95 protein-coding genes and 5 tRNA genes (1 of these 100 running past the window's edge) are annotated in these 115343 nt (G+C 42.2%); 50 read left to right on the top strand and 50 right to left on the bottom strand.

Going from position 1 to position 115343, the window contains the following annotated elements:
- The 6 genes from FC093_RS10565 to FC093_RS10540 all read left to right on the top strand — a co-directional run.
- Positions 1–476, top strand: partial view of a putative sugar nucleotidyl transferase gene (locus FC093_RS10565; protein ID WP_137261743.1) — the 3' end only. The gene continues 676 nt to the left of window position 1, outside the view; the window shows 476 of its 1152 coding nt (coding positions 677–1152); its start codon lies off the left edge, out of view; its stop codon occupies positions 474–476.
- Between the two features lie 12 nt (positions 477–488).
- Positions 489–1253, top strand: coding sequence for a triose-phosphate isomerase (tpiA, locus tag FC093_RS10560; RefSeq protein WP_137261742.1), 765 nt, complete (start codon positions 489–491; stop codon positions 1251–1253).
- A gap of 289 nt (positions 1254–1542) precedes the next feature.
- Entirely contained in the window at positions 1543–2190 is a 648-nt protein-coding gene (locus FC093_RS10555; RefSeq protein WP_137261741.1) for an ABC transporter ATP-binding protein, read from the top strand.
- A gap of 6 nt (positions 2191–2196) precedes the next feature.
- The gene (locus tag FC093_RS10550; RefSeq protein ID WP_137261740.1) at positions 2197–3378 is read left to right on the top strand and encodes an ABC transporter permease family protein; all 1182 of its coding nucleotides are present in this window, start codon (positions 2197–2199) and stop codon (positions 3376–3378) included.
- A gap of 174 nt (positions 3379–3552) precedes the next feature.
- Positions 3553–4920 (top strand): ATP-binding protein, encoded by a 1368-nt coding sequence (locus FC093_RS10545; protein WP_137261739.1) that lies wholly within the window; start codon positions 3553–3555, stop codon positions 4918–4920.
- Positions 4921–5013: 93 nt separating this feature from the next.
- The gene (locus FC093_RS10540) at positions 5014–6264 is read left to right on the top strand and encodes a tetratricopeptide repeat protein (protein ID WP_137261738.1); all 1251 of its coding nucleotides are present in this window, start codon (positions 5014–5016) and stop codon (positions 6262–6264) included.
- Here the strand turns inward: FC093_RS10540 and FC093_RS10535 are convergent.
- Both FC093_RS10535 and FC093_RS23755 read right to left on the bottom strand, forming a co-directional pair.
- Positions 6235–6558, bottom strand: a complete 324-nt coding sequence (locus FC093_RS10535; protein ID WP_137261737.1) for a hypothetical protein — start codon at positions 6556–6558, stop codon at positions 6235–6237. The two genes, FC093_RS10540 and FC093_RS10535, sit on opposite strands and share 30 nt — an antisense overlap.
- A gap of 60 nt (positions 6559–6618) precedes the next feature.
- Positions 6619–6795 carry a hypothetical protein gene (locus tag FC093_RS23755; protein WP_170971053.1) on the bottom strand — a complete coding sequence of 59 codons (177 nt, stop codon included), beginning with the start codon at positions 6793–6795 and terminating at the stop codon, positions 6619–6621.
- Between the two features lie 245 nt (positions 6796–7040).
- Here FC093_RS23755 and FC093_RS10530 point away from each other — a divergent pair, with 245 nt between their 5' ends.
- Positions 7041–8075 (top strand): T9SS type A sorting domain-containing protein, encoded by a 1035-nt coding sequence (locus FC093_RS10530; RefSeq protein WP_137261736.1) that lies wholly within the window; start codon positions 7041–7043, stop codon positions 8073–8075.
- Between the two features lie 55 nt (positions 8076–8130).
- Here FC093_RS10530 and FC093_RS10525 read toward each other — a convergent pair whose 3' ends face one another.
- Positions 8131–8913: a copper homeostasis protein CutC gene (locus FC093_RS10525; RefSeq protein WP_137261735.1), complete on the bottom strand. Its 783-nt coding sequence runs from the start codon at positions 8911–8913 to the stop codon at positions 8131–8133.
- Between the two features lie 65 nt (positions 8914–8978).
- On the bottom strand, positions 8979–9989 hold the full coding sequence (locus tag FC093_RS10520; RefSeq protein ID WP_137261734.1) for an isoaspartyl peptidase/L-asparaginase family protein: 1011 nt from the start codon (positions 9987–9989) through the stop codon (positions 8979–8981).
- A 50-nt stretch (positions 9990–10039) separates the two neighbouring features.
- Here FC093_RS10520 and FC093_RS10515 point away from each other — a divergent pair, with 50 nt between their 5' ends.
- Positions 10040–11188: an aminotransferase class I/II-fold pyridoxal phosphate-dependent enzyme gene (locus FC093_RS10515; protein ID WP_137261733.1), complete on the top strand. Its 1149-nt coding sequence runs from the start codon at positions 10040–10042 to the stop codon at positions 11186–11188.
- A gap of 187 nt (positions 11189–11375) precedes the next feature.
- Here the strand turns inward: FC093_RS10515 and FC093_RS10510 are convergent, their stop codons facing one another.
- Positions 11376–13925, bottom strand: coding sequence for a helix-turn-helix domain-containing protein (locus FC093_RS10510; RefSeq protein ID WP_137261732.1), 2550 nt, complete (start codon positions 13923–13925; stop codon positions 11376–11378).
- 187 nt (positions 13926–14112) lie between these two features.
- Complete coding sequence (locus FC093_RS10505; RefSeq protein ID WP_137261731.1) at positions 14113–15585, bottom strand: hypothetical protein; 1473 nt, start codon at positions 15583–15585, stop codon at positions 14113–14115.
- 350 nt (positions 15586–15935) lie between these two features.
- Here FC093_RS10505 and FC093_RS10500 point away from each other — a divergent pair, with 350 nt between their 5' ends.
- From FC093_RS10500 to yidD, 6 genes are all read left to right on the top strand, one after another.
- On the top strand, positions 15936–16397 hold the full coding sequence (locus FC093_RS10500) for a DUF4268 domain-containing protein (protein ID WP_137261730.1): 462 nt from the start codon (positions 15936–15938) through the stop codon (positions 16395–16397).
- A 117-nt stretch (positions 16398–16514) separates the two neighbouring features.
- A complete protein-coding gene (locus FC093_RS10495; protein WP_137261729.1) occupies positions 16515–16907 on the top strand; it encodes a DUF6799 domain-containing protein in 393 nt (130 codons plus the stop codon).
- An 88-nt stretch (positions 16908–16995) separates the two neighbouring features.
- A complete protein-coding gene (gene murI, locus FC093_RS10490) occupies positions 16996–17844 on the top strand; it encodes a glutamate racemase (protein ID WP_137261728.1) in 849 nt (282 codons plus the stop codon).
- A gap of 226 nt (positions 17845–18070) precedes the next feature.
- Complete coding sequence (rpmH, locus tag FC093_RS10485) at positions 18071–18226, top strand: 50S ribosomal protein L34 (protein ID WP_137261727.1); 156 nt, start codon at positions 18071–18073, stop codon at positions 18224–18226.
- Between the two features lie 195 nt (positions 18227–18421).
- Positions 18422–18847, top strand: coding sequence for a ribonuclease P protein component (locus tag FC093_RS10480; protein WP_137261726.1), 426 nt, complete (start codon positions 18422–18424; stop codon positions 18845–18847).
- 126 nt (positions 18848–18973) lie between these two features.
- Entirely contained in the window at positions 18974–19204 is a 231-nt protein-coding gene (gene yidD / locus FC093_RS10475; protein ID WP_170971052.1) for a membrane protein insertion efficiency factor YidD, read from the top strand.
- Positions 19205–19262: 58 nt separating this feature from the next.
- Here yidD and FC093_RS10470 read toward each other — a convergent pair whose 3' ends face one another.
- The 3 genes from FC093_RS10470 to FC093_RS10460 all read right to left on the bottom strand — a co-directional run bounded on the left by FC093_RS10470 (position 19263) and on the right by FC093_RS10460 (position 21485).
- Complete coding sequence (locus FC093_RS10470; protein ID WP_137261725.1) at positions 19263–19874, bottom strand: hypothetical protein; 612 nt, start codon at positions 19872–19874, stop codon at positions 19263–19265.
- A 62-nt stretch (positions 19875–19936) separates the two neighbouring features.
- Positions 19937–20542, bottom strand: a complete 606-nt coding sequence (locus tag FC093_RS10465) for a superoxide dismutase (protein ID WP_137261724.1) — start codon at positions 20540–20542, stop codon at positions 19937–19939.
- Positions 20543–20744: 202 nt separating this feature from the next.
- Positions 20745–21485 carry an EcsC family protein gene (locus tag FC093_RS10460; RefSeq protein ID WP_137261723.1) on the bottom strand — a complete coding sequence of 247 codons (741 nt, stop codon included), beginning with the start codon at positions 21483–21485 and terminating at the stop codon, positions 20745–20747.
- Positions 21486–21784: 299 nt separating this feature from the next.
- Between FC093_RS10460 and FC093_RS10455 the strand changes: the two genes are divergently transcribed.
- From FC093_RS10455 to FC093_RS10445, 3 genes are all read left to right on the top strand, one after another.
- Positions 21785–22294 carry a hypothetical protein gene (locus FC093_RS10455; protein WP_137261722.1) on the top strand — a complete coding sequence of 170 codons (510 nt, stop codon included), beginning with the start codon at positions 21785–21787 and terminating at the stop codon, positions 22292–22294.
- 178 nt (positions 22295–22472) lie between these two features.
- Positions 22473–25112 carry a DNA mismatch repair protein MutS gene (gene mutS, locus FC093_RS10450; RefSeq protein ID WP_137261721.1) on the top strand — a complete coding sequence of 880 codons (2640 nt, stop codon included), beginning with the start codon at positions 22473–22475 and terminating at the stop codon, positions 25110–25112.
- A gap of 85 nt (positions 25113–25197) precedes the next feature.
- Positions 25198–26250, top strand: coding sequence for a glycoside hydrolase family 43 protein (locus FC093_RS10445; RefSeq protein ID WP_137261720.1), 1053 nt, complete (start codon positions 25198–25200; stop codon positions 26248–26250).
- A 6-nt stretch (positions 26251–26256) separates the two neighbouring features.
- Here the strand turns inward: FC093_RS10445 and FC093_RS10440 are convergent, their stop codons facing one another.
- Positions 26257–27429: an acyltransferase family protein gene (locus FC093_RS10440; protein ID WP_137261719.1), complete on the bottom strand. Its 1173-nt coding sequence runs from the start codon at positions 27427–27429 to the stop codon at positions 26257–26259.
- 213 nt (positions 27430–27642) lie between these two features.
- On the opposite strand from FC093_RS10440, the gene FC093_RS10435 reads away from it, so the two are divergent.
- The 3 genes from FC093_RS10435 (at position 27643) to FC093_RS10425 (ending at position 30934) form a co-directional block, all read left to right on the top strand.
- Positions 27643–28554, top strand: a complete 912-nt coding sequence (locus FC093_RS10435) for a sulfotransferase (RefSeq protein ID WP_137261718.1) — start codon at positions 27643–27645, stop codon at positions 28552–28554.
- Between the two features lie 7 nt (positions 28555–28561).
- Positions 28562–29500: a sulfotransferase gene (locus tag FC093_RS10430; RefSeq protein ID WP_137261717.1), complete on the top strand. Its 939-nt coding sequence runs from the start codon at positions 28562–28564 to the stop codon at positions 29498–29500.
- A 321-nt stretch (positions 29501–29821) separates the two neighbouring features.
- Positions 29822–30934: a glycosyltransferase gene (locus FC093_RS10425; protein ID WP_170971051.1), complete on the top strand. Its 1113-nt coding sequence runs from the start codon at positions 29822–29824 to the stop codon at positions 30932–30934.
- Between the two features lie 35 nt (positions 30935–30969).
- Here FC093_RS10425 and nfi read toward each other — a convergent pair whose 3' ends face one another.
- The 3 genes from nfi to rbfA form a co-directional block, all read right to left on the bottom strand.
- On the bottom strand, positions 30970–31653 hold the full coding sequence (gene nfi, locus FC093_RS10420; RefSeq protein ID WP_137261715.1) for a deoxyribonuclease V: 684 nt from the start codon (positions 31651–31653) through the stop codon (positions 30970–30972).
- A gap of 199 nt (positions 31654–31852) precedes the next feature.
- Positions 31853–33166: an FtsX-like permease family protein gene (locus tag FC093_RS10415; protein WP_137261714.1), complete on the bottom strand. Its 1314-nt coding sequence runs from the start codon at positions 33164–33166 to the stop codon at positions 31853–31855.
- A gap of 130 nt (positions 33167–33296) precedes the next feature.
- Positions 33297–33671, bottom strand: coding sequence for a 30S ribosome-binding factor RbfA (rbfA, locus tag FC093_RS10410; RefSeq protein ID WP_137261713.1), 375 nt, complete (start codon positions 33669–33671; stop codon positions 33297–33299).
- A gap of 87 nt (positions 33672–33758) precedes the next feature.
- Here rbfA and FC093_RS10405 point away from each other — a divergent pair, with 87 nt between their 5' ends.
- The 7 genes from FC093_RS10405 to FC093_RS10375 all read left to right on the top strand — a co-directional run bounded on the left by FC093_RS10405 (position 33759) and on the right by FC093_RS10375 (position 43051).
- Positions 33759–35585, top strand: a complete 1827-nt coding sequence (locus FC093_RS10405; protein ID WP_137261867.1) for an ABC transporter ATP-binding protein — start codon at positions 33759–33761, stop codon at positions 35583–35585.
- A gap of 76 nt (positions 35586–35661) precedes the next feature.
- The gene (locus tag FC093_RS10400; RefSeq protein WP_137261712.1) at positions 35662–36624 is read left to right on the top strand and encodes an SGNH/GDSL hydrolase family protein; all 963 of its coding nucleotides are present in this window, start codon (positions 35662–35664) and stop codon (positions 36622–36624) included.
- Positions 36625–36920: 296 nt separating this feature from the next.
- Entirely contained in the window at positions 36921–37487 is a 567-nt protein-coding gene (locus FC093_RS10395) for a hypothetical protein (protein WP_137261711.1), read from the top strand.
- 520 nt (positions 37488–38007) lie between these two features.
- On the top strand, positions 38008–38955 hold the full coding sequence (locus tag FC093_RS10390) for a sugar phosphate isomerase/epimerase family protein (protein WP_137261710.1): 948 nt from the start codon (positions 38008–38010) through the stop codon (positions 38953–38955).
- Positions 38956–39146: 191 nt separating this feature from the next.
- The gene (locus FC093_RS10385) at positions 39147–40514 is read left to right on the top strand and encodes a Gfo/Idh/MocA family protein (RefSeq protein ID WP_137261709.1); all 1368 of its coding nucleotides are present in this window, start codon (positions 39147–39149) and stop codon (positions 40512–40514) included.
- Between the two features lie 101 nt (positions 40515–40615).
- Complete coding sequence (locus tag FC093_RS10380) at positions 40616–41377, top strand: hypothetical protein (protein ID WP_170971050.1); 762 nt, start codon at positions 40616–40618, stop codon at positions 41375–41377.
- A 153-nt stretch (positions 41378–41530) separates the two neighbouring features.
- A complete protein-coding gene (locus FC093_RS10375) occupies positions 41531–43051 on the top strand; it encodes a GH3 family domain-containing protein (RefSeq protein ID WP_137261707.1) in 1521 nt (506 codons plus the stop codon).
- A 76-nt stretch (positions 43052–43127) separates the two neighbouring features.
- On the opposite strand, the gene FC093_RS10370 is transcribed toward FC093_RS10375, so the two are convergent.
- Positions 43128–43745 carry a hypothetical protein gene (locus FC093_RS10370; protein WP_137261706.1) on the bottom strand — a complete coding sequence of 206 codons (618 nt, stop codon included), beginning with the start codon at positions 43743–43745 and terminating at the stop codon, positions 43128–43130.
- Between the two features lie 340 nt (positions 43746–44085).
- Here FC093_RS10370 and FC093_RS10365 point away from each other — a divergent pair, with 340 nt between their 5' ends.
- The 3 genes from FC093_RS10365 (at position 44086) to FC093_RS10355 (ending at position 45517) form a co-directional block, all read left to right on the top strand.
- Positions 44086–44493 (top strand): hypothetical protein, encoded by a 408-nt coding sequence (locus FC093_RS10365; protein ID WP_137261705.1) that lies wholly within the window; start codon positions 44086–44088, stop codon positions 44491–44493.
- Positions 44494–44679: 186 nt separating this feature from the next.
- Positions 44680–45078, top strand: a complete 399-nt coding sequence (locus FC093_RS10360; RefSeq protein WP_137261704.1) for a hypothetical protein — start codon at positions 44680–44682, stop codon at positions 45076–45078.
- 37 nt (positions 45079–45115) lie between these two features.
- Positions 45116–45517 carry a hypothetical protein gene (locus FC093_RS10355; protein ID WP_137261703.1) on the top strand — a complete coding sequence of 134 codons (402 nt, stop codon included), beginning with the start codon at positions 45116–45118 and terminating at the stop codon, positions 45515–45517.
- Positions 45518–45573: 56 nt separating this feature from the next.
- Here the strand turns inward: FC093_RS10355 and FC093_RS10350 are convergent, their stop codons facing one another.
- The 5 genes from FC093_RS10350 to FC093_RS10330 all read right to left on the bottom strand — a co-directional run bounded on the left by FC093_RS10350 (position 45574) and on the right by FC093_RS10330 (position 51985).
- Positions 45574–46656 (bottom strand): mechanosensitive ion channel family protein, encoded by a 1083-nt coding sequence (locus FC093_RS10350; RefSeq protein ID WP_137261702.1) that lies wholly within the window; start codon positions 46654–46656, stop codon positions 45574–45576.
- Positions 46657–46696: 40 nt separating this feature from the next.
- Positions 46697–47707 (bottom strand): NAD(P)H-dependent glycerol-3-phosphate dehydrogenase, encoded by a 1011-nt coding sequence (locus tag FC093_RS10345; protein WP_137261701.1) that lies wholly within the window; start codon positions 47705–47707, stop codon positions 46697–46699.
- Positions 47708–48122: 415 nt separating this feature from the next.
- Entirely contained in the window at positions 48123–49772 is a 1650-nt protein-coding gene (locus FC093_RS10340; protein ID WP_170971049.1) for an OstA-like protein, read from the bottom strand.
- Entirely contained in the window at positions 49750–50766 is a 1017-nt protein-coding gene (locus FC093_RS10335; protein WP_137261699.1) for an MlaD family protein, read from the bottom strand. The genes FC093_RS10340 and FC093_RS10335 overlap by 23 nt, the downstream gene beginning before the upstream one ends.
- Positions 50767–50977: 211 nt before the next feature.
- Positions 50978–51985: an N-acetylmuramoyl-L-alanine amidase family protein gene (locus FC093_RS10330; protein ID WP_137261698.1), complete on the bottom strand. Its 1008-nt coding sequence runs from the start codon at positions 51983–51985 to the stop codon at positions 50978–50980.
- Between the two features lie 67 nt (positions 51986–52052).
- Here FC093_RS10330 and FC093_RS10325 point away from each other — a divergent pair, with 67 nt between their 5' ends.
- Positions 52053–54845: a putative LPS assembly protein LptD gene (locus tag FC093_RS10325; RefSeq protein ID WP_137261697.1), complete on the top strand. Its 2793-nt coding sequence runs from the start codon at positions 52053–52055 to the stop codon at positions 54843–54845.
- Positions 54846–55222: 377 nt separating this feature from the next.
- On the opposite strand, the gene FC093_RS10320 is transcribed toward FC093_RS10325, so the two are convergent.
- A complete protein-coding gene (locus FC093_RS10320) occupies positions 55223–57616 on the bottom strand; it encodes a thiamine pyrophosphate-dependent enzyme (protein WP_137261696.1) in 2394 nt (797 codons plus the stop codon).
- 132 nt (positions 57617–57748) lie between these two features.
- Between FC093_RS10320 and FC093_RS10315 the strand changes: the two genes are divergently transcribed.
- Entirely contained in the window at positions 57749–58498 is a 750-nt protein-coding gene (locus FC093_RS10315; RefSeq protein WP_137261695.1) for a lysophospholipid acyltransferase family protein, read from the top strand.
- A gap of 236 nt (positions 58499–58734) precedes the next feature.
- On the opposite strand, the gene FC093_RS10310 is transcribed toward FC093_RS10315, so the two are convergent.
- The 9 genes from FC093_RS10310 to FC093_RS10270 all read right to left on the bottom strand — a co-directional run bounded on the left by FC093_RS10310 (position 58735) and on the right by FC093_RS10270 (position 64851).
- Positions 58735–59391 carry a CoA transferase subunit B gene (locus FC093_RS10310; RefSeq protein ID WP_137261694.1) on the bottom strand — a complete coding sequence of 219 codons (657 nt, stop codon included), beginning with the start codon at positions 59389–59391 and terminating at the stop codon, positions 58735–58737.
- Positions 59392–59469: 78 nt separating this feature from the next.
- Positions 59470–60162 (bottom strand): CoA transferase subunit A, encoded by a 693-nt coding sequence (locus tag FC093_RS10305; protein WP_206106548.1) that lies wholly within the window; start codon positions 60160–60162, stop codon positions 59470–59472.
- Positions 60163–60267: 105 nt separating this feature from the next.
- Complete coding sequence (locus FC093_RS10300) at positions 60268–60558, bottom strand: YciI family protein (protein WP_137261692.1); 291 nt, start codon at positions 60556–60558, stop codon at positions 60268–60270.
- A gap of 129 nt (positions 60559–60687) precedes the next feature.
- A complete protein-coding gene (locus FC093_RS10295; RefSeq protein ID WP_137261691.1) occupies positions 60688–61623 on the bottom strand; it encodes a hypothetical protein in 936 nt (311 codons plus the stop codon).
- Positions 61623–62201, bottom strand: coding sequence for a peptide deformylase (gene def / locus FC093_RS10290; protein ID WP_137261690.1), 579 nt, complete (start codon positions 62199–62201; stop codon positions 61623–61625). Before def ends, FC093_RS10295 begins: the two co-directional genes overlap by 1 nt.
- A 68-nt stretch (positions 62202–62269) precedes the next feature.
- A complete protein-coding gene (ruvX, locus tag FC093_RS10285) occupies positions 62270–62677 on the bottom strand; it encodes a Holliday junction resolvase RuvX (protein WP_137261689.1) in 408 nt (135 codons plus the stop codon).
- A 189-nt stretch (positions 62678–62866) separates the two neighbouring features.
- Entirely contained in the window at positions 62867–63802 is a 936-nt protein-coding gene (locus tag FC093_RS10280; RefSeq protein ID WP_137261688.1) for a UbiA-like polyprenyltransferase, read from the bottom strand.
- A gap of 14 nt (positions 63803–63816) precedes the next feature.
- Complete coding sequence (locus FC093_RS10275; RefSeq protein ID WP_240743259.1) at positions 63817–64359, bottom strand: RNA methyltransferase; 543 nt, start codon at positions 64357–64359, stop codon at positions 63817–63819.
- A gap of 162 nt (positions 64360–64521) precedes the next feature.
- Complete coding sequence (locus tag FC093_RS10270; protein ID WP_137261687.1) at positions 64522–64851, bottom strand: hypothetical protein; 330 nt, start codon at positions 64849–64851, stop codon at positions 64522–64524.
- Positions 64852–65131: 280 nt separating this feature from the next.
- Here FC093_RS10270 and FC093_RS10265 point away from each other — a divergent pair, with 280 nt between their 5' ends.
- Positions 65132–68215, top strand: a complete 3084-nt coding sequence (locus tag FC093_RS10265; RefSeq protein WP_137261686.1) for a PVC-type heme-binding CxxCH protein — start codon at positions 65132–65134, stop codon at positions 68213–68215.
- A gap of 148 nt (positions 68216–68363) precedes the next feature.
- On the opposite strand, the gene FC093_RS10260 is transcribed toward FC093_RS10265, so the two are convergent.
- The 13 genes from FC093_RS10260 to rpsU form a co-directional block, all read right to left on the bottom strand.
- On the bottom strand, positions 68364–70997 hold the full coding sequence (locus FC093_RS10260) for a PKD domain-containing protein (RefSeq protein ID WP_137261685.1): 2634 nt from the start codon (positions 70995–70997) through the stop codon (positions 68364–68366).
- Between the two features lie 468 nt (positions 70998–71465).
- Positions 71466–72053: a transcription termination/antitermination protein NusG gene (nusG, locus tag FC093_RS10255; protein WP_137261684.1), complete on the bottom strand. Its 588-nt coding sequence runs from the start codon at positions 72051–72053 to the stop codon at positions 71466–71468.
- Positions 72054–72068: 15 nt separating this feature from the next.
- Positions 72069–72260, bottom strand: a complete 192-nt coding sequence (gene secE, locus FC093_RS10250; RefSeq protein ID WP_137261683.1) for a preprotein translocase subunit SecE — start codon at positions 72258–72260, stop codon at positions 72069–72071.
- A 35-nt stretch (positions 72261–72295) separates the two neighbouring features.
- Positions 72296–72366, bottom strand: a tRNA-Trp gene (locus FC093_RS10245).
- Between the two features lie 159 nt (positions 72367–72525).
- Positions 72526–73713 (bottom strand): elongation factor Tu, encoded by a 1188-nt coding sequence (gene tuf / locus FC093_RS10240; RefSeq protein ID WP_137261682.1) that lies wholly within the window; start codon positions 73711–73713, stop codon positions 72526–72528.
- A 160-nt stretch (positions 73714–73873) separates the two neighbouring features.
- Positions 73874–73945, bottom strand: a tRNA-Thr gene (locus FC093_RS10235).
- A gap of 85 nt (positions 73946–74030) precedes the next feature.
- Positions 74031–74103 (bottom strand) — tRNA-Gly (locus FC093_RS10230).
- Positions 74104–74210: 107 nt separating this feature from the next.
- Positions 74211–74293, bottom strand: a tRNA-Tyr gene (locus tag FC093_RS10225).
- Between the two features lie 98 nt (positions 74294–74391).
- Positions 74392–74464, bottom strand: a tRNA-Thr gene (locus FC093_RS10220).
- A 558-nt stretch (positions 74465–75022) separates the two neighbouring features.
- Positions 75023–75181 carry a hypothetical protein gene (locus tag FC093_RS23750; protein ID WP_170971048.1) on the bottom strand — a complete coding sequence of 53 codons (159 nt, stop codon included), beginning with the start codon at positions 75179–75181 and terminating at the stop codon, positions 75023–75025.
- Positions 75182–75563: 382 nt separating this feature from the next.
- Complete coding sequence (locus FC093_RS10215; protein ID WP_137261681.1) at positions 75564–75866, bottom strand: HPF/RaiA family ribosome-associated protein; 303 nt, start codon at positions 75864–75866, stop codon at positions 75564–75566.
- A 200-nt stretch (positions 75867–76066) separates the two neighbouring features.
- On the bottom strand, positions 76067–76969 hold the full coding sequence (locus FC093_RS10210; protein WP_137261680.1) for a tyrosine-type recombinase/integrase: 903 nt from the start codon (positions 76967–76969) through the stop codon (positions 76067–76069).
- 61 nt (positions 76970–77030) lie between these two features.
- Positions 77031–77228 (bottom strand): 30S ribosomal protein S21, encoded by a 198-nt coding sequence (gene rpsU / locus FC093_RS10205; protein WP_137261679.1) that lies wholly within the window; start codon positions 77226–77228, stop codon positions 77031–77033.
- Between the two features lie 265 nt (positions 77229–77493).
- On the opposite strand from rpsU, the gene FC093_RS10200 reads away from it, so the two are divergent.
- The gene (locus tag FC093_RS10200; RefSeq protein WP_137261678.1) at positions 77494–79059 is read left to right on the top strand and encodes a M20/M25/M40 family metallo-hydrolase; all 1566 of its coding nucleotides are present in this window, start codon (positions 77494–77496) and stop codon (positions 79057–79059) included.
- Between the two features lie 462 nt (positions 79060–79521).
- Here the strand turns inward: FC093_RS10200 and FC093_RS10195 are convergent, their stop codons facing one another.
- The gene (locus tag FC093_RS10195) at positions 79522–81093 is read right to left on the bottom strand and encodes a T9SS type A sorting domain-containing protein (protein WP_137261677.1); all 1572 of its coding nucleotides are present in this window, start codon (positions 81091–81093) and stop codon (positions 79522–79524) included.
- A gap of 546 nt (positions 81094–81639) precedes the next feature.
- On the opposite strand from FC093_RS10195, the gene FC093_RS10190 reads away from it, so the two are divergent.
- The 7 genes from FC093_RS10190 (at position 81640) to FC093_RS10160 (ending at position 90293) form a co-directional block, all read left to right on the top strand.
- The gene (locus tag FC093_RS10190; RefSeq protein ID WP_137261676.1) at positions 81640–82509 is read left to right on the top strand and encodes an EboA domain-containing protein; all 870 of its coding nucleotides are present in this window, start codon (positions 81640–81642) and stop codon (positions 82507–82509) included.
- A 55-nt stretch (positions 82510–82564) separates the two neighbouring features.
- Positions 82565–83569 (top strand): TatD family hydrolase, encoded by a 1005-nt coding sequence (locus FC093_RS10185; RefSeq protein ID WP_137261675.1) that lies wholly within the window; start codon positions 82565–82567, stop codon positions 83567–83569.
- Between the two features lie 2 nt (positions 83570–83571).
- Positions 83572–84471 (top strand): UbiA-like protein EboC, encoded by a 900-nt coding sequence (gene eboC, locus FC093_RS10180; RefSeq protein ID WP_240743258.1) that lies wholly within the window; start codon positions 83572–83574, stop codon positions 84469–84471.
- Between the two features lie 328 nt (positions 84472–84799).
- Positions 84800–85969: a 3-dehydroquinate synthase gene (locus FC093_RS10175; RefSeq protein ID WP_137261674.1), complete on the top strand. Its 1170-nt coding sequence runs from the start codon at positions 84800–84802 to the stop codon at positions 85967–85969.
- Positions 85969–87180, top strand: coding sequence for a metabolite traffic protein EboE (gene eboE, locus FC093_RS10170; RefSeq protein ID WP_137261673.1), 1212 nt, complete (start codon positions 85969–85971; stop codon positions 87178–87180). The genes FC093_RS10175 and eboE overlap by 1 nt, the downstream gene beginning before the upstream one ends.
- Before the next feature lie 484 nt (positions 87181–87664).
- A complete protein-coding gene (locus FC093_RS10165; RefSeq protein WP_137261672.1) occupies positions 87665–89017 on the top strand; it encodes an alkaline phosphatase family protein in 1353 nt (450 codons plus the stop codon).
- Positions 89018–89258: 241 nt separating this feature from the next.
- Positions 89259–90293 carry a ScyD/ScyE family protein gene (locus FC093_RS10160; RefSeq protein ID WP_137261671.1) on the top strand — a complete coding sequence of 345 codons (1035 nt, stop codon included), beginning with the start codon at positions 89259–89261 and terminating at the stop codon, positions 90291–90293.
- 246 nt (positions 90294–90539) lie between these two features.
- Here FC093_RS10160 and FC093_RS10155 read toward each other — a convergent pair whose 3' ends face one another.
- The gene (locus FC093_RS10155) at positions 90540–91976 is read right to left on the bottom strand and encodes a Gfo/Idh/MocA family protein (protein WP_137261670.1); all 1437 of its coding nucleotides are present in this window, start codon (positions 91974–91976) and stop codon (positions 90540–90542) included.
- 686 nt (positions 91977–92662) lie between these two features.
- On the opposite strand from FC093_RS10155, the gene FC093_RS10150 reads away from it, so the two are divergent.
- The 4 genes from FC093_RS10150 (at position 92663) to FC093_RS10135 (ending at position 96015) form a co-directional block, all read left to right on the top strand.
- Positions 92663–93325, top strand: coding sequence for a CPBP family intramembrane glutamic endopeptidase (locus FC093_RS10150; protein WP_137261669.1), 663 nt, complete (start codon positions 92663–92665; stop codon positions 93323–93325).
- A gap of 452 nt (positions 93326–93777) precedes the next feature.
- On the top strand, positions 93778–94020 hold the full coding sequence (locus FC093_RS10145; protein WP_137261668.1) for a hypothetical protein: 243 nt from the start codon (positions 93778–93780) through the stop codon (positions 94018–94020).
- Between the two features lie 708 nt (positions 94021–94728).
- Positions 94729–95373 carry a hypothetical protein gene (locus FC093_RS10140; RefSeq protein WP_137261667.1) on the top strand — a complete coding sequence of 215 codons (645 nt, stop codon included), beginning with the start codon at positions 94729–94731 and terminating at the stop codon, positions 95371–95373.
- 261 nt (positions 95374–95634) lie between these two features.
- Positions 95635–96015 carry a transmembrane 220 family protein gene (locus FC093_RS10135; RefSeq protein WP_137261666.1) on the top strand — a complete coding sequence of 127 codons (381 nt, stop codon included), beginning with the start codon at positions 95635–95637 and terminating at the stop codon, positions 96013–96015.
- A gap of 176 nt (positions 96016–96191) precedes the next feature.
- Here the strand turns inward: FC093_RS10135 and FC093_RS10130 are convergent, their stop codons facing one another.
- Together FC093_RS10130 and FC093_RS10125 are read right to left on the bottom strand one after the other, a co-directional pair.
- Entirely contained in the window at positions 96192–98048 is a 1857-nt protein-coding gene (locus FC093_RS10130) for a neutral/alkaline non-lysosomal ceramidase N-terminal domain-containing protein (RefSeq protein ID WP_137261665.1), read from the bottom strand.
- A 393-nt stretch (positions 98049–98441) separates the two neighbouring features.
- Complete coding sequence (locus FC093_RS10125) at positions 98442–101477, bottom strand: PVC-type heme-binding CxxCH protein (RefSeq protein ID WP_240743257.1); 3036 nt, start codon at positions 101475–101477, stop codon at positions 98442–98444.
- Between the two features lie 826 nt (positions 101478–102303).
- Here FC093_RS10125 and FC093_RS23745 point away from each other — a divergent pair.
- Positions 102304–102666 (top strand): hypothetical protein, encoded by a 363-nt coding sequence (locus FC093_RS23745; RefSeq protein ID WP_170971047.1) that lies wholly within the window; start codon positions 102304–102306, stop codon positions 102664–102666.
- A 1-nt stretch (position 102667) separates the two neighbouring features.
- Positions 102668–104275: an FAD-binding protein gene (locus FC093_RS10115; RefSeq protein ID WP_137261664.1), complete on the top strand. Its 1608-nt coding sequence runs from the start codon at positions 102668–102670 to the stop codon at positions 104273–104275.
- A 702-nt stretch (positions 104276–104977) separates the two neighbouring features.
- Here the strand turns inward: FC093_RS10115 and FC093_RS10110 are convergent.
- From FC093_RS10110 to FC093_RS10095, 4 genes are all read right to left on the bottom strand, one after another.
- Positions 104978–105823, bottom strand: coding sequence for a hypothetical protein (locus FC093_RS10110; RefSeq protein WP_137261663.1), 846 nt, complete (start codon positions 105821–105823; stop codon positions 104978–104980).
- A 526-nt stretch (positions 105824–106349) separates the two neighbouring features.
- Positions 106350–106568 carry a hypothetical protein gene (locus FC093_RS10105; protein WP_137261662.1) on the bottom strand — a complete coding sequence of 73 codons (219 nt, stop codon included), beginning with the start codon at positions 106566–106568 and terminating at the stop codon, positions 106350–106352.
- 98 nt (positions 106569–106666) lie between these two features.
- Positions 106667–107071 carry a hypothetical protein gene (locus tag FC093_RS10100; protein ID WP_137261661.1) on the bottom strand — a complete coding sequence of 135 codons (405 nt, stop codon included), beginning with the start codon at positions 107069–107071 and terminating at the stop codon, positions 106667–106669.
- Between the two features lie 98 nt (positions 107072–107169).
- A complete protein-coding gene (locus FC093_RS10095; protein ID WP_240743255.1) occupies positions 107170–109242 on the bottom strand; it encodes a beta-galactosidase in 2073 nt (690 codons plus the stop codon).
- 410 nt (positions 109243–109652) lie between these two features.
- On the opposite strand from FC093_RS10095, the gene FC093_RS10090 reads away from it, so the two are divergent.
- From FC093_RS10090 to FC093_RS10080, 3 genes are all read left to right on the top strand, one after another.
- Positions 109653–110969 (top strand): alpha/beta hydrolase family esterase, encoded by a 1317-nt coding sequence (locus tag FC093_RS10090; RefSeq protein ID WP_137261660.1) that lies wholly within the window; start codon positions 109653–109655, stop codon positions 110967–110969.
- 600 nt (positions 110970–111569) lie between these two features.
- A complete protein-coding gene (locus tag FC093_RS10085) occupies positions 111570–112817 on the top strand; it encodes an alpha/beta hydrolase family esterase (RefSeq protein WP_137261659.1) in 1248 nt (415 codons plus the stop codon).
- A gap of 980 nt (positions 112818–113797) precedes the next feature.
- Positions 113798–114964, top strand: coding sequence for an alpha/beta hydrolase family esterase (locus FC093_RS10080; protein WP_137261658.1), 1167 nt, complete (start codon positions 113798–113800; stop codon positions 114962–114964).
- The last annotated feature ends 379 nt before the right edge of the window (positions 114965–115343 follow it).

The raw sequence follows: 115343 nt of genomic DNA, 5'->3' as shown, positions 1-115343 counted from the left end.
CTATCGGCACACATTGCGTGGCAGGCGGCGAGATAAAAAACTCCATTGTGCAATCTTTTAGCAATAAGGGTCACGATGGTTATCTGGGCGACTCTGTAGTAGGGCAGTGGTGCAATTTAGGCGCGGGCAGCAGCAACAGCAATGTGAAAAATACCGCCGGTGATATTTTGTTGTGGAATGACTACGCACAGACATACGTGAATGCCGGTAATAAATGCGGTGTAATTATGGGCGATTACAGCCGCGTTGCCATTAATACAGCTATCAATACAGGCAGTGTATATGGTGTGTGTTGCAATGTGCTTGGTGAAGGCTTGTTACCTAAAACTTTGTCCAATTTTAGCTGGGGTACAACCGGCGGAAAATATGATTTGCAAAAAGCTTATACACACATTAACCAATGGAAAAAAATGAAAGGTCAAATAGCAACGGATGTAGAAAAAGCCGTGCTGCAACATATCTTTGAAGCCTTTTAATACATATCAACTATGAGAAAACAAATAGCTGCCGCTAACTGGAAAATGAATTTAAGCTGGCAAAAAGGGGAAGCCCTGTTAGATGCTATTCTTGCTAAAGAGTATCAGCTTACAGCCAATCGTACCGCTGTATTTGCCGTGCCTTTTCCGTATCTACACCTCGCACAGCAAAAGCTGCAGGGTAAGCAAAATGTGTTTGTAGCTGCGCAAAATTGCAGCAACAAAAAGAGTGGTGCCTACACCGGTGAAGTATCGGCAGAAATGCTGCAAAGTCTGAGCATCCCTTATTGCATTATCGGGCACTCGGAGCGGCGTGAATATTTTAATGAAACTAACCAGCAGTTAGCCGAAAAAACAGACTTATTGCTGGAGTATAATATCATTCCCATTTTTTGTTGCGGCGAACCGTTGCAGATACGCGAAGCCAATACACAAAATGCGTATGTTGCCAAGCAACTGGAAGAATCGCTGTATCATTTAACGACCGAACAAGTGCAAAAAGTAGTTATTGCTTACGAACCCATCTGGGCTATTGGTACCGGCAAAACTGCCAGTAAGGAGCAGGCAGAAGAAATGCATGCTTTCATTCGCAGACAACTGGCGCAAAAATATGGACAAGAAGTAGCGGATTCCATTTCTATCTTATATGGCGGCAGCGTAAAAGCAAACAATGCCAAAGAGATTTTTGCTGAGCCTGATGTAGATGGCGGTTTAGTAGGTGGCGCATCCCTGATAGCCGATGAGTTTAGTGTAGTCATTGATAGTTTGAAACAATAGTTTTGAATCAAAAAATATGGAAAGCTGTTGAAGTATCAACAGCTTTTGTATTTGAGAACAAGCCACAGTACTACTATGAAGCTTTCGATGCGTTACTCACTGCAACACCTGTGTATGTTTGAGCAAGGGGCACAACCACATCATTGCTTCGCTACCCCTCGCAATAACAACAAACGCTGACAGGGTTTAAAACCTTGTCAGCATTTAAGCCTACTTTATCCAGCCCCGTCTCCTTTTAACAAATCTTCCCGCTCCCTCATTTATCCTAAACCACTACTTTAGCAACTTTATGCACATACAGTTACAGCAGGTAGTACCCATTCCACTAAGAGATAGGTTTGCGCAACGGCAATCCGATATCTGGAATGCCCATGTAACATTTGCCGAAGGCGAATGGATAAAAATAAAAGCGCCAAGCGGTACGGGCAAAACTACTCTGATACATATTCTTTACAAACTACGCAGTGATTATGAAGGCGCTGTGCTTTGGGGTAATGAAAACCTGAAGGGAATTCAACCTGCATCGCTTGCGCAGTTGCGGCAACAATCAGTAAGTATTATCTTTCAGGATTTGCGCTTGTTTGACCATCTCACTGCACGCGAAAACATAGAGTTGAACCGCGTGCTGCAACAGCCTTTTTATGAAAGCAACAAGATAGATGAAATGGCAGAGTTACTGAATGTACAATACATTCTTGACCAGCGCGCGGGCTTGTGCAGCTATGGCGAGCAGCAGCGCATTGCCATTATTCGCGCATTAGTACAGCCATTTACCTGGCTCCTGATGGATGAGCCTTTCAGCCATTTGGATAAAGCGAATACCGCAAGAGCAACTTCGTTGATTGCAGCAGAATGCGCCACAAGAAAAGCAGGGTTTATTTTGACTGATTTAGATGAAGACGACCATTTTAATTATTCCAAACATTTACAGTTATAATGTTGTATGCTGAATAATTTACTTAAAAAATTAATTAAGTCAGGCTCGGGCAGAATACGCTTTGTAATGGCGATTGCCGGCTTATCTATTGCATTGGCTTTGATACTTTCTGCCGTGCAGTTGCAGGCAAATTACGATGAACTGTTGCACAGCAAAACCAACCAGGATAGTATTGCCAATTTTCTCGTTATTAATAAACAAGTAACAGCTGCTAATACAGGCAGCACCACACTAAGCAATAAAGAAATTGATGACCTAAAACAACAACCTTTTGTAGAAGCGGTTGGCGTGCTTACACCCAGCCGTTTTAAAGTATCGGCGAGTGGCGGCCAACATATCCCTTTTTATACAGAATTGTTTTTTGAAAGTGTGCCAAACGACTTTTTGGATGTGCAAAGTAAAGACTGGAAATGGGACGATAACTCTCAGTTTATACCGATGATTGTGCCCAATACTTTTTTGGATATGTACAACTTTGGCTTTGCAACCTCGCAAGATTTACCACAGCTATCACAGCAGTTGGTAATGAGCCTGCCGATACAGGTAAACATTACCGGTCCGCAAGGCGTAGTGCAGTATTATGCAAGAGTGGTGGGCTTTAGCGACCGCATTACATCGGTATTGGTGCCGCAGCAGTTTATGGATTGGGCAAATGCTAAATTTGGTACTACACAACAGGCGCAACCTTCGCGCGTAGTTATCAGAACAAACGATCCTGGCAATCCGAGACTGGTCAGTTATTTAAAAGAGCATAGTTTAAGTACCGATGCGGATAAGACGCGGTTTAGCAAGTACCGGCAAGTGGTGAATATGGTGGTGAATGTTTCGGGTGTAATTGGCGCTGTAATGTTCTTGTTTGCACTGCTCATTTTTACTTTATTTATTCAGCTTACCATTGCTTCGAGCAAAGAGGACATTGCCTTATTAGTTACGTTAGGTGCAGCGCCAAAACAGTTGTATCAATTCTTAATGAAACAATTTTTCCCTGTCAATATATTGATTGTTGTAATCGTTTTACTCATTATTGCGGTACTGCAGTTTTTTGCAAAGCAATATTTATCAGGTCAGCATATTTTTATATCCGCTTATCCTTCGCTGTTTACTTTCATTGCAGCGTTTATAATATTGATTGTTTTATGGTTAGTGAACAGGATAACGATTAAAAAATACATTAGTGCAAATGCGTAAACTAATAGATGTAATGCCGGATGTACGCTTAAAATTAAAGGTGCGGCACCCAACATTAAAAATAATGCTTCTTCTAAAATATTGCTAAAGCGGCACAATTTTACAGCGTGGTACGTTTTTACATATAGTTTTACTATATAGCAAATATATTTGCTGCTTCAACAATTTTCTACCATGAGCGAAGCAATTGAGCAATTGAAAGAGGCGTTGGCTCTATCTCCCGATAATATTCCGCTGCGCCTGCACCTTGCAGAACTGATGATGAATAGCAATGATTTTGCAAATGCGGCAGAGCAATACAACGAAATATTGAAACGTAATTATGGCAATATAAAAGCCCGCAAAGGTTTAGCCAGCGTGTATTTCAGGCAAAAGAAATATTCTACGGCTATTGTAGTGTACGAGGCATTACTGAAAGAGAATGCATTGAACTGGGAAGATATGGTACAGTTTGTACGCTGCCTCATTAAAGAAGAATCGTATGGCGAAGCAGTGGACGTGTATAAAAAAGTATTACAGCAAAATCCTTCTTTTAAAGATGATGAGATAGATACGGTGCTGCGTATGCCTTCTGCCGGTGGCATGATGAATGAAGAAGAGGAGTTGAATAATTTATTCGGCAATGAAGAGGAGGATATTTTCGGAATACCACAGCAATCCAAACAGCAACAGTTCTTTATGGAAAAGCCCGACATGCGTTTTGAGAACGTGGGTGGCATGAAAGACGTAAAAAAGGAAATTGCTTTAAAAATTATTCAACCGCTGAAGAATCCCGATTTATTCAAGGCTTTTGGTAAAAAGGCAGGCGGCGGTATTTTGTTGTATGGTCCGCCAGGCTGCGGCAAAACTTATTTGGCAAGAGCCACTGCCGGCGAAATAGACGCTAAGTTTATCAACATTGGACTGCACGATATTCTGGACATGTGGATGGGCAACAGCGAAAAGAATTTACATGCCATTTTTGAACAGGCGCGCAACAATACGCCTTGTGTATTATTCTTTGATGAAGTAGATGCACTGGGTGCCAGCCGCAGCGATTTAAAGCAAAGCAGTATGCGCCATGTTATCAACCAGTTTTTGGCAGAAATGGACGGCGTGGAGCGCAAGAATGAGGGCGTACTGATATTGGCTGCCACTAATGCGCCGTGGAGTGTGGATAGCGCCTTTAGAAGACCGGGCAGATTTGACCGCGTGATATTTGTAGCGCCACCGGATGAAGAAGGCAGGGCAGAAGTTTTAAAACAACATTTATTAGGCAAGCCTGCCGATAATATAGATGTTCAGGCTATTGCCAGAGTAACACCAGCGTATTCAGGCGCCGATTTGAAAGCTATCGTTGACCTTGCAGTAGAAGATAAGCTGGAAGAAAGCTTGCTAAAAGGCAGCATTGAAAAAATAACCACCAAAGATTTGCTCAAAGCTGCCAAACAGCACAAAGCAACTACCAGCGAGTGGTTTAGTACCGCACGCAATTATGCACTGTATGCCAACGAAAGCGGCTTGTACGATGATATTTTGAAATATTTAAAGATTAAGAAATAAGTTCGCTAGTTCACAGATTTACGGGTTCACAAGTTTTTTGTCGGTGGCATTAAATTTAACTCGTGAAACCGTAAACTTGTAAACTAATAAAACATGTTTGCAGTAAACAATCATATACAACGGGCACGGCTGCTGTTGCAGCAAGGCAGACTGCGCGATGCGGAAAAAGAAATAGGTTTTGCGTTGCACGAAAACCCCGATGATGCAGAAGCCCTGTTGCTGCTGGCAGAGTGCAAGGTAGATGAAAAGCAATATGATGAAGCCATCCGTTTGCTGCACAACTGCATTGCGCTGGAGCCTGATTACCACCGCAACTATTATCTGCTGGCGTTTTGCCATTATCGCATGAATAACCGTGGCGAAGCGGTATCTTATATTCAAAAGGCCATTGCGCTATATCCTTATGCCTCGGCTTACTATGGCTTGTATGCTTATCTTATGCTGGATATGCGCTGGTATAGGGAAGCATTGGAAAAAGCGAATGAAGGCCTGGCAATTTATGCAGAAGACCTCACTTGTCTGAATGCCCGCACACAAGCTTTATTTCGCCTGAAAAATAATGAAGAAGCTTACGAAACGATCAGGGAAGCATTAGCCATTAATCCCGAAGACGATTTTACGCACACCAATGTAGGCTGGCATTATTTAGAAAAAGGCAAACATAAAACTTCGCGCCAGCATTTTCGCGAAGCGCTGCGCATCAATCCTAACAATGCACGCGCGAGACAGGGGTACAAAGAATCTTTGAAAGCAAAATTGTTGCCTTACAAATGGATGCTGATGTTTTCGCTGTGGCTGTCCTCCAAGTCGAAGCAAACACGTTGGATAACCGTCATTGCCATCTGGGCATCGGTACAGTTGCTTTCGCGCTTATCTACTGCCGGCGGAGCTGATGTGGTAGCTTATATTTTGATTGGCATATACCTGTTATTTGTTATTTTTTCGTGGGTAGGCGCTTCTATGGCAAATATGGTGTTACTCTTTAGCAGCGAAAGCAAATATGTGCTTACCAAAACAGAAAAGCAGGTTGCGGCAGTCATTGCTTCCCTCTTGTTTGTAGCTGCATTTACGGCTTTGCTGGGCGATTATATCCCAACGATTGCAGAGGATAATCAATACATGGCAGCGCTGGTGTTTCTTACACTTGTATTGCCCGTAAGCCGGTTTGAATACTTACACCTGGTGCGCCGCAAAAAGCTGGTATTAATTTATTCCATTGTGTTGATAGCTGTTGGTGTTATCAGCGCTGTTGGTTTACTGGCAGGCATCACTGGCATGATGGCGTTGATGACGGCTTACTTTATTGGACTGGCGTTATACACGTGGTGCTTTGCATTTTTGTAATTGCTGCAAAATCTTTTTGCCACGGCTTACAAAGGCAGCCGTTTCATTATCCATGCGCTCTTCAATTATCGTTTTTAGCTCCTGTTGTATATCGGGGTAATGCTTGCTGAGATTGTATAAAGTAGTCAGTGCAAAGGCTTTGATAGCTACTGGTGTTGCCGGTTTTTCAATAAAGTTGAAACAGGCATTCATTACTTCGCCATGCAATGCTTCCGGTATATTTATAAATTGTAATATGCGTACGCTGTTTCTCACAACTGCCGGATGCACATCTGTTCGTTGCAGTTGCTGCACAATATCTTTTAAATATGGCTGTATTAATGTCGGTTTTCTTTGCGCAGCATCGCTTATACTTCAGGCTGCATATTGTGCTATACGATATTCTTTATCTAAAAAGCATTGCATTAATTCTTTAAAATGTTCCGGTGATAAACAGGCATATGCGGTAAAAGCATTTGCCTGACTTTTGGTATATATTTTTTCCTGCAAAAGCGTTTCTCTGATATTCATTGGTTCTATTACGTTATACATTTAATACTGCTTTTAATACTGCTTTCAATGAGGTTGCCATGCATAAGCTGTGAGCAGAATACAATGCATGCTGCTAAAAGGAAATGGTGATAATATTAGTTTAATTAAATAGCATCCGCTGCTTTCTGCTTACGCAACTTATTTGTTTATAAAAATATAAAATTGCAGGCAGCGCGATAATACAGGCAGGTATCTATTGAAAAATAACTAACCAATTTTTTCAACGATTAAAATTAAACTTGTCTATGCAAAAAACACTACTGCTTTTTTGTTGCATGCTTGCTATGTTTATTGTTTTTAATGCCAGAGCTCAATGCAATCTCCAGCCGGTAATTGCACCGGACAATTTGATTCTTTGTCCCAATGCAACTGATTCGTTGCACACCACCGAGGAGTACGATACGTACCAGTGGTATAAGGATGGTAAAATGATTAAGGATGCCAACAGCCGCTATCTGAAGGTAAGCCAATATGAAGATGCCGGCTATTATTTTACGGTAGAAATTACTAAAAATGAATGCAAAGCTACTGCTGAAAAAGTACTGGTAGATGGCTGGGCATTTGCTTCGCCAACCATGATGTCCAATATTCCGCCAAGGTACATGGATTTTTATGGTACCAGTTATTATTGTGCAAAAGACTCGCTGACGTTCACTTTTATGCAGCCTTATACTACCAATGTGCAATGGTATAATAATTACGAGCCAATCAAAGGGGCTAATGAGCAATCGTATCATGTAACCGGCAACGGCTCTTACACCGTGTGCGGTTCACCTGAAGTTTGCCCTGATTTTACAGCCTGCCAGAATTTAGCAGTGGTGGTTGTTTTTGATTCGCTAAAGGCAACCGTTACACGCGAAGGCAATACCTTTATTGCCGGCAAGGCACAAAACTATCAATGGAGCCTCAATGGTCGTGATATTCCAGGCGCTACCGGGCAAAAATACACTGCTGAAAAGCGCGGTATTTACCGTGTGAAAGTATGGGATAAATATACTTGTTTTGATGTGTCAAGACCGGTTGTTTATTTAGGGTTAAACAAAGGAATGGTTACTGCTTCGCCCAACCCGGCAGCCAGTTTTATAAATGTGCATATAGAAGCAGAAGAGGCTGCGCAAATCATCATCAGCGATGTGTATGGAAGCCGGCGTTTGCAGGCACCTGTATCTTCGCTCAACCAGCGCATAGCTGTGGGGACATTAAATGCCGGCACTTATCTGTTGCAGGTGGTGGATAAAAACAATAACGTGGTGGCAACTACCAAATTCTTAAAACAGTAAGCAGATACAAGTACATGATGGACGTGCCCCGCTACTGATAAGCGGGGCTCTTTTATTAATTAGCAGATAAGTTCTGCAACGTCATTTTCATCTTTCTTATTTCCACTTCGTCCACACCTATCGTATCCAATGTTTCCTGCATATTTTTCTTTGTAAAAAGCATAGCAGAAGGTTGCATTTTTCTTGCGCTGGAATGTATTTCCACAGCACCTGTATCAGTAACAAGCTCCGCAATATTGTTGCTACGTACGCCACTGCCTGGCATAATGATAATGCGATTTTCAGCTTGCTCTATCAACTCCTTTATTAGTTCTTTTCCGTCATATGCATTGGGTACTTGTCCGCTGGTGAGTATTCGCTTACAACCACAATATATCGCCGACTCCAGGGCATGAAAGGGATTAACAGCCCTGTCGAAAGCACGGTGAAATGTTACCTGCATATTGCCTGCTGTTTTTACCAGTTGCTCGGTTCTTTTTATATCAACAGCGCCCATGTTGGTCAGTAAACCAAATACCACTCCTTCAAAACCCAGATCGTTGCACAGTTGCACATCATACAGCATTGTTTTATATTCTTCGTTGCTGTACAAAAAATCACCACCCCGCGGGCGGATGATAGGAAACACGGGAATATGCAGCAATTCTTTTATCCGCTTTAAAATACCATACGAGGGTGTAGTTCCGCCTTCTGCAGCATTGTCGCACAGTTCAATCCTGTCTGCACCGGCAGCGGAGGCTCTTATAGCAGAAGCAATATCAAAGCATGCAATTTCCAGGCGAAAACCGCCACCAGTGCCCCCATCCCCTAAAGGGGAGTAAATAAACTTTGATTTCATGTTATTATTCAAAATAAAAGTAATACAATAAATTTCTCAGGACTTTTCAAAGTCCCTTCAGGGATTTAGGGCATCAGATGTTTTGCATCAATTAACTCATTGTGATCATCGCCATAACACACGGCAAAGTTGAACCCGCTTTGAATGCAGTAACCACCGTATTCACCTTGTTTATTGATAGCTATAAAACCTACCTGCATATCTTTTACATTACCCTTATTGCGTTTTACAATACGCTCACAAGCTGCTTTACAGGCTGCTTCGGGTGATAATCCTTGGCGCATCAATTCCACAACCAGGTGTGTACCGCAGATCTTTATTACTTCTTCTCCAAGACCGGTGGAAGTGGCGGCACCTATTTCATTATCCACATACAAGCCGGCACCAATAATAGGCGAATCACCCACGCGGCCGTGCATTTTGAAAGCCATACCGCTGGTAGTGCAACTGCCGCTCAGATTGCCTGCCGCATCCATTGCTACCATGCCAATAGTGTCATGGTTCCAATTGCCGTTGCTTAGTTTATTGGGGGCGAATGCACCGCTGTTTTCAATGTTTACCTTTGGTTTATACTCCGATTTCTTCAGCCATTCTTCATACGCTTTTCTCGCGCTGTCCGATAATATTTGCGGTTCCATCGGAAAGCCTTGTGCTACCGCAAACTGTTGTGCGCCTTCGCCCACGAGCATTACATGGGGTGTGTTTTCCATTACTTTTCTGGCCACCGAAATAGGGTGTTTAATGCGTTCTATTGCTGCCACGCTGCCAGCATTACCTGTCTCATCCATAATGCAGGCGTCCAGCGTTACGTAGCCATCTCTGTCGGGATTGGCGCCCAGTCCTACACAACAATTAATAGAATTTTCGGTGACCATTACACCTTGTTCCACTGCATCTAAGGCACGACCGTTATTGCGAAGTACATTCCAGGCGGCTTTATTGGCATTGATGCCTTCCTTCCAGGTAGAAATCACAATTGGTTTTTTTACTGCATTGTTTTTCGCAAAAAGATTTTGTGTAAATAAAGTGCTTAAGCCCAATGAGGCAGTTTGTATAAAGCGGCGGCGTTGAAGCATGATGATAAATTTTGCCGAAAGGTAAAGAGAAACAGTAGTTTTGAGCGTTTATGAACTCACCGATTTCTTTAATAAATAAACTAGCTGAACGCAAAGCCCTGAATGCATATCGCCAGTTGCGTTTGCCACAGCCCGGAATGGTTGATTTTTGCTCTAATGATTATTTGGGAATAGTAAAAAATAACTTGTTGTCAATTGATAATAGTGAACTGTCAATAGTGAATAGTGAACATCTGAAGTCAAACGATCTGTCATCTGTCAACCATCAACGCTCATCTGGTTCCACCGGTTCGCGTTTGCTTGCCGGCAATTACGAATTGATTGAAACAACAGAACATACAATAGCCAGCTTTCACCATGCAGCAGCGGCGCTCATTTTTAATTCGGGTTATGATGCCAATATAGGTTTGTTATCATCGGTTCTGCAAAAAGGCGATACGGTTATTTACGACAGTTTATCACACGCCTCCATACGCGATGGCATCCGGCTTTCTTTTGCAAAGGCGTATGCTTTTTTGCATAATGATTTGAATGATTTGGAAAAGAAAATGCAGCATGCTACCGGAAATATTTTTGTAGTAACCGAATCGGTTTTTAGCATGGATGGTGATGTATGTCTATTGAACGAAATAGTAGTGTTATGCGAAAAATATGGGGCTTATGTAATAGTTGATGAAGCGCATGCAACTGGTGTAATTAGCAAAAGGGGCGAAGGGCTGGTGCAGCAATCAGGATTACAAAATAAAGTGTTTGCGCGGGTGCATACGTTTGGTAAAGCATGTGGTTGCCACGGGGCGGCTGTGCTGGGTTCTTTAGATTTGAAAAATTATCTTGTCAACTTTGCACGAAGCTTTATTTATTCTACCGCATTACCGGCACATACAGTGCAGTTTATCCAGAACAGTTATCATATTTTTCCTTCATTAACGAATGAAAGAAAACAATTGCAAATGCTGATAGAACAGTTTCAGCAAGCAACAATCAGTTACGAAAAATTAGTTTCTCATACACCTATACAAGTGGTGATTGTATCGGGTAACGAAGCTGTAAAAAACTTGGCTGATAAACTGCAACAATCAGGTTTGGATGTACGTCCAATTCTATATCCAACAGTGCCAAAGGGAAAAGAACGATTGCGGATAGTATTGCACGCATTTAATACGAATGAAGAAGTACAAAGATTGATAAACCTTTTATAGTAAAAAAGTTGTAAGTGAAGCCGCCATTGCGAGCGATGCGATCTGTGGATAGTAGTACAATCAAAATGCGCCTTTAAAAGGATAACGTATAGTTTAAGTGTAAAGACCAAAATAAGCCATCCATAATGATTTGCAGCTACGCACAGATCGCTTCAGTTCGCTCGCAATGAAGATATACTTCAAAACTTTACTGTTCATTATCACGCTCATCTTCGCTCTTACTCTCCTGAAACGCTTTCCAGGCAACAGCTAAACGTATATCGCCATAGCTCACGGCATTGCCTAACTGCTCTTTCAGCGGCTTTAAAGATTTACCATCATACGAACTCAATACAGGTTCTATTAATACCAATTTCTCACGCGATACCAATTCATCTACAGATATAAGCCCTTGCTGAATAAAATGGGCTAAATGTCCTTCTATTGTTTGTGTGGTCATATTGCGGAGTTTCGCAATCTCTTCTATGGTCTTATTTTGTTTGTATAAATTATAGCTTTCCTGTTTAGTGTTAATGGGGGGCGGTGTTGCTTCGATTGCAGCAGCAGTAGATGTTTCTTCTTTTACTTTTTTCTCTTTGCGTTCGCGTTTGGGCTTCTTTTCGGTAATGTTGGAAGTTAAACTATTGGCTTCGCAATAGGCATTGATGATCTCTAAAAAACGATCGCCAAACTGTTGTGTCTTTACTTTGCCAAAGCCGGTAATTTGTGTTAGCTCATGTACAGTTTGCGGCAGGTAACGCGCCATTTCATCCAACGTGGCTGAGCCGGCAATAAAGTAAATAGGTGCATCTAATTCGGAACAAATCTTATCCCGTAAACGCCTCAATTGTTTATACAATTCCGGGTGCGGACTGTCCACTCTTTTTGTTTGTGTACCGGCATACGCATTTACCGGCAAAGCTACCGGCACAAAGCTTTTTTTACCGGCATTATAGGCTTCAATGTTAAAGCCCGATTCGCAATAATTAAACAGGTGCAGCTTTAGTGATAAGTTGATGTATAACGATTTCATCTCAGTATTATAGGTAAGTGCTGTGAGTCTACTATCGGTAGTAGCAGGTGATTGACGCAACTGTTGCAGTAAAGACTGCAGCTTATCATCAAAATGCCGCATCGCTTTTACTATCCTTTGATCCAATGCTTCCTGCTGCGCATCAGTGCTTGCAGGATTATATTTTATCTGTAATAAAGTATCAAATTTTGCGGCAACTTCAGCTTGTTCTTTTATAGTAATAAGTATGTCTTCAAACCAAGGCTTTGTTTCTTCATTGAAAGAGGTTTTATGGTCATCAATCAGCTTCATTATTTTTTCTGCATGCTGCTGCAAAGCTGAAAAATTAAAGAGCTGTAATAACGCATCTTTCTGGTATGTATTTTTACTTTCTTTCAGGTCTTCAACCAAATGCTCTATAGATCTTTTTTGCTGTGCAAATTGTACAATGCGTTCGTCATTGCGTAAGCCGCTATTCGTTAGCTTACTTTTTAAAACAATACCTTGCAATGTTGTACAACGGCTCAATGCTACATACACTTGCCCGGCTGCAAAAGCAGCGCCTGCATCTATCACGGCTTTCTCAAAAGTAAGGCCCTGGCTTTTGTGTATGGTTATCGCCCAGGCCAGCCGCAAAGGCAACTGCTTAAAATAACCAATCACATCCTGGTGTACTTCTTCATTGTTAAGCGTATAACGAATATTGTCCCACCGTTCTGGTTTTACTTCTATTTCAGTTTGCTCCCCTTTGCATTGCACATACACAGCGTTATCTTCCAGCCTTGTTACAAGACCAATTTTTCCATTAAAATACCTTTTGTCCGGGTCGTTTTTAATAAACATTACCTGTGCACCTTCTTTTAATTGCAACAATGCATCGGCAGGATAACTTTTATCATTAAAATCGCCGTCAATGGTAGCCTGGTAGGTTTTGGAACCACCTTTCAGCCTGCTCATTTCTTCGGCATTGATAGCATCGGCTTTGTAGTTGTGCGTAGTGAGCACAATGTGTTTATCGTGCTGGTCTTGTTCAAACCATGGGTCAAAGCGGCTTTCCAGCAAATCGAAGCCTGCCTTATCCATAGCATTGTTGCGTACTTTGTTCAATACATCAATAAACTGCTGTTCGTTTTGGCGGTAAATTTTATCCAGTTCTATATACACCGGCGGTTGCTCACTTACCACACGGCTATCAAAAAAATAAGGGCTGCGGTAGTATGCCGATAAAATGTTCCACTCGCTATCGCCGGCTACCGGTGGCAACTGAAACATATCGCCAATATACAACATCTGCACGCCGCCAAAAGGCTCGTTGTGCCGGCTGCGGGCGCTGCGCAATACGGCATCTACCGCATCCAGCACATCGCACCGTACCATGCTTATTTCGTCTATGATTAATAACTCCAGCTTTTGCAGCATTTCGCGCCGCTCGCGGTTCATGCGGATGTGTCCCAGCAAACTGTGCCGGTCCATAACGTTGCTGTTGCGTTCAAAACCTTGAGGTGCAGGAATATATGGTGTAAATGGAATTTGAAATAAGGAGTGAATGGTAACGCCGCCGGCATTAATGGCTGCTACGCCGGTGGGCGCTACTACTGCCGTTTGCTTATTGGTGTTTTGGCGAATGTATTTTAAAAAAGTGGTTTTGCCGGTGCCCGCCTTGCCCGTTAAAAAAACGGAGCGATTGCTGTAATTGATAAAATCGGCTGCCAGCAAAAATAGGGTATTCTCTGCGTCGTGCGTCATAATGAACTCTCGTCAAAATGCGAAAGATAATTCATCTTTGCGGGATAGCCAATGGGAATGTTGTTAAGAATACAAGAGCAAAAAATAAGGTTGTAAATTAATTATTGCCGATGCAATATCTCAGGTAATGCTATCAACTGCTTATTATTTAGTATTATTAAACCGTAGGTTTTCTGTTGTTTTAAGGTTATTTACAATACTGCACATTTATTTTTTGCAATCCATAAAATCTTTTTAATACCTCAATGCTGCTGCTGTCGGCAAGATCATCGTACAGGTACAGTACAGATGGCTTTTGCTGCATAATCATTTTTACCTGCTCTTTTTGTGTACTGAACCTTGAATTAATGAGGCTGTCGGCACACATATCATAACTTAAAATTGATACTTCCTGCTGCTTATGAAGGCTTGCCTGCTGTAGTGTTTGCTCTCTGTTGGTTAGAATAATATCGTGCAATTTGCCAGAGATGCTACTTTTAATCAACTCGCCATAAAACCTGTTGCAGCAAAGGGTTACAGTAAGCAGGCACATAAAAAAGGGATAAAGATTACGTCTGGCAAAGGTGAAAGTATAATGGCTGCCAACATAAAACAAAAGACATAATAGTAATAATACAATAAATTGTACTATCACATTATCCGCCCGTTCGGGAAAAGAGCCGTTGGACACATACATAATTGGGAAAAGAACAACCCATACCATAACGGTGCAAATAAATAAAATTGTCCAGTTGTACATTGGTATCCATTTTTTAAAAGGAAAGGCTGGCCTTTCAAGCTTAATATAACTGCCTGCAAAAAAGACAGCAATTGCTGCTGCTAAAAAGAGAGGATTTTTTAAAACAATCCAAAAGGCATACACCGTTCTGCCGGCTGCCACAGCTCCTGCTTTTATAAAACCAGCCGCAGGTATGCCGGCACTTCTTACCGCATTGCCCGGCGCTGTAACTGTAAATAACAACGAGGCTCCATACAGTAATGCTGCACTGGCAATAAATAAACGATGCCTGGAATTGCCCGCAAGTAAAAAAATACCGGTGAGTATTATCCCATTTACAAGCGCTGAAGTTTCGTTGTTGCCATTAATGAGTACTATACAAAGCAGGATGGTAATGGCACAGGTGATGGTTGTTATTTTTTTGCCGGAAAAGAAAAGTAAAATAAGACAAGCTAATTGGAGATGTATGAGTATAATGCTGGGCTGGTAATTGCTGGCACTGCTAAACCAGTAGTAAGCCGATGATACTTCGGGCAGCGAAGAAATTTGTACGGCCAGATAGCACAAGGCATACAATGCCATTGATGCGTAATGCGTAGTGAAGTTGATGATGTATTTATTTATTGCAGAGAATAGAAAAAAAATGCTGATAAAATAAAGTGCCAGCAGTACATAGGTATGTACATAATAATGGGATAGCATAAAGTTTTGGTAGGCTTCTATTTTGGTGAGGTATTGCGAAAAAAATCTGCCGCCCCAGGTGAGATAAATATGCTTTTCGTAGCCCCAATAACCATAATCACGCACATCGCTCATCGCAATATAATCATCTGTGTGCGGATGATTATATAAGGCTAAAAACAACATTAGTCCAAAAAAAAGGAGCAGAAAAAAAAGTAGCGTGAAACGAATAAAAGTGGGAAACGCCTTGTGTGTGTTCATAAATTATATATTGCTGTATCAGCAAATAATTTTGCAAACAATAATACAGCCTTTAATACAATTAATTCAACTGAAAGTAAAGATATATAGCTGTGTTTTATTATTGCTTTTGTTGGCAGATGCTGAACTTGTAAATAGAGAAGCATAAATTGGAATACTTAAAACATTGTTGCTATGAGTAGCATACGCAGTATATAAAATTGTATTTACGGGATAAGAAGTGAACGGTAATGCTGTACATTGAATTAGCGATGGGAGAGACAGCATAGGAGTTAAGAGCTAATCAACCCTGCAAATTCTAAAACCTGCAACCACGTTTTCAAGCCGCTTCCCTCCCTATCTTTACCTTCATGTACTCCAAACAGGAAGCTTCACAATTACGGCAGGAATTCTGGACGGCTTTCGGACAATATATGTCGCCTGTGCTATCAGGCGAAGGCGAAAAAATTAATTGGATTAATTATAAGACCGGTGAAAAGGACATTTATTTCCGCATGAATGCTGATAACAAAAAAGCATCCATCGGGATAGAATTAACCCATAAAGACGCTGACATTCAGGCATTGTATTTTGAACAATTCAAACAGCTAAAGTCCTTACTGCAAAATGCACTTCCGGGAAAATGGACCTGGCTGCTGCATGCCAGGAACGAACAAGGAAAAACCATCAGCCGTATTTATACCGAAATAGAAAATGTAAGTATTTTTAAGAAAGACGATTGGCCACAGCTCATCTCTTTTTTCAAACCACGCATTATGGCTTTGGATGAATTTTGGAGTACTGCCAAATATGTTTTTGAAGCTATGCGATGAAGTGATTCCACATTAAAACCTGCTTTATTTTTTGCCCATCCTGTACTGCCAAAAGCAACAAAAAATAACCCTTTTCGTGGCTTGTGTTTTGATGCGTTTTACATAAATACACAATCTATGAAAAAGATATTTTGCTTTGTAGCAGTGCTGCTGATTGCCGTTACTGCTTTAGCTCAAACCGATACAACGATGCAGGATACTACAGGCTTGCGCATGATGCACGACAGCATGATGCAGCAGGGTATGAAAGGAATGCACGGTAAAATGCGCGATTGCATTATGATGATGAATGGTAAAGCGATGGTAATGAAAGGCGGACAACATACGTTGCTCAACCAGCAAATGACACTCTCCAATGGTACCGTTGTGATGCCCGATGGCACCGTAAAAACGACTGACGGTGCTACCCGGATGCTGAAAAACGGCGAGTGCGTGTACATGGATGGTACGATGGGCAAAATGCCAATGAAAGGCAAAAGGAAGATGGCAAAAGACAGTACCAATAGGTGATGTCTTTTTTTATTAACAGGCTGCCTTCGCAAGGGCAGCTTTTTTATTGTTGAACTACCGGATTCCTTAGTTTTGAGCCAAATACAAAATGTTGATTTATTCATCTGCTAATCCAATAAATACCGGCGCTATCGGCGTGTTCGATTCGGGCTATGGCGGCCTTACCGTGCTAAAGGAAATCGTGCGAAAGTTGCCGCAATACAATTACATCTATCTGGGCGATAACAGCCGTGCACCGTATGGCAACCGCTCTTTTGAAACGGTGTATCACTACACTTTGCAGTGCGTGCAATGGCTGTTTGATCAGGGATGCCCGCTGGTAATACTGGCTTGCAATACCGCTTCAGCCAAGGCATTACGCACCATTCAGCAAAACGATTTGCCCAAAATAGCTCCAAATAAAAGAGTACTGGGCGTCATTCGCCCTACTTCGGAGATTATTGGAACATATACCAAGAACAACAAGGTGGGCATCTTGGCTACCAAAGGCACGGTGCAATCGCAGTCTTATGTAATCGAAATCAATAAATTTTTTCCACACGTGCAGGTGGAGCAGGAGGCTTGCCCTATGTGGGTGCCGCTGGTAGAAAATAAAGAGCACGAAAGCCACGGCGCTGATTATTTTATAAGAAAAAATGTAAGTGAATTGCTGAAAAAAGACCGCGATATAGATACTATTTTGCTGGCTTGTACGCATTATCCGTTGCTCAAAAAAAAGATAGAAGAATATGTGCCGGTAGATGTAACTATTTTATCGCAGGGCGAAATTGTGGCCAATAGCTTAGCTGATTATTTGGAGCGCCACCCCGAAATAGAGCAACAATTAGCTCAGTTTGCGCACCGCCGCTTTTACACTACCGACGATACCGCTGATTTTGACAGCCAGGCAGAAACGTTTTTTGGCGAGCCGGTACATTCGGAACACATTGATTTATAGACGCTGTTAAGCTGCAAAAGCACGAAGTCTCTCATTTTGTTTAATAAAGTAAACTTTATACTTTACTGCCGTTATGGCTAATACAACAAAATTTTTAACCGCTTATCTTTTCCTTTTCAGAAAATTTTTCTACTTTCGCGCACCTTTCACCGGGCTGCAGTGATGGTGACTGTGCCTGAAGGCTGAAAAATTTATTTGTAAAAAGGCTAAGAAAAAATAATTCATTATGAAACGTACATTTCAACCGCATAATCGCCGCCGCAAATCGGTACATGGTTTCCGCAAGCGTATGCAAACAGCTAACGGCCGCAAAGTATTGGCGAGCCGCCGGGCGAAAGGCCGTCATAAACTCACAGTTTCTGACGAAAGAAAACTGAAATAATTACCCACATCTCTCCACCCTAAGTGGAGAAATATAGCGAATGTTGTCCATTACAGCCTCACTTTTGTGAGGCTTTTTATTTTGGAGGCGTGAAGACATATTTGAACCACAGAGCAAGGCTCAGAGAAACACCAGGCGCTCTTAGTGAAACTTCTTTACTTCGCATCTTAATGGTTAGAAATTTTATAAATACCATTGACAAAAAGATTTACATACACCAAAAAAGAAAAGCTGAAAAGTCGCAAGCAGTTGGAAGCTTTGTTCAGTAAAGGCAATACATTATTGCATTTTCCTGTAAAGGTGTTCTACATGCTGCCGGATGTGCCAATTGATAATATTGTAAAAGCAGGTGTTGGCGCCAGCAGTCGCAACTTCAAAAAAGCAGTGCAGCGTAATCGCATTAAGCGCTTACTGCGCGAAGCATACCGCCTGAACAAACAGCCGCTGCATCGGTTTTTAGAAACACACAACCGGCAATTGATTGTTTTTTTGTTGTATGTAGATAAGGGAATGCCACAAAAAAGTATAATTCAAAATAAAATGCCTGTAGTTTTGGAAAAGCTGATGAAAGAACTTGCAAGGCAAGTGGCAGATGAGGCAGCGCCAAACAAAATAATTTAACACAGGCTTCAATTGGGTTAAGTATATAAGCTGCTCAGGCATTCAACTGCCGGCTTTGAGCAGAATGCATAACCTGTTTGCTAACAGAAAATGGTATAATAATCACAAACTCCTTAAGGTCTGGGCATGAGAATGATTCTCAAAATACTAAGCTATCCATTTATCCTGCTGATAAAAATATATCAGTATGCCATCTCGCCGCTGATTGGACCTAAATGCAGGTTTACACCCACCTGTTCCAACTATGCTTTACAGGCATTTAAAAAGTATGGATTATTTAAAGGCTTTTGGCTTACGGTAAAAAGGATAAGCCGCTGCCACCCGTGGGGCGGCAGCGGCTACGATCCGGTACCTTGAAATATGGTAAGATAGTAAACTACATTTCTACTTACATCCTCCCTTTGTTCAACAACTACTACTGATTTGGTGATGGCGGCGCCGTAGTTAAACTTTTCAGGTGTTCAATCGTTTCCCTTATTTCGCTCACCATAAAAAAGCGATACACTTCCGGCTCTTTATTACCTTGCTGTTGTATAGAGGTCATTTTGTGAAATGGGCCAACTATAAATGCATCCGTATTGTCGGTAACCTTTACCGCATGGTTGGGCAAGATGAAATAGTTGCGGTTAGCAGCACTTACATTACTATCCTTTATCAGTTGCTGCAACGAATCTATCTGATGTTTTAAAAATTCCTGCGTGTACACTTTGGTTTCTGTTGGCGGCGCACCGTAACGTTGATAACTGCCCACAATCGTATCGGGCTTGGCATTCAATACATAATAACCCGGGCTATCCAAATCTACAGTTGCTTTCCCTGCCTGCGAGGTAATTTGCAGCGTTATCTTATCTTTTGTATCAAAGTCAACGGTTTGTTCTTCGCTGCTGGTGCCGCTGGTTACGGTAATAGTTTTAGCCTCTTTATCAATGGTTGCCGTCCCTTTCGAAATCACCAGTACTCTTTTCAGGTTATTGCCGCTACAGGCTGCGAACAGTATAGTTAGAATAAAAAAGCATATTTTTTTCATAAGTATAAAAAAATAAAAATAGCCATCTTAGGTGATAAGATGGCTATTACTTAATGAGATAATTATTTTGCTTCGGCATACAACTCCGATACTTTAGCCCAGTTAACAACATTCCAGAAGTTGTTGAGGTATTCAGGGCGGCGGTTTTGATATTTAAGATAATACGCATGTTCCCACACATCCACGCCCAAAATAGGAGTGCCCTTTACTTCGGCTACGTCCATCAGCGGGTTGTCCTGGTTAGGGGTAGAAGTTACTTCCAGCTTGCCGTCTTTTACAATCAGCCATGCCCAGCCACTGCCAAAACGGGTAGCAGCCGCTGTATTGAATTTTTCCTTGAATGCATCAAAGGATCCAAAAGCGCTGTTGATAGCTTCTGCTAGTTCTCCGTTTGGTCCGCCGCCTGCATGAGCTGCCATAATGGGCCAAAAGAAGCTATGATTCCAGTGTCCGCCGCCATTGTTACGTACGGCTGGCGAAATAGCGCCTGCATTTTTTATAATTTCTTCCAGACTTTTATTTTCGTGTTCGGTGCCTGCAATGGCTTTATTCAGGTTATCCACATAAGCCTGATGATGCTTATCGTGGTGTATCGTCATGGTTTGTGCATCAATATAAGGTTCCAGCGCATCATATGCATAGGGCAAAGGCGGTAATGTAAATGCCATAATCAATAGTGTTTTTAAAGATTAAAAAATGATTAAGAACAAAGTTAGTCAATTGATGTTGATATGATTATGAAAAAATCATTTTGTTCCTCTTTGCGAAAATGAGTGTATTGGAAATGCTATTGTAGGGAACAAACATTATGAGTATCTGCGCAGTGTCGTTATTTAATGTCGGGTAATATTTAGTAGCTGATTAAAACGTTCAGCCCGCACTCACCCTGTAAATATCTTTATTAATAAACCGCATTCTGTACGCCTGCTTTGCTGTAAAGCCCAGTTTTTGTATCAGTTTGTAATTGGCAATAGCACCAACCGCAGCACCAATAAAAGGAATCAGTTGCGCCAGCTTGGCAATATCAATGTAATCGCGGTATTGCTGCTGAAAAGTTTGCCAGTCAAACTCGTGAATATCGGCTGGCAGTTGATGCAGTTTTTCGTCCCAATCTTCTATTTGCAGATACACTTTTTTGCGTTCTTCATCCGATGAAAAAGCCAGTTGAAAAATATACAACATGTACAATCGCTCACGGTAATCTTTTACATCAAAGCCATACAAAGCAGCTATATCAAACAGCATTTTTATTTTAATACCGAGTAAAATAGGAAAATCGGCAAGGGATGTAAAAAAGCCGCCTGCGCCGGTGATTCCGCCTTCTGCCGCCCCTGTTTTCTTATAGTTTTCTATTTTAACATCCACCAATGCCTCCCGCTCCTCCAGCGAGGTATTTGCAAGCGGTTTGGAGGTGGTATAAGTTGCACCAAACAACACAGCCCTTATCATATTTTTGATAGCTGCTGTAATGGCATTGTGGACTTTTTGCGGTATAATGCTGTTTATTTTACCCTGCACCGCAGCAGCCATTTTACTGGTTAATGAAGGCTTACGCAGCATCTTGCGCCGCCAGTCTTTCAATTCATGTATGATTTGCTGTTCGTACTGCATAATGCTAAAATTAATGCTTCATTCTCAACAAATAGCTACTGTTATCTTTTACGTTGGTTTAAAGCCAACAACTTACAATTACTAACCTATTAGCTATTAATTCAGCAACATCTGCTTATGACTTTATAAGCGCTTTTAAGTAATCGCTGTTTATACTTATATTATACGCATACTTCGATGCCATTACTTTAAAAGTCATTAAATGATAAATGATTTTTTTGTATTATTTAATGAAGGCTTAATTGCAGGAATTTCCTCTTTTCTATTGTTTTGTGTCTCAAATTTTTATCAAAGTCTAAATGAAAACGAATAAAGTTTTTCAGTTATTTTCTGTGCTTTTTTTAATGGCAGTATGTAGTAGCTGTGCTACTATTGTAAGTAAGAGTTCTTATCCCGTAACCTTTGGCTCTTCTCCTGCAGGCACCACCGTAACAGTTACCAACAGGGAGCATGTAGAAGTTTTTAAGGGTAAAACACCTTGTGCCGTAAAGCTGAAAGCAGGCTCCAAATTCTTCTCCAAAGAACAATATACACTTAAGTTCTCACGGCTCGGTTACGAAGACAGAATAGTGCCTATTAATTTCAAAATCAATGGCTGGTACTTTGGAAATATTTTAATTGGCGGCGCAATAGGTATGTTGGTAGTTGATCCGGCAACAGGCGCTATGTGGAAGATAGAGCAGGATGACTTTTACGAGAAATACGATGCATCAGACAGGAAAGCCGCAGTAACACAGCCAGCACTAAATATTGTGTCGGTTAACAACGTTACTGATTCTTTGAAGTCGCGAATGGTAAAGCTAAATTAATTTATACATTTTAATGAGCTTATAACCTGAAGCAATTTAAAAGAAGACCGCAGTTTATCAAAACTGCGGTCTTCTTATTTAATGGTAACTGAAAGTTCAATAAATATATTACAGTTTTTCTTCGCTCAACTGCCATCTCTCAACTGCCAACTTTTGTACTATCAACTATATTTGCCGCATGTCCAAAGCCAGTGCAGAAACACCGCTGATGCAGCAACACAAAGCCATCAAACAAAGATATCCCGATGCGATATTATTGTTTCGGGTGGGCGATTTTTATGAGACGTTTGGCGAAGATGCCATTATTGCATCGCAGGTCTTGGGCATTACACTTACCAAGCGCAATAATGGCGCAGCTTCTTCCAGCGAGCTGGCGGGTTTTCCGCACCATGCGCTGGATACGTATTTGCACAAGCTGGTAAAAGCCGGCTATCGTGTAGCCGTATGCGATCAACTGGAAGATCCAAAGCAAGCCAAAGGCATAGTAAAGCGAGGTGTAACCGAAATGATAACGCCAGGCACCGCTACTAATGAAAAACTGCTGGAGAATAACAGCAATAATTTTTTGGCGGCCGTTCATTTTGATGAAAACAATATTGGACTGGCTTTCCTGGATATTTCTACCGGTGAGTTTTTTGTAGCTGAAGGCGATACGGAATATGCCGATAAATTGTTGCAAAGCTTACGTCCTTCCGAAGTCATCTTTCAGCGCAATCTGCAGAAGCATTTTAAAGAGTTGTTCGGGGTAAAATTTTATACCTATACCCTCGAAAGTTGGATATGGGATGAAGCTTATACCGCTGATATGTTGCTCAAACATTTTCAAACCCATTCGCTCAAAGGCTTTGGTATCGAAAACATGCGCAATGGCATTATCGCTGCCGGCGCCATCCTGCATTATTTAAAAGAAACAGAGCATCCCAATCTGCAGCATATTACTAATGTGCAGCGTATAGAAAGAGATGATTTTTTGTGGATGGATAAATTCACCATTCGCAATTTGGAAATCTTAAGCAGTGGTGGCGAAGGCAGTAATAGCCTCTTAAAAGTATTGGATAATACGGTAAGCCCCATGGGTGCGCGCCTGCTCAAACGCTGGATTATCTTGCCGCTGAAAGATCTTACAAAAATTAATGAGCGCCTGAATGCCGTGGCTTATTTTATTAAAGAAGTAGATTTACGTAAGCATTTGGTAACACTCATTAAACAGTGCGGTGATGTAGAACGGTTGGTAAGTAAAATTCCAACCAAAAAAATCAACCCGCGCGAAGTGGCGCACCTTGCACGCGGACTGCAAATCACTGAACAGATAAAGCAGCTATGCAGTACTTCCAACAATGAATATTTGCGGCGTTTGGCAGATGGGTTGAACGGCTGTCATTACATAGTAGAAAAAATTCACCGCGAGATTGCGCCCGATCCGCCGGTAGCTGCCAGCAAAGGCAATGCAATTAATAAAGGAGTGCATGAAGAATTAGATAGATTGAGAAACATTGCAAGTAAAGGCAAAGATTTTTTAATCAATATTCAGCAGCGGGAGGCAGAGCGCACGGGCATCAATTCTTTAAAAATCAGTTTTAATAATGTGTTTGGCTATTACTTGGAAGTAACCAATTCGCAGAAGAACAAAGTGCCTTCAGACTGGATACGCAAACAAACGCTTGCGAATGCAGAACGCTTCATTACGCCCGAACTGAAAGAATACGAAGAAACCATCACCGGCGCCGAAGAAAAGATGCTGGCTATTGAGTTGGAATTGTATGATAAACTGTTAACAGAACTGCAGGATTATATTGCGCCTGTGCAGGTAAATGGTAATGTGCTGGCAACACTGGATTGCCTCTTATGTTTTGCGAATAATGCCGTACAATACAACTATAAACAGCCGGAAGTGGGTGAAGGTTTAATATTAGATTTAAAAGGAAGCCGCCATCCGGTAATTGAACGTAATCTCGCAGCAGGCGAACAATATATTGCGAATGATATAACCCTCGACCCCGAAAAAGAACAGATTATTATTCTTACCGGACCCAATATGAGTGGTAAAAGTGCGCTCTTGAGGCAAACGGCTTTAATTACGTTGATGGCGCATGCCGGTAGTTTTGTGCCGGTGGATGCAGCTATCATTCCTTTAACCGATAAAATTTTTACACGGGTTGGAGCGAGCGACAATTTAAGTGGCGGCGAAAGCACGTTTATGGTAGAGATGAATGAAACGGCAAGCATCATCAATAATATTTCTCCGCGCAGTTTGATACTGCTGGATGAAATTGGCCGTGGTACTTCTACTTATGATGGTATTTCTATTGCGTGGAGTATTGTGGAATATTTGCATGCCTCAACATGCGCACCCAAAACATTATTTGCAACACATTACCATGAATTAAACGAATTGGAAAACAAGTTGCCGCGTGTAAAAAATTATCACATAACCAACAAAGAAATCGGTAATAAAATTATCTTCCTGCGCAAGCTGGCTGCGGGTGGTAGCACACACAGTTTTGGTATTCATGTGGCTAAGATGGCTGGTATGCCGCCGGCATTAATTGACCGGGCTAATGAGATACTAAAACAACTGGAAGAAAAGCATGTGGATGAAGGGGCTGAAAAGGCGGAAAAAGTTGTAAACCCGAGAGTAAGTAAGACTGAAACCAATATGAAAAAGTTATCTGCTGCACGTATGCAACTTTCTATTTTTGATGCGCACAGCGAAACATTCGATGAGATAAGAAAGATGTTGGAAATTATAGATATTAACCGCCTTACACCGGTAGAAGCATTAATGAAACTGAATGAAATAAAAGGCCTACTGAAGTAGTTAACTTGCCGGAATATTTCGGCAATTGTATTTATCCTGATTTGCCGCATTCTTTATGTTTAAACGCCTATAACTATTGCCAACTATGAAACCATTCTATTTCCTTTTTATTTTAATAATTACCTGCACCCAGTTTTCGTGCAGCGTACAAAAAAGCAATCCACCTGCCACTACTACTTTTACCAACCCTTTATTGCCATCCGGCGCCGACCCATATAGTTTTTATAAAGATGGCTATTACTATTACACCAATTCGCTTGGGGATAAGATTGGTTTGTGGAAAACAAAAAACCTGGCAGATTTACCACATGCACAATATAAAACCATTTACACACCGCCATCGGGCACTATGTATTCAAAAGATCTATGGGCGCCCGAAGTAATGTTTTTAAAAGGTAAATGGTACGCTTATTTTGCCGCCGATGATGGCGACAACAATCACCATCGTATGTATGTATTGGAGAATGCATCGGCAGACCCGATGGAGGGCGATTGGACTTTTAAAGGAGAGGTAAACGATTCTGCAAATAAGTGGGCAATTGATGGTGATGTATATGAATACAATGATCAATTGTACATGGTGTGGAGCGGCTGGCAAAGTGATGTAAACGGCGAACAGGATATTTACATTGCCAAAATGAGCAATCCGTGGACCATCAGCAGCGGCCGCGTCCGCATTTCGAGGCCAACGTATGATTGGGAAACGCATGGCGACTTGAACGATCCCGTAAACCCGCCGCATGTAAGCGTAAATGAGGGCCCGCAGTTTTTAGCGCACAATAATAAGCTGTTTGTTATTTACTCTGCCAGTGGCTGCTGGACTGATTATTATGCCTTAGGAATGCTGACTTTCAACGGGCAAGGCGACCTGCTGGATTCTACGGCATGGACAAAAAATCCGGAACCGGTTTTTAAACAATCACCACAGAATAGCGTATATGCGCCGGGGCATAATTCTTTTTTCAAATCGCCGGGTGGCACGCAGGATTGGATCTTATATCACGCCAACGATGCGCCGGGCTTAGGTTGCAGCGACAAGCGCTCACCGCGTATGCAGCCTTTTACCTGGAATGCCGATGGTACCCCCAATTTTGGCGTGCCGGTAAAAGAAGGTGTGCCGATTCCCATTCCTCAATAATTGGTGCTAAGCTAATACACTTTCTTTTGTCTTCGCCAACTGCTTAACAGCAGGTACCGGCATTGCAGCTGCATTTTTACTGTACTTCTTAATCAGTTTATTCCCCCATTCAATGCCTTTGCTTTCGATGGTGCGATACGTAATCCATGAGAGGAAACTGCTTACTGCAAATGTCATTAGTGCTAACATGCCATATCTCGAAAAACCGGTAAACGATGCAGGCAAAAGATGCTCAAAAAATTTCAACACAGCAAAATGAATGAGATATAAGCTAAAACTGATTTCACCCAAAAAGCGCATCAGCTTGTTGTCGAAAAACATGAAGTGATGTTGTGATAAAAAGAATACGATAACGGTAAAAAAGATGGCAATCACAAAATGTTCCTGCACTATCATATTTGGTACAATGTAGCGACCGAAGAATACAAAGAGCACCAGTAATGCAATAGTAGCACCAAGCAGCACGGTAGCTTTGGTCTTACTGGCTACGGCATAATTTTGCCCTGCAAAAAACAATATAATGCCCAATATAAATACGGCTGCCTGGTTGGGAAACCAATAATATAAAAACCAGGTTTCGGGGTTGCGGTAATCTATACCCATGTGGGTGAGTGTAAAACGGATGCCATATTGCAGAACAACAGAACCTGCAAGCAACACCACAAACAACCATACTGCAGTCTTCAGGTCTTTTATTTTACTAAATAAAAAAGGTACAAAACAATAAAACACCATTTCGGCGCCTACCGACCAACCACCCGGCGGCAGATAATTAATAGTGCCCGGGATAAACGTGTTGAGATAGAGCATATTGATGATTATATTACCTACTTTTAGCGGATGACCATCGTTGTACTCCGGCAGGTAATAACAAATGATACCATACACCAGCGCTGCTAAATAATACATCGGGCTTATCCTGAACAACCGGCGGATAAAAAAGTTGCGTACCGTATATTGCCTGTCGCTAGTGCTTCTTTTGGAGTAAGAAAGAAAGAGTGTAAAAGCACTGGCAATGAAAAACAATTGTACGCCAAAACTGCCTTTGCTGCTGAGATAAGTAAACGTATCGGGCAGTCCGTTAACGGCTTGTGCAACATGCAGTAGTACTACCATCGTAATGGCTATCCCACGTACTGCATTAATATAGTTGAACTTGGCGTTTGATATTGGTTTCATCAAACAAATATAAAATCCTTATATGTCAATATTATTACCTGTAAAGCTTTTAAGGTGAATACAGGAAATTTTAATAATAAAAGCCACAAAATATAGTTGGGTGCATCGGTGCAGAAGGATTAAAAATTATATTTTTTATTAATGTAATTGTTCAACTTTTGCTATAGTAATCTTTTTTCACCTATTTTTACACCCATCACAAATGCAACCAAGATGAAATACGAAGAGCTGCTTCGCAAACCCATTATCATTTTTGGCACCGGACGTTCCGGCACAACTATCATTTCTGATATTCTTTTTCAGCATGAAGATTTGGCGTGGCACAACAATTTTCAGGAATTAGTTCCCTGGACGCCAGCGGTTAATCTCTTAAGAAGAGCATTTGATAATAAGTGGTGGCGAAAGATTGGCATGAACACGCAAAACAACAAAAGTGTATTGAACTGGATAGCTTTTCGCCCTATAGAACGATATAATTTCTGGGAAAAAATCACTGGTCCGCGTATTGATTTTTCGCGCGGCTTCCTGCTCGATACAACAGCTACAGAAAAAGAAAGAAAATATATGCGCGGCTTTTTTGCCAAAATGGTAAAATATCAAAAGCGCAAGCGGCTGGCATTTAAGATTACCGGTCCTTCGCGTATGGAGTATATGATGAGTATTTTTCCTGATGCCGTATTTATAAACGTACAGCGCGAACCGTTGGGTACCGTGCGCTCGTGGCTGGAAGTAAATTTTTGGCAGGACAAAGGTAAAACACAGTTGTGGTGGACGGGCGCTTACTCGCCCCAGGAAGAGGCGGAAGCAGAAAGGCTGGCTACAGAGCCGGCACTCATCACCGCTTTTCAATACAAAAAATTAAGCGAAACCACCGCTTATGAAATTGAAAAAATGAAGCCGGAGATTTATGAAGTGCACTACGAAGACTTCATCAAAAATCCAAAAGCTTTCATTCACGATTTAATGGGAAAGCTGCAACTTCAACCTTCCAAACTGGTAGAGGATTATATGGCTCGGGTGCCTATCCGCAATACTAAAAACAGCGAAGAAAGAAAAAGCTACTTCACCGAAGAGCAGAAGAGGAAAATTTTAGAAATTGTAGGTGACAACAATGTAATTGCTTAATACCCTTATGGCTGCAACAATCAAGTACGAAGCACTTTTACAAAAACCAATTATCCTGTTTGGCAGTGGCCGCTCGGGCACTACCATTATTTCCGAGATATTATTTCAGCACGAAGATCTGGCGTGGCATTCCAATTACCAGGAAATATTTCCGCGCTTTCCGCAGATCAATTTTCTGCGTCGCTTGTTTGATAATAGCTGGTGGCGCATGGTGAAGTTTTGGAATTTTGTAGGGGTAAGTAAAAATACGCGACAAAAAAAGAGTAAACAACTTATCAATCTCGCCATTTTCAATCCCATAGAACGATATAATTTCTGGGAAAAAATCACTGGACCGCGTATTGACTTTTCAAGAGGTTTCCTGTTGGATACAAAAGCTACGGAAGAAGAGCGCACCTACATCCGTTCTTTTTTGGCGAAACAGGTAAAATACCAGGGACGCAAGCGGCTGATTATGAAGTTTACCGGACCGGCAAGACTGGAATATTTACACTCTATTTTCCCTGATGCCATTTTTGTAAATATTGTGCGCGAGCCAATAGCCACCGTGCGTTCATGGCTCGAAGTTGGCTTTTGGCAAACCAAAGGCATCAACCGTTTGTGGTGGGTTGGCGCCTATTCATCCGAAGAAGAAGCGGAAGCAGAAAAGCTGAAAAACGATCCGGCGCTCATCACTGCTTTTCAATACCGTAAACTGATGGAAACTACAGCTTACGAAATAGAAAAGCTGGGCTTGCAGGTGTACGAGTCGCACTACGAAGATTTTGTAAAAGACCCGCACACGTTCATTTACAAGCTCATGGAGTATATGCAGTTGCCGCTATCGAGGCACGTAGAGGCGTATATGCAAAATATTTTTGTAGCTAACCGCAACGAGCGTACTTCCAAAAAAACACCATTTTCCGACGAAACTAAAAAGCGTATCCTTGAAATTGTTTCAGTATAATCGTTTTGCTGATTCCATTTTTTTAGAAAAGCAGTGTTGGAATACAACAATTGGGCGTGTCCCCGCGGCGGCTCAAGGTTTGGTAACTCCCAATGTTAAAGATTATATTTCAAGCTATTGCCGCCGCGCGGTCGGGCTATCCGCTGCAAGTCCGGCTCTGGAGCCTTTTCACAAAGCGCTTCACCAGGCTTTCCGCTACTATCCCTCACGCGCTCCGCAACTACAATTTTGCAATATTGCATTGTTCTCACAACTGACAATGCGCCAATCACATATTCACAGTTGACAATTCACCATTCACAATCTTCAATATCCCCGCTCGTGGAAAATAATAAAATAAAAGTCGCGCATGTTATCCGTGTGTTCAGCTATGGCGGCGCCGAAGTATTACTGCGTGAGATATTTGCATCCCGTACTTTTCAGCAACAGGTCATCTCAGATTTATTTATACTCGACCATAAAAAACTCGGCTTGCTGCCGCAGGTAGAAGGTAATATCCGCAAAGCCTACTATTACCGCATTACTACTGTAAAGTTTTTGCTGGAATATATTAAGTTCCTCCGCCACATTGCCAAAGGTGATTACGATATTGTACACATGCACCTACCCGTGGCAGGATGGATGGGGATTGTAGCCAAATTGTTTACAGGCAAAAAAACAAAGTTCATTTACTCCGAACATAACCTCGTAACGCATTACTCTAAGTACAACTACAATCTCAGCGGGCTTACTTATAGTTATTTCGATGCGGTGATTTATGTATCGCACGAAGTAGGCGAGGTGATTAAGGAACAACAAAAGGGCAGGTTTTTCAAAACAAAGAAAGCGGTAACCATTTTGAATGGAATAGACACGGAGAAGTTTAATAACAGCAACAAACTGGAACAACGAAATGATAAGCTAACTGTTGGTCTGGTGGCCCGTTTTCGCCCGCAAAAGCGTGTGGACAGATGGGCAGAAGTAGCTGCGGAAGTGAAAAAATTGTCCGATAAATTTTCATTCCTTATGGTTGGCGATGGACCAAGCGATAATTTGCTGCGCGAAAGAATGGCGGAACTTGGACTAAAGGAGAATGTAGACATTCAATTGCCCGGTCAGCAAACCGATACGTTTGCCCAGTACAAGCAAATAGACATCTTTTTGCTCACCAGCGATTTTGAAGGGTTGCCGCTTGCCTTGCTTGAGGCAATGAGTTGCGGGTGTGTGCCGGTGGTAAGCGATGTAGGTGGTATTCGCCAGTTGGACTTTGATGGTTTTGGCTATAAGTTTCACACCTTCAATGCCAAAGGTATTGCTATGCAGATTGTAGAATATCTGGATAAAGATAAGTGGGCTTGCGAAGGTAAAAAATCGCGGCAGTTTGTTGAGCAAAATTTCTCCTTACACAAGCAGGTAGAAGAAATTCTGGATTTGTATAGGGAAATGCTGAGGTAGGAAATACTAATAAGACTTGCAATGCCCCTGATTACTCATTTTCCCACTTCACTCATATACTTTCTCCGTTCTTCATTTACAAAATTGTGTGCAAATCGTGTGGGCTCGGGAATGCGGTATTTACGCACGCATTGCAAAATGATATCTAAACTTTGCTGCATAGAAATGAGATTGCCCGGCGATACAAACACCGGCTTTACATTGCGCTTCGTGCGCAGCACTTTAGCAATTACTTCGTTATGATGAATTAAATCGGTATAACTGCCAGGCTCCTTATGTGGATCGGTGTACTTACCGGCGAGTACGCTTTTAGCGCAGCCAATCGTAGGCGTTTGCATTACTAAACCAAAGTGTGTAGCAATGCCCATTCGTCGCGGGTGCGCAATGCCATGTCCATCCAATACCAGCACATCGGGTTTTGTGGTTAATGCTTCCCATGCTTTGCTTAGCGCTGGCACTTCGCGAAAAGCCAATAAACCAGGTATGTACGGAAATTCGGTAATATCTACAACTGCTTTGGTCTCTACTACCTGCAAAGAGGGAAACTGCAATACCACAATGCCTGCATATACCGTGGTAGAATATTTATTAAAAGAAATATCGGCGCCGCCAATAGTGGTGATTTCTTTTTGCAGTGGTGACAGATCCAATTGCTGGCGTAATTCTTTTTGTATGGCAACTGCCTCTGATGGAGTAAGATGGTTATAATCTAATGGCATACCATAGCTAAACAATTGAAATGCCAGTTGATGGTAATGTTGTTTACGATTGTAGTTTCAGCTTGAATTTGATGATTAAAAAATAGTTGAGGCTGCCTGTCATTCCACACAAAGTGCCCTTAAAATGTTAGTAATAATAGCTTTGTATCGGGCGCATTTGCGAAATGACGAATTGCTTACATTTTCTACATTATTACACTCAACTCTTCAACGAAAAAAACTGCTGCGCTGCTTTGCGCGATGGCAACCAGGCCGCTAATAAGGCAACAATAATTATGGTAACAGTCACCAAAATAAAATCACTCAACAGCATTTTTACAGGATAATAATCTATCAAAAAAGTACCGCCTTCCAGCTTGATAACTTTGAGTTTGAGTTGAGCAATACATATTAGAAAAGCGAGTATAATGCCGCCGCCACCACCAACGCTTGCTAATACCAATCCTTCATTTAAGAAAATACCCTGCACCATTTTATTAGTAGCGCCCATCGCTTTCAGCACAGCTATATCTTTTTGTTTTTCCAACACCAGCATCGTGAGTGCACCAATCATGTTGAAAGCCGCAATTAACAAGATCAGGCAAAGAATGCAATAAATAACCCACTTTTCCAACTGCATCACCCCAAATAAACTGGCATTTTGCTGGTAACGCGTTTGCACATTGAACGACTTGCCCAGGGCGGCGTGTAACTGTTGCTGTACTTCATTTTCATTTACATCCGGCTTTAAGGCTAATTCAATGCTGCTGTACTGGTTGGGTTGCAGGTCGAGCATGTATTGTACAAAAGGAAGATTAGTAAATGCATACTTATTATCAAACTCCTGCTGAACCAAAAAAGAACCCGAGGCGTTAATATTCGCCGAGTTCATCGCATCGAGACTATTGAAGTGCTTTGCATTACGGTTGGGCAGGTAAATAACAAATGGCGTTGCACTTTCGCTGGCATCAGTAGCAATAGCACTTTCTACACCTACGCCTAATATCAATAGCGGGTTATCGGCATCGCCAATGTTGTACTCGCCGTGCATGATATGATTTTGCAGCCTGCTTACTTTCAGGTAATTGCTGTCAACACCTTTGAGGTAAATAATAGTTTGTGCATCGCCATTTACCAATAGTGCCTTTTCTTCTGCCACAAAACTCACTGCTTTTATACCATTTACTTTATTAATGGCATTCATCTGCTCAGGCGAAATAGTCATGAATTTACCCTTTGACGGCGCAATGCGTACATCTGCATAAAAGTCGCCGTACAAGCCTTTTACCAGGTCTTCGAAACCATTAAATACACTTAATACAATAATGAGCGCTGCCGCGCCAACGGCAATCGCCAACACACTTATCCATGCAATAACATTGACTGCATTAGTTGTTTTTTTGGAACGGAAATACCGCCACGCAAACAGCCAACGGAGGAAACCGAGCGGACGCCCGCCTGCTCCTGAAGGGGAAAATCCCCCATCCCCTGAAGGGGAGTTTTTAAGCTTCGTAGTCTGATGGGATGTTTGCAATATATTAATATTCGTTGTTTGTATTAAGTAATATGTCCGAAAACATGTTGATGCATGTCTTCTTTTTCTTTGGGAAAATGACTTCTTTGCTGTTTAAAAACTCTCCGCCGGCTGGCGGATTGGGGGCTGCTTACTCCCCTTCAGGGGATGGAGGCGTTTGATGTATTTGTTTAAACAATTCTTCCATCTTAAACACATGCTCCAGCGTATCATCTTCATAAAAGTGCAGCACGGGTATGCGGCGTAGCTGGTGCTTGGCGCGTTCTGCAAATTCTTTCTTAATTTCCCAGGCGCTGTTTTCTATTCTTTTAAGCGTAGCTTTTTTATCATTTACCTGATAAAAGCTTAGGTAAATGCGGGCTTCCAGCAGGTCGGGCGTTACTTTTACCGATGAAATAGACACCATACCGCCATTCAGCATGTTCAATCCCAATCTCCTGAAAATCTCGTTGAACTCTTCCTGTATTACACTTGCTACCTGTCGCTGACGTTTTCCTTCTTGCATAACATTACCTTTGTGAGCTGTAAAATTACTATCATTTTACGGAGGCTGCGCATTTTGTTGCTTCCGGCATTACAAACTACTATTTTGATGAAGCAATACGCACGTGTTTTTTTTTACCTTAAACAATATAAACTCAACATTTTTTTATACTTTCTGTTTACGCTTTTGGCTATTGTTTTTTCTATTGTTTCGCTGGGTATGCTGATGCCTTTTCTGGAACTGATATTTAATGCCGGAAAAGAGAGTGCCATTGGCGGATTGACAACCAACAGCAGCAATCCGGTAATTGCTTTCATACGCGAACAGTTGATGAAAACAGTAAACCAGCCGGATGGAAAATTAAAAACGCTGCAATACATCTGTGTATTGATTGTAATCTTTATTTTCTTAAAAAATGTTTTTGTGTACCTTTCTTCTTACGTGCTCAATCCGGTAAAGAATGGTATCGTTAATCATCTCCGTTCCGATTTATACAATAAAGTATTGCAGTTGCCCATTGGCTATTTTACCGAAAAAAGAAAGGGTGATTTGATCAGCCGTATTACCAACGATATACAAGAAGTAGAAGCATCGGTAGTGGGCACTTTAGAAGGGTATGTGCGTGATCCGTTAACTATCCTGGGCAACTTTGCTTTCTTGTTTTATTTAAGTCCGCAGCTTACACTTTTTCTGCTCTTGTTTTTGCCGCTTATTGGTTTTGTAATTGGCAGAATCTCCAAATCACTTAAAAAGAAATCCGGCGAAGCGGCCTTGCGACAGGGTGAAGCAGTTTCTATTCTGGATGAAACATTAGGCGGCTTGCGTGTGATTAAAGCATTTAATATTGAATCGGTGCTCCGGAATAAATTTTTTAAGGTAAATGATGAACTGTTATTTGTAAAAAATAAAATTAATAACCGCCGCGATCTTGCATCACCTACCAGTGAATTGCTGGGTGTGATAGTGTTTGCTGCTATTTTGTGGTATGGCGGAAGCGGCATTTTGAGTGGCAAAATTCCGCTGGAAGGTGCTGCTTTCATTGGTTATCTGGCCCTGTTTTATAATGTGATTAATCCAGCAAAATCACTCTCTACTTCATTCAGTAATATGCGAAAAGGTGAAGCCGCCATTACAAGAATTGAAGAAGTGTTGAATGCAGACATAACGGTAGAAGATAAGCCGGACGGCATTCAGCTTACGCAGTTCAATAACAGCATAGAGTTCAGGAATGTTAGTTTTGCGTATGAAGATGTAACCATTTTAAAGAACATTAATTTAAAAATAGAAAAAGGCAAAACCGTAGCATTAGTGGGTTCTTCGGGTGCGGGTAAAAGTACATTAGCCGATCTGGTGCCGCGCTTCCATGATGTAACAAGCGGCGAATTGCTGATAGATGGTGTAAATATTAAAGACTACACTTTGCGAAGCCTGCGTAGCCAGATAAGCATTGTGACGCAGGAGCCTATTTTGTTTAATGATACCATTGAAGCCAACATTGCACTGGGCAAAGAAACACCATCCACCGATAGCGAGATAGAACATGCGGCGGCGGTGGCGAATGCTTTGAATTTTATCAAACAAAAAGAACACCGCTTTAAAACCAACATTGGCGATAGAGGCGGCAAGCTGAGCGGTGGCGAAAGACAGCGCATGACCATTGCACGTGCTGTTTTGAAAAATCCACCCATATTAATTTTAGATGAAGCCACTTCTTCACTCGATACGGAAAGTGAGCGGCTGGTGCAGGATGCCATCAACAACATGATGCAAAACCGTACCTCTATCGTAATTGCGCACCGGCTTTCTACCATTCGTCATGCCGATGAAATAATTGTATTGCAGCGGGGCGAAATTGTACAACGAGGCACACACAATCAACTGCTGCAAGAGGAAGGTTTGTATAAAAGATTGATTGAAATGCAGGAGGTGAAATGAGGAATAAATTTTATAATGCTGCCTTTATAATTTCAATAATTCAGTCTTGTACATTTAAACACTTTAAGATAGTAAGATGAAGATTATTGGCTTCTTTAAAACAAAAGTAACCTTGCTAATTGCTTTGTGTATAGTGTGTTCGTTTTGCTGCACTGCGCAGTCAAAATTATTAGATAGTGTTCACCGTATTGTTTTTTTGGGCAACAGCATTACATATGCCGGTAATTACATCACCGATTTAGAAGCTTATTTTATCACGCACTATCCGCAAAAGGCGTATGAATTTATTAATGTAGGCTTGCCCAGCGAAACGGTATCGGGTTTGTCGGAGCCGGGACATGCTGATGGTAAATTTCCGAGGCCCGATTTGCACGAACGATTAGCAAGAGTGCTATTGCTCACCAAGCCCGATCTTGTTTTTATCTGCTATGGTATGAATGATGGTATTTACCTGCCCTTTGATGAAAGCCGGTTTCAAGAATTTAAAGATGGATTAATAGATGTGCATAACCGCATTGCACAAACCGGCGCAAACATCATTCATCTCACACCACCGTATTACGATGAATTAAAAGGCAGGAACAAAGGCTACGAAGCAACGCTGGATAGATATGCTGATTGGGTGCTGGAACAACAAAAAAGTGCCGGCTGGAAAGTGATAGATGTCCATTATCCAATGAAGCAATTTACCAAAGCACACCGTGCAGTTGATAGTATCTTTGGTATTGCTGCTTTTGCACTGGCAAAAGATGGTGTACATCCCGGCGAAGCCGGACATTGGATAATGGCTAAACAAATATTATTGTATTTGGGTGAGAACGCAGTAGCTGCAGCACCCGATATACATGCGGCCATAGCTGCTGCATCTCAGGGAGAAGCTATTTTGAAACTGGTAGCGCAACGCCAAAGTGTAATGAAAGGTGCATGGCTCACGGCTGCGGGACACAAACGTCCTTTTATGAATGTTGGTTTGCCGCTTGATGAAGCGAAAGATAAATATATACAAATTGAAAAGGAGATACGTGGACTGCTGCAGTGATATGTATTTTGATGTTGCCGCCTATACAACTGAAGTGTGACGACGGTCCACTATAACTGCTATGCATTATGTTTCCTGCCTGTATATATAAAAGTTGCTGAAGGAGACAGGTGGTGAAATACAGTTATTTTCACTGCCACAAGAAACCCTATACTTGCTGCCTGCTTCTCTTTTATTTACCGGAAGATGCTAGTAAAGCAATTCTCGCATATTTATGCTATTTCCGGTGACTCACCCGCATTTTACTTTTGTGCCGTTAAAACAAAACAACCTGCAACATTCACAAACTACTTATTATGAAAAAACTAACCCTTAACAAACTCTTCTTTGCAATTGCAGCCTGCCTGCTAATGTCCTTTGCAACAATAAGCTGTTCAAAAGAGGGCGCTAAGCCAGATAATGGAGGTAACTATGGTACATATTATATTGATCCGCAACTGGTAGGAGAGTGGATGTGGACCAGCGGCAGCGATGGTGCTTATTACGACGAAAATGGTGTGTATCATGGCGCAGCTTATGGGTTTGCAACAAAGTTTACAGTAGATGCCAACGGCAATGGAACTTGCTTTCAACACGTATATTCGAGTATTGGCACCGGTACCGAACTGGCTGTAGATATTTCTTACAATGGCTATTACGAAATGGACGATGCCGGTAACCTGAACTTTTATCCGATGAGTGGTACTTACATATCAACCAGCGGCACCAACAGGCCCTTACATGGCGATGAGTTGTACAATCCTTCTACCGGCGGTGGCAGAATCTTAACCTACCCGTCTGTAAATTTTACTACCCAGGGCGGGCGTGAGTGTCTCACCGTTACTTACAGCGAAACCGAAACGGAGTTTTTTTATAAGTTATAAACGAGTTTTTCTCTTTAAGAATAATTTAAATAAACAGCATCAGCAGCAACGGCAATTCCATATCCAGAATTGCCTTTGCTGCTGATTAGCTTTTTGCTAATTGGTTGTTTAGAGCTAAACAAAATAATACCGACTGGTTAGCAAGCCGAGGATTTTCCCGGCAGAATAGGTCACGCAGTAAAATTTCAAATACTTATTTTATACACTCCTGTAAGCCCCAGTTCTTGCTTTCATTTATCATCCGTCATCTTGATAGCAACCTGGTATAAGTTGTTACTTTCTGTTGGATTTTAAGTTGAATTATTATATTTGTTTTCATCAATATAGCGGATAGTAAACCTTTATATACTCTTCTGAATGGATTGGATAAATTATCTCAAAGTAAAAGGCTACATTGTTTTTAGAATATTACCAGCTATGAAAAGGTGGTAAAAACAGTTGATGCGCACAAAATTTTTCTCAACTTCTTTTTCTCTTACGCTGTAAATAGTTTTATTTTGAACGAATCTATTTTACAGCTATGTCCCAGCCAATTACCCGTCGTACAGCTTTACAGTTATTTGGAGCATCCGCAGGCATTGCATTGCTCCCGCGTATAGGCAAAAGCGCAACAACGGCAGCACCGCCAGCCCATTCTTCTTTTACCTATTGTTTAAATATGGCTACCATCCGGGGGCACAATCTCGGCTTTGTAAAAGAACTGGAAACTGCTTCAAAAGCAGGCTTTCATGCTGTAGAAATATGGATAGATTCTTTACAAACGTATTTAAACAATGGCGGCACATTAACTGATGCAAAAAAACGCCTGAACGATTTAGGTATTACGGTAGAAAATTGTATTGGCTTTGCTCAATGGATTGTAGATGATGATACAGTGCGAAATAAAGGTATAGAGCAGATGAAAAAGGAAATGGATATGCTGGCGCAAATAGGTTGCAAACGCACGGCAGCTCCGCCGATGGGTGCTACCGAAACACCCGGGCTGGATTTAAACAAAATGGCCGAACGTTATCATGCCATACTGAAATTGGGTGATACTACCGGCGTTATACCGCAACTGGAAATGTGGGGCTTTTCAAAAAACTTAAGCCGCGCAAACGAAGTGTTGTATGTGGCTATGCAAACCGGTCATCCATCGGCAAAAGTACTGCTCGATGTTTTTCATTTGTATAAAGGCGGTACTCCGTTAGACACACTTCATATGATGAGTTCTTCGGCTACTGATATACTGCATGTAAATGATTATCCTGCTAATTTATCTGCTGCGGATATTACCGATGCAGACCGGATATACCCCGGTGATGGCATAGCACCTGTGAAACATATTTTAGGAATATTGCACAAGCAAGATCAGCCACTTATTATTTCAACAGAAGTATTCAACAAAAACTATTACAGCCAGGAGGCCTTAACTGTTGCAAAAACAGCATTAGCAAAGATGAAAGCAGTGACGAGCGGACTGGCATGAGATATTGATGAATAGTGAATGTGATAATAACCTGAGAAATGAAAAGTGAGCGGAGATCAAATTCATAACTGACAATCCAACACTCACCTGCATACTATTCACAATTGACAATTCACTATTCACCACTCACAAATTTTTCCGATCTTCAACGCCTAACACTATATTGATCACCAACTTAACGAAATGCTTGTATGAACGATTTTTCCATTCGTCGCCGCACACTTTTAAAAGGTGCAACTGCCTCTCTTGCTTTAGCTGCGCTCCATGCTTCGGGCATGGGTATGTTTTATCCATCCAAAACTTACCGGGTGGCTTTAATAGGAACAGGTTGGTATGGGAAAAACGATTTGTTCCGTTTAATTCAGGTAGCACCTGTAAATGTAGTGGCGCTGTGCGATGTGGATAAGCATCAGTTGGCGGAAGCTGCCAAAATGGTGAGCCAGCGATTGAAAACCAATAAAGCGCCACGCCTCTATAACGATTACCGGAAAATGCTTGCTGAAAATGAACTGGATATTGTGCTCATTGGTACACCCGATCATTGGCACGCGCTCACAGCTATTGATGCCATGAAGAGCGGCGCAAATGTATATGTTCAAAAGCCAATAAGTGTAGATGTGATAGAGGGCGAAGCAATGGTGGCGGCAGCCCGCAAGTATAACCGTGTGGTGCAAGTAGGCACGCAACGCCGTAGCACTCCACACCTGATAGAAGCGAAGCAAAAAATAGTAGATGCCGGCCTGCTGGGTAAAGTAGCGCATGTGGAAATGTGTTGTTATTATCACATGCGCAACAATAGCAACCCGCCCGTGCAACCTGTGCCCGACTTTTTAGATTATGAAATGTGGACCGGCCCTGCGCCATTGCGTCCGTACGACGGATTGCCGCATGTTGGCTGGTGGCGTGCCTTTATGGAATATGGCAATGGCATTGTAGGCGATATGTGCATCCACATGTTTGATGCCGTTCGCTGGATGCTGGATTTGGGATGGCCAAAACGCGTTAGTTCCACCGGTGGTATTTATGTAGAAAAAGGCGGCAAGTCTAATATTTCCGATACGCAATCTGCCTTGTTTGAATATGACGATTTGAATTGTATATGGCAGCACCGTACCTGGGGCACACCTGCCGATCCGGAGTATCCGTGGTCTTTCAAGATATATGGTGATAAAGGCACGCTAAAAGCGGATGTATTTAAGTACGAATTTATACCGGAAGGTAAAGGTGATAAAATACATGGCGATGTGTTGTATGAGAAGGAGAAATACCCTGAAGACGTAACGGAGCCACGCATAGAACTACACACCGCACCGGCTACGCGGCGGCACCTGCTCAACTTTTTGGGTGCTATTGAAAGCGGGAGTCGCCCGGTAGCAGATATTGAGCAAGGGCATATTTCTACTGCCAGTTGTATTATGGCTAATCTGTCTATGAAAATAGGTCGCCCGCTGGTGTACGATCCGCAAAAACGAATGATCGTAGGGGATGAAGCGGCAAATCAGTTATTGCAGCGTCCATATCGTGGTGAATGGAAGCATCCGAAACCGGAGGAGGTGTAGGAGGAGTATATATTTCTTTATCCTTATCTCATACTTTATTGTGATTGCTATTTAGGTAATTTAAAGTAAAAGAAAAACAATATTTTATTACTTAACTGCTCATGCTAAATACAAGGGTTATCTTTTTACTTTCATTGATTGTTATGTGCTTTAATTCCTGCGTGTCTCTTTTTCAAAATAAGGAGGAGGGATTATGGTTTTATACATACAGCAGTGGAGAATCTTCATTTGGCTTTAAACTTACACCTGCCAGCTTTTTGTGTCTAAATCCTGATAAAAGTTTTACACTTGATTTTGGTAAGTTTCAATACGGTAAATGGACAACTAAGGGCGATACCCTTGTACTAAATGCCTCCAAACCGTACTATTTTCTTATAAATAATATAAGTGGCACAGATATGAGATTAAACCCCGAGCCAGGGGTCATCTGCAATTTTGAAAAGCAGCTTTACTCTTTTTCGGCAGATGCGATAAAGCCATTCTCGTTAAAAGACAATCAATGGCGCGTACCTGCGAGACATAAGGAAACACCAGCACAGATAAAAGAGCGCTTAGTAAATCATTGTCATTTCTGGAAGGATTACTTTACATGGGCGCTTCACAATGATATGGCTACTATTGATGTAAGAAGTACCCCAACACCTATCAAAATATATGGTAACGGATTTGCACTGAAAGCATTTGAAGATCTGCCATCTGAGTGGCAAAACTGTTTCTATGATACAGAAGACTGTAAGCTGGCTAATACAATACTGCAACATTTATTTGAACACAACGATATAGCCTGGGCACATACAGACAATAAGTATAAAATGTTTATAGGTGCATTTGAACAGATAGAGCAATTGCTGCAAGCTGACTAATCCCGTGGTAAAGTAAAGATAATATATCCGCTTTGGAACATTCCATCGTCCTTTAAAAATTCAGCGCAGTGTACCCAAAAAGTCTAATTGAAACGCCTCCAAAAACGTCAGGTACAGATATTGCTCAACCCATAGCAAAACAAAAAAATTCGCATGGCGCTACTTGGTGGAGTAATTAAAAAAGCAATAGATTTCAATGGGTTAATCAATCGTGAACCTAACCCGAACAAAGCACAGAAGGCTGTTCTTTTACAATTGCTGAATAAAGCAAAACATACTGCCTTTGGGTTAAAACATAAGTTTAACGAAATTTTGAATAGTGAGGATCCGGTTGGTGCTTTTCAGCAACGTGTGCCGGTATATGACTACGATGCCATGTATGAGGAATGGTGGCATTATCTGTTGGAAGGGCACCAAAATGTAACCTGGCCAGGTGGTCAAAAATATTTTGCCCTGAGCAGCGGTACTACCAGTGATAAAAAATACATTCCCGTAACGCCCGATATGATCAATGCTATCAGAAAGTCAGGTGTTCAGCAAATACTAAGTCTCAAAAACTTTGATTTACCAACCGATTTTTTTGAAAAGGACATTTTAATGCTGGGCAGCAGCACTAATCTCATCGAGCAGGAAGACCATTTTGAAGGAGAGATCAGCGGGATAAGCGCTGCCAATATACCGGCGTGGTTCAGTACATTTTACAAACCAGGTGCGGAGATTGCCTCCATCCCAGACTGGGACGAGAAGGTAAGGCGCATTGCGGAGGAAGCACCTAAATGGGACGTGGGCAGCATATCGGGCATTCCTTCGTGGGTAGAATTAATGCTTAAAGAAATTATCAGCTACAACAATCTTACTACCATTCATGATATCTGGCCCAACCTGCAGGTGTACACTTCGGGAGGCGTTGCTTTTGAACCTTACCTCATGAGCATGGAAAAGCTACTCGCCAAACCTTTAATCTATATTGATACTTACCTTGCATCGGAAGGATATTTAGCAACACAAAAAAGACCCGACACCAATGCGATGGCACTGATCGTTAATAACGGTATTTTTTTCGAATTCGTTCCCTTTTTTGAGGAAAATATAGACGAGGACGGGCGGGTAAAGCAGGGTGTAAAAGTGCTTACATTGGAGCAAGCAGAAGAAAACAAAGAATATGTGTTGCTTATCTCTACGGTATCGGGCGCCTGGCGGTATATGATTGGCGATACAGTGATGATTACAGATAAAAAAAGATCCGAAATTAGAATAAGCGGACGTACCAAACATTATTTGAATGTTGTGGGCGAGCAACTTTCCATTCAGAAAATGAACATGGCTATAGAAAAGCTGGAACACGCGTATGAGATGGAAATTAAGGAGTTTGTTGCTGCAACTGTTTTTGAAGATGAACAATATAAAATGAAATGGGTAATTGGAACAGACAAAGAAATTGATGCTGAAAAAGCAGCGCAACTGATAGATGAAGAACTGTGCAGTAACAACAAGAATTATAAAGTAGCCCGCACCAAAGCATTGAAAGGAGTAGAGGTAGAGGTGGTTCCTGTAGAACAGTTCTACAACTGGAGCGAGGAATTTAAAAAGCTTGGCGGGCAGGCAAAAATTCCACGCGTAATGAAAGAAGAAGCCTTTAATGAGTTTAGAAATTATGTATTACAATTAGCTTAAGATAGTTGTTGTTTTTGAGAGCAGGATACATAAAGTCAAATGTGACTTTGTGTATCCTTTTTGAACAAAGCAGACATTAAGCCTGTTTTTGTTGTCCTTCCAGTCTCTTTTCTTCCAGTTTTTTAATTTGTTCTACAATCACATCGGGCGAGAGATATAGCCTTGCAATTTTATTCTTGTATGCCTGTGGCAGTTCTGCATGGTCTAAAATAAACCGTTTAGTAGCAATAATATATTTGCCCAATCCGCGCTCAACCGCATACGTATCAGCAACCCGCTCTGCACTTTTGACATAATCAGCAGAAAAATAATAGCCGAGGCCAAACGAAACCATTCCGGTATTGCTCCTGCGTTCATAATCCAGTATATGTCCAAGCTCATGACCTATCCATCCAATCATTACCTCATCGGGAATTTGCTGGATAGGAATTTGCGTATGTATAAGCTTAAACTGCGCACTGATATTTATTCTGTAACGCCTGTTTTTTCTCTTTAGCAGCAGTGTGGTAAACACCGGCTGCGCCTGCATTACAGAAGTTTTGATGTTTGTTTTAAAAACAAACCGGATGATGGTGTTTTTTAATTCAGGATAAAAAGATAATGCAGTAAGCACATTTTGCTCTATTACAGCAGGTATTTGCTTATTGTGTTTGTTTTGTAAAAGTTCCGGTCGTATTTTGTCCTTCGTATTCATGCTGTTTTAAGTACGTTTCCTGCGTATAATAAATCTCCCTGTTCCAAATATCAGACACTTAAGTGAGCAAATAAAAAGCCAAGTGCCTTTAAGCCGTACCCTCACTTCTTTTAAATGTCATTAAAATATCAATCTGTAGTTTCTATTTAAAATTGTAGAGCTTCTGCAACCTGTTGTTTTGTTGCGGGTCGTGTATAAAACCAGGTCGTTTTAAGTTTTCTACATATATCTTCCACAAAAATTAGCTGTTATTGTTGCAATTGATAAGTAGGTTAGTCAAAATTTTTCTTTTGGTTGGAATGGGTTTTGTAATTTGTCCTTCTAAACAAAAACGATTGTTATGATAAAATTCAGCGAACTCAAAGAAGGCGATTATGTAATGGTTGATTTTGAAGGTAAAATGTGGCGGGGAGTAGTAACCGACCTTAACCACGATGAAAAACAGATATGCGTGGAAACAGAAGTGCAGGACTTTTGGTACGAGCCCGCGCACGTATATCCTATACCTCTCAACGATGAAGAGCTGATGCGGCTGAATTTTACGAAAGAGATACAGGAAGATGGCAGCGTAAAATATAAGAAAGGTCCCTTTCGGCTGGAGATACCCGAGCCTGATAATTTTTCTCAATTAGAGATGTGGTACCGCGAAGATAGAAGGCACAACCCGCGGGTGCATTACATACACGAACTGCAAAATCAATACCTGCAAATGACCAAGGTGCACCTCACCGACCAGGTGATTGCCTAACCTGATTCACTTGTTTTAATATAGTGGATTATATCACATCGTTGCTTTGTATAGTTTGGTTTTCATACATCCACAGCGGCAAGCATAATCCAGAATATTCAATTAACAGCACTTTAAATAAAAGCATTAAACGGCAACAAGACAAACCTGTCTTTGTTGCCTATTTTTATTTATAAACTTTTTATTATGAAAAAACTCTTTTTGCTGTTATTTAGTGTAGTTACTTTGGCCATGGCTGTTCAGGCACAGGATAGCACCACTGCCATTCGCCATCACAAACACGACAGAGGCACTGCTATAAAACAGCAACGTATGGATATGATGCAGCAGCTCAATCTTACCGATGAGCAAAAAGCGAAAATGCAACAGCTGCATAATGAGCAAAAAGCGAAAATGGATTCCATTCGCAATGGTAACCTGGGCAATGAGGAAAAGATGACACAGCTAAAAGCCCTGCGCGACAGCCAGCGGAAGGCTATGGAAGAGGTGCTGACGCCGGAACAAAAAACAAAATGGCAGCAGCTACGCACGGCGCAAATGGAAAAGCGTAAGGCTCAGAAACAGGATGCTGACTCTACCGAGTAACTGTTAATGAAATTGCATGGCATATAAAATACCAAATATGAAACGTATTGTTTTGGGTTTAATCTTATCTGGGTTAGTAATATCTGCTCTTTTCATTACAGGTCATGCTTTTGCCCAGACCCAAAAGCAGTACGATAAAATGAAGGAGCGCATAAAAAAAGAGCTGAATGTAGATGAAGCAAAAGCCGACTCTACTGCTGCTTTGTTGAAGCGGTATTTTACTAAGATAAGAGGCATCAGAGATAATGAAGGTATGAGCGATCAAAACAAGCAAATAGCTTTGAAGAGAGAGAAGAAGAGAGAAGTGGCAAAATTAAAGACCTTCCTTACCAGCGATCAGTTGAAGAAGCTGCGCCAGATGGTACGGGAATACAAGGATATGCGACAACAAAATAACGAGCAGCCGGTAGATACCTCGCTTAGTAAATATTATTTTTAATCAGGTTGGGCCAAGCGCTACTTAGTAAGCCGCAGCAAACAAGTGCTGCGGCTTTTCTATGCAGGTACATTATTATTTTCGGAGGCAACAATAACCCTCGTTTGCGGCAGGCTTTGCGGGTAATGCGTTTTAATATAGTTAAGCAGATTTTCGCGCAAAAAGCAACGCAGGTCGAAGGATTGAGAGGCATTGTTGGCGCTTATTAAGCAGCGTAACTCTACAGCCGTATCGGTAAGGTTAGTTACCTGCAGTGCTGCCACGCGCTTATCCCACCATTCACTATTTTGTACCAGGCGCAAAAATTCTTTACGTATTTCCTCTACCGGTACATTGTAATCTAAGTACAGCATGGCAGTGCCCATTATTTCCGAGCCGGTGCGCGTCCAGTTTTGAAAAGGTTTTTCTATAAAGTAATTAATAGGCAGTATCAGCCGCCGCTGATCCCAAAGCAGCAGCACTACATACGTAAGCGTTATTTCTTCTACTCTTCCGTATTCACCTTCTACTACCAGTACATCATCGAGGCGTAATGGCTGCGTAAAGGCAATCTGAAAGCCTGCCAGTAAATTGGACAGGGATTTTTGTGCGGCGAAACCCACTATTATACCACCCACGCCAACACCGGTAAGCAAGCCAGTGCCTAATGCCTTCAGTTTATCGAAGCTGAGTAATATAATACAAAGCGTTATAAAAATAATAGTGCCCACTACCAGCCGCCTGATAAACTGCAATTGCGTACGCACTTTACGTTCGCGCAGATTATCCGCCTTTTTTAAGTTGTAATGGTAATAAACATAATCTTCTGCAATTTTTACAATACCAATCAAGATGGCGGCAACCGCAATGGTGAGCAAAATCTCCAGCGTTTTGTTCAGTGTAAGCATTTGTTTTCTTTGCATTACCATAAATGGAGACAGCATATTCAATATAAATAAGGGCAAAAAAACATTGAACGGTGGCCCGAGCCTGCGAATAATCGAGCGGTATAAAGAATAATCTTCCGCTTTAGTTTTTTGCTTTAGTAAAAGCGATAAGATAAACCGTAACAATAAGCCGGAAAGAATAGCTGCTGCTACCAGTACAAGGTTCCATAAAACAGGAGGCAATTGTTGTAAGTAATCAATGATGTCTTCGAGCATAGATATAGTTAAAATCCGGTGGTTTTTATACAATTATATTTTATATTAATTCCGCTTCCAGCTTTTTGAAAGCGGTATGTGGAGCAACATGCTGCCACAAAATACTGTACACTGCATTAATAATGGGTATAGATGCTTGCACCTGAATATTGGTATGATGGATACATTTGCTTGCATTATAGCCTTCGGCTACCATGTTCAGCTCCAGTTGTGCAGCTTTTACGGAGTACCCTTTGCCAATCATGGTGCCAAACATTCTGTTGCGGCTGTAGAGCGAGTAGCAGGTTACCAGCAGATCGCCCAAATACACCGATGAAGTATAATTGATTATCTCCGGGTTGCAAGGTATTTCGTGTTCCTGTACCAATTTCTTTAAAAAAATAATCATCTCGTTGGCACAATTAGCAATGTAAACACTTAAGAAATTATCGCCGTATTCCAGTCCATGCGCAATACCGGCGCCTAAGGCATATATGTTTTTCAGTACAGCAGCATATTGCACACCTATCACATCGTGGTTGATGATGGTGTTTAAATAACTGTTGGTAAAATAAGATGCAATTGCTGTGCACATTGCTTCATCTAACCCCGAAAAAGTAAGATACGACAGTTTTTCGGCAGCTACTTCTTCGGCATGGCAGGGTCCAAGAAGGGTGAAATAATTGCGCAGGTCTATGGAGAAATGATGTATCAAAAAATCATTCACCAGTTCATTACAATCGGGCAAAATGCCTTTGACCGCCGATATTATTTTTTTATTATTAAAGGCATTCTTAGGCAATCCTTCCAGCGTTTGCTTTACAAAAGCTGATGGTACAGCAATGATGATCACATCGGCATGTTGTATTACTGCTGCTACCTGATGGCTCATGTTTAATAAGGCAGTATTAAAATAAGCCGTATGCAGGTAATGCGGGTTGTGCCTGCGCTGCTGTATATGGTGAATGGTTGCCTCATTGCGTATCCACCACGCAATAGGATGCTGGTTGTCGGTCAATATTTTTGCTAGTGCGGTAGCCCAGCTTCCGCTGCCAATGATTCCGAAACGCATACGCCAATGTTATGCGGCAAACTTACAAAATAGCGGAGAAGTGAATGGCATATTGCTATATAGGGGAAAGTTGTATAAGCTGCAAACAGGAAGTTCCATGCTATGCGAAGCTTTGATAACCATTAGTGTTCAAAATTTGAATTCCCTTGCTTTTTATTGCAAGTTACATTCAAGCCTTACTCTTTGAGCTTGTCATGCTAACGAAGGAAGCATCTGAGGATAGTAGTAAAATGCCCTTTACATTGAATTTGATTTACAACATGGCGCGGATGCTTCGTACCGTAGTATGGCAAAAGCTGAGAGTGGTTGTAGCCTTAAATTGTATAAAAAGTAAGCGATAAGATATTCCGGATGTTTATAACCTTCACACTTCCGCGCAGCGCAAATACAATCCTATTTCTGCAAAGAATAAGATTTACGTACCAAACAATTCATCTTTACTCTTAGGTCGCTTATCTATTTGCCAGTTAAAACCGCGCAGCTTTAATTCTTCATGATTTACCTGCCGCATGGGATAAAACGTGCCTTTTAAATCGCTGCGCCTGATGACTTTGTACGGTTTCTGATCTCTGAAATACGTATCTATTATATCGCAGCTCGATTTATCTACCCCTACAAATTTTTTATTATCATCCTGCGTGTAGTACACCGCTTCGGCATTACCCTGCGTATGAATGTGATTAATACGCCCGCTATCAAAATAGCTGTTGAGAATTCTGCCGCTTACCTGGTTAAAAAAAGCACTGCTGTCCACATCGCTTATTACCAGCGCATTTTCAAATACATACAGCCGTTCCGGTTTTTTATTTTTGGTAAATAAATAAATAGTATCGCCGGTTATCTGGCTGTTGCTCGACCAGATAACCGGGTTGGTAAGCAGTCGGAAAACCGAGTCCATGCTGGAATAAAATAAACTATCGGCTGTGGCCTGCAGCGAATCGCTGAAGATGCGCACGTTATAATATGCTTCAAAATAGCGGTCGCGCGCGCTGTCTTGTTTGGTAAAAGTCATGCTGTCGAGCGACGGCATAGAGTCGCGCACTGCCGGCACGTTACGAATGCCTTTTAACATCGAAAGCTTGCCGGAAAACAAGGTATCGGCTGCTATAAACAAAGAATCATTATTTTGCTTCACCATCATCACCGGATGCTCTGTAGCCAGCAGCGAACCTGCATCACGATTGGTTTTTACATTGTTGGCAAACATTGCCAGACCCTGCGCCGTATCGCGAAAAATAACATTACCCCTTGCTTCAGCAAAGCCGGTGGAGTCGTTGCCCGCTGTTTCATCAGCTATCAATAACGAAGTGCTGTCTTGTATAATGGGTCTTTGTCCAAAATAAGATTCCTTGGAAGTAAGATTGTAATAACCGTTGGTGGTATTGATTTTTTTTGTTCCGAAGGTAATAATGGTTGGTACGGTAAAGGTAGTAATAGTAGTATACGTATTGTACAGCAGCGTATCTGTTGTTACTCTATAATCGGGATTGACCAGCAGCACATCTTTTTTGAAATATGCATCGCGCGTTTGTCCATAGTAGTAGCCTTCTTTGCTGGTAAGCGTAGTGGTGCCATTTACCAGTTTGCCACCTTGCGAATAAGTGCCTATTTTATTTTGCGTATCATACTCCAGTTCGGGCGTGGTAAGCACGCCTTTGCCATCGGTGAGGCGCACATTATTTTTAAGAAAAGCCCTTTTATCATTTCCAATGTAGCGCAGGTAATCGGCGTAAGTGTGCACGCTGTCGGCATTATTAATATGTACATGGCCAAATGCTTCGAGCGTATTAATGCGCTGGTTAATGATGGCGCTGTCGCAATAAAAAGTGTTGTTTTGCTGCTTTACCACCACACTGCCCGCAAGAATCTGCAGGTCGGTACTGTCGTTCAGCTTTTTAAAGTTCAGCTTATCGGCATGTACAATATTAATGCGCCGGTCGCTACCGCTATTGGGCGCCGGCTGCTGGGCAATAATGCTATTGCACCACCATAAAAAGATAAAAAAAATAATGGCTTTGATGCCGTAATAACCACTCATGCTGCTATGGCTGTTGAATAATGACAACGGTATCCTGCTTTAGCGGCGAGGTTATATAATTTCCTTTATCTTTTTTACCAAATAAAGAAATATTTACATACCGTTTAGGATGAACACGAAGGTCGTCCATTAATGTATGCAAACTGATAGCGGTATTGTTTAAATTATTATAAAGCTGCCGGTCGTACAGCAAGGCGCCAATGGAGCTTTTGGGCGAATTGAGTTGTGCCATTGCACTATCCAGCCGTGCGCTTGCAGTACTTAATTGGTTCATTACACCCTGAATATCTGCCTTTGCCAGATTGTTGGTAACGCTATCTACATTTTGCAATGTATGTGTAAGTGTACTATTGTTTTCTGCCAGATTTTTGGAGAATGATTGCAGGTTGCCCAGTGTGCCGGCTAATGCGCCGGTTTGTGTATCGAGCAGTCTGTTGAGCGAAGCAGAGGCTGTAACGAGTGCTGCGGTGGCATCGTTGATATTGGCAACGGTAGATTGCAGGTTGCCTTTTACGCGCGGATCGAGTATAGAATTAAAGTTTTTGAGCACTGAATCCAGCGAGTGAAACGTGGAGGTTAACTGGTCAACTACAGGTCCCATTTTATTGGTGAGGGTACCCAATAAACCGCTTTCTTCCGCTGTGCGGATGGTGTCTTCATTTTTAAAGTAAGCAGAGCTATTGCCGGGATTTATTTCAACACTGGGCGAACCCAATGGATTGGAATTGATCGTAGCAACAGAATTCTTTGGAATATCGAAGGACTCTTTTAATTTGATAGTTACTACCAGTTGGGTTACTGTTTTATTGGCGGGCTCTATTTCATATACACTGCCTATCTGGTAGCCATTCATATATACGGCATTAGAGGGTGCAAGCGCTTTTGTATCTTTATAAATAGCATACAAAAAATTGCCGGATTTAAAAAAGCTTTTCCCTTTCAAAAAATTAAATCCAAGTATCAGCAAGGCGACAGCTATAACAGTTAGGGCGCCAATTTTGGTCTCATTCGATATTTTCATCAGCTACTATTATTTTACGGTGTAATTCAGGGCTGTTCTTTGTTCTATAAATTCGTGCCAAACAAACACTTAGTGTTGGCATTTAAAACAGTACCTTTCATTAAACCGCGCAAAAATAGAGCTTAAATAGCAATGGTACTTAAGAGAAAGTGATGAGCAGCATGACTGTTATATTTTTTATAAACAAACAGCCATGCTGCTCATTGCCTTTTTACTTTAAAGCGTTTACCTGCTGCTGGGTAGAATCGGTTTGAGCAGTAGTAGGAATGGCACCGTTTTCAAGGCTTTCTTTATAGCGCAGCACTGCCCGCATAATGGCATAAGCCACTTCGCTTTGCCCTTTGTCGCTATCAAGATAGTCTTCTTCTTCACGGTTGTTTACAAAGCCGGTTTCTACCAGTATGCTGGGCATAGCCGTAGCCTGCAATACCCAAATACCTTTATTATCACGCTGCTTGGCACCGCGATCTACACGACCTTGCTTGGCAAACTCTTCCTGTACATATTCGGCCAGCATACGGCTGTAGTTGAAATATTTTTTGGTACGGAGAGAAGCAAGAATTTTTTCTGTTGGTGTATCAAACATCAGATTGCTGGTAGAATCATCCGGCTCGCCGCTTTCTTCACCAGCGCCAACAAAGCTCTTCTTCGAGTCGTTTTTACCTACAGCCCAAATAAAAGTTTCAGTTCCTATGGCACTGGTACCCAAATTGTAAGACTTATATATTGGGACTGATCTTGTATGCTTAATCTTTTTTCTTTTGCTGCCTTTGCCGCTGTAAGTGTAGTATGTCTGCGTTTTGTGTCCAATCACTTCCCTGCGGTAGCTATCGGAACCGGAGTTGAGGTGGATGCTGATAAATAGGTCGCCATGGTTTTCGTTGGCAATTTGCGCACGGCGCCTGTTAGCAACATCTTTATCGGTTAAATGGTCTGGTAAATATTCGTCGGTACGGGTATAAACAATATTGATACCGGGTAAATTTTGTTTCAACTGCTCGCCCAGCTTAAGTGCAATTTTTAGTGCGTAATACGACTCAGTACCGTTTTTTCCATCAGCGCCGGGGTCGGGCAGTCCATGACCAGGGTCTATAATAATGGTACGCAAAACCGGCCGCTGCGCAGATATATTGGTTACATCGGTGGAGGGTGTTGTAAAAGCACTGCTTATTAATACTGCTACTATCCAACAAAAGGAAAGAAAAAATTTTTTAAACATATTCACGTATCATTAAGGTTAAATATAGCTGTTGGTTTACCGTTTCTATTACTTTTGTTTTCACCTTATGAGCAAACGTAGTAAAGTTAGTAGAAATTATACGCCTGTGTTGACAGGTTTGCTGCTTTTGCTTTTTTTTATCACGTTCCGGCTGAGTGCCAAAAGTAACATTGAATGGCAATATCTTGATACAATAACGAACAATTCAGACACAACTATACTGGATACGATTAAAAAAACAATAAAAGATACTTTGTTAAAACCGGCAGGCGATACCCTGCAAAAGGTAAACGATACATTGCCCAAGCCTTCTTCCGTCATCAATGCACCGGACTCTTTTTTTGTAGCCGACAGCCTTAATGGTGCAGATACAAGTGCCAAAGTGCCGGTAATAGATTCCATGATTATTTCCAAAGACTCACTCAGTTCGCCTATTGAGTATTCGGCAGAGGATTCGGGCGTGCTGATCATCCCTACACGGCAGTTTTATTTATACGGAAAAGCAAATGCAAAAAATGGAGATATTGATTTAACGGCAAATAATATCCAGTACGACCAGTCCACACAAGTCATCAAAGCTTTTGGCGGCATTGACACTGCTAATAATCCGCTGAGCAAACCCACTATTGTGCAGGGCGGACAAACCACCATCAGCGATACCATTGAATTTAACTTGCAAACACAACGCGCGCTTGCTAAAAACTCGTATTACAACGAGGGCGAATTGTATGTGAATGCCGATAAAGTGAAAAAGATAACAAAAGATGCCGCTTTTGCCTACCGTGCCCGTTTTACTACCTGTAATCTCGATACGCCGCACTTCGACATACGTGCCAAAAAGATGAAAATTATTAACAACAAAATTGCGGTGTCCGGTCCGGCTTATCCCGAATTTGAAGGCGTGCCTATTCCTATTGTAATCCCGTTTGGTATTTATCCGCTTAGTCGCGGGCGGCATTCGGGTTTGCTGCCCATTCAGTTTACTACCAACGAAAGCCAGGGATTGGGTGTAGAAGGTATTGGTTTTTATAAAGTAATGAATGACAACTGGGATGTAACTGCGCGTGGTAATATTTATACGTATGGCGGATGGACGTTGAGCGTCAATCCAAAATACTTTAAACGTTATAAATACCAGGGCAATCTTAACCTGGAATTGCAAAATACCCGAACGCTTAATTCTTACGGCTTTGCCAAAGATGAATTCAGCAAAAGCCGCACGTTTAATATTACATGGAGCCATTCGCAGGATACCAAGGCGCATCCGGGTACTACTTTTTCGGCCAGTGTAAATGCCGGCAGTACCAAGTTTAACGAAAACATTCCCAACAATCCTATCCGTAATTACAACAACATGCTGCAGTCTTCCATCAGCTATTCCAAAACATCGCAGGATGGGAAGTACAACCTGACGGTAAGTGCTACGCACAATCAAAACAGTAATTTACGGCTACAAAATATCAGCTTGCCCAATGTTAGCTTTACGGTAAATACCATTTATCCGTTTGAGCAAAAAGAGCCTACCGGCACGCCCAAATGGTACGAAAAACTGGGTGTTGGGTACAGTGGCAACGTGCGCAACCAGTTTTCTTTTTACGATACAGCATTCAGCATTAATCGCATCTTGGATACCGCACGTTTTGGCGCCGAGCACACCATACCCATTACGTTGTCTTTGCCAGCATTGGGACCTTTTATTGTTTCGCCCAATATATCCTTCAGTCAGTTATGGTTTGGTGATAAGCATGATATTTTTTGGAATGATGCAGCTAAAAGGGTAGATACCGTTACGCAAAGAGGCTTTTACACTGCCAGCCGCATGTCTTACGGTGTGGGTGTTAATACACGTATTTTTGGTACAGTTAATTTCCCTAAATCAAAGAATATTGTAGCTATCCGCCATGAGATAAAGCCAACCATTGGTTTTAGTTACACACCAGACCTGGTAGGCCAGCATTTCAAGCGGATACAAACTGATACGGTACAAGGAGGACACTATAACTTGGTTTCCGACTTAGGTAATACTGTTTATAGTATGTACAGCCCGGGACGTTCCGGTACCATTACATTTGGACTGGACAACCTGCTGGAAATGAAAGTAAAAAACAAGAAAGATACTACAGGGGAAGAGCCTACCAAAAAAGTAAAACTGATTGATGGATTGAGCATTAATACTGGTTACAACCTGCTGGCAGACAGCCTTAACTGGAGCGACATTTCTATCAATTTCCGCACTACATTGTTGAATAATAAGGTAAATGTTACCGGTAATGCCTTGATTAGTCCATATGGCGTGGATGTTACCGGCAACGAGATAAATGATTTGTTGTGGAAGCACGGTAGTTTTGGACGCCTTACCAATGCGGGCTTCAATATTTCTACTTCGCTGCAAAGCAAATCGAAAGATGGTAAAACACAACAAGAGCGGATACAGGCAGACGAAACGCTGACAATGGACGAGCAGTTGGCAGAGTTGCAATATGTGCGCGATAATCCTGCGGAATTTACTGATTTTGATATACCATGGACCTTGCAACTGTCGTTTGCCGCCAGCTTGTCGCGCCTGCAGCGCTCCAACTTTACCTATGTCAACCAGTTCAATTCCAGCCTGAATGTAAACGGTGATTTTAGCCTTACGCCCAAATGGAAAATTGGCGGCAACTTTATGTTTGATGTCAAAAACTTGCAGATAGGGATGCTCACGATGTATATTACCCGTGATATGCACTGCTGGCAGCTATCTATCAATGTAACGCCTATCGGTATTACGCGTTCATTCAGCATTGTGCTCAATCCAAAGTCGGGCTTGCTCCGCGATTTACGTATCAACCGTTCGCGGTATTTCAGTTCTTCGTACTGATTTTTACTGTTAATAAAGAAGGGTAATTTGATAAAAACACTTGACGGTGTTCTTTCTTTTTTATGGGGCGGGCTGCGGTGCTGCTATTTAGCTGTTGGTGTAGCCTGTGGCGCTACAATCGTCATCACTCACTGCAACACCTGAATAAAATGGAGCTTTTATGCGAGTACGTGATTGAAGTCGTTTAAAACGCAAAGAAAAAAATCAGCAAACCCCGAACCTTTAAGTTTTCGTAAACCGTTGATTTTAAGTGTAACTAATACCTTAAACACCTTTGCCTCTTGCCACCTTCGCAGTTTCCAAACAGGCAAATTATTACTATGCTTTACTTCTTGAACCCGGACCCTAAATCTTGCCTCTTGTTCCCTTTGCTTCTTTTATTCTGCCATTATCTCCATTACCACGGCTATTATTTCTTCTGTATTAGGTTTACTAAAATAATCGCCATCACTGCCATATGCCGGACGATGCGCTTTAGCACTTAAAGTACGCGGCGCTACATCCAGCCAGCGGTAACCACCCTGCTGCTCCATCACCTGGTTATACATATACGCGTTGGCACCGCCGGGTACATCTTCATCCACAAATAAAATGCGGCTTGTCTTCTTAAGCGATTCCAGAATATGATGATGAATATCGAAAGGCAATAAGGTTTGCACATCTACAATTTCTGCACTTACGCCTAATGCCTGCAATCTTGAAGCAGCATCCTGTACAATGCGCACACAGGCACCATACGTTACAATAGTAACATCAGCACCTTCCCGTATTACTTCGGGTACGCCCAACGGCACGGTAAAGGAAAGCAGGTTGGAAGGTAGTTTTTCCTTTAAACGATAGCCGTTCAGCGGTTCAATAACTAAACCAGGATCGTTGCCGCGCAGCAATGTATTGTACATGCCCGCAGCCTGTGTCATATTGCGCGGTACGCATACATACATGCCGCGTAGCGAGTTGATAACCATCCCGATTGGCGAGCCGCTGTGCCAAATACCTTCGAGGCGATGACCGCGGGTACGCACAATAATGGGACAACTTTGCTTGCCTGCGGTGCGGTAGTGCAGGCAGGCAATATCATCAGTAAGCGTGTTAAGCGTATAAACCAGATAATCTAAGTATTGGATTTCAGCAATAGGCCGCAAACCACGAAAAGCCAGTCCATAACCTTGCCCGATAATAGAATTTTCACGGATACCGGTATCAAAAATGCGGCGTTCGCTATACTTCTCCTGCAAACCTGCAAAACCCTGGTTTACATCGCCTATTTTACCTACATCTTCCCCAAAAGCCAACACCTTAGGATTACTTTTAAATAAAACATCAAAGTACTTATTCAGTATTTCGAAGCCGTTAATGGTGGGTGCATCTGCAGGAATAATGGCTTTTTCTTCCGGTACTTGTAACGCATTTTTAGCACCTTCGTTGTACAGGTACGAATTATATCTCCTGGCATTTTCTTCTTTTAGTTCTTTATAATATTGCTTTAGCGGCTGTATAGCATCTTTGTTGGGCATCAGCTCGATAGCCTGTGCCAGGGCGTACAATACCTCTTTGCGCAGCGGCTCGCGGTTGCGCTGCAAATTGGTAGCTATCTGCTGTAGCAGTTTCGCCGTTAAATCGTTACTTGCCTGTACAGCCTGTATAAGCTCCACTGCTTTTGTTACTTCCTGCTTAATGGGTTGCAGGTAGTTTTGCCAGGCAGTGTCCCTTGCCTGCCGCACCCGTTTTTTAGCTTCTGTCTGCATGGCTTCCAGTTCCTGCTCTTCGGCAATGCCATTTTCCAGTATCCACTCCCGCATTTTCTTTATGTTATCCCATTCGCGCTCCCACTCCAGGCGGGCAGCCGATTTGTACCGCTCGTGGCTGCCGGAAGTAGAATGTCCTTGTGGCTGCGTTAGCTCTTCTACATGAAATATTGCCGGAATATGTGTGTCGCGTACCCTTTGTAAACCATTCTGAAATACCTCGCATAAGCTGGCATAATCCCAGCCTTTTACACGGTAAATATCAATGCCGTTGGTGTCTTCTTTCTTTTGCAATCCTCTCAGCGCAGCAGAAATAGAGCCCTTGGTAGTTTGATATTTGGTAGGTACCGAAATGCCGTAACCATCATCCCATACAAAAACAGCCAGTGGTACTTGCTCTACGCCGGCAGCATTGATAGTTTCCCAAAACACGCCTTCGGAGGTAGAAGCATCACCAATAGTGCAAAAGCATATCTCATTACCGTTGTTGGAAAGGTGCGAAAAGTGCTGTAATAAATGGTTGTTTCTGAATACTTTGGAGGTAAAAGCCAGCCCGAATGCACGCGGCATTTGCCCTGCAGTAGGTGACATATCTGCAGTTATGTTTTTTAGCCTGGCAAGCGGCAGCCAGTCGCCATTGCTATCAGTATTAGGTGTAGAAAAGTGGCCAACCATTTGCCTGCCGCTGCTAAAAGGCTCATGCTCCGGGTTGGCATCGGCATATAATTCGGCAAAAAACTGCTCTAATGTTGCCAAACCAGAAGATAGCATAAACGTTTGGTCGCGGTAGTAGCCCGCCCTGAAATCGCCGGGCTGAAAGAACTTTGCCATACAGGTTTGCGCTACTTCTTTGCCATCGCTAAAGACGCCGAATTTGGCTTTGCCGGTCAGCACCTCGCGCCTGCCCATCAGGCTGGCTTCGCGGCTGAGGATACACTTGCGGTAATCGCTGAGTACCGTTTCGCGAAAAGCCTCGTAAGAAAGCATGGTGTCGTTAGCTGCATTGTTAGCTGTTTCCTTCTCCATATATCAAAAATAATCCTTTAGGCCGAAATACCTGCAGTGTGCAATAGTCCGTTGATAGTTGGTGAATAAAGTGGTGATTATTATGGTGTAAAGAATACCTGAACAAACCTTTACCTTGCACAAAATGGAATAATGCGCAAGACGAATATTTTAACGGCAATTGCAGGAAGAATATGGGCATTGTGGGGCTTATGCTTATTTATAATCACCATGGTTATTGCCATGTTGTTCTATGCTTTTTGCTACCTGATGAAGGAGCCGCTCAGCGCCAGGTGGCACCGGCAGGTATCGCGTGTATGGATGGGGTTTTATTTATTTTGTATTGGCTGCCCCTTAAAGGTAACAGGTAAGGAAAATTTTAGGAGGGGAAAAAACTACATTGTAGTATGCAACCATAGCAGTTTTATGGATGTGCCGGTTACAACACCTTTTATGCCCCATGCCAATAAAACAATTGCCAAAAAAGAGTTTGCCGCGATACCTTTTTTTGGCTGGATATATTCATTGGGTGCCATTTTGGTAGACCGCAAAAGCGAACAGAGCCGCAAGCAGAGTTATGCTAAAATGAAAGCAGTACTAAGGATAGGTTTGGATATGGTTATCTACCCTGAGGGTACCCGTAACAGAAGCAACGAACCGCTGAAGCCTTTTCATGACGGCGCTTTCCGGCTGTCGGCAGAAACCGGCGTACCCATTATTCCCACTCTGATATTTAATACTAAAAAAATACTGCCACCGGATAAACCTTTTTTCTTATTGCCGCATGTGATAAGAATGCACTTTCTTCCGCCACAACTGCCCGATGGCTTGCCGGTACCGGTTTTGAAACAAAAGGTTTTTGAATTGATGAAGGAATATTATGTGGCTAATAAGGCGGATTAGCGGTGGCAGGCAATTACAATATCACATCTTAAGCAAGATGTATTCTTTAAAAGTGTAGGAGAATGCAAACAGGAATTAACTAAAAACCGATGTTTATTTTTTACCCGTAATTAAAGCCCTTAACTAAGAAATTGATCATTTTAATGGCGAGACCAGACGTCATTTTGTACGTCTGCTCGTTTATTGTTAAGTGCCTCGCAGCTTGAAACCTGTTTCTTGCTTAATTGTTCTCCTTTTTACACCTTCATCTCTGGTACTTCGTTGGGCACAACCATTTTGCCGGCAGTTTTGGCTTTAATTTCTTCTATACTTACACCAGGGGCACGCTCTAATAGAAGGAAACCCGCATCCGTTACCTGCAAAACGGCTAAATCGGTAACGATTTTTTTTACACAACCAACGCCGGTAAGCGGCAGCGTACAGGCAGGCAATAGCTTGCTCTCGCCTTTTGGGTTAGTGTGTTGCATGGCTACAATAATGTTTTGGGCGCTTGCCACGAGGTCCATAGCACCGCCCATGCCTTTTACCATTTTACCGGGTATTTTCCAGTTGGCAATGTCACCTGTTTCGCTTACTTCCATAGCACCCAATACGGTGAGGTCTATTTTACCGGCGCGTATCATGCCAAAGCTTTCTGCACTATCAAAAAAAGCAGCGCCGGGAATGAGTGTTACGGTTTCCTTACCAGCATTGATCAGGTCGGCATCTATCTCTTCTGGTGTTGGATAGGGTCCCGTGCCAAGAATACCATTTTCGCTTTGCAGAATAACCGTCATTCCCTCCGGAATGTAATTGGCCACCAAAGTAGGAATGCCAATACCAAGATTTACATACATACCATCCCGCAGTTCCTGCGCTATGCGCTTAGCAATACCAAACTTATCGAGTGCCATTATTATATACAATTTTAGATGTTAGATGTACGATGTAAGCATTACCAGTGTCCGGTTGCAGTTATTCGGGTAACTGACTTACAGTCTCACTGTTCTTCGCTCTATGCGTTTTTCGTAAGCCTTTCCCTGATAAATGCGGCGTACATACACACCAGCTACGTGTATATGATTGGGATCCAACTCGCCGGGTTGTACCAGTTCTTCCACTTCGGCAATGGTAATGTTGGCTGCTTTTGCCATAGGTACCGAGAAGTTGCGCGTGGTTTTGCGAAAAACAAGATTGCCCATCGTATCACCTTTCCAGGCTTTTACCAGGGCAAAGTCGGCATGCAGTGCATATTCCATTAAATACTTTTTGCCATCAAACTCGCGCACTTCCTTGCCTTCAGCTATTTCGGTACCATAACCCGCAGGTGTGTAAAAGGCAGGGATGCCCATAGCCGCCATTTGAATACGGGTAGCCAATGTGCCTTGCGGTACCAAATCCACTTCCAGTTCGCCCTGAAGCAATTGGCGCTCAAACTCGGCATTTTCGCCTACATAACTGCTGATCATTTTTTTAATTTGCCTTGTTTTTAATAACAAACCGAGGCCAAAATCATCCACACCGGCATTATTGGATATGCAGGTAAGCCCGGTAATACCTTTTTGCACGATGGCGGCAATGCTGTTTTCGGGGATGCCGCACAAGCCAAAACCACCAACCATGAGGGTTGTATTATTGTCAATATCGCGGATGGCTTCCTGAGGGGTTGCAAAAACTTTATTCATAATAACAAACAGTCGTTAGGATGTAAAAATAAGAAAACGGTACTGACAGCAAAATTTCAATACGGTAATGAATAAAAATGTTTGCTGCACGGTAAAAAGGGATGATTATACTTCTGCTATTCTGAACGGTGTGATTTCTACCGTTTCCCACACTTTTTCTGTTATATACGGATCCGCAGCTATCCAGTCTTCAACCAATCTTTTATCTGGTAAATCAACAATTAACATGGAGCCAAACATATTGCCCTGTTCATTCAACTTGGCGCCGCCCATTATAAAATTGCCCTTTTCTTTTTCCACCTTCATTCTTTGTAGATGTGTTGGTCTTGCAGCCAATCTTCTGTTGAGTGCTTCGCTGTCTTTAAAGTCCCGGGCTATAATGATAAACTGAGGCATTGGGAATGGTTTTAATAACTAAATGTATGTTGTAACGATATACGATGCAGGAGAATAATAATTTCAACATTCAATCCGGAATATCAAACTTTAAACAGTACATACATTCCTCTTATTATACTATAACTATCATTTCTCCTTCTTAAAATCGAACAGGGTGGCTGTAAACTCGCCGCGCTCGCGACCTTTGAACATGGCATAGAAGCTACCTTTGTAGCGCAGCATTGCAGGCACAAGTAAGTCATCTACTTTAGTCATTTCTATTTCCATTGTTACGTTAAAATCGTACACGCCGGCTTTGTAGCTAAGCTGATAATTGCGGGCTAATACTTCCATTGTACTGGCATCAAACCAGGTAGTCATTTTGTCTATAACAATATTGTCTTTTTGAAAAAAGCCAAGATCGTTTTTGGGAGTAATGTCAAATACATACGCATAGCTGCCTTTGTAGGGGACATAGTCTAAGTGATAATCGTATAGGTCATGTGCCTCTTCGTCGTAGAGGTCGAGCTTATTGCCGATGAAGGGCACACCGGGAATTCTCCGGCCGGGGTTGAAAAAGAGCATTTTTAATTGCTCTTTATGCTTTTCCATACCTTTTTTATCGGAAGGGTTGAAGTTAATGCCCGCTACAATATTGTTTTCGCCGCATACTTTGCCGTGCGTAAAAAACAAACTGGCATACAACTGAGCCGTAATGTAATTGTAATTGCCGGAAGCATCGTAAAAATCGCCGGTGGTTTTTACAGCCTCTTCCTGCATAGTGCGACAGCCGTTATTGCGGTATTGCGTGGTTTTGCCGCTGTACGAGGCTTCGGTATTGCCATTTTTATCCAGCATCCTTATATCGTTGTATGCACTAAAGCCAATGGTATGCAGCGTGCGGAAGGCCTTGTAAAAAGTGGTATCGTCCTGAATACGTTTGAGGATGCTGGCATAATCCATATTGCTGTGCACAATCACTTCGGGCAGCATGAATGCCTTATTTTCCAGTATTACCGTAGTATCCTGTGCATGGCAAAATGGTGCGAGCAGTAAGAGAAAAAATAAACCGGTTAATTTCATTATTTGGCAAAAGACATTTTGTAATCGGTTTTGATTTTCCCTTTAGTAATGTCGTTTAATTTACGAAGCAATAATTTTTTGCGAAGCGGTTTCATATAATCAATAAACAGCTTGCCTTCTATGTGGTCGTATTCATGCTGTATTACGCGGCCGGTAATGCCGTTAAAGGTATCGGTGTGCGTTTGAAACTGCTCATCCTGGTATTGAATGGTAACAGTTGTAGGCCGAATAATATCTTCGCGTATGCGGGGAATACTGAGGCAGCCTTCGTTGTAAGTCCACTGTTCCTCATTAAAGCCCAGAATTTGGGCATTAATAAACACTTTTTTTACGCCGGGCTCATCGGGATATTTGCCTTTATCTTCTTCGTCCAGGTTTTCAAAAATGGTAGTGCTGTCCACCACAAACAAGCGTATATCCCGGTTAATTTGCGGTGCAGCCAAACCCACGCCGCTGCTGGCATACATGGTTTCCCACATATCGGCAATCAGCTTATCCAACTGCGGATAATCGGGAGTAATATCCACCGCTTTTTTGCGAAGTATAGGTGCGCCATAAGCGACTATTGGTAAAATCATGAATTATATTGCTTTTTTATGCAAAACACAAAAATAACTCATCCAATTGCAAGTTTCTAACCGTAAATCTATAAATGTTGCAAATATTCCTGCAACATAATAGTAGCGGCAATCTGATCTATATTGCCTTTTTGCTGCCGGTCTTTTTTCTTCATACCCATTTGCACCATTGCCTGCGAAGCGAGTTTGGAAGTATAACGTTCATCCACCGTTTGTATTGGTATTAGCGGAAATTCTTTTTGCAGCCGCTTGATGGCCTGCTGTACCAGCGGCGTAGCGTGCGTTGCAGAATCATCCAAATTTACGGGTGCACCAATGAGTATCAGTTCTACCGGCTCCTGTGAAATGTATTTTTTCAAGAAAGAGAACAACTCCTTTGTTTCTACGGTAGCTAAAGCAGTGGCAATAATTTTCAATGGGTCGGTAGTGGCAATGCCGGTACGCTTAGCACCATAATCTATGCAAATGATTCTCATGTAAGATAGGAATAAGGATTAAACTGATGTTTTCTTTTCGTGATAATGATTACACTGATTTTTTACTGATGATGCTGATATGATTTTGTTTGCATAGCAATATTTATCGGCACTTTTTGCAATAAGGTGAAGACATGCATTGAGTTAAATGCATTATCAATATCAGCACGCTATCAGTAACATCTGTGATTAATAAACTAACAAATCAGTGATTACTAACACGGCAAACACTACACTTGCAATACCATTTGCCGTCATAAACGCAAGGTTTACCTTTCTTAAATCATCCGGTTTTACAATAGAATGCTGATAAATGAGCATGCCTGCAAACACTATTATCCCCAGCCAGTATATCCAATGAAAATGTCCACATATTCCGGCAGCAATAACGCAGGCGGCGCTTAAAAAATGTAGTAATTCCGATACATGCAGCGCATTTTTTTTGCCCAAAGCAGCAGGAATAGAATGAAGCTGTTGCGAGCGGTCAAACTCTACGTCTTGCAAAGCATAAATAATATCGAAGCCGCTTACCCAAAAAATAACAGCAAACGAAAACAGCACCGGTAACACATCGAACCTGCCGGTAACTGCTAAATACGCACCGATAGGCGCCAGTGAAAGTCCCAAACCCAACACTAAATGACACAAGGCTGTAAAGCGTTTGGTATAACTATAAAAAAGAATAACAAAAAGGGCAACCGGCGCAAGATAAAAGCAAATTCGGTTGATAAAGAAACATGCTGCAAGAAACAAGATGCAGGAAACAATCGTAAATCGTAATGCACTATCTGCCGATATAATTCCTTTTGGAATTTCTCTTATTGCTGTTCGCGGGTTTTTTGCGTCAAAATGCCTGTCTAAATAACGGTTGAAAGCCATTGCAGCACTACGTGCGGTAACCATACAAATGAGCACTAAAATAAATTTAAAACCTATATTTTTCCACCAAACGAAATTAGTAGCATCCCATCCCCAGCCAATGGTACTGTTTAAGTTCCATTGTCCTGCAATAACCTCCATAGGATTTTTTAACGCTGCTAAAGCAAATCCTATCAATGCAAAAGGCAACGCAAAAATGGTATGTGAGAACTTAACTAATGATAAATAATTCTTTATTGTACTCATAAATAAATATCCTGTTAATCATTTAATCCAACAAATCTCGGTTCACTCAATTTCCACAATACAATACCCGCCGCTACCGAAATATTCAGCGAATGTTTCATACCTAACTGCGGTATTTCTATGCAGCCATCGCACAGCAAAATGGTAGATTGCTCTACGCCGGTTACTTCGTTGCCAAATACCACTGCTATTTTATCAGTTGGTGCGGCTTGAAAATGTTGCAGCGAAACGCTGTTTTCTGCCTGTTCTATTGCATAGATTGTAAAGCCTTCGGCCCTTAGTTCCGCAATCGCCTCGGCTGCATTTGCAAAGTGTTTGGATGTTACTGTTTCATCGGCACCCAAAGCTGTTTTTTGTATTTGCCGGTGTGGCGGATGTGCCGTGTAGCCGGTGGTGTAAACGGCTTGCAGCAAAAAGGCATCGGCGGTACGTAGTACGCTGCCTACGTTATAAGCGCTGCGTACGTTTTCTAATACTACAATTACGGTGGCTTTTTCCGATTGTTTAAACTCCTCCACCGTCTTACGTTCCAGTTCTTCCATGCTCAATTTTCGCATGGCGCAAAGATACGGTTTGAAGCTTGCAAGGGAAAGAGACAAGCATGAAGGAAAACAGAGACAAGATGCAAGTGGAGCAAGATATAAGTATCAATTCCATTAAAGCAAAGGCTGGTCATTAAGACCAGCCTTTGCTTCTCTTCACTTAACAACCATTCCAAACTAAAGAATCAAAATTAAAACCAGGATAATGATTAAAATACCGGCTAAGGATATGTAAATACCACCGTTTCCTATTGCTCTTGCTTCTTTGTTCATATCGCGCAGCTCGTGCCTCAATGCCTTGCGATCCTCACTGCTCAACTTCGATTTGTCCATGTCTTTAATTTCCTGCACACGTGCCTTAATTTCTGTGACGCGAGCTTCTTTCTGGGCTTCAGTCATGTTAGCGATTTTATCTTTCCAGTAGTCTTTATCGTTTCTTGCATACGTGTTTATTGATGCAAATAAAGTCAGCAGGGTTAATGCGAGGATTGCAATGTTGCGTTTCATGGTTCAAAATTTTTTTGGTGATTAATATGTTAATCAAAACAAAAACTCGTCCAAATTTTGCTTAACTCTCACATAAGCAGGCAGGTAAGTAAAAAAATAAATTGTCTTACATACAGGTGGAAGAAAACAGACACTTTATACTTGCCTTTTTACAACTTTACACACAATTCCACTACATCGTATATCCCATATCCTCCATTGTGTATAGAATTATATTCGCCATTGCAGTTATTTATTTTCGTTTCTGTATATTCATGCGCTTAAAAATGCCATCTGAAAAATGAAAGTTTGTTTTACTGCTTTGGTACAATATTGTACTGTATTTTGTTTGATAATTATCATCAGTTGCTCCTGCAACAACACCGATAACCGCCGCGCCAATACTGCCGGTACGCAGGATAGCCTCACAGATGCTCAAAGGCACTTACCCGAGAATGCACTGAAAGGATTAACGGTAGCCAACGATTTGGAGGTGCATACGTTTGCCACAGAGCCAATGCTTAAAAATCCAACAAATATTGATGTGGACGAGCGTGGCAGGGTTTGGGTAAACGAAGCCTACAATTATCGCCCGGCTATCAATGGCAATCCTACCAATGCGTTAGGCGACCGTATTATGATACTCGAGGACACCAATGGCGACGGTAAAGCCGATACTGCTAAAGTATTTTACCAGGGACCTGAATTAGATGCACCACTGGGTATTTGTGTATTGGGTAATAGAGTGATCGTTTCTCAAAGTCCGTATATATGGGCTTTTTATGATGATAATGGCGATGACAAAGCCGACCGCAAAGAAATTCTTTTCGAAGGATTAAGCGGCGAGCAGCACGACCATGGTGTACATGCTTTCACCTTTGGCCCCGATGGAAAACTCTACTTTAATTGCGGTAATGAAGGCAAGCAGTTAAAAGACAAAAACGGCAGGTTTGTATTAGACCAGGATGGCAAACCCATCAACCAGCAGGACTACCGGCAAGGCATGGTTTTCCGTTGCGACCCCGACGGCTCAAATGTAGAATGCTTAGGGCAAAACTTTCGTAATCCGTACGAAGTGGCTGTGGACAGCTATGGCACTTTATGGCAAAGCGATAATGACGATGATGGCAACCGTGGTACCCGCATCAACTATGTAATGCAATACGGCAACTATGGCTACACCGATGAAATGACCGGCGCCGGCTGGCAGGCAAACCGCACTAATATTGAAGATTCTATTCCGCTGCGTCACTGGCATTTAAACGATCCCGGCGTAGTGCCCAATATGTTGCAGACATTTGCAGGCTCGCCCACCGGCATTTTGGTGTACGAAGGGAATTTGTTGCCAAAAGAATTTCACAATCAGCTCATTCATAGTGATGCCGGGCCAAACGTGGTGCGCAGTTATACGGTAAATAAAGATGGTGCCGGATACAAAGCAAGCATCATTAATATTCTAAAAGGAGAAAAAGACCAATGGTTTCGCCCGGCGGATGTATGCATAGCGCCAGATGGTTCTTTGATTGTTGCCGATTGGTACGACCCCGGTGTGGGCGGTCATCAGGCAGGCGATCAGGTGCGCGGCAGAATCTATCGCGTGGCTCCGCCAACTGCTGCAGCTAAATACATTATTCCTAAGCAGGATTACAGCACGCCACAAGGCGCTGTGGCTGCTTTGCAAAATCCTAATTTATCGGTACGTCATCATGCGTTTACTGCTTTGCAGCAAATGGGACAAGCTGCCATGCCTGCACTGGAAAGCCTATGGCGCAATGCTAATGCAGAACCAAGAATGCGGGCAAGGGCATTTTGGGTATTGGTAAAAATGCCAAATGGCAATGCAAACAAATACATACAGGAAGCTATTAAAGATAATAATCCCGATTTGCGTATTACCGGACTGCGTGCTGCCTGCGAACTAAAGGATAATGTAACCGGTATAGTGAGCGCATTGGTAAATGATAAAGATCCGCAGGTGCGCCGTGAGTGTGCGCTGGCGTTACATCATGTACAATCACCGAATGCCGCTGCTTTATGGGCGCAACTGGCTGCACAATACGATGGTAAAGACCGCTGGTATCTTGAGGCATTGGGCATTGGTGCAGATAAACAGTGGGACAATTTTTTTGCAGCTTACGCTGTCAAAGTAAAAGACCCGCTGACTACTGCGGCTTCGCGCGATATTGTATGGCGTGCACGTACTGCTGCTGCCTTGCCTTACCTGGCTACACTTGCCTCTGATAAGCAAGTGCCGCTAAACCAGCGCCTGAAATATTTCAGGGCTTTTGATTTTAATACCGCACCGCAAAAATCAAAACTGCTGCTCAGCATGATTGAAAACAATAGTGATAACGATATAGCACTTAACAAACTCGTATTGCACGCTTTGGATATACAAACAGTAAGACAATCGTCCATTGCACAAAAGGCATTAACTGATGTATTGAAATCAGTAGAAGGCACAGAAGAGTACATAGAGTTAGTAGGCCGCTACGAAGTACAATCGCAAAACCCCAACCTGTTGCTGTTGGCACTTCATAAACCGCACGAGCCGGTGGGTAAGGAAGCCGCCGGATTACTATTGCAGCAGCATGGGAGTGCTTTGGCGTGGACTGTTATTAACGGAAAAGATACAGCACAGCAAAATAATATGCTGGCTGCATTGGCAGGCGTGGGCAGCAAAGCATCCATAGATATGTTGCAAACAGTGGCTCTGTCCGATAAGTATGCCATGCCACTGCGCAAACAAGCCGCACATAAAATTGGCAACAGCTGGGATGGCGAAGAACGGGTATTGCAAATATTAAAAAGTAAAAAAGTTCCTGCTGCCCTGATACCCGATGTGGTAGCCAGCGTAGATGGCGCATGGCGCGGCTCAGTGCGCAGCGAAGCTGCAGGCTATTTACCAGACCACGGTGTAAGTAAAAATGCGAAGCCTGCTCCAACGATGCAGCAATTGGCGGCGCTACACCCCAATGCAGCCGAAGGCAGCAAAGTATTTACGAGCACATGCGGTGTTTGCCATCAGGTGGGCAATGTGGGCAACAACTTTGGGCCTAAGCTAACTGAGATAGGATCTAAGCTGCCTAAAGAAGGCTTGCTCGATGCCATTGTTCATCCGTCGGATGGTATTTCCTTTGGCTATGAAGGATGGCAGTTGAAAATGAAAGATGGCTCTACGCTTTCGGGTATTATTGCCAGTAAAACAGAAACCGATATTAACCTTAAATTGCCGGGTGGTATAAGCAAACCAATTAAAACATCGGACGTGTTGGCAATGACAGCAATGAAAGAATCAATGATGCCGGAAGGTTTGTATCAGAGTATATCTAATCAAGACCTTGCCAATTTGCTGGCATTTCTGGAGGGACAAAAGGAAAAGTAGGGATGTTGTAAATAGTGAATAGGGTATTGGAACTGAAAAGGCAATACTTTTGATGGAATATTGATGTAGAAATACTTAAGTGAAATAAGCACAATATTTTGAGTGAATACATTTGCATTATTCAGCATTAAAAGAACCCTACTATCGACTATCTTATCAGTACTACGGTTCCTTTTTTCTCCAATGTTTTGCCCAGATAATCCATGGCGCGTGCAGTAAATACATACGTGCCGGCGGGTTGTTTCATTCCTTTGAAAGTACCATCCCAGCCGTTACCTGCCTGTTGTGTTTCGTACAGCAATTGCCCGCGCCGGTCAAATATTCTGAAAAATTTTAATTGTTTTATACCAGCTAATGAAGGTTTGAAAATATCATTCAATCCATCGCTGTTAGGAGTAAAGGCTGTGGGAACATACAAATCGGGTAAGGTGGTATAAATAAATATTTTGAGCGAATCGGTGCCGGTGCAGCCTTGTGTAGTAGTGGCTGTTACCGTATAGGTAATTGCATCGGTATAAGGTGATACCATAGTAGCTACAGGACTGGGAGAAGTAGCATTGTTCAGCCAGGTAGAGGGCGACCAGGTGTAAGCTGTAATGTTTTCATTACTGATAACATGTAATTGCAGGGGTTGATTGACTACTACACTAGTATCGTTACCTGCATTTACCTGTACCGGCGCAATAACATTTACTATTACTGTATCTGTAGTACTTTTTGGGCAGTAAAAAGTATCTTTTACGGTAAATAAATAAGCAGTTGTTGTCTCTGGTCCTGCTGTTGGCTGGAGTGTATTTGTATTTAATAGAGAACCGGCGGGAAACCAGGTAAAATATGCAGCGGTCGTACTCCCATGAAGCTGTGCAATACTGCCAAAGCAAATAGTAGTATCACTGCCGGCATTGCCTGCAGGATAGGGCGAAAGCAGCACTTTTGTTTGCGTTCTATCCTGGCAGTGACCAAGGCGGGCAGTTACAAAATAAGTAGTGTTTTGCAGCGGACCAGCAGAAGGGTTTTTAATATTGGCGCTGTTTAATGTTTGATTGTTGCCCGATTCAGTCCAGGTATATGCAAGTGCATCGCTAACAGGATGAAAAGTAAGACTGTCTGTAGTGCAGATAGCCGTATCTGCCGGTAATTGCACGGTTATAGAATCCAGCACATTTACTTTTACATTGGCGCTGCCTATACACGATTGGTCCTTAACCGTTATCGTATAAACTGTTGTATCTGCCGGGTGTACTACCGGGTTAACGATAGAGGTGTTGGATATATTATATGCCGGTATCCAGGTATAGGTATCGCCAGTAGCTTCTACATTTAGTGGCAGCCGATCACCATTGCAGATCAGCGTATCGGTGAAAGGTAATTTTATTTCAGGTTTATCACTTGCCAATACCGTTTTACTTGTTGTGCCGCTGCATCCTACGCTGGTAGTGACATTAAAAGTTATGGTTGCCGTTTTGGGAGCAGAAAATAAGTGTGTAGGATTTTGTGCCGATGAAATGTTATTGGTAGAAGAAGCATCATCAAAATTCCAGGTCCAGCTATTCTCCACACCGTAAGCTGCATACGTTTTATCGGTAAATATAAATGGCGATTGATAGCAACTACCCGAAACATCAAAAGCCGGTTTAAAGCCAGGATAAACCTTTACGATCGTGCTGCTAGAGTCGGCGCAGCCGGCTTCATTGGTTACCTTTAGTTTTACTGTATAAGTGCCTGCCTGTTTATAAATATAAGTGGGTGTGGGCAAATCAGATACATCGCTTGTCTCGTTGGGCACACCAAAATCCCATACATAAGAAGCAACGTTGGAAGAAAGGGATTCGTTTTCAAAGCGCATGGCAAAGCTGTCGCAGTTGATGTATTCGGGTTTAAGGTTGGCTGCCGTAAGGTTGCAGTCAGCCACTGTTACCAATACTTCTTTTTTCGTATTGCCAATTTGCACGCCGTTCCGCAATTCATTAATACAAACAGCAATTACATACTGCCCTGTAGTGCCGGGTGCAATGCCCGATATAAGCCCGGTTTTGCTGTCAATAGTTACCCCGCTGCCTAAAGGCGAGCTACCCGAATAACCTGGAGCATAATCAATAGATTGGTAAGGTGGTGGGGCGGGTGGGTTGGGTTGCCGGTTTTGGATGGTGGCACCTCCTTCGGCAGCGCAGAAGGTATATGTAAGTTCATCCCCGTCGGGATCGGTGCTGCCAAAATCTATCTGGAAATAGGAGTTGTGGCAAATAACTGCTGTGTCTTTTAATGCTGGTATGGGACTGCTGTTGTTACGATATTCCACACCATTTATTACACCCGGAATGGTATTGGTATTGGTAGAGCCGGTGAGCCCCGAATTGAGCACGTTGACAATGCTTTGTGCCCGGCAACATTCCTGTTCGCTCAGTATATAACCGGCATTATTATCTTTAAGCTCTACTGTGGTAATATAGGTGAATTGGTAAAAGCAAACGGGTGGCGGCGTATTAATACAGGCATTAAAAGTTTGTTTGGTTACTTCCTGCCTTACCGGGCTGTTAATTGTAATGGTTTGCATATAAGCATTGCTTACTGCATCAAAAACACCAATATATACAAAGCCTGTTTCAAACTGTAGCTCAAGGCAGTTGACGTAATGCAGTACTGTTATTTTGTATTGAGAGGTACCTGGCGTTGAGCCTTTGCCTAAATATTGATATATCAAATAACCTCCTTTACCATGCCTTGCATACGTAGTTGCGCATACGCAAAGCAGTATCAGGCAGAGGAGTATTCTTCTGTACATATTCGTTATTTAAAACAATATCGTTGCAGACATCTGTTTGATATATACGTTGAAAGCCACTCACAAGTTAATAATTACCCTACTAATTATTGGCATGAATTACCAGTTTCTTCTTTCCGGATATTTGTTCATCTGCCGAGGCAAAGAAGTATCAGGGATTGCCTGATTCATTTAAGAAAGTAATGGGGAGCATCCTTTTAAATGACTAATTACAGTATGACATTCTCAAAACGTAAATGCAGTGCCTGTTCTTAAGAAATAAGTGGCAGGCAGAAAGCTTAGGACTTTGAGGTAAAAGTATATACTGCGTACCTGTTTGATTGAAAATAAAGGCCGTATAAAAAAGGAAAGGGTAGATAATAGATGCCAAATTTCTGCAGAACTGCGTGTTGGTATAGAGAGACGTATTTAAAATGGAAAAGCCGCAGAAAAACTGCGGCTTTAATATATTATACAACCTAAAAGTAATTAGCTCATTTTCTCTACCTGAACATAATTGAGCTCAACAGGAGTGGAGCGACCGAAGATTTTCACCGTTACTTTCAACTTCTTTTTTTCATCGTTCACTTCTTCTATCACACCATTGAAATCATTAAACGGACCTTCAATTATTTTAATGGTTTCACCTACGATAAATGGTTCACTCAGTGTTACGCCCTGATCGTTCATTTCATCTACCTTACCGAGCATTTTGTTTACTTCGCTTTTGCGCAACGAAATAATATTGCCCTTGCTGCCTTTGCCATCAGTCAAAAAGTGCATTACATTGCTAATGCTGCTGATGTGCTGCACCATATCATCGGTGAGTTTGCCATCTGCCACTTCTATCATCACATAGCCAGGAAAATAATTCTTTTCACGCATTACCTTTTTACCATTCTGTACTTTATATACTTTTTCCATTGGCAGGAAAACCTGCTTTACTATATTGGTCCAGCCATTGCGCGAAATATCCTTATCAAGGTACTCTTTCACCTTTCTTTCTTTTCCACTCACTACCCTCAGCACATACCACTTAGATTCGGCTTGTTGTACTTCTGATGCTGTATTTTCCATAAATCACCTCACTTGCTAAAAAAACGAATAAATAAGTTTAAGCAGATAACTGCTTGCAAGGTCCATGAGCGCCACGATAGCAGTGATGATAACAGTGGCAGCCAACACGATAACAGTAGATTGCTGTAGCTGTGTTGAGGTAGGCCAGGTCACTTTTTCGAGCAACTCGTGGTAGGACTCTCTAATATAGTTGGATATTTTGTTCACTTGTAAAAAGGATAATTGAAATAAACAAATAACTGCACGGGTACTAGGATTCGAACCCAGATCGAAGGTTTTGGAGACCTCTATTCTACCTTTGAACTATACCCGTATAAGCCCTGCCCCCTAAAGGGTAATTTTATATTACCTTTTGAAAGCCAGGGTATTTTTAAAGAACTTCTAAAAACAAAGTACCCAGGATTGCTTCCTAAGTACTTTGTAAAAGTATTGAAAGTTTCCCAAATTCCCGTTTAGGGGATAGGAGCTTTTCTTATTTTATAATTTCAGTAACCTGACCGGCACCTACTGTACGACCACCTTCGCGGATAGCGAATTTCAAACCTTTTTCCATCGCAATTGGCTGGATCAGTTTTACAGTAAGGCTTACGTTATCGCCCGGCATTACCATTTCTGTACCTTCTGGCAGGGTTACTTCACCAGTAACGTCTGTAGTACGGAAATAGAACTGAGGACGGTAGTTGTTGAAGAAAGGAGTGTGGCGGCCACCTTCATCTTTGCTCAGCACATACACTTCGCATTTGAATTCAGTGTGCGGAGTAATAGATTTAGGTTTAACGATAACCATACCACGACGGATATCTTTCTTTTCAATACCCCGGAGCAATAAACCTGCGTTGTCACCAGCCTGGCCTTCATCCAATAATTTTTTGAACATTTCAACACCGGTTACAACCGAAGTCAGCGGCTGAGGAATCAAACCTACGATTTCTACAGGCTCACCTACTTTAATGATACCACGCTCGATACGACCGGTAGCTACAGTACCACGACCAGTGATAGAGAATACGTCTTCAACAGACATCAGGAATGGCTGATCAATTGGGCGTGGAGGCAGCGGAATATAAGTATCAACGGCATCCATCAAATCTTCTACAGCTTTTACCCATTTAGCTTCGCCAGCTAATGCGCCGGTTGCAGAACCCTGAATAACCGGGGTATTATCGCCATCGAAACCATTTTTAGAAAGGATTTCGCGGATTTCCATTTCTACCAGTTCCAGCAGTTCAGGATCATCCACCAGATCCACTTTATTCATGAATACCACCATACGAGGTACACCTACCTGGCGTGCCAGCAGGATGTGCTCTCTTGTTTGCGGCATAGGACCATCGGTAGCAGCTACTACGAGGATGGCGCCATCCATTTGCGCAGCACCGGTGATCATATTTTTTACATAGTCGGCGTGACCAGGGCAGTCAACGTGTGCATAGTGACGGTTAGCTGTCTGGTATTCTACGTGTGCCGTATTGATGGTAATACCGCGCTCTTTTTCTTCAGGAGCAGCATCAATTTCATCATACTTTCTTACTTCGGCCATACCCTTACTTGCAAGAATGGTAGTAATAGCCGCTGTCAAGGTTGTTTTACCATGGTCAACGTGACCGATGGTTCCAATGTTTACGTGAGGTTTTTCCCTCTTAAAAGTCTCTTTAGACATTTTATCGGTTTTAAGTTGTGTGTTTACAATTATAAAAGCCCGCAAGTAAAGCATTTACTTGCAAACGATACTTTAAATTATTGGTAACTGAATATCGCTAATGGTTAATTGAAATTCTACAAAATACCACAATTAACAATCATAAATTATCAATAAACAGAGCCGTTAGTGAGAATCGAACTCACGACCTCTTCCCTACCAAGGAAGTGCTCTACCCCTGAGCTACAACGGCTTTTATCCGAGACAGATGACCGTTGTTTGTTGACAGTGAGTTGCGACTGTCATCTGTCATCTCTCAGTCCATCATCTCAAAAGAGAGCGGAAGACGAGGGTCGAACCCGCAACCTATAGCTTGGAAGGCTATCGCTCTACCAGTTGAGCTACTTCCGCATTTTATATTTCAAGCGTTGTAAAGTTCACAGGTTTACGAATTGGAGGAAATTAAAACAACTTGCAAACTGGTGAACAAGTAAACTTGTAAACTTTTTAAAAGAACGTGGGCAGGAGTGGATTCGAACCACTGAAGTCGAAAGACAGCGGATTTACAGTCCGCCCCATTTGGCCGCTCTGGAACCTGCCCGTATATGCTAAATATTTAATGTTGGGATGTACGATGCGGCGAAAATAAAGCATTATCGAACATCATTACATCATACATCTTAAATCGTACATGTGCTGAGCCACTTGTCGGAATCGAACCAACGACCTACTGATTACAAATCAGTTGCTCTACCAGCTGAGCTAAAGTGGCGTTTGAAAGAACTGCCCCATTTTTTAGGGATGGCAAAGGTAAGCGAAAACTTTATTTGGCAAAATTCTGAAGGTTTTTTTTTATGTTGATTGTTTGTTTTTTTCGTGTAACAATAAAAGTGGCAGTATGTGATGTGTTTTGTGCCTGATCCGACTGTATCCTTGTTTAGCATAAAGTTATCCTGTCATTGATATACATTCAAAAAACTGTCTGTCCAAACAACAAGGCAACCCCGGTTTTTGTTTGGTGTAAGGCTATCTGTTTTTATGTGCGCCGGTAAACTATTTATTGAATAAGTATGAAGGTTGTAAATTTCGGGATAATGAAATAACTCTTTTTGTGAAATAATATACACCTTTTTTACCGCAGGCGCAAAAAGATTAGCAGCGTTTGCAATTCCATTTCTAAAGATAAATCCGCTCTTATACTATCCTGGCAGATTGATGCAATAAATGCTGTTGGTGTGTTGCAACTGTTGAAGCGCCTGTGCACTGGTTTTGGTTACCTTGCTTGCAGCCACAAAACTTCGGTAGCTTATCACTAAAAAAATAGTTTTGTTTAGTTGTAAGATACAACAGGAATACAGTGAGGTAATGTAAGATAATCTGTTACATGATAACCACTTGCATTGTAGCCATATAAGAGGTAGTCGGTATGCAATAAAAAATCGGAACCGGGATGGTAAGAATGTATCACGCCACTCCATGTTTGTGCCATGTACATGCTATCAGAGTCATCGCTTAAAAAGTGTAGGCGAAACGGGTTCAGAGCAAGAAAAAAGGAGACGGGCAAGAAGCAGGTAACTGCAATATTTCAGGTTCATAAGCAGCATTAAAGGTAGGTGGCAGTGTTGTTTTGTTGCTTTTATAAAAGAATGAATCTAAAAGACTATTTTAAAATAAATGGTTGAATCACGAAGACGTGAAGGACACAAAGTTGCACAAAGGAGAACTTATAGTGCTCTGCAGATAAATAATACTTTGTGTAACTTGATTACTCTGCGACCTGGTGGTCGCTTATTTTAAAAATATATCATTAATACATAAATAAAAAGCCCCTGATATGCAGGAGCTTTTTATTTTGCAGGGCTTTAAATTTTTTATGCAGCGGCTAATTTTTGTTTTTTTCTCTTTATTTGGTTAATAGCTGAATCTAAAGCGCAGTCAAAAGATTCTTCAAACGATTTAGACGAACACTTTACAAACACATTTTGCCTCGGCACATGCACTCTTATCTCCACAATCTTATCCTTAATGTTATGTACGATATTATCCAGCTTCAGAAACACATCCACCTTTACAATGCGGTCGTGAAAGTTGGTGAGTTTTTGCGCTTTTTTCGTTACATAATCCACAAGTTTGGTGTCGGCGTCAAAATGCACGGCTCGAATGTTTACATTCATAAGAAATCGCTTTTAATGGTGAAAGAATATTGGCGGTTGGCCTTTTGGGCTTAACGCAAAAGTTAAGTTACAGCAAGGTGTTGATAAAATAAAATTTCCCGCCTATTTTAATCTTCTTTTTACAGTTGAATGAATAAAATATTTCCTTTCGTGAAAGATATACACCACTTTCTAAAGCTAATAAACGTTTGTAAGCATTTTTATGCTTTTGGATGCGCCTGCTTATATACTTCTTTCAGTTTTTCAATGGTATTATGCGTGTAAACCTGTGTAGCTGCAAGGCTGGAATGACCTAATAATTCCTTCACTGCATTCAGATCGGCGCCATTATTCATCAGGTGCGTGGCAAAGGTATGGCGGAGTATGTGCGGGCTTTTTTGCGAAATAGTGGTAATGTATGTTAGCTGCTTATTAATAAAATTATAAACCGATTTTGCCACCAGGCGTTTGCCTTTCGCATTTACAAATACATATGCTTCCGCTTCACCGCTTGCTGGTTTTGTTTCAATGTATGTTTGCAGCTCCTGCAGCAGTTCTTTTGATACGGGTATAATGCGTTCTTTGTTGCCCTTGCCCAATACTTTTATATGGCTGTAGCTCCAGTCAATTCCGCTTTCTTTCAGGTTAATTAATTCGCTCAGCCGCATACCGGTATTATAAAAAAGCAGCAACACCAGGCGTTCTGTTTTGCCCGCATGATCATCAGTAAAATGTAGCTTGCTGAAGTTGTTTTTAAAATCATTTTCTTCCACAAACACCGGCAGCCGCTTGCTTACTTTCGGAGAAATAATAGTAGCCATTGGCGTTTGCTGCAGTACGCCGTTCTTCATCAAAAATTTAAAGAACGATTTTAAAGTAGATATTTTCCGGTTTAATGTTTTGTTTGCCACCGCTTCCTCTGCTTTCATAGTGGCCAGCCACGAGCGCACCATTGCCGGTTTTACCGCTTCCATAGGTGGCGCATCATAAAACGAAATGAGATAAATGCAAAATTGTTCCAGATCGTTCTGATAAGCAACAAGCGTATGCTGTGAGTATCTTTTCTCAAACTGCAGATACTGAAAAAATTGCTGCAGATGCGGATATTGTTCGGCTATCGTCATAAAAAAATAGCCATAAAGGTAAACTCCTTTATGGCTATTTTCAACTAAATATTACGAATACTTATTTTTCTATTTTACCGCTGGCAAGGTTCTGCTTGTAGATAGCTTTCAGCACTTCATTGCGACGCTTAACCGATGGTTTGGTAAAGCTTTGGCGCTCTCTCAATTGAATCAGCGCTTTGCTTTTTTCAAATTTCTTTTTGTACTTCTTCAGCGCTTTGTCTATGTTTTCGCAGTCTTTAGAATCAATTATCAGCATAGTATAATATACCCCCTTCAGGTAATTTTTTGAGGCGCGAAGATAAATGTTTTACATTAATTACCAAATAAGCTGCCGGGAAAATTTATGGTTTTTAGTTTTTATTTGGTAAATGAATAAAATGAAAATTTAGTTGATTGTACGGATGCATCTTCTCCGGTTTGTGATCATAGCAATTTTATACCTTACTTTAAGCATTAAACATTATGCGGGGCAGCGGCTCGCCCAGGCTCTTCATTCCTGATTCTTCTTTACTTTAGCCCCCATGAAAAAATACATTTTTTGCCACTTTACAGTAGCAGCATTATCTGTTATATTTATTAGCCAGGGCATTGCACAGAACAGTGATTCCGTAATTATCCAAAACATTATTAACGAAGCCACCAACAACTCGCAGCTAAAACCGCTTGCACACGAGTTGCTGGATGATATTGGCCCCAGGCTCGTAGGCACACCGCAGATGAAGCAGGCTGCCGATTGGGCAATTGCTAAATATAAAGATTGGGGTATAGATGCTAAAATAGAGAACTGGGGCGAATGGAAAGGCTGGGAGCGGGGCATTTCGCACATTGATATGGTGTATCCAAGAGTAAAATCGCTGGAGGGAACGCAACTGGCATGGAGCCCTTCCACCAAAGGAAAAAATGCAACTGCCGAAGTTATTATTCTGCCCGATGTACAAGATTCGGTTGCCTTCAGGCAATGGCTGCCCAATGCAAAAGGTAAGTTTGTGTTGGTATCCATGAACCAGCCCACCGGGCGCTCGGATGACAACTGGAAAGAATATGCAACGCCAGCCTCTTTTGAGAGAATGAAAGCCGAACGCGATGTACAAATAGCAGCATGGGCAGAGCGAATAAAAAAGACCGGCTATACTACCCGCACCTTGCCACGTGCATTGGACAGCGTGGGAGCTGCTGGCGTAGTAAGTTGTACCTGGTCGAAAGGTTTTGGGGTAGATAAAATTTTTGGCGCTTATACAAAGCGCTGCCCGAGCGTGGATATTGCTTTGGAAGATTATGATTTGTTGTATCGCATGGCAGAAGCAGGTGATAAACCGCGCATCAGTGTATATGCCGATTCGAAAGACTTGGGCGTAGTGCCCACCTTCAATACGATTGCGGAGCTAAAAGGAACCGAAAAGCCGGATGAATATGTAATTCTTTCTGCGCATTTCGATTCGTGGGATGGGGCTACTGGTGCAACAGACAATGGTACCGGAACATTGACGATGATGGAAGCCCTGCGTATTCTTAAAAAAATATATCCGCATCCTAAAAGAACCATTCTTGTGGGGCACTGGGGCAGCGAAGAACAAGGATTAAATGGTTCGCGTGCCTTTGTGGAAGACCATCCCGAAATTGTACAAAATATACAAGCCGTATTCAATCAGGATAATGGTACCGGCAGGGTAACCAGCATCTCCGGGCAAGGTTTTTTAAATGCGTATGAATATGTCTCCCGCTGGCTGACGGAAGTGCCCGATTCTATCCGCAACAACATTACCACTACTTTTCCTGGTATGCCGGGTGGCGGCGGAAGTGACTTTGCTTCGTTTGTGGCAGTGGGCGCGCCTGCATTTTCTTTAAGTTCCTTAAGCTGGGATTACGGCGTTTATACCTGGCATACCAACCGGGATACGTATGATAAAATTATATGGGACGACCTCCGAAATAATGTAATCCTCACCGCTATTCTCGCTTATATGGCAAGTGAGGATCCTGCTACCACTTCGCGCGACAAAAGCATCTTGCCTATTGATATAAAAACCGGGGAACGTAACAAATGGCCGGAGCAAAGGAAGGCAAACAGGAGGGGTGGACTGGATTAAGGAAAGAATAAGATATGAAATTTAAACAGAACCCGGCGATGGTATAAACTTGCCGGGCTTTATGTTATTTCGAATGAAGCAAACTAATCTGTCAGACGCAGCAAGATAAGCACAGCCACCAACATTGATTAAAAGCTAAGTACAGATTGCTTTCATTGTTTGTTTTAAATAGTAACTACCAGATGAATATCCAATGCTATATAATGCCTCTGGTTTCGCTCCGGGAAATGCACCTCCTAGGATAATAGTCAGCGCATTTGTGAAAACACGAATGGACTGGAAGTGATAGTGATGCTTTTATAACAATGGGCAGGTCTCCCAAAACCCGCCCTTTGTTATTTGCTCTCTTTCCCGCAATGTGGCTCCTTCTACAACTTATTGTGCGCAAGTTAGTGAACAGTGCAGCGGAGTTAAGCTGAGTATTGCTGTAAATAAAAAAGAACAGATCGCAAGACTTTGCCTTTATTTAGCAATGATCAGCTTTTGAGTGGCATTGGTAGTGGTATTTCTAAGGAAATACATTCCTGATGGAATGTTATATAAAGGGATATCTTCATTGCCTTCAATTATCCTGGTCAGAAGCACCTTGCCATGCTGGTCGCTGAGTTCAAATTTTGCTTTGCCGGTACTTTGAATATGCACTACCTGGCTCGCCGGATTGGGGTAAATAATGAAAGTAAAAGAAGACCTCTTACTATTTGCTGCGTTTATATTTGCTTCGCTGGGAGATGTAAGCTCATTATCTGTATTGTTGTAACGCACATCCGTTATCTGGAAGTCGTATGTTTGATTAACCCGGTAATTTCCGCCCAATGCAAAGCGGTTATTACTAATAGCTACAGCACTTACCGCTTCATATATAAGGAGTGTTACATCCCAGCGTATTTGCTGGCTATTGTCAAGCGCTACTACCCACGTACCCGGCGCCGGGTCTGTTTTGTCGCCAGCCCACGAGTTGGAGGAGCCATATAAAACAGTACCATGTGTATTTTTATATAGTCCTGTTAATTTGTCTTCACCCGGTCCGCCAATCGTTCTATCATACATCATTTTTCCTTTACTATTCAGTTTTACTACCCAGTAGTCATTGCTATTCTGGTTAATATCGTGGTTGTCCTGGGTCTTATCGCCCGATGCATTAGACTTTGAGCTACCACCCACTATAATGCTTCCATTCTGTCCTTCAACAATATCTGCCACTTCATCGTAACTGTCTCCGCCAACTGTGGTGTTCCATTGTATAATACCCGAAGCATTTGTTTTTACTACCCAATAATCATCGGCTCCGCGATTAATTTGTGTTTTATTGCCCGATACGGAAGAATAAGAATAACCAGCCAGTACATAGCCACCGTCACTGGCTTGCATAAGATTAGTCAACAAGTCGCTTTCAGAGCCGCCATACGATTTATCCCATTGTATATTGCCGGCATTGTCCAGCTTTACAATCCAGTAATCGTTGCTGCCAAAGAAAGCTGCAGTTTTATTGCCGGAAGGAGCAGATGTAGACCAGCCTCCAGCTAAATAACCGCCATCTGTCGTTGTAATCAGGCTGGTGGCATCATCAATATACTCGCCACCAATGGTTTTATCCCATTGTACATTGCGGTTGGCATCCAGTTTTACTATCCAGTAGTCGGTAAAGCCATAGCTATCTTCAGTCTTTTCGCCCGATGCCGGTGAGTTGGAGTCGCCGCATAATATATAGCCGCCATCGCTGGTTAAACTGATTGCACTAAGCTTGTCGAAGCTACTACCCCCAATTGTTTTATCCCATTCATACTTACCTGTATTATCCAGTTTTACTATCCAGTAGTCCGTTGCGCCCCTGCAATCTTCAGATTTTTGCCTAGATGTATTAGATGATGAATAACCGCCCATCAGCACGCCGCCATCGGGTGTTTTTACCATGCAGGTAAAGTTGTCATTATCACTGCCGCCAACTTTTTTCTCCGCTTTTACATGGAGTTGAGCAAAGGAAATATGGCATACAGCAAAACTGAGTAACATGCAAAAGCATAATTGATGTTTCATGTTTTATTGTTTTATCGTAAGGAAATATTTTAAAACATACATCAACACAAGACTCTTAAGCACTTTATAAATGAAGTTAATCATCATAAAATAGCACCCCTCATTTTGACATAACCTGAGATGATAACCGGGCTGGCAGTACGACTTTGGCTTAGTAACTGTAAAGCTATTATTTATTTCTTAATAAATATACTCCATTTTAATAATATTATCTTACAGGTGTATTCCATTAACCGATAGAGAAAATGTTGTTGTGGATGATAAGCTTTAATGCATAATTGTTTGTTGCAGGAACGGGCTGTATGGTAATATATTTTTTATAATCTGCTTCGGCACTTACTTCCTCCTTGTTTCTTTACCATTTGCTTCTGTTAAAGCAACATTTAAATTTACTAATATCTTATCATACAAGTTGATAAAAACTGTTTTTTTATAATCTGTTTTTATCCTTCATACTTTTAATACAGCTTCCTGTTTATATTTACGCGCTTGCTGCTATGCTAACGAAAGCAACCCTTTTACAAGCAACACGTTTTTATTCACTATATGGAGACGTTAAAAAATTATTTAGGTCAGATCATACAACAACAGGTATCTGGTGAAAGCTGGCAATGGCTGCAGGAAAAAGTATCTAATATTGGTAATGCAGCACAATTCAATCTGGCCTTTGCGGCTATTCCACGTAAAGTAGGGAAGAACAGCATAAAGATTGATGAAGAGGAGATAAAAACAGTACAACAATTGCGAAGCGGATTATCTATTAAAAACTGGACAATAGACCGGCTTTGCAGGGTATGGTTGTTGATGCATTTAGATGCTGATAACCAAGAGGCATACATCCGTACAATAGAAAATCTTTTTATAACTGCAGATATGAATGAGCAGGTTGCACTGTATTCTGCATTGCCGGTGCTGGCTTATCCTGAACACTGGCAAAAGCGTTGTGCCGAAGGCATACGGAGTAATATTGGTGATGTACTGAAAGCCATTATGTGCAACAATCCTTATCCTGCCGAGCAACTGCCGCCCGCAGCCTGGAACCAATTGGTGCTAAAAGCATTTTTTACAGAAAAACCGATCAATGAAATTATTGGTTTGGATAGGAGAGCCAATGAAGAACTGGCGCATATTTTATCCGATTATGCACATGAACGCTGGGCAGCGCACCGTACCGTAAATCCGTTGTTATGGCGTTGCGTTGGGCCTTTTATAGATGAAAAAATATTCCCGGATATTGAACGAATCGCCGCTTCGGAAAATAAAGAAGATCAAATGGCAGCCGTGCTGGTATGCAGGCAAAGTAGCTATCCGCCGGCGAAAGCATTATTACATGAACATTCCGCTTTACAGTCATCAGCAAAAGATAGTACCTTAAGCTGGGATGCAATTGCGCAGAAAGCCGGCGGCGTTCAGTAGTATTTGTTGTACTGTAAAGTGTGCAAATTTTATTATTTAGTATAAAACAACCGATATGTGTTGCAATCAATATACACCCGGTACAGATGGATTAAGTGAAAGGGATCTTCAGCCGGTAAGTCATCTTCCGTTTTTCAAAGAGCGTATCGCAGGTATGCAGTTCTTCGACCCGCATGTACATATGACCTCCCGCACTACCGACGACTATCAGGCAATGGCAGACGCCGGCATTGTGGCGATTATTGAGCCTGCTTTCTGGCTGGGACAGCCACGCACAGGGGTAGCTTCGTTTCGCGATTATTACAGCAGTCTTATTGGCTGGGAGCGGTTTCGTGCGTCGCAGTTTGGCATTAAGCATTACTGCACCATTGGTTTAAATTCAAGAGAAGCCAACAACGAGGCGCTGGCAGAAGAAGTAATGGAGTTGCTGCCTTCATTTATTTATAAGGAAGGCGTGGTAGGTGTGGGCGAAATTGGTTTTGATGATCAGACTGCTGCCGAAGAAAAGTACTATCGCCTGCAGTTAGATCTGGCAAAAGAAGCCGGCTTGCCGGTGCAGATTCACACTCCGCACCGCGACAAAAAACGAGGTACTACCCGCAGCATGGATATAGCTATTGAGCATGGACTCAATCCTTATACGGTGATTGTAGATCATAACAATGAAGAAACTGTACAAGAAGTACTGGACCGTGGCTTTTGGGCGGCATTTACCATTTACCCGTTCACGAAAATGGGCAACGAACGCATGGTACAGATTGTAAAGCAATACGGCATTGAGCGAATCATGATTAATTCTGCTGCCGACTGGGGTATTTCCGATCCGTTGGCCGTGCCCAAAACGGCAGCCCTGATGAAAGAGTATGGTATTAGTGACGAAGCTATCCGCACTGTAACGTATCAAAATGCCATTACTGCTTTTGGTCAAAGCGGGCAGATTGATGAAAAGGACTTTGCAGCGGTAAAGGATATTGATCAAAGTCAAAAGTTTAGTGGCAATACCGTATTGCGTGGCGGTCAGCAGCCAAGGGTAGATAAAAATTCACTGATTATACGCTAATAATGGGGCAACAGCTTAGAGGGTATCTGCGGTTGATGCGTCCTGCTAACATTGTAACAGCAGTATCGGATATATTGGCGGGAATTGCTATAGCTGGTTATTTTGCCAGTTACCCGGGTGGCTTATATCCATTACCTGTTACATTACTGGTTTTATCAACCATTGGACTGTATGGCGGCGGTGTGGTATTTAATGATGTGTTTGATGCAGAACTGGATAAAGTAGAACGGCCCGAGCGCCCTATTCCAAGTGGTTTAATCCTAAAACAAAATGCAGCATTGCTGGGAGGCGTATTGTTGTTAATAGGCATTGTAGCTGCTGCTTTTGTCCACGCTGGTTTATTACCTTCCGGTTTGATTGCCATTGCTATAGCCATCGCTGCATTGGCATATGATAAATGGGGAAAGCACCATCCGCTATTAGGACCTTTAAATATGGGTATTTGCCGGGGATTAAACCTCTTGCTGGGCATTAGTATAATACCTGTAGCCTTGTATCAATATTGGGCAATCAGCCTGATACCTGTGTTGTACATTGCAGCCATCACCATGATCAGCCGGGGCGAAGTACACGGTGGAAAAAAGAGAACTTTGTATGCGGCTGCCGTTTTTTATTTAATGGTAATTGTTGCTATTCTGCTTGTTTCCTTTACTAATAAAACCATTGTCTTTAGTTCGGCATTTTTAGTATTGTTTGGAATAATGATTTTTATGCCCTTGAAAAAAGCTATTCAAGATCCCAAAGGAGCGCTGATTGGAAAGGCAGTAAAAGCAGGCGTATTGGCGCTGATCTTAATGAATGCCGCATGGGCAGCTGCTTTTGGCACACTTTCCCTTGCACTATTCATCGTGCTGCTGCTACCACTTTCTCTCTGGATGGCAAAAGCATTTGCAGTAACGTGAGGGGGTACGGGATCAGTCAAAAAAGGGTTGTTTAGCTTCGGTTTTTGATAGGTTTTGCACAAAATAAAACTCAAATAGGAGATGCATCTTAGAGTAAGTGGTGGCGTTGGACTGGACAAACGCGCGGAGCCATCGGGTTGTCCTTGATCTTTTTGGTTACTTTTTGCATCAATGCCTGTCCCGATAATATCGGGAGGAAGAAGTGACAAACAAGAACTATAATCCCGAAGTTGCAATTTCAAGTATCTGCGTTAGTATCACTATTCAAAACAAATAAACATTCAAATACATATAATCATAATAGTTGCCTTTTATTTCAATAACAATTATGGAATTTTTACAACAATCTTTTACTGTTAGCTATCAATATAAAGTATTCTTTACAGAACATCTTTTTCATCCTTCCAATACTGCGTTTGCACAATTCTTACAAACGCAGCATACAGAAGGTTTACAAAAGAAAATACTATTTGTAGTAGATACAGCAGTAGCAGAACATCACCCGCAGCTTCAGCAGCAAATCATTCAGTATTTCAAAAATACCCCTGCTGTTTTGCTCACAGGCATACTAACAGTTATCGGTGGCGAAGAAGTTAAAAACAGCGAAACGTATGTACATCAGGTGCTCAGCGCCATCAACCAATACGGTATAGACCGTCATTCGTATGTAGCGGCTATTGGTGGCGGTTCGGTACTGGATATGGTGGGTTATGCCAGTGCTATTGCGCACCGGGGCGTTAAACACATTCGCATTCCTACTACGGTATTGTCGCAAAACGATTCGGGTATAGGAGTGAAAAACAGCATCAACTATTTTGGCAAAAAGAACTTTCTCGGCACGTTTGCACCGCCGGTTGCCGTATTCAATGATGCGCATTTCTTAACCACCCTGAGCGAAAGAGACTGGAGTTCCGGCATATCGGAAGCGGTGAAAGTTGCATTGATCAAAGATGCTGCCTTCTTTAGCTGGCTGGAGCAACATGCAGCAGACATGGCAACCAGAGATATGCAAACGATGCAATACCAGATTAAACGTAGTGCAGAACTGCATTTGCAACATATTGCCTCCGGCGATCCTTTCGAAATGGGTTCTGCCCGTCCGCTCGACTTCGGACATTGGAGCGCACATAAATTGGAGCAGCTTTCCAATTTCGCTGTTCGTCATGGCGAGGCAGTAGCTATGGGCATTGCATTAGACAGCACATATTCTTATTTATCAGGCAGAATAGCAGAAGAAGATTTACTCCGGATTCTTCATCTCTTAGAAAACTTAGGCTTGGCTATAACCCATCCGTTAATGGAGATTGGGGATAAAAGTCATCCGTTGCTTGCAGGGTTGAATGAATTTAGAGAACACTTGGGTGGAAAACTAACGATCACCTTATTAAAAGCAATAGGTAAAGGAGAGGAAGTGCACGAAATGAATATAGATTTAATTTGCAAAGCGAGCCAATACCTGCAACAATATTGCCTCACCGAACAAAAGCACAGCATCTGATGCAAACACCATTTGGTCATCTTACGTATTGTACCAATATACACGCCGGCGAAATCTGGCCGGAACATTTTAAAGCTATACAACAAGCTGTACCTGCAATCAAGCAACAACTCTCTCCTAACCATCCTTTTGGCATAGGGCTACGCTTGTCCAATGTAGCCAGTATAGAGCTGATTAAAGAAGACAACCTGCAACAATTCATTCAATGGCTACAAGAGCAGCAATGCTATGTATTTACCATGAATGGATTTCCTTACGGCGGCTTTCATCACACAGTAGTAAAAGAGGATGTGCATACACCGGATTGGACAACTGAACAGCGGTTGGAATACACGATTCGTTTAGCCAACATATTAGCAGCATTGTTGCCGGAAGGCATGGAGGGAGGTATCTCCACTTCACCGCTTACTTACCGGCACTGGCATGAAAAGGATGTGGAAACACATGCTGTTTTTCAACAAGCCACTATCAATCTTTTACATGTAGTAGAAGCCCTGATACAATTAAAAGAGCAAACCGGAAAAACTATTCATACCGATATAGAACCAGAGCCTGACGGACTGATGGAAACCGGTCCGGAATTTATGCAATGGTATCAGGAATATCTGCTGCCAATAGGTGTTTCTTTTTTAGGAGAACGCTTGCACTACACTAAGGAGAAAGCTACAGCAGCCATCAAAGCGCATGTGCAGCTTTGCTACGACATTTGCCATTTTGCAGTAGGCTATGAAGATCATGCAGGCGTTTTGCAGCAATTAAAAGCACGGGATATTAAAGTGGGTAAAATACAGATAAGTGCTGCATTAAGGGCGGAGATGCCAAATGCAACCGAACAAAGAGAGAGCGTCATAGAAGCTTTTAAAAAGTTTAATGAACCAGTTTATTTACACCAGGTAGTAGCCAGGCAAAAAGATGGAAATCTTAAACGCTATCCCGATTTGCCCGATGCATTACAGGAAGCAAATGCATCTGGCGTTCAGGAATGGCGGGCGCATTATCATGTGCCTTTGTTTATAGAAAATTATGGCGCTCTGCAATCCACTCAAAAAGATATACAACAGGTATTGCAGCTACACCGCGCGCAGCCTTTCTCCGCTCACCTGGAGATAGAAACCTATACCTGGGAAGTACTACCGGAAGAGCTGAAGTTGCCACTTACTGATTCGATTGTAAGGGAATTAGAATGGGTGAAGGATGAATTAGAGAAGTAAGTGAGGGAATATAAATTATTATCATTTTGTTTTGCCAGTCGTTGCTTTGGTCACATCAGCCAAACCATTTATCCAAAAAACTAAAATCCGTTTTAGAGTAAGTGGTGGAGCAAGCCCGGACAAACGCGCGGAGCGATCATGCCGTCCTTGAACCCGCATAGCGGTATCACTGAGACCAAAGAAAAACATTATTCACGAAGTAACTAAGCGAAGCGGTATCACTGAGACCAAAGAAAAACATTATTCACGAAGTAACTAAGCGAAGCGTTCTCATGAATACCATTGAAAAAACATCAATACATTCATAACTTTTTGGTTACTTTTTTCTTTCAATGCCTGTCCCGACAAGTCGGCGAGAAAAAAGTAAATACGAATTAAAATGCTAAAATTACTTTTCTAAAAATTACAATGTCCATACTCGTCAGAAAGCACTTAGCTGGCAGTGTTAATTTAACCAAAGAAAAATAAACATCTAACCTACACCATGCACAAAACAGTTGTTATTGATATAGTCGGACTTACCACTTCGCTCATTGGTGAGCATACACCTTTCTTACAACAGTATATTGCAACAAAACAATTAACCAATATATCTCCGCTGCTGCCTGCAGTTACTACTTCTGTACAGTCCACGTATCTTACCGGCAAGTGGCCGGCGGAGCACGGCATTGTAGGCAATGGCTGGTACGACCGCACCGATTGTGAGGTAAAGTTCTGGAAGCAATCTAACAAGCTGGTGCAGGGAGAAAAAATATGGGAGCGGGCAAAAAAGGAAGATCCATCTTTCACTTGTGCCAACATGTTTTGGTGGTACAACATGTATTCCAGCGCCGACTATTCAGTGACGCCGCGTCCCAATTACCTGGCAGACGGAAGAAAGATACCTGACTGTTACTCGCATCCTGCCAGCCTCAGGGACGAATTGCAACAAGCCTTAGGGCAGTTTCCCTTATTCAAGTTTTGGGGGCCTGGTGCCGATATTACCTCTACCCAATGGATTGCCGATGCCGCTATTTACACCGATAAAAAATACAGTTCAACCCTTACGCTCATTTACCTGCCACACCTGGATTATGGCTTGCAAAAGTGGGGACAGAATTTTAATAAGATTGGTAAAGATTTATCCGAAATAGATAAAGTAGTAGAACAACTGGTAACTCATTTTACTGCAACAGGTGCCCGCATCTTGCTGTTATCAGAATATGGGATTACCAATGTAAGTAACCCTGTTCATATTAACCGCTTGTTGCGGCAGCAGGGACTATTAGCGGTGAGAGTAGAACGCGGATTGGAACTGCTGGATGCCGGCGCCTCCAAAGCCTTTGCAGTTGCCGACCATCAGATAGCGCATGTATATATCAATGACCCTGCTGTGAGCCAACAGGTGCGTAAAATTGCAGAGGGCATACCCGGTATTGAACTGGTATTGGATAAAGAAAAGCAACAGCAATATCATATTGATCATGAAAGGGCGGGAGATTTGGTGCTGATGGCAGATGAAAAAAGCTGGTTTACTTATTATTTCTGGCTGGATGATGCCAAGGCGCCGGACTACGCCCGGGTGGTGGATATTCATAAAAAGCCCGGCTACGACCCGGTAGAGTTATTTATGACTTCTAAAGCGAGGGCTGGCTACAAATTGCTACGCAAGAAAGCCGGTTTTAGATATGTAATGGATGTAATACCGCTGGATGCCACTTTGGTAAAGGGTTCGCACGGCAGGGTGGTAAAAGATGCTGCCTTCCACCCGCTGCTGATTACAGATAATAAAATTGATAAAACAGTTGTAACTCCCACAGATGTGTATGACGTGATCTGGCAACACCTCACGGTGTGAGGAGTATGTTTGTGATCCGCAGTGCGTGCAACCCCAATATCCTTTATGTTCCCCTGCGTATTTCGAGGTGTTTTCGCGCGCACCTTTTTACTTAAGCCCCGTTTTTTAGAAGTGTACTGCGAAAGCACATCAAGGCAAATAAAACCTCCTGCAAGTCTACGGCTTGCCACGTTTCTTTACAATTATGTATTGAATATTATTTTCATTTAACTTATTTTTATAAGATAAAATCCCAAAACATATGAAGACTTTTTTACAGAGTGCTTCCAGGCTACAGTTGCCCTGGTTGTATGTAACATGTATTGCATTACTGTCTTTTTCCTTGGGGTGCAATAAAGTGCCCGATAACCTTCCTACACTGCACATTACTACTGTAGCCTCAGGTCTGGTAAGTCCTATGGGGCTCGAGACAGATGCGGGTGGTAACATCTGGATTTGTGAAACCGGTACTGCTGCCCATGATGGAAAAGTAGTAGTGGTTACGCCAAGCGGCGAAGTGTACGATGCTATTGTGAACCTGGCTTCCATTAATAATGCAGTATCAGGAGAGGTGGAAGGACCTGCTCACCTGCTGCTGGACAAAGGAGTGCTGCATGTATTAGCCGGAAATTATTTGTACAACATCAATGTTTCTAACTTTAAGCCGGGCGATACACCAATTGATGCTTCTACACTTCCGTATGAAGATATAGGCAGCTTTGTATTATCTTACCCTTTTGTAAATAATGCACACGATACCCATCCGTACAATCTTACAAAGGGGCCGGAGGGTGACTTGTACATTGCTGATGCTGGTGCCAATGCCGTTTTGCATCGCAAAGGTGCAAACCAGTACACCGTACTTGCCGAATTGCCTAACGTAGCCAATCCTACTCCCATAGGTTCTCCGGAAATTCAATGTGTACCTACGGGGATTATGTATGATGGGCGTGATTTTTTGGTAACTACGTTAACGGGCTTTCCTTTTCCCACCGGCAGTGCGCTTATTTATAAAATATCCATGTCTGGCAGCGTATCTGTTTATCAGGATGGTCTTACCACCCTGGTGGATATTGCTGAGGGGCATTCTTTAGGGCATTTGGTACTTCAACATGCCACATTCGGGCTGAAAGGCTTTGAACCGAATAGCGGCGCATTGGTATGGGCAAATGGCAAAACTATCCGCCAGCTTGCAGGTGGTCTTAATATACCTGTGGGATTAAAACAAGTAAATATACGTACCTGGTACATTACCAGTTTGGGTGATGGTACGCTATTAAAAGCTGCTTATTATTAATGTTAATTACACTTAATTAATACCATTCCTTTAGGTTGTAATAAATATAAAAGCTGCAAACCGTAGGCGATACGCTGCAAGCATAAAGGTTAAGGCTTGTATATAACGCTTATATAATACTACATTTGAAAATGGTATAATATACAGTAATGTGCTATTCTGCTTCTATTAAGAAAGCCGCTTCATTGATCAATGAAGCGGCTTTCTATTTTATTATCTGAAAAGCTACTCTACAGTACGTTCTTTTTAAATCTTAAACGAGTAGCCATCCCTGTATGCTCTTCTTACAAACTGATTGGCATCATCAAAGTTGGTGATCTTCATATTTGTTGCATCCCATAATAGTTTCTTCCTTCCGGGAAATGATTTGCCTGCTGCATCTTTTAAATTCCAGCTCCGTAATGCCAGATTGGCAAAAAGTACGGTTTCGGTGAGCGGACCTGCATAATCGAAATGAGAGCTGGTTTTGCCATTGCCATAGCCGGCTATACAGGCATTTACCCATTGGGCATAGTGCCCTTCCTGTCCGCCAGGTACTCTTTCTACTGTTTGCTTTACATCACCAACTTCTTTGGTTCGGGAAGTTGGCAAAAGGGTAGGATCGGCACCATAACAGCCGCACATCATTTTTCCTTTTGTACCCTCTATAATAGCACCACCATCCGAATTACCCATTGGTTCATCAGGTCCTAATTCTTCGGGACGTTCCGGACGTATGTTACCATCCATCCAGGTTAATTTTACATCCGGTTTGCCATTTTTACCAGGGAATTTCATTTTAATGGAGGATGCCGGCGGGCAGCTTTCGGGATGGTAAGCCGGTGTCCACATTTCCTCATAAATATCAGCTACACTGCACTCCACTTCTGATGGGTATCCCAAACCAACTACTTTAAAAGGCGGGTCAATAATGTGGCAGCCCATATCGCCCAATGCGCCGGTACCAAAATCCCAGTAACCACGCCAGTTGAAAGGAACAAAAGCAGTATGGTATTCGTGAAATTGGGTAGGCCCTAACCATAAATTCCAGTCCAGTTCCGGTGGTATCTGATCTTTTGTGGTAGGATACCCGTTGCCTTGTGGCCAAACGGGGCGGTTGGTCCAGCAGCGTATAGTATGCGCATCGCCTATCAATCCTGCATTGTACCAGTCCTGCATCTGCCGTACCCCATCGCCCGATGAGCCCTGGTTGCCCATTTGTGTTACTACTTTATAACGGCGGGCAGCTTCGGTTAGCACCCTCGCTTCATAAATATCGTGCGTTAATGGCTTTTGAACATATACGTGCTTGCCCATTTGCATGGCCATTAAAGCAGGCACTGCATGGCAATGATCGGGGATAGATACCGACACTGCATCAATGTTATTCTTTTCCTTTTCCAGCATTTCCCTGAAGTCTTTGTAATAAGTGGCTTTAGGAAACTTTTCCCTTGTTTTTTTCGATTGGCGGTCATCCACATCGCAGAGTGCTACAATATTGGCGTTGCCCGATTTGTAAAAGTTAGCAATGTCGCTTTGTCCTTTACCACCTGCGCCAATAGACCCGATATTCAGCTTATCACTTGGCGCTACAAACCCTCTTCCCAACACATGACGGGGAACAATAAAAAAGCCGGCACTGGCTAAAGAAGCGTTGCGGATAAAATTTCTCCTGGAAGCATTTTCCGGTGTTTTGTTATTCATATAGGCATTATTTGAATGATGCAATTCTTTGCGTTCAAATGTAATTAAACGATTTCAATTGTTCAACTAACCTTATTGTTAAGAACTGGTATAAATCGGGTAAATTTTTGCAAGTCTGGAACAATAATGTCGATGATTGCTCCAAGGCTATCAGGACGATAGACAGCACTTGGTGAGGAAATAAGTATTTGCAAGGGGTTGCAGTAAATAGCGCTTGCTAAGATTCTTTTCTTCACGATATCTGGCAAAGCATACACTTCCTCTGCCGGGGGTTCGTGTTTTCATGAGCCTCTTGACTGTATTTCTTTATTCGATGTATCTTTAAGAGCAAAATTGTAAATAGTGCAGGCGGCAGCCTGGTAAGGCAATCATCGGCTCGTGAAGATACGAACCTGGGCGGGTATAAAGGAGCGCGGTGATGATCATGTTAGTAAGACTCCAATTACGCCTATTTGGTTTGAACATCTTATTCCGCTCCCTTGCTCTTTCAATTATCTCTTTACTTATCTGTAATAAATTTACTGAATTGTAAACATTGGAGGTGGTTTGCTGCCATAGCGGCCAAACGCAGGCCAATCAGCCACAATTTTATATTGAGCTATATAGCTATATTTGGGCTAACGAACCATTGAACGCCGCTACTTTGACAAGTGGTGAAATGTTGGCAATAATTATAAATTAACTGCATGGACGGAATAAGTTACAGAAAGGCGATAGTAGATGTTTGTATCATTGCACTCCTGATTTTATTTCCGCATTTTGTTCCCTTACCTTTTTACTCTTATGCTATTATTTGCTTTGCGTTAATTATCGTTTATTTAAAACGACAAAATAAGACACTTGCCGACCTCGGGCTTAAACGCGAAGGTTTATCTATCCACACTTTTATTATTGGTGTTTTTTCGGCAATTCTTTGGATGGTTTTTATTAAACTTGTTTACTTCCCCTTTATCAATTATTTCTTTAAGAATTACATTAGCGCTTATACTGAGTATGATTTTATAAAAAACAATATTATTAACCTCATGATAATTACCATTGCCGCTTGGGTAGTTGGAGGTTTTTATGAAGAAATCGTTTTTAGAGGGTTTATTCAAAGAACTATACAAAAATGGTTAGCAGAATATAAATCTTCCTTTTGGCTTGCCGGACTTTTGACAAGTGTTTTGTTTGGGCTGTATCATTGGCAGCAGGGTATTTTTGGTGTTATTCCTGCCACTCTTGGAGGTTTGTATTGGACATATCTGCTTAGGAGATACAATGGAAACCTATGGTATCCCATTGTTTCGCATGCTGCGTATGATACGATAGCTTTAACAATGATTTATTTAGACATACTAAACAACTAAGAAGTTACTTTCCGCTTGGCTCGTATCTCCACAAACCTTTATCTAAGCTAATGATGAACACTCGCAATATTCCATAGCACTGCGCACATAAGCTATAAAGGGAGATACTGCAGAGGAGGGAATTACTTCAATTTAAAAATTTAATTAAAGTAGCAATCACAAATTCTTTACCCGGAAAAATGTATAATAAATCAGGTGGCAGCAACCACATGCTACATTTCCCCGGGCAATAACAATTCCTAAGATAATAATCAGCAGGTTCTTGAAGACGGGAACCCCGGCGGAGAACAACTCCGTCTCTGCCATTATCTTTTACTACTGCGCAAAGCTAATACGAAGTATGTTACATTAATTTTTTTGATTTACAACTGTATTATGTAAGATAATAGCAATTACGGTACGATATTTTATTACACATAAGTAAATATTTTTCAAATTAAAAATTCAACAACATGTTACAAAATAGAACAAGATCCGGCGGCTCTTTGCTGTTAGCAGGTTTAGCAGCCTTTGCTTACTACAAATACTCTAAAATGACTCCGGAAGAAAGGCGCAGTATGTTTGATGGATTAAAAGAGAAAGGTAAAAAACTAATTCATGATTATGTGCCGGCAGATATACGGGATAAATTCATGAAAAAAGATAATCCGGGCCATACAGATGATGTTTCAGAAGGCAGCTATTATCCGGCCTAATATTATTCATTCACAACCTATACGGTTCAGTAATGTGATAAGTTGTGAAAAGATATGCATCGTTTAAAATACAAAAGGTGGGTTGAAAACCTGCCTTTTTATATTTTAAGTATTTCGTCAGGATTGCATTTGATTGATTTTCATCAACCGTTTTCCTCACAAAGCCGGTGCTTATTTGATGTATTATATAGAACTTATTGGCGGCATAGCGCTAAAGACGCCACAGCCTTGTGGAATGAAGATGGCTCCCCGCCTTGGTTCGTGCCTTCACGAACCTTTTGATTGCCTTGCCTTAGAAGATGAATTTTAAGGAGCAACGCCGGAAAAGTTACATGTAGTTGGACAGGACTTACTTCTGGACCACCACCATTAATAGCCGGTATAAACTATCAGAAAATGATACCCTAAGCAAACCGATATTGATTCACGCCGGCATTTGTACCTAAAAACAAAATTGAAGTGCATGGTTTTGTAATTATGCCCGGTCACAGGCATCTTATCTGGGAAATAACAGAACTAAACGCAAAAGAAACGCCGCAAGGCTTTTACTAAAACACATAAGTTGTTTCGATTGATATCTCACCAACTGAAACAATTAGGCTCTGCAAGTTAAGTTCGTCCATTCCTTTCAATGTTCATTCTTAACTATCGGTTGCTTAAAGCAATCAATAGCGGTACAGTTTTTTCAACAGCAGCGAAAAGCAAATTATGAAATGGTTGTTGATTTTGAGTTTGATTGTTGCTTCATGTACCAACAATAATACAAATACCGGTGAACTCGATACGGTAACTATGAACGTGGCTGATGAAAATACAGACACTGTTTCGCGCAACAAAGTACATGCTTTTGATACTGCACAACTGATTGTTCCCGGCGAACGCATAGGAAAAGTAAAGCTGAATGAAAACGTGGATTCGCTGCAGGTATTAGGACGTCCCGATGTGAGCGATGCCGCCATGGGCAAAGCCTGGCTTACGTGGAAGGGTAAGCGCGATGAGCATAACAATGCTACGGTGCTGAATGTTTATACTACTTATAAAGACAGTAGCATGCGCAAAAAAACGGTTCAGCAAATACGCACTACTTCGCCTTATTTTTTCACTCAGGATAGTATTCATGTGTATGCTTCACTGGAAACGATCAGACAACATTTTCCGGCTTTGCAAAAAGCTGCATCGTATAACGAAGACGGAAGAAAAATTGTACTATATGATGCGATGGAACAAGGAATAGCCTTTGAAATTGCCAATGCTGATGAGCAGCAAATTTGCACAGGCATTATTGTACATGAGAAAGACAAAAATGTTACCGAAATATATATCATGCTTCATCCCGGCATGAAGCGGTATTAGGATGGTGTTGCTGCTTTACTTCAGCACCTGATGTTATTTACAAATTGATGATCGCAGCAAACATTGAAAACATAAAAGGGCAAATTGAACGCTGACTTTATCTTTTTACTCCTGCGCAGGTACCACACGGAGGAGAATGTTGGCATCTTCTTTTAGCACTTTTTGATTTTGTACAAACACATTCACAATAATTTTACTCGTGAATTATTGCAGTCATCAATTGGTTTGTGTATTGTTGTATTTATTAGTTCAATGTTATCTATGTTACTAATCATTTTAAATAGCATTTTCTTTCTTGCCTTTGTTGTATTTGCGTATTTCAATTTTAATGACAAGGATGCGTGGCTTTGGGTAAGCATTTACCTCGCAGCAGCAGTTTGCTGTGTTTTGGCTGCTTTTCAAATATTTCTTCCGGTGGTTTATTTGGTGCTCATTCTTTTTTATCTGGTTTACGCAACGGCATTGTTCTTTGCAAGAGACGGGGTGCGCGACTGGATAATAAAATATAAGCATCCAAGTATTGCAGAAAGCATGCAGGCAACTAAGCCTTATATTGAAAAAACAAGAGAGTTTTTTGGATTGCTCATCATCAGTGCTGCCCTTGCCATTAATTATTTTGCAACAGCTAATTTTCTTTCGTAAGCAAGTACATCACTAAGCAGCAATCAAGCCTGTTGTTTCGGTCGGTGAGGCGCCGGCTGATAGAGGAAAACATTACCTTTTATTAAGCTTTCAGTTAAATCTGATCTGGAATATACCAGCGATATGCTTTCTTATTTACTTCAAGGTGCGCTGTGGTAATTGGTTGAAAAATGGGCTTATTTTACCGGAACGATTATTACCTGGCGCAAATCCAGCATGGCACCTTTCTCCGACGTTGAATTGGATTTAAAAACCATCTTCTGCAAACCCGCTGCTAATTGTATTGTTCCTACTTTTTCTTTTCTGTAAGTAAACCAGGAACCAGTTTTACTAACCTTCCCTTTCAGCTTTTTACCACCCGCTTCAAAAACAAACGATTTGCCAGCTTCGGCGTCGGAAACGGACCAATCCAGATACACATCGTACCGCCCTTTTTTTCCTACTTGCACATTCCATTCCACCGCATCTTCTGTATTAAACCAACCGAAGGCTTTCCATTCGGGCATATATTGGATGTTAGGCCCTGTTGCCTTTGCCCGCGATGCAGTTAAATATAAAGAACCATCCGGCTCTGGTTGAATGAGTGCAGGATGGTTAGCTGTAGCTCTTTTTATGTTGAATGGTTCCGGCATCAGGTCATGTACGGCATTTACAACGCTATCCTCAACACTTTCTGCCAATGGAGATGGTTTGTCGTAAAAATACATACTTTCTTCTGCCTCGTAACCTCCTTCCCGGATAACACGCTTTGAAGCAATATAGCAGGGTACATCATTAGCATAGGCATTAATCCAGGTATTTTCGGCTCCGAAGTCATTTTTAAGTCTTATAGAATAATCCACTACTACTTCGCCGGCAAGGTTAATCATTGCCAGCTCATTGCCAAAGGTCCATACCTGTACAGGATAAGATAGACTGGCAGGTATTGCCTGCCCCCTTGCTATACGATCAAGTGCTAAACGGGCGTAATAACCTTTTACCGATTTATCCGCAGTTTGCTCAATCAATTCCTGTTGGGAAGGTATATGGGCAAAAGGGAGCTTTATCCACTTCATTCGTCCTGCCGGTGGAACAGTGAGCGGTTGCAACTGTGCAGTTAAAAGTTTATCCACCATATCGGCTATTTCCTGGCCATGTAATTTTACATGGCTCATTTCACCCCGTGGTTGTGGATTGGCATCTCCACCACAACCAACGGCAATCATGGCAATAGCTCCGGGATGATTTTTTTCGATAATAAGTTTTGCTTCGCTAATCCAATCACCATGAATTTGATTTACACTACCTTCTAATGTAGTTCCATGACAAGCGTAATTAACTAAAACCGCCCTTAATTTACCATCAGGATCAGTAACCCGCAATAAAGGAAGGGATGGGTCAACCGGGCCACCTTCCGTTCGCCGGTTTGTTGCAAATCCGGCCTGTCCCTGTCCCCAGTCAACCAAGGCTCGTTTCCGATCCTTAAGTGCAGCTAAAGCCACAGCTTTCAGCTTTTGGCTAAGCACCTCTATATACCTGGAAATATGTATTAACTGGTCAAGGGGTAAAAGAGAGTCGCTAAAGGTATCACCCCGATATTGAAGAATATTTAATAGGTTCCCAACTTCAGGTCCGCCATGTGTATGGGAAGCACAAATGACAAACTGGGCAGGATCAATACCAGTTTCCCTTGATAGCTGGGTAGCCAGTTCTTCTCTGATATGTCCGGGTATTCCTACCAGATCCACCGTCATAAAAATGGATGGATGTTGCGCATCGCTGCCAAAAGCCAGTGCCTTTGCTTCCAGTCTGTGAATGACCCCTTCCGACTCCGACTTCGTTCTGTTTCCGTAACCTGCAAGACGTATGGGCGTTTCGGGAGTTATATCAATCCGGGCAACGCCTACGTCTATTGTTTTGCCCGCAGTTATAGTGTTTTGGGAGAATGAAATTGTGTTGAACAACAAAACGGCAATAAGTATAAAAAAACAATGCCGTGTTTCTGCTATGTTTTTAATTGTACCGGTAATTAATAATTTCGAATATGGCTTCATAAATGTGGATAGATGAGTATTATAAATTTTTGATTAAACGCATAAATGCCGCCGCAATTACCGCCATTGCACGCTTACGCAACTTTAGTTTTTACGGCGGCTCTGTGCAGAATTTGCTGTTAGCCAAACCACATACCCGGAAACAAAGATGCAACTTAGAATAAGTAGAGGCACAGGCCCGGACGGATGCGCGGAGCGATCATGCCGTCCTTGATTTCCTGTCTGCCATCAGGCAGGTTTGGTTACTTTTTGATCAAGCAAAAAGTGACAAACAACAACTTACTGCAAGCAATCAAGCGTAAATGCAATTACAAGCATCAACAGCACCATGAATATTCCAATCCGACAAACTTTCTTCTATTACAGAGCATTTTCTATGATTAATAGCACCAATCACTCATTCTGCCGCAAAAAAGCAATCAAATCCGCCATCTCCTGCTGATTAATGTTTTTTTCCAAACCTGCGGGCATGGCAGATATAGGAAGTGAGTGTAAAGATTTAATATCCGAACGTTTTATCACCTTTTCACCTTTGCCGGCATTTTTAAGTGTTATGGCTGCAGGTGTTTCACTGGCGATGATTCCCTGCACCGATTGTCCGTTATTCAGTTCCACCACCCAAAGCTCATAACCGGCAGCAATGGATAAATTGGGAGCCAGAATATTAGCCATAATACCTTCCGGTGGCCATTGGCTTACAGTACCTAAGTTTGGTCCAAAGGAAGCGCCAATATCTCCTCTTTTATGACAAAGCGCACAGCTTTGAATAAATAGCTTCCTTCCTTTCACCGCATCGCCTTTCAATTGTAATGCCTGCTGATAGGCTTTATTGACCTTCTCCTCATCATTATGAGCGAAAATGGAACGGGCACGTTTACGAAGCTTTTCATCTCCCTGTGTCATTAGTTCAACACCCTGCAAAAAACCAATACTTTCTTTTTGAACTTTCCCGGAATCAATTGCATCCAGTAATACAGTAACTCTTCCTGGCGATGTCAGAAAAGTATTAATACCTGCATCCCGCAGTTCGGGCGTAAGTACCGGCCATTGTGCCAATACAAAGCCGGTTACAACACTATCAGGTGCAAGGCTAAGTATATTTAATGCTGCCAGTTGAACGGAGGAATGCTCTTGTGGCACAATGAGTTGCTTCAATAGGGTTGCATTGGCAGAAGGATCACGTAGCGCCAGAAAATGAATAGCTTCCACTCGTTTTTCATCAGGAAGATTACGGTTTTCAATTGTTGATACCGCTTTTTCCATCGATGCTTTCGACAACTGGTCGTCCTGTATCCCTACCACTTTTAAGAGGTGTAAAGCTGCATTTCGTACGTCAGCGGAAGGATGGTTAAAGAATGCATCGACGAGAATGCTTTGTTCATCTTTTAATCCCGAAGCCTTTTCTCTTCGCTCCAATCCTTCGGTTAAACCTTCCAACACTGCCGGCTGCCATGCCTGCTTTTCAGATGAGGCAAGTGTAGCTTTTTTAATAAGCGAACGAATATGCTCTATTTCCCCGCTTCCTCCTATCATTGCTGTTAAGCGTTGAATAAGCGAATTATAGGCAGGTTCCTGCGGATTATATTTTGCCATTACGGCTTTCAGCAAAGAAGCAGTCTGGGAAGAAGCGGCGGACAGAGCAGCAATCTGGAACCAGTTATCTTTCAGGTTCTGAAATAATAGTTTTTCTCTTACCCGTGCTGCTTCCTCTGTATTCAGGTAACCAATGGTACAAAGCAATTGAAACTTCACTTTTGGATCCCTATCGTTCTGTAAACCTAATAAAGCACTTGCTAATTGGGGCGAAGAGGATAAATGAAGTTCCGCCAATTTAATGGCATTCGCCCGAATACCTGCCACGCTATCATGTAAAGCCGTTTGTATCAGCGCTGCATTAAGTGCGCCCATACCTTCTAAGGTCCAGAGCGCATGTAGCCTGCCCATTGCAGCGGCAGGGTTTTTTGCCATCTGCATCAAAGCAGGAATGGCTCCCTTATCTGCACGATCTACCAATAACCGTTGTGCATTTAACCTCCACCATCTGTTTTCATTAGCCAATTCCTTCACCAGTTCTTCGCTTGACGCATCGCCTAAGCGGAGTCCTTTTGTCCAGGTTGCAGGTTTACCATTAGTTGCTGAAATCCGGTAGATCCGTCCTTTATCCATACCATTATACAGTCCGCCTGCCTTGATTGCTTCCTCCGACATCCACTCCGGATGCTCAATGATTTGCCTGTAATAATCTAATACATACAATGCCCCATCGGGTCCTACATACATATTAACCGGACGAAACCAGGCATCCGTTGAAGCAAGGAATTCCTTATGTTCACGCCCCACACGGCTGGCAACGAAAGTGGCTCCTGAATCTTTTAAAATATCTGCATGAACAAGGTTGCTGACAGGTTCGGCTACAAAAGTGACATTTTTATTAAAGGGTGCAGGAAAGGCGCCGCCGGTATAAACGGTATTGCCACAGGCAGAAGTAAAAACACCTGCAGCGGTAAGTATCTGGCGCTTGGGGTTTTGGGTAATTGGATATACGTCTGATCCATGGTCTGTAAGGGTTTGTGTTGAGCTTGAAACAAGCAAATCCGGATTACGTTGAAGGTAAGGAGCAGCAATGACTTCCTCATAAATGTGATTAGAGTTATCACCGAGTAAATGATGGCCCCACTGGTCAAAGTCGTGCCCGAATTGGGTGACACCCGAAGTTAGTTGGAGCTGATGCTGATCGGGACGAAAACGTACCGTGCGACCTGTCCCTTCCAACTTTAGCCGTGGTGCTTCCTTATGATGCAGGAAATAAATATCGCTGCCGAGATATCCAAATTCCTTTTTATAAATGTTATAGGTTCCTCCGGACTCTGAAGTGAGATAAATCCAGTTGTCCAGTCTGTATAAAGGATTGCCTGCATTCATTTGTGCATTGGAGAAGGCAAAACCTGTAAGCACCGTATCTCTGATGTCTGCTTTGTTATCACCATTCGTATCCTCAAAATATAGGATATTTGGAGCATCGGCGACTAATAACCCCTTTTTCCAGCGCATAATCCCAAAAGGTAAAACTAGCTTGTCTGCAAACACAACACTTTTATCCATTCTGCCATCACCATCAGCATCTGATAGTATTTTTATGTCGCCGATACCGGATTTGTCCAGCGGGTAACCATGCATTTCTACCACATACATACGTCCATACTCATCAATCTCCATATCAACAGGGTCGGCAACCAAAGGCTCGGATGCGACCAGTTCAATTTTAAACCCGGGTTCCAACTGAAATGTAGCAATAGCTTTTTCGGGTTTTATGGGTCCTTTTCCCTCGTTTATGGTTGTTTTCTCTTTACAGCCTGCACCCATCCCAATGATAATCAACAGTAAATAAGGCAGGCAGCGTTGATAATATTTGTTAAGTTGTATGCTCATCTCTCGAATGTATTTATTGGCAGCAATAATAGTATCCTCAAACTAGAATTCCGGCACTTCGCAAAAGCTTCCAGGTCATTGTGAAATGTAGAATAACTCAGTGTAGCTTATTGCAGGCTGATAAGAGTTACTAACAGTAAACGATTTTGCGCAGGTGGAAGATCTGCATTCCGGCTGCCTGTAATCGCTGCTCAATTTATAAATTAAAGTTTATTGTTTGTGCTATCGCTGAATGTTGTTTGCAACAAGCGGGCTAAAGCGCATAACTGCATATCGCTGATTATTAAATACCTGCCGCTGCAATTTGCGTCACTCCAACTATTGGTTTGTTAGAGTGACTTATTGACGAGGCACCTCTCATTATGCCTTTGTAAATCAGGAAATTGGCTGACAAGGTGACCTGGTTGGGAGATTGCGCTGAGCAGGCATGGCTATAAAATTCGCCTTGCCACACTCAAATAATCACTTATAATCCATTATCAACTGTTAAGCTCAACAGCATCTAAAAGAAGGGCAAATATTATTAGATTGTAGGTGTAATTTTTATTGCAGTCACTTTTATAGGATAAATATTGTAAATAAATCAGACTCGTTTCATTGTTCTCATTTTTATGCTCTAATAAGATTTCAGAATATTTGATAAAGATTATACCTTTAATAAACGTGCATATTGTTTCCTTGACCTTCTGAAATACGTTCAATATTAAGTTCATCATTACGAACAATTATCTATGCTGTATTGTGTAAATAGTATTTATTCGTAATTACTTCTGGCAGAGGACTTGTGCCTTGTTTGTAACCATTCACTAAATAAAATTCGGTGCTTATGGAATCACCTGCTATTTCAAACAAAAAAGTGATTCATCCGTTCGTTGTAACAATCCTGTTATCGTTACTTCTTTCTTCATGCTATTCTGTTCGGTTGATGAATAAAAATGGTATTCCGGAACCTGATCCACTTAATACTTCCGAGGACTTTTACAGGGGAAAAAGAGTACATGTATTGGATACGGTTATTACCTTAAAACCAGTGGAGGGTGAGTTTTATTTAATTGAAAGATGTGCATCGGGAGGCTTTTATTCTTTTGAATACAAGGTTACATTTGGCGGTGTGTTGCTAAATGTAATCACGTTCGGTAAAAAGCGGCAAGTGAAAATAAAATATGTATGCTTAAAACAATCCGACTGATATGGCAACTACTGTTAAACATGAAATAGGATCCTGGGACACTTTTCACAATAATGGCCCTTTTCCTACCAAAGTCTTATATGAAACACTACTGGAAGCAAAGGGAAACATGCCTTCTATAACAGACCGCTACAACGATGCTGCAGCAGAGATACAGCGGCTTATTCAATTGGCATTGAGCAACCGGGAAGGTTTCAGAGCGTATGGCTCGGCATGGTCAATGTCGCACATTGCGCATCAAAAAGACAACATGCATTTTAATACTGCCATGAACCTGAAAAGAACAATTGATGTAGATGAGTTGCACCCAAACGCCACTTATGTACGGGAGAACTTATTCTTCTTTGAGTGCGGTAACATTATTAAAGAGATAAACCAGTTTCTTTTCGACAATGGAAAATCTTTGAAAACAACCGGGGCCAGTAATGGGCAAACAATAGCAGGCTGTGTATCTACAGGCGTGCATGGCTCGGCGCTGGATGTAGGTTCGGTGCAGGATAGTGTTGTGGGTATCAATTTGATAATAGGAGCGGGGATAGATGATATTGTTTACCTGGAACGTCATACCAGGCCTGCGTTGAACGATGTGTTCGCCAGCCGGATAAAGGCAAGGATTATTCGCAATGATGATTTATTTAAAGCAGCTTTGGTAAGCCTTGGGTCTTTTGGTTTTATTCATGGAATAACAGTAGAAGCAGAAAACCGTTTTTTACTTAACCGGTATGTAAAGCGCATCAGTAAGGATAAGGCATTGCAGCTTGCGCAAACATTAGCGTTTGAAGATGCTGATTTTGTGGTTGAGGGTGAAACAGATGCCGGTGGTAAACCTTTACGTCCATATCATTATAAAATATTCATCAATCCTTATGTAAACGATACAGAGTATGTGGTAGAAGCCATGTATAAAAAGCCATATCGGAGCGGCTACCCCGATCCGGTACCGAGAATAAAAACGGCTATTTACCGCGACCTGATTCTTTTGTTTACCAGTATTGCTGAAAGGTTCAGAAACAGCATACCGTCGCTTATCCGGCTATTACAAACATCGGTATTGCCTCCTGTTGACTTGCAGGTGACCGGTACGATTGGCGAAATATTCTGGGATGCCGGCTACCAGGGACCAGCCTACGCCTGTGCAGTAGGTGTGGATAGCAGGGATTCACCTAAGGCATTGGAACTGTTGGCAAACCTGGCAAAAAATGAAGGACCCATACCTGGACTTTATGCTATGCGGTTTGTAAGACAATCTGATGCAACGCTTGCATTTACCAGATTCCCGGTTACCTGTATGCTGGAAATTGATGGATTGATCTGGAATCCTCAAAGAGATAATATCATTAGCCTGCCTCAGTTTTGTACACGCATTATCGAGGTATTACAAGCTAATAATATTCCATTTACAATACACTGGGGTAAAAATGCAGATTGGTCTTTTCCGGGACTGATTGAACACATGTATGGCGCTAACGCACAACAATGGAAAGAATGCAGGAGTGCATTATTAAAGGAAGAAACAGCAGCACTCTTTAGCAATAGGTTCCTCCAAGATACCGGACTATCGGAGTATATAGTTAATGCGCCGCTTGCACTGGCGGCATCTGTTGTGTAGTAGCAAGTGTTTTACCCAAATGCATACATATTACATGCGAATGGAAGCTTCTCGATAACGTATCCATTCAAAGAATTAAACCGGTGCATAACGACCCCATAGCTGTCAGATTAAGGCGGGAAAGATATATAGCTGAGGAGGAGTATAGTAGCAGAAATGCAGATAGATTTGAGTAAGCTCTATACCTTAAAATGATTTAGTTGTTTTTCGAGCGGGTGCGGATAGAACAATTAGCTAAACAAAACGGCTTTACTGTACGCCGCTCCTCCCTGTGGAGTGAAGTAGTATTTTTGGAGACGCTGGTTCAGCACATTGCACCGGATAGAGAGTAGAGCCTTAATGACCAGTGTGTCTACGTGAAGGAGCATTATGGTATAGCGCTGACCAGGCAATCCCGGATGAATGCTATCACTGCTTTGTTAGTAGCATTCATGAAAGGCTGCTATCAAACGCTGCCAGCTCACGCATTCAGTCCTGCGGTTAAAGGTCATTGGTAAAGATTCACCGGTCTGTAGAACCATTGAGGTTTCAGGTATGTGACTTCCTGATCACTGATGGCAAGAGTGGAGATGCCAGTTACTGGAACAACAATCATTTTGAACTGAGTGAAAAAAATGTGGATAGTAGACCCGGGCTATTGCCTCTATCGGCAGATATTTCACCTGCCGATAGAGACGTGCATGGTATTTCAATAAAAAGCAACTATTTGGAATATAACGGGCACCGTTTCAATAAGTATTCAATAGTGCTTTTATAAGCATCTCCATCGCTCCAGAAAGACTTTCTGTTTTGACTGAATATAACATCGTTTTTGTCGTTGTAAATTTTCATGTCAGTAGTTGATTCGTAGTTCTGGGAAGTACTGGAATAACTGCTGCCAGACGCGCTTGCGGTGGTCTTGTTGGTAGATTTACTATTATCGTCTTTTACTTTAGCGCTATAGCTTGCATTACTGTATGTACTCTGGGTAGTACTGTTTTGCGAAACCATACCATCTATCACGTATTCTACGCCCAACACTTTGCAAATATCAGCCATCGTATAGTTCATGATGGTTGCTTTGGTAATACCTGCCAGGTTAAGCTTTACATTGGTATTGCGCGGGTTATCTACGGTGTACATTCCCGAATGTTTACTTAAAAAAGCATAGCATTCATTTTGCACTGCCTCACTTACTTCCTGGGCAGTAATTTGTCCATCCTTCAAAAAGGTGAATGGAAGAATAGCTATTTTGTTGCGCCTTTCTTCATCCGGCACCGTTTGCACAGCAGGAGCTGGTGAAAGATTAGGTGCCGGCGGGTTTGATTTGGTAAAATGCTCTACTCTTCCACTGGTGAAAGTGATTTTATTAATGTCTGTTTTTTTGATCGTGTACACCAGCTTCTCACCAGCGTACGTAAAACGAATGGTACTATCGCCAATTTCCAGTACTTCTCCGGTAAGCTCATCGCCGTTTGCTTTTACAACTACATCGTGCTTTTGCTGAGTTTGGGCACTGACTATATAATTAAGAAAAATGATTAGAACCAGGCATATAATACGCTTCATAGGGCACTTATTGTGGGTTTAGGGATTACTGTTCTCCGGCAAACATACAATAGGGCAGCAGCCGGGTGCTACGCTTTTTACTTTTCTGGTGCAATTGCTTATATGAAGTGTTGTTTTTGCTTTATAGACGGCGTGAAGTGGCAGGAGAAAGATAAGCTGTAACGTATAATTGAAAAGGGCAGATCGGGAGAGGGCTGCTTTTGTCTTTTACTCCTGCGCTGGCGCTAACCTTGAAGAACGCGGAAAACCAACAACGGCATAGTTTTTATTACTATATAATAAAACATAAATAGTATGAAAAAGTATGCAATAATTGTAGCTATGCTGATGGTAATTGGTATCTCCGTTAGTTCTTGCAGTGCGTCTGCACGAGTAGGCACCAAAACTCATGAGGTAGGTGTTGGTGGACATGTTAATTAGCGATGAAAATCAATAGAGACATGCGTACCAATAAGCGGCATAGTACAATCCATCCGTATGCTGCTAATAACTTTGCAAAGCCCACAAAAGCGGGGCTTTTTTATGTTTATAGCGTTGCATCCTCTTTGCAAACAGCTAATATACCGCTGTAATGTGCCCTTTCTTTACGGCTAACCGGCTCTGTTCTCTGAGCCGCTCTACTTGTACTCTGGCTTCTTGCAGCGATACCGGCGGCGATTCTTATTGTTTCATCAATGAGTTCAGTACTGCCTGTTCGTTCTTCACCCAGGAATTGCCTAAGTATCTGCGAGTAGTATTCGTCCATTCCTTACTTAATTTTTACATTTTGCCTGCCTCCACATTGAATCTTGAAATTACTCCCGCCCCAGTTCGTGTCTTCACGAACCGTTATATTACATTTACTCATTTTCCATATTCGCCAGGGGTGACAAACAAGTTACAAACATACTTGCCGGTCATATCGTAAAAACTAGCTCCGATGAATACATTATTTTCTTTAAAATTAGCCAGCTTTGGGTCGGTCTTCAATTTATTAATAAGCGATTCTTTCATATTGTTTTTCAGAACAACGGTGTCAATATCTGCTTTATTATATTTATAAAAGGTGTAGTTGTATTGCAGTTTGTGATTGGGTAAAGCCATCAGATTATCAAGCTGTGTTACGCTATCTACTATCAATGGGCAGTGCTTGTTAACTTCTTCCGCGGTAGTTACTAATTGTTCATCAATGGATGGCTCTTGGAAAACAACTCTTGAAATCTCTGTTGCAATGGATAGCGCAAAAACAATCAATACAACATTAATCAAAGGATGCCTTTTTTTACGGGTGAGTTGATACATACAGCAACAAAATTGGTATTGGCAAATATAATTATAAAGGGAAGAAAGCTATTTTATAAGTAAATCTATTCCTCTTCCACAATCCCCACGCCCCAACCATCCAACACCATACTACTATGCTGGGCAATTGCTTTATCCCCCAACAACTCCCTGCCGTTCCCAAAAGGATAAGTAATTGTAACAGGCTGGGCAGCATAATTGAAAATATAATGCACCATTTTACCCTTGTCATTCACGCCGCTTTTGGTGATAATGGGATAATGCAGGCTTTGCGCAGCACCCCACAAGCCGGCCTTGTGTACCACATCTGCCAATATCTTTTCGGTAAGCGAATCGGTGGTCATGCAGCCGATATAAGTAGCCAGTCCTTTACCATATTTATTTTCCGTAATAGCAGCGTACTTGCCCCAGACCGGGTGGTCGTAGTATGCCAGTACGTTGGCAGTCGTAGGCGTAATCAGTTCCATCCAGTTGCGCACGCTGTTGCTGGCTGCGCTAAAAAAGCCGCCTTTTAAACCCACGTTTTGCGGTATGGTAAACTGGCTGTAATAAATACCACAGGCTTCGGAGATAATGCCCGGCTGGCGCACGGTGCGCACTTTTACGTTTTGGTTGGAGAAGCCACTTTTAAACGTATATACAATATGACCGCCGTTGTGTACATAACGGTTCAGCCGTTGCAGCAAGCTGTCGGGCGCGGCATATAAAATAGGTACAATTAATAGCTTGTAGTTTTCTATGTTCTTGCTGTTGGGGTCTACAAAATCAACGCCCACATTCATGCGGTATAAAGCATCGTACAGCGCACGGAGTTCATCGTTATAACTCGTATTGCTGCCCCAGCCAAACTTAAAAAGGTTGAACGCCGTTAAGGCTTCATTGCTGAACAAAATGGCTACGTCGTTGTGCTTTTTAAGATTGATCAGGTGTGTACTCAGCCGGTCAAAATCTTTACCGATGGTCTTCGCTTCGTCATAGGTAGGGTTGGGTTCAAAATCGTGACTGAGCAAGCCTTTCCAATAGGTTTCTGCCGAGTTGTGGATGGAATGCCAATGCCAGTATTCCACCATATTGGCGCCACTTGCCAGGTGCGAAAATGCCTGCAATCTTAACTGACCGGGATAAGGCACCCATTGCGGAAAGCCCTGTGCTTCGGTTTCGAGCACGAGATAGTTTTTGCCTTCTTTCATGCTGCGGGCTACATCGCCGCTAAAAGAAATTTCGGTACCCGTAAGCGCATCCTGCGTAGGATGATAAATATCCACGCCGGCAATATCTACTGCTTTGGCTGCCGCAAAATGATCTACATCGGGTTGTATGCCGTACGAAAAGCCGCGCCATTCAAAGTCGAAGTTTTGGGTGATGAATTGATCCGGGTGTTTGTATTCGTTTACAATATTGGCTTGCCACTGCAAATAATCGGTAACCAGCTGGCGTTGAAACTTGGAAAACTCGGCAATTTCGCTTGCATTAATAGAACCCACCATCGAAGGGAAATCTTCCCAACTGTTAATTCGGTTGCTCCAGTAGTCCAGTCCGAATGCACGGTTGATGCTGTCCAAGGTGACAAACTTGTTTTTCATGTATTGCACAAACAGCTTTTGCACGTCGGGACCGGTAGTGTTATAGGCTTTGGTTTCGTTATCTATCTGGTAGCCGATAATGGCTGGGTGATCTTTTACATGCTCCAATATTTTTCTAATAACACGTTCTGCATAGTAGCGGAAATGCGGGTTGGAAATGTCCATGTTCTGGCGTGCGCCGTACTGGTTTTGTCCAGACGGCGTAATAGCCAATACATCGGGATATTTGCGCACCAGCCAGGTAGGCACAGCATAGGTGGGTGTTCCGATAATCACATGGATGCCTGCCTTGTTCATCGCATTCAGCACGCGGTCTATATGCGAGAAGTCGTACACACTATCCTGCGGCTCTACGGTGCTCCATGTACTTTCGGCAATGCGCACCACATTGATGCCCGCATCTTTCATCATTTGCACATCTTTATCCAGGCGGTCGTACGGCATGTACTCATCGTAATAAGCCACGCCATAGAGGAGCCTGTTAATGTTGTTTGACTGCGCCGTAATGAATTGAATAAACAGGAGCGAAGCGATAATGAGCGGGAATGTTCTCATGATTTAGTTATTGACGGTGGTGGTTGCAGATGGCTATCTGCACTACATTTCAAGAGTGGAAATGTAATATATTTTTATGTTTTTCGAAGTTGTTGGCGTTTAGCAACCAAGGTAAAAGGTAATAATAATTTTCCGGCATTACTCCCAGGTTACTGCATAGCTGCTATACGCTGCCACAGCTCCCTTTTGCCTGCCCGGGGCAGTAACCCGTAAGGTAAGTACCGCCGAAAGACATTTATTTTACAGGATAAGACACTACTTCCTTCTTACCTGTGCCCGTATCTTACGCTCATTCATATTATTATTTTAAGCCATTTTAAAGCTCTTTCTAAATTTTTTTTAAAGTCCCACTTTGGGAATGGGTATGGTTGTTGTCAATACCGCGCAAAAATTTCTAATAAATAGTTTTTATGATCCCACATCCAATCAAGTCAAAGACACAGCAGTTTTATGCATTTGCGCAAACGATTAACCAAACTAAAATTGCTCCCGTTCTGAGTACTTTCAGAAACATCAAAACGGCACTCCAGCTTCAGATTGCGAAACTTTCTTTAGAAAAGTTATTTTTTGCAGAGAGAAAAGCGGTAGGTAATTCCTTCTTTGTGGTAATTGTTGCAGCCCTGTTGCTGGTGAGTTGCCAAAAAGAGGAGCTAAGTGATCCGGTTCTCAACAGTACTACATCAGGTGATTTGTCGGCTTCCGCATTGATAAACACACCGCCTAAGGTAAATGCAGGACCGATGCGGGTAGTAGTGTACCCTGCATCCACTTCGGCAACCCTCTCCGGAAATGCTTCGGATGCTGACGGCGGCATTACCTACAGATGGAAGCAGACTGATGGACCTGCTACGGCCAACATTGCACAGCCTACCAGGCCGGGTACTGCAGTAACTAACCTTAAGCCCGGTTTATACACCTTTGTTCTTGTAGCTACTGATAAAAAGGGCGCTTCCAATACCGATACAACTACGGTTACTGTGCTGGAGAAAGTAACCTGGAACATTGAAGGCGTTACCAGGGAGGCGTTAGTGCATCCGTCTTCCCGCAATTCCGGTTCGGCACCTGTTATCATTGCATTTCATGGCCATGGCAGTACCGATGTTCACTATGCCGAAAAGGAATTTGAACTAAGCTGGCCCGAAGCTATTGTGGTGTACCCGCAAGGCTTACCTACCAAGAGCGGAGGGGACAAGACTGGCAAACAGCCTGGTTGGCAGAATTCGGTGGGCGAAGTCAACAGCCGCACTGGTATTAAAGATCAGGACCTGAAGTTCTTTGATGCCATGTTAACCAAATTGGAGCAGCGGTACAATGCCAACTTAAATCAGGTATTCGTTCACGGCTGGTCAGATGGTGGCGATTTTATATATAATGTGCTTTGGACTGCCCGTGGCAGTAAATTAGCAGCGCTGGCACCCACCGGAGCAACATTAAAAACTATAGATGGTAAAAGAACAATGCCGGTAATTCACGCTGCTGGTACAGATGACACTAGAGTATCTTTTAGCAAACAGCAGCAGAGTTCGAAAAACGACCGTATTTTAGATAAGTGTTCTTCTACCGGTACGTTATGGGCAAAAGGTCCGGGCGGATTGTTGGGAACGCACTATGACTCTCCCATTAACGACCACGTGGTTTTTTTACAGTACGACGGTGGCCACATATTTCCCTCAACTGTGCAGCCGGAAATGGTGAAATTTTTCAAGGAAATAGCTGGCTTCAAATAAATATGTGCCTTTCAGAGGCGAAATGTCTCTTGTAAATAGAAAGTTTAGCCCTAATAAGCTGGTGTGGTTGCCCGCTATTGGGCTAAACTTATTTTGGGAATTACTATTAGCAATCTCACAAGCGATATTAATACCCATTCCCCTGAATTGATGTATTGCCTGCTTATATCACTTTGCCTCCCAATTGAGCCCGGCACGCTGGATAAGCAGGGGGATATTAAATCGCCTGTTTAAAATATTCTTTTAATCCCGTCCTCTTTCTAACAGCAATCAAATTGTAAGAAGTATTTTTTATCCATTGCTCACTTGTTCTGTGAGGTAAATTCTTTAGAATGCTTTGCGCGCAGAACTCAGTGAGTGTGTTAAGTCTTTGTAGGGCAAACAATTATTTTAAACCGTTGCTGCTCTATTCGCTTTTTCCTCCATCAAATCTTTATCGTTTTAAATCTCTTTAAGCTTTTTTTAAACTCCCATTTTGGGAAGAGGTACGGATGTTGCTTAGTGCGCGGAAATTAATTTAAACAAAAAATTTTTATGTTCCCACACAGTATCAAGTCAAAGACACACAAGCACTACCCATTAGTGCAAACGATTAACCTATTGAAAAGTACCTTTTATTCTTGTATTTTTAAAAGGACGCAAGCAGCATCTACACACCAACCTGCGCAGTCTGTAATAAAAGCATCTGCTTTTGAAAAAAAGAGTGTTATAAGCCTGTATTCTATCCTCGTGGTAGTGGTTACAGCCTTGTTTTTGGTGAGTTGCCAGAAAGAGCAATTAACGGATCCCATGCTTAATAGCACCACCTCGGATGATTTATCCGCTTCCGCATCCGGAAACACACCGCCTAAGGCGGATGCAGGACCAATAAGAAGGCTAGTGTCTCCTACCAGTTCGGCAACCCTCTCCGGAAGTGGATCGGATAAAGAAGGATCGGTTACTTTTAAATGGACACAAATCCGTGGTAACTCTACCGCTAAAATTGCCTATCCAACCCGTCCAACTACAGACGTAAGCGGCTTGAAGCCAGGTGTTTACATTTTTTTGCTTACCGTAACAGATAAAAACGGCACTTCACGGAAAGACTCTACTTCTGTTACTGTATTGCAAAAAATGACCTGGACGGTGGAAGGCGTTACCCGCGAAGCATTGGTGCATCCCCCCACCGGCAACAAGGGTTCGGCTGCAGTCATCTTTGCTTTCCACGGACATGGCGGAACGGATCTGGGTTTTGCAGAAAGAGCATTTGAGGTAAACTGGCCCGAAGCTATTGTGGTGTATCCGCAAGGCCTGGGAACACAGAGCAGGTCGGACCGGAATGGAAATAACTCTGGCTGGCAGTCTTCGGTTGGCGAAGTAAATCGTAACACTGGAATTGCGAATCAGGACGTGAAGTTTTTTGATGCGATGATGTCTAAATTTAAGAGTATGTACAACGTTAATTCAAAACATGTATTCGTACACGGCTGGTCGGACGGTGCCAGTTTTGTTTACGACGTACTCTGGGCCGCACGGGCAGATAAATTAGCAGGATTATCTCCGGCAGGGGCAACATTAGGTACCATAAAAGGAAAAGAACCAATGCCGGTAATACATGTAGCAGGTACACAGGATGATAAAATAGGATTTAGCAAACAGCAGCAAACGGTGCAGCAAGTCCGCACCTTAAACAAGTGTTCTTCCGGTAGTACCTGGGCTAAAGGTGCAGGCGGCCTTTTAGGAACAAAATATCCTTCTTCTATCAACGATCCGGTGGTCCTTTTGCAATACAATGGTGGCCATGCATATCCTTTTAGCGTGCCGCCTTACATTGTAAAATTCTTTAAGGAAGTGGCTGCATCCAGATAATTTCCCTGATATAAACACTGCCAGGTAAATAATAATTGGAATTGTAAAAAGTGATGCTTACTACATTGTCAACTAAATAGCTTAAGTGTTCGGCGGGTGTCTCCACCCGCCGATAGCCTTTCTAACGGATGGTGTCTCATCATCCGAAATGGTAGCAGTAGCGTTTAAATATATTTACTTGACAATGTACTTGCAAACTATTTAAAAATAACTATCTGAACCATAGAGGCATAAGAGCTGCAGCATAGCAAAAAGAATAATAGTGCATACTTTATGTAACCCGGTATGCCAACAGGCAGGTTCGTCTCTTTGAGCCAATGTGGTTACAACTTCTTACAGGTAGCAGGCTTAATAGCCTGCTACCTGTACTTTTTCGGGGCTGGTTGGCTTTTGTCGTAGTATCTGTTGTTTAACTGCGGGTGAAATCGGAGCGGTGTAGAGAATGCAAATATGCGGTGGCCACGCCAGTGTTGAAGAAGTTATACATTTCAAGATCGGGCAACTAAACCTGCAACCTTCAGGAACAAGAACTCATATTAAAGTCACTTGGCAAATTAATTCAACTCCCCACATGGGAGGCTGCGGCGCGAAACGCTATAACGTACTTCCAACGCTATTTTAGACCGGAGAACAGATATGCCATACAGCTTCCTCCGTTTACATCCTTATCCTTAACATTGCAATCCAATCTTATGGAGTGTTATGATAAGTGATAATGCATACTGTTGCTATTGCCGTTTTTATGTACAGCATTTGTGCAAAAACATTGATAATCATACTGCTTCGCATCAGATGACAGCGTAGTGCGCTGGTATATAATAAACTGTTCGCAAATATCTTTGGTATTCATACCTATATATAAGTAATTAGCAATATATTTGTTCACCATTTTGTATGTGTGGCTTTTCATGAATCATACACCAAACAACTAGTTGAAAGCCAGATCGTACATACAATAACTGAAAACCCATTCTTTGACTATGAAAGTGTTTATTAAAGCCGTTTTTAGCTTGTTTATTTTATTGCCTTTTTTTGCAGCTGCGAACAAGCCGCCTAAGGTAGATGCAGGGCCGGTGAGAAGATTAGTGTATCCTGCCGATAGCGCATTACTTTGTGGAAAAGGATCGGATGTTGATGGTCCGGTTACTTTTAAGTGGACGCAAACGCGTGGCAATTCTACTGCTAAAATTGATGATCCAACCAATGACACTACCCTGGTGAGTAATCTTAAACCAGGGGTTTATACTTTCTTTCTTACAGTAACAGACGCGAATGGTGTTTCACGTACAGATTCTACCAATGTTACGGTATTGCAGAAGATGACCTGGGTAGTCAATGGCATTACCCGCGAGGCGATGGTGCATCCTGCAACCGGCGGCTCAGGTCAGCCACCTATTATATTTGCCTTTCATGGGCATGGTGGAACTGACCTTGGTTTTGCAGAAAAAGGATTTGAATTTTTTTGGCCCGAGGCCATTGTGGTGTATCCGCAGGGTTTAATTACAAAAACTCCGGTGGACTCGAACTGTAAGCAGGCTGGCTGGCAAACTACTGTTGCAGAAATCAATTGCAGAAATGGTCAGCTCGATCAGGACCTGAAGTTTTTTACTGCCATGTTAAACAGATTTGTAAATAAGTACAACGTCAACCCAAACCTCGTATTTGTCCACGGCTGGTCAAACGGTGCCGACTTTGTGTACGACGTCCTTTGGGCTAAGCGCAGGAATAAAATAGCAGCGTTGTGCCCGGCAGGCACAACGCTCGATACCATGCTTGGAAAAAGGCCAATACCGGTAATGCATATTGCAGGTACAGAGGATATTCATGTGCCTTTTGCAGATCAGCAACTAACTGTGCAGGAAGTACGCACTATAAACAAATGCGCTGCAGACAGTTCGGTGTGGGCTACCGGTACAGGCGGACTTTTAGGAACGAAATATCAATCCCGCATCAATGATAATGTAATTTTATTGCAATACAATGACGGACATGGTTATCCCTATACGGTTCCGCCGCTGATTGTACGATTCTTTAAAGAAGTGGCTGCAGATGTAACTGCAACTACAACACCTTTGATTACCAGGACGTCTCCTGCAGATAAAAATGTATCTGTAAACCGGCTACACTTATATACGGCCGCCAAATAATATTGGAACTATAAAGGCAGTTTTCACAGATGGCAGACCTTAACAGTCTGCCATCTGCATTTCTCCGGCGTTAGCCCGCATTTCTCCACAGTAAATGGCACACCGGAAGAGTACCAATTATTACCGCCTCTTTTATCGAATGGTACTCTTTAATTTGTATGGAAGTATTCGCTTTTGCTATTATTACTGTTTTTCCAGTCTAATCTGCCAATACCACCCTTATAGCTATTTAGAACTAAACAACGCATTTTTGCAGTGTCTTGTCCTGAAATGGCTATACGCAAAATCAGGTGTATATGTCTAAAGAAGTTGAACAATTTAGTGTTCGTCCTAACCGCCTTTCACGGTATGATAAGCGGTTGATTTTAAAGGTTGTAGC

The sequence above is a fragment of the Ilyomonas limi genome (genome assembly GCF_005233845.1).
In the GTDB taxonomy this organism is placed as follows: Bacteria; Bacteroidota; Bacteroidia; order Chitinophagales; family Chitinophagaceae; genus Ilyomonas; species Ilyomonas limi.
The sequence above is the reverse complement of the archived record's forward strand: the minus strand, read 5'-3'. Positions and strand labels throughout refer to the sequence as shown.

Bases quoted from the DNA above. Each gene is read 5' to 3' on its own strand.
- FC093_RS10515 (WP_137261733.1), top strand. From the start codon at position 10,040: ATGAACTCACCGATTTCTTTAATAAATAAACTAGCTGAACGCAAAGCC.
- FC093_RS10200 (WP_137261678.1), top strand. From the start codon at position 77,494: ATGAAAAAATACATTTTTTGCCACTTTACAGTAGCAGCATTATCTGTT.
- FC093_RS10130 (WP_137261665.1), bottom strand. From the start codon at position 98,048: ATGAAGCCATATTCGAAATTATTAATTACCGGTACAATTAAAAACATA.
- FC093_RS10405 (WP_137261867.1), top strand. From the start codon at position 33,759: ATGAAGCAATACGCACGTGTTTTTTTTTACCTTAAACAATATAAACTC.
- nfi (WP_137261715.1), bottom strand. From the start codon at position 31,653: ATGCCATTAGATTATAACCATCTTACTCCATCAGAGGCAGTTGCCATA.
- FC093_RS10270 (WP_137261687.1), bottom strand. From the start codon at position 64,851: ATGAAACGCAACATTGCAATCCTCGCATTAACCCTGCTGACTTTATTT.
- FC093_RS10400 (WP_137261712.1), top strand. From the start codon at position 35,662: ATGAAGATTATTGGCTTCTTTAAAACAAAAGTAACCTTGCTAATTGCT.
- FC093_RS10505 (WP_137261731.1), bottom strand. From the start codon at position 15,585: ATGAACACACACAAGGCGTTTCCCACTTTTATTCGTTTCACGCTACTT.
- FC093_RS10435 (WP_137261718.1), top strand. From the start codon at position 27,643: ATGAAATACGAAGAGCTGCTTCGCAAACCCATTATCATTTTTGGCACC.
- FC093_RS10325 (WP_137261697.1), top strand. From the start codon at position 52,053: ATGAGCAAACGTAGTAAAGTTAGTAGAAATTATACGCCTGTGTTGACA.
- murI (WP_137261728.1), top strand. From the start codon at position 16,996: ATGTTGATTTATTCATCTGCTAATCCAATAAATACCGGCGCTATCGGC.
- FC093_RS10185 (WP_137261675.1), top strand. From the start codon at position 82,565: ATGTGTTGCAATCAATATACACCCGGTACAGATGGATTAAGTGAAAGG.
- FC093_RS10190 (WP_137261676.1), top strand. From the start codon at position 81,640: ATGGAGACGTTAAAAAATTATTTAGGTCAGATCATACAACAACAGGTA.
- FC093_RS10265 (WP_137261686.1), top strand. From the start codon at position 65,132: ATGAAAGTTTGTTTTACTGCTTTGGTACAATATTGTACTGTATTTTGT.
- FC093_RS10115 (WP_137261664.1), top strand. From the start codon at position 102,668: ATGGCAACTACTGTTAAACATGAAATAGGATCCTGGGACACTTTTCAC.
- rpsU (WP_137261679.1), bottom strand. From the start codon at position 77,228: ATGCTGATAATTGATTCTAAAGACTGCGAAAACATAGACAAAGCGCTG.
- FC093_RS10320 (WP_137261696.1), bottom strand. From the start codon at position 57,616: ATGGAGAAGGAAACAGCTAACAATGCAGCTAACGACACCATGCTTTCT.
- FC093_RS10380 (WP_170971050.1), top strand. From the start codon at position 40,616: ATGCTAAATACAAGGGTTATCTTTTTACTTTCATTGATTGTTATGTGC.
- FC093_RS10355 (WP_137261703.1), top strand. From the start codon at position 45,116: ATGAAACGTATTGTTTTGGGTTTAATCTTATCTGGGTTAGTAATATCT.
- FC093_RS10345 (WP_137261701.1), bottom strand. From the start codon at position 47,707: ATGCGTTTCGGAATCATTGGCAGCGGAAGCTGGGCTACCGCACTAGCA.
- FC093_RS23750 (WP_170971048.1), bottom strand. From the start codon at position 75,181: ATGGCACAAACATGGAGTGGCGTGATACATTCTTACCATCCCGGTTCC.
- FC093_RS10295 (WP_137261691.1), bottom strand. From the start codon at position 61,623: ATGAAATTAACCGGTTTATTTTTTCTCTTACTGCTCGCACCATTTTGC.
- FC093_RS10460 (WP_137261723.1), bottom strand. From the start codon at position 21,485: ATGCAGTACGAACAGCAAATCATACATGAATTGAAAGACTGGCGGCGC.
- FC093_RS10160 (WP_137261671.1), top strand. From the start codon at position 89,259: ATGAAGACTTTTTTACAGAGTGCTTCCAGGCTACAGTTGCCCTGGTTG.
- FC093_RS23755 (WP_170971053.1), bottom strand. From the start codon at position 6,795: ATGTATAACGTAATAGAACCAATGAATATCAGAGAAACGCTTTTGCAG.
- FC093_RS10440 (WP_137261719.1), bottom strand. From the start codon at position 27,429: ATGAAACCAATATCAAACGCCAAGTTCAACTATATTAATGCAGTACGT.
- FC093_RS10375 (WP_137261707.1), top strand. From the start codon at position 41,531: ATGGCGCTACTTGGTGGAGTAATTAAAAAAGCAATAGATTTCAATGGG.
- FC093_RS10105 (WP_137261662.1), bottom strand. From the start codon at position 106,568: ATGGACGAATACTACTCGCAGATACTTAGGCAATTCCTGGGTGAAGAA.
- FC093_RS10165 (WP_137261672.1), top strand. From the start codon at position 87,665: ATGCACAAAACAGTTGTTATTGATATAGTCGGACTTACCACTTCGCTC.
- FC093_RS10210 (WP_137261680.1), bottom strand. From the start codon at position 76,969: ATGACGATAGCCGAACAATATCCGCATCTGCAGCAATTTTTTCAGTAT.
- FC093_RS10465 (WP_137261724.1), bottom strand. From the start codon at position 20,542: ATGGCATTTACATTACCGCCTTTGCCCTATGCATATGATGCGCTGGAA.
- FC093_RS10525 (WP_137261735.1), bottom strand. From the start codon at position 8,913: ATGAAATCAAAGTTTATTTACTCCCCTTTAGGGGATGGGGGCACTGGT.
- rpmH (WP_137261727.1), top strand. From the start codon at position 18,071: ATGAAACGTACATTTCAACCGCATAATCGCCGCCGCAAATCGGTACAT.
- tpiA (WP_137261742.1), top strand. From the start codon at position 489: ATGAGAAAACAAATAGCTGCCGCTAACTGGAAAATGAATTTAAGCTGG.
- FC093_RS10540 (WP_137261738.1), top strand. From the start codon at position 5,014: ATGTTTGCAGTAAACAATCATATACAACGGGCACGGCTGCTGTTGCAG.
- FC093_RS10135 (WP_137261666.1), top strand. From the start codon at position 95,635: ATGTTACTAATCATTTTAAATAGCATTTTCTTTCTTGCCTTTGTTGTA.
- FC093_RS10520 (WP_137261734.1), bottom strand. From the start codon at position 9,989: ATGCTTCAACGCCGCCGCTTTATACAAACTGCCTCATTGGGCTTAAGC.
- FC093_RS10495 (WP_137261729.1), top strand. From the start codon at position 16,515: ATGAAAAAGATATTTTGCTTTGTAGCAGTGCTGCTGATTGCCGTTACT.
- FC093_RS10125 (WP_240743257.1), bottom strand. From the start codon at position 101,477: ATGAGCATACAACTTAACAAATATTATCAACGCTGCCTGCCTTATTTA.
- FC093_RS10545 (WP_137261739.1), top strand. From the start codon at position 3,553: ATGAGCGAAGCAATTGAGCAATTGAAAGAGGCGTTGGCTCTATCTCCC.
- yidD (WP_170971052.1), top strand. From the start codon at position 18,974: ATGAGAATGATTCTCAAAATACTAAGCTATCCATTTATCCTGCTGATA.
- FC093_RS10150 (WP_137261669.1), top strand. From the start codon at position 92,663: ATGGACGGAATAAGTTACAGAAAGGCGATAGTAGATGTTTGTATCATT.
- FC093_RS10275 (WP_240743259.1), bottom strand. From the start codon at position 64,359: ATGCGAAAATTGAGCATGGAAGAACTGGAACGTAAGACGGTGGAGGAG.
- rbfA (WP_137261713.1), bottom strand. From the start codon at position 33,671: ATGCAAGAAGGAAAACGTCAGCGACAGGTAGCAAGTGTAATACAGGAA.
- tuf (WP_137261682.1), bottom strand. From the start codon at position 73,713: ATGTCTAAAGAGACTTTTAAGAGGGAAAAACCTCACGTAAACATTGGA.
- FC093_RS10195 (WP_137261677.1), bottom strand. From the start codon at position 81,093: ATGAAACATCAATTATGCTTTTGCATGTTACTCAGTTTTGCTGTATGC.
- FC093_RS10175 (WP_137261674.1), top strand. From the start codon at position 84,800: ATGGAATTTTTACAACAATCTTTTACTGTTAGCTATCAATATAAAGTA.
- ruvX (WP_137261689.1), bottom strand. From the start codon at position 62,677: ATGAGAATCATTTGCATAGATTATGGTGCTAAGCGTACCGGCATTGCC.
- FC093_RS10470 (WP_137261725.1), bottom strand. From the start codon at position 19,874: ATGAAAAAAATATGCTTTTTTATTCTAACTATACTGTTCGCAGCCTGT.
- FC093_RS10155 (WP_137261670.1), bottom strand. From the start codon at position 91,976: ATGAATAACAAAACACCGGAAAATGCTTCCAGGAGAAATTTTATCCGC.
- FC093_RS10330 (WP_137261698.1), bottom strand. From the start codon at position 51,985: ATGTTTAAAAAATTTTTTCTTTCCTTTTGTTGGATAGTAGCAGTATTA.
- FC093_RS10260 (WP_137261685.1), bottom strand. From the start codon at position 70,997: ATGTACAGAAGAATACTCCTCTGCCTGATACTGCTTTGCGTATGCGCA.
- FC093_RS10530 (WP_137261736.1), top strand. From the start codon at position 7,041: ATGCAAAAAACACTACTGCTTTTTTGTTGCATGCTTGCTATGTTTATT.
- FC093_RS10555 (WP_137261741.1), top strand. From the start codon at position 1,543: ATGCACATACAGTTACAGCAGGTAGTACCCATTCCACTAAGAGATAGG.
- nusG (WP_137261684.1), bottom strand. From the start codon at position 72,053: ATGGAAAATACAGCATCAGAAGTACAACAAGCCGAATCTAAGTGGTAT.
- FC093_RS10315 (WP_137261695.1), top strand. From the start codon at position 57,749: ATGCGCAAGACGAATATTTTAACGGCAATTGCAGGAAGAATATGGGCA.
- FC093_RS10385 (WP_137261709.1), top strand. From the start codon at position 39,147: ATGAACGATTTTTCCATTCGTCGCCGCACACTTTTAAAAGGTGCAACT.
- FC093_RS23745 (WP_170971047.1), top strand. From the start codon at position 102,304: ATGGAATCACCTGCTATTTCAAACAAAAAAGTGATTCATCCGTTCGTT.
- FC093_RS10095 (WP_240743255.1), bottom strand. From the start codon at position 109,242: ATGAGAACATTCCCGCTCATTATCGCTTCGCTCCTGTTTATTCAATTC.
- FC093_RS10215 (WP_137261681.1), bottom strand. From the start codon at position 75,866: ATGAATGTAAACATTCGAGCCGTGCATTTTGACGCCGACACCAAACTT.
- FC093_RS10145 (WP_137261668.1), top strand. From the start codon at position 93,778: ATGTTACAAAATAGAACAAGATCCGGCGGCTCTTTGCTGTTAGCAGGT.
- FC093_RS10140 (WP_137261667.1), top strand. From the start codon at position 94,729: ATGAAATGGTTGTTGATTTTGAGTTTGATTGTTGCTTCATGTACCAAC.
- FC093_RS10310 (WP_137261694.1), bottom strand. From the start codon at position 59,391: ATGGCACTCGATAAGTTTGGTATTGCTAAGCGCATAGCGCAGGAACTG.
- FC093_RS10360 (WP_137261704.1), top strand. From the start codon at position 44,680: ATGAAAAAACTCTTTTTGCTGTTATTTAGTGTAGTTACTTTGGCCATG.
- def (WP_137261690.1), bottom strand. From the start codon at position 62,201: ATGATTTTACCAATAGTCGCTTATGGCGCACCTATACTTCGCAAAAAA.
- FC093_RS10370 (WP_137261706.1), bottom strand. From the start codon at position 43,745: ATGAATACGAAGGACAAAATACGACCGGAACTTTTACAAAACAAACAC.
- eboE (WP_137261673.1), top strand. From the start codon at position 85,969: ATGCAAACACCATTTGGTCATCTTACGTATTGTACCAATATACACGCC.
- FC093_RS10500 (WP_137261730.1), top strand. From the start codon at position 15,936: ATGTACTCCAAACAGGAAGCTTCACAATTACGGCAGGAATTCTGGACG.
- FC093_RS10350 (WP_137261702.1), bottom strand. From the start codon at position 46,656: ATGCTCGAAGACATCATTGATTACTTACAACAATTGCCTCCTGTTTTA.
- FC093_RS10455 (WP_137261722.1), top strand. From the start codon at position 21,785: ATGAAAACGAATAAAGTTTTTCAGTTATTTTCTGTGCTTTTTTTAATG.
- FC093_RS10445 (WP_137261720.1), top strand. From the start codon at position 25,198: ATGAAACCATTCTATTTCCTTTTTATTTTAATAATTACCTGCACCCAG.
- FC093_RS10550 (WP_137261740.1), top strand. From the start codon at position 2,197: ATGCTGAATAATTTACTTAAAAAATTAATTAAGTCAGGCTCGGGCAGA.
- mutS (WP_137261721.1), top strand. From the start codon at position 22,473: ATGTCCAAAGCCAGTGCAGAAACACCGCTGATGCAGCAACACAAAGCC.
- FC093_RS10390 (WP_137261710.1), top strand. From the start codon at position 38,008: ATGTCCCAGCCAATTACCCGTCGTACAGCTTTACAGTTATTTGGAGCA.
- eboC (WP_240743258.1), top strand. From the start codon at position 83,572: ATGGGGCAACAGCTTAGAGGGTATCTGCGGTTGATGCGTCCTGCTAAC.
- FC093_RS10090 (WP_137261660.1), top strand. From the start codon at position 109,653: ATGATCCCACATCCAATCAAGTCAAAGACACAGCAGTTTTATGCATTT.
- FC093_RS10080 (WP_137261658.1), top strand. From the start codon at position 113,798: ATGAAAGTGTTTATTAAAGCCGTTTTTAGCTTGTTTATTTTATTGCCT.
- FC093_RS10335 (WP_137261699.1), bottom strand. From the start codon at position 50,766: ATGAAAATATCGAATGAGACCAAAATTGGCGCCCTAACTGTTATAGCT.
- FC093_RS10365 (WP_137261705.1), top strand. From the start codon at position 44,086: ATGATAAAATTCAGCGAACTCAAAGAAGGCGATTATGTAATGGTTGAT.
- FC093_RS10305 (WP_206106548.1), bottom strand. From the start codon at position 60,162: ATGAATAAAGTTTTTGCAACCCCTCAGGAAGCCATCCGCGATATTGAC.
- FC093_RS10110 (WP_137261663.1), bottom strand. From the start codon at position 105,823: ATGAAGCGTATTATATGCCTGGTTCTAATCATTTTTCTTAATTATATA.
- FC093_RS10280 (WP_137261688.1), bottom strand. From the start codon at position 63,802: ATGAGTACAATAAAGAATTATTTATCATTAGTTAAGTTCTCACATACC.
- FC093_RS10510 (WP_137261732.1), bottom strand. From the start codon at position 13,925: ATGACGCACGACGCAGAGAATACCCTATTTTTGCTGGCAGCCGATTTT.
- FC093_RS10300 (WP_137261692.1), bottom strand. From the start codon at position 60,558: ATGCCTCAGTTTATCATTATAGCCCGGGACTTTAAAGACAGCGAAGCA.
- FC093_RS10395 (WP_137261711.1), top strand. From the start codon at position 36,921: ATGAAAAAACTAACCCTTAACAAACTCTTCTTTGCAATTGCAGCCTGC.
- FC093_RS10430 (WP_137261717.1), top strand. From the start codon at position 28,562: ATGGCTGCAACAATCAAGTACGAAGCACTTTTACAAAAACCAATTATC.